99 protein-coding genes, 2 tRNA genes and 1 pseudogene (1 of these 102 running past the window's edge) are annotated in these 115,343 nt (G+C 66.0%); 63 read left to right on the top strand and 39 right to left on the bottom strand.

The features are described 5' to 3' along the window. The 3 genes in view from AC1DN0_RS14935 to AC1DN0_RS14925 are tightly spaced (at most 40 nt apart) and all read left to right on the top strand, a layout consistent with a single transcriptional unit that may run on beyond the window. On the top strand, positions 1–251 hold the final stretch of the coding sequence (locus AC1DN0_RS14935) for a DUF802 domain-containing protein (RefSeq protein ID WP_441633844.1). 2,740 nt of this gene lie to the left of the window's left edge; the window shows 251 of its 2,991 coding nt (coding positions 2,741–2,991); its start codon lies beyond the left edge, outside the window; it ends in the stop codon at positions 249–251. Next, a complete protein-coding gene (locus tag AC1DN0_RS14930) occupies positions 248–895 on the top strand; it encodes an OmpA family protein (protein WP_477145817.1) in 648 nt (215 codons plus the stop codon). Before AC1DN0_RS14935 ends, AC1DN0_RS14930 begins: the two co-directional genes overlap by 4 nt. Positions 896–935: 40 nt before the next feature. After that, a complete protein-coding gene (locus AC1DN0_RS14925) occupies positions 936–1,562 on the top strand; it encodes a DUF2894 domain-containing protein (RefSeq protein ID WP_441633841.1) in 627 nt (208 codons plus the stop codon). 175 nt (positions 1,563–1,737) lie between these two features. Here the strand turns inward: AC1DN0_RS14925 and AC1DN0_RS14920 are convergent, their stop codons facing one another. From AC1DN0_RS14920 to AC1DN0_RS14895, 6 genes are all read right to left on the bottom strand, one after another. Continuing rightward, positions 1,738–2,052 carry a PIN domain-containing protein gene (locus AC1DN0_RS14920; RefSeq protein WP_441633839.1) on the bottom strand — a complete coding sequence of 105 codons (315 nt, stop codon included), beginning with the start codon at positions 2,050–2,052 and terminating at the stop codon, positions 1,738–1,740. Positions 2,053–2,268: 216 nt separating this feature from the next. Beyond that, a complete protein-coding gene (locus AC1DN0_RS14915; protein ID WP_441633837.1) occupies positions 2,269–3,861 on the bottom strand; it encodes an AcrVA2 family anti-CRISPR protein in 1,593 nt (530 codons plus the stop codon). Positions 3,862–5,718: 1,857 nt separating this feature from the next. Then, positions 5,719–5,794, bottom strand: a tRNA-Gly gene (locus AC1DN0_RS14910). A gap of 4 nt (positions 5,795–5,798) precedes the next feature. Beyond that, positions 5,799–5,874: transfer RNA gene (locus AC1DN0_RS14905), tRNA-Asn, on the bottom strand. Positions 5,875–6,050: 176 nt separating this feature from the next. Beyond that, positions 6,051–7,499 (bottom strand): heavy metal sensor histidine kinase, encoded by a 1,449-nt coding sequence (locus AC1DN0_RS14900; RefSeq protein ID WP_441633835.1) that lies wholly within the window; start codon positions 7,497–7,499, stop codon positions 6,051–6,053. Then, positions 7,499–8,173: a heavy metal response regulator transcription factor gene (locus tag AC1DN0_RS14895; RefSeq protein WP_441633833.1), complete on the bottom strand. Its 675-nt coding sequence runs from the start codon at positions 8,171–8,173 to the stop codon at positions 7,499–7,501. Before AC1DN0_RS14895 ends, AC1DN0_RS14900 begins: the two co-directional genes overlap by 1 nt. Before the next feature lie 217 nt (positions 8,174–8,390). On the opposite strand from AC1DN0_RS14895, the gene AC1DN0_RS14890 reads away from it, so the two are divergent. From AC1DN0_RS14890 to AC1DN0_RS14875, 4 genes are all read left to right on the top strand, one after another. After that, positions 8,391–11,615, top strand: a complete 3,225-nt coding sequence (locus AC1DN0_RS14890; RefSeq protein WP_441633831.1) for an efflux RND transporter permease subunit — start codon at positions 8,391–8,393, stop codon at positions 11,613–11,615. Continuing rightward, positions 11,612–12,805, top strand: a complete 1,194-nt coding sequence (locus tag AC1DN0_RS14885) for an efflux RND transporter periplasmic adaptor subunit (protein WP_441633829.1) — start codon at positions 11,612–11,614, stop codon at positions 12,803–12,805. The genes AC1DN0_RS14890 and AC1DN0_RS14885 overlap by 4 nt, the downstream gene beginning before the upstream one ends. A gap of 7 nt (positions 12,806–12,812) precedes the next feature. After that, positions 12,813–14,285, top strand: coding sequence for an efflux transporter outer membrane subunit (locus AC1DN0_RS14880; RefSeq protein WP_441633827.1), 1,473 nt, complete (start codon positions 12,813–12,815; stop codon positions 14,283–14,285). Positions 14,286–14,407: 122 nt separating this feature from the next. Continuing rightward, positions 14,408–14,746 carry a DUF4148 domain-containing protein gene (locus AC1DN0_RS14875; RefSeq protein WP_441633825.1) on the top strand — a complete coding sequence of 113 codons (339 nt, stop codon included), beginning with the start codon at positions 14,408–14,410 and terminating at the stop codon, positions 14,744–14,746. Between the two features lie 105 nt (positions 14,747–14,851). Here AC1DN0_RS14875 and AC1DN0_RS14870 read toward each other — a convergent pair whose 3' ends face one another. The 5 genes from AC1DN0_RS14870 to badH all read right to left on the bottom strand — a co-directional run bounded on the left by AC1DN0_RS14870 (position 14,852) and on the right by badH (position 20,180). Then, complete coding sequence (locus tag AC1DN0_RS14870; RefSeq protein ID WP_441633870.1) at positions 14,852–15,628, bottom strand: enoyl-CoA hydratase; 777 nt, start codon at positions 15,626–15,628, stop codon at positions 14,852–14,854. Positions 15,629–15,641: 13 nt separating this feature from the next. After that, positions 15,642–17,303 carry a cyclohexanecarboxylate-CoA ligase gene (gene aliA / locus AC1DN0_RS14865; RefSeq protein WP_441633823.1) on the bottom strand — a complete coding sequence of 554 codons (1,662 nt, stop codon included), beginning with the start codon at positions 17,301–17,303 and terminating at the stop codon, positions 15,642–15,644. A gap of 49 nt (positions 17,304–17,352) precedes the next feature. Further along, the gene (gene aliB / locus AC1DN0_RS14860; protein ID WP_441633821.1) at positions 17,353–18,504 is read right to left on the bottom strand and encodes a cyclohexanecarboxyl-CoA dehydrogenase; all 1,152 of its coding nucleotides are present in this window, start codon (positions 18,502–18,504) and stop codon (positions 17,353–17,355) included. An 81-nt stretch (positions 18,505–18,585) separates the two neighbouring features. Beyond that, positions 18,586–19,368 (bottom strand): 2-ketocyclohexanecarboxyl-CoA hydrolase, encoded by a 783-nt coding sequence (badI, locus tag AC1DN0_RS14855; RefSeq protein WP_441633819.1) that lies wholly within the window; start codon positions 19,366–19,368, stop codon positions 18,586–18,588. Between the two features lie 44 nt (positions 19,369–19,412). Then, positions 19,413–20,180 (bottom strand): 2-hydroxycyclohexanecarboxyl-CoA dehydrogenase, encoded by a 768-nt coding sequence (gene badH, locus AC1DN0_RS14850; protein ID WP_441633817.1) that lies wholly within the window; start codon positions 20,178–20,180, stop codon positions 19,413–19,415. A gap of 135 nt (positions 20,181–20,315) precedes the next feature. Here badH and AC1DN0_RS14845 point away from each other — a divergent pair, with 135 nt between their 5' ends. Next, the gene (locus tag AC1DN0_RS14845) at positions 20,316–20,834 is read left to right on the top strand and encodes a MarR family winged helix-turn-helix transcriptional regulator (RefSeq protein ID WP_441633868.1); all 519 of its coding nucleotides are present in this window, start codon (positions 20,316–20,318) and stop codon (positions 20,832–20,834) included. A 70-nt stretch (positions 20,835–20,904) separates the two neighbouring features. On the opposite strand, the gene AC1DN0_RS14840 is transcribed toward AC1DN0_RS14845, so the two are convergent. After that, positions 20,905–21,891: a tripartite tricarboxylate transporter substrate binding protein gene (locus AC1DN0_RS14840; protein ID WP_441633866.1), complete on the bottom strand. Its 987-nt coding sequence runs from the start codon at positions 21,889–21,891 to the stop codon at positions 20,905–20,907. A 350-nt stretch (positions 21,892–22,241) separates the two neighbouring features. Between AC1DN0_RS14840 and AC1DN0_RS14835 the strand changes: the two genes are divergently transcribed. Continuing rightward, a complete protein-coding gene (locus tag AC1DN0_RS14835; protein ID WP_441633815.1) occupies positions 22,242–22,583 on the top strand; it encodes a DUF190 domain-containing protein in 342 nt (113 codons plus the stop codon). Positions 22,584–22,603: 20 nt separating this feature from the next. On the opposite strand, the gene AC1DN0_RS14830 is transcribed toward AC1DN0_RS14835, so the two are convergent. Together AC1DN0_RS14830 and AC1DN0_RS14825 are read right to left on the bottom strand one after the other, a co-directional pair. Further along, the gene (locus tag AC1DN0_RS14830; protein WP_441633864.1) at positions 22,604–24,088 is read right to left on the bottom strand and encodes an MDR family MFS transporter; all 1,485 of its coding nucleotides are present in this window, start codon (positions 24,086–24,088) and stop codon (positions 22,604–22,606) included. 305 nt (positions 24,089–24,393) lie between these two features. Continuing rightward, positions 24,394–26,454, bottom strand: a complete 2,061-nt coding sequence (locus AC1DN0_RS14825) for a methyl-accepting chemotaxis protein (protein ID WP_477111314.1) — start codon at positions 26,452–26,454, stop codon at positions 24,394–24,396. Between the two features lie 952 nt (positions 26,455–27,406). On the opposite strand from AC1DN0_RS14825, the gene AC1DN0_RS14820 reads away from it, so the two are divergent. From AC1DN0_RS14820 to AC1DN0_RS14785, 8 genes are all read left to right on the top strand, one after another. Continuing rightward, positions 27,407–27,730, top strand: a complete 324-nt coding sequence (locus tag AC1DN0_RS14820) for an RNA chaperone Hfq (RefSeq protein ID WP_441636470.1) — start codon at positions 27,407–27,409, stop codon at positions 27,728–27,730. 261 nt (positions 27,731–27,991) lie between these two features. Continuing rightward, on the top strand, positions 27,992–29,689 hold the full coding sequence (locus AC1DN0_RS14815) for a flagellin N-terminal helical domain-containing protein (RefSeq protein ID WP_477145816.1): 1,698 nt from the start codon (positions 27,992–27,994) through the stop codon (positions 29,687–29,689). Positions 29,690–29,805: 116 nt separating this feature from the next. Continuing rightward, entirely contained in the window at positions 29,806–30,171 is a 366-nt protein-coding gene (locus AC1DN0_RS14810; RefSeq protein ID WP_441636474.1) for a flagellar protein FlaG, read from the top strand. A gap of 51 nt (positions 30,172–30,222) precedes the next feature. Beyond that, entirely contained in the window at positions 30,223–31,719 is a 1,497-nt protein-coding gene (gene fliD, locus AC1DN0_RS14805) for a flagellar filament capping protein FliD (protein WP_441636476.1), read from the top strand. A gap of 33 nt (positions 31,720–31,752) precedes the next feature. Beyond that, positions 31,753–32,181, top strand: a complete 429-nt coding sequence (gene fliS, locus AC1DN0_RS14800) for a flagellar export chaperone FliS (protein ID WP_441636478.1) — start codon at positions 31,753–31,755, stop codon at positions 32,179–32,181. 1 nt (position 32,182) lies between these two features. Further along, on the top strand, positions 32,183–32,518 hold the full coding sequence (locus AC1DN0_RS14795) for a flagellar protein FliT (RefSeq protein ID WP_441636480.1): 336 nt from the start codon (positions 32,183–32,185) through the stop codon (positions 32,516–32,518). 57 nt (positions 32,519–32,575) lie between these two features. Beyond that, positions 32,576–33,910 carry a flagellar hook-length control protein FliK gene (gene fliK, locus AC1DN0_RS14790; RefSeq protein WP_477145815.1) on the top strand — a complete coding sequence of 445 codons (1,335 nt, stop codon included), beginning with the start codon at positions 32,576–32,578 and terminating at the stop codon, positions 33,908–33,910. A gap of 8 nt (positions 33,911–33,918) precedes the next feature. Continuing rightward, positions 33,919–34,233, top strand: a complete 315-nt coding sequence (locus AC1DN0_RS14785) for an EscU/YscU/HrcU family type III secretion system export apparatus switch protein (RefSeq protein ID WP_441636491.1) — start codon at positions 33,919–33,921, stop codon at positions 34,231–34,233. Between the two features lie 187 nt (positions 34,234–34,420). On the opposite strand, the gene fliE is transcribed toward AC1DN0_RS14785, so the two are convergent. After that, entirely contained in the window at positions 34,421–34,744 is a 324-nt protein-coding gene (fliE, locus tag AC1DN0_RS14780) for a flagellar hook-basal body complex protein FliE (RefSeq protein WP_441636484.1), read from the bottom strand. A 510-nt stretch (positions 34,745–35,254) separates the two neighbouring features. Here fliE and fliF point away from each other — a divergent pair. The 7 genes from fliF (at position 35,255) to alkB (ending at position 42,947) form a co-directional block, all read left to right on the top strand. Next, complete coding sequence (gene fliF, locus AC1DN0_RS14775; protein WP_477145814.1) at positions 35,255–36,970, top strand: flagellar basal-body MS-ring/collar protein FliF; 1,716 nt, start codon at positions 35,255–35,257, stop codon at positions 36,968–36,970. Further along, on the top strand, positions 36,960–37,952 hold the full coding sequence (gene fliG / locus AC1DN0_RS14770) for a flagellar motor switch protein FliG (RefSeq protein ID WP_441636487.1): 993 nt from the start codon (positions 36,960–36,962) through the stop codon (positions 37,950–37,952). Before fliF ends, fliG begins: the two co-directional genes overlap by 11 nt. Next, positions 37,939–38,784 carry a flagellar assembly protein FliH gene (fliH, locus tag AC1DN0_RS14765; protein ID WP_477145813.1) on the top strand — a complete coding sequence of 282 codons (846 nt, stop codon included), beginning with the start codon at positions 37,939–37,941 and terminating at the stop codon, positions 38,782–38,784. Before fliG ends, fliH begins: the two co-directional genes overlap by 14 nt. Continuing rightward, positions 38,777–40,276 (top strand): flagellar protein export ATPase FliI, encoded by a 1,500-nt coding sequence (gene fliI, locus AC1DN0_RS14760; protein WP_477145812.1) that lies wholly within the window; start codon positions 38,777–38,779, stop codon positions 40,274–40,276. Before fliH ends, fliI begins: the two co-directional genes overlap by 8 nt. Continuing rightward, on the top strand, positions 40,269–40,724 hold the full coding sequence (gene fliJ, locus AC1DN0_RS14755; protein WP_441637677.1) for a flagellar export protein FliJ: 456 nt from the start codon (positions 40,269–40,271) through the stop codon (positions 40,722–40,724). The genes fliI and fliJ overlap by 8 nt, the downstream gene beginning before the upstream one ends. 26 nt (positions 40,725–40,750) lie before the next feature. Then, on the top strand, positions 40,751–42,175 hold the full coding sequence (locus AC1DN0_RS14750; RefSeq protein ID WP_477145811.1) for a flagellar hook-length control protein FliK: 1,425 nt from the start codon (positions 40,751–40,753) through the stop codon (positions 42,173–42,175). 118 nt (positions 42,176–42,293) lie between these two features. Beyond that, on the top strand, positions 42,294–42,947 hold the full coding sequence (gene alkB, locus AC1DN0_RS14745) for a DNA oxidative demethylase AlkB (protein ID WP_441636212.1): 654 nt from the start codon (positions 42,294–42,296) through the stop codon (positions 42,945–42,947). A gap of 24 nt (positions 42,948–42,971) precedes the next feature. Here alkB and AC1DN0_RS14740 read toward each other — a convergent pair whose 3' ends face one another. The 4 genes from AC1DN0_RS14740 to AC1DN0_RS14725 form a co-directional block, all read right to left on the bottom strand. After that, the gene (locus AC1DN0_RS14740; RefSeq protein WP_441636214.1) at positions 42,972–44,261 is read right to left on the bottom strand and encodes a DUF1444 domain-containing protein; all 1,290 of its coding nucleotides are present in this window, start codon (positions 44,259–44,261) and stop codon (positions 42,972–42,974) included. Positions 44,262–44,336: 75 nt separating this feature from the next. Further along, positions 44,337–44,780, bottom strand: coding sequence for a thioesterase family protein (locus AC1DN0_RS14735; RefSeq protein ID WP_441636216.1), 444 nt, complete (start codon positions 44,778–44,780; stop codon positions 44,337–44,339). Between the two features lie 987 nt (positions 44,781–45,767). Further along, a complete protein-coding gene (acnB, locus tag AC1DN0_RS14730; protein WP_477145810.1) occupies positions 45,768–48,353 on the bottom strand; it encodes a bifunctional aconitate hydratase 2/2-methylisocitrate dehydratase in 2,586 nt (861 codons plus the stop codon). A 170-nt stretch (positions 48,354–48,523) separates the two neighbouring features. Next, the gene (locus AC1DN0_RS14725; RefSeq protein ID WP_441636220.1) at positions 48,524–49,435 is read right to left on the bottom strand and encodes a LysR family transcriptional regulator; all 912 of its coding nucleotides are present in this window, start codon (positions 49,433–49,435) and stop codon (positions 48,524–48,526) included. Positions 49,436–49,653: 218 nt separating this feature from the next. Here AC1DN0_RS14725 and catA point away from each other — a divergent pair, with 218 nt between their 5' ends. The 13 genes from catA (at position 49,654) to fliR (ending at position 59,996) form a co-directional block, all read left to right on the top strand. Next, on the top strand, positions 49,654–50,568 hold the full coding sequence (gene catA, locus AC1DN0_RS14720) for a catechol 1,2-dioxygenase (RefSeq protein ID WP_441636221.1): 915 nt from the start codon (positions 49,654–49,656) through the stop codon (positions 50,566–50,568). A 119-nt stretch (positions 50,569–50,687) separates the two neighbouring features. Continuing rightward, entirely contained in the window at positions 50,688–52,085 is a 1,398-nt protein-coding gene (gene benA, locus AC1DN0_RS14715) for a benzoate 1,2-dioxygenase large subunit (protein ID WP_441636223.1), read from the top strand. Further along, positions 52,082–52,582: a benzoate 1,2-dioxygenase small subunit gene (benB, locus tag AC1DN0_RS14710; RefSeq protein ID WP_441636225.1), complete on the top strand. Its 501-nt coding sequence runs from the start codon at positions 52,082–52,084 to the stop codon at positions 52,580–52,582. Before benA ends, benB begins: the two co-directional genes overlap by 4 nt. Before the next feature lie 25 nt (positions 52,583–52,607). Then, positions 52,608–53,627 carry a benzoate 1,2-dioxygenase electron transfer component BenC gene (benC, locus tag AC1DN0_RS14705; RefSeq protein WP_441636227.1) on the top strand — a complete coding sequence of 340 codons (1,020 nt, stop codon included), beginning with the start codon at positions 52,608–52,610 and terminating at the stop codon, positions 53,625–53,627. A 43-nt stretch (positions 53,628–53,670) separates the two neighbouring features. Further along, on the top strand, positions 53,671–54,456 hold the full coding sequence (locus AC1DN0_RS14700; RefSeq protein ID WP_441636229.1) for a 1,6-dihydroxycyclohexa-2,4-diene-1-carboxylate dehydrogenase: 786 nt from the start codon (positions 53,671–53,673) through the stop codon (positions 54,454–54,456). 242 nt (positions 54,457–54,698) lie between these two features. Next, positions 54,699–54,911 (top strand): hypothetical protein, encoded by a 213-nt coding sequence (locus AC1DN0_RS14695; protein WP_441636231.1) that lies wholly within the window; start codon positions 54,699–54,701, stop codon positions 54,909–54,911. Between the two features lie 507 nt (positions 54,912–55,418). Beyond that, positions 55,419–55,904, top strand: a complete 486-nt coding sequence (gene fliL, locus AC1DN0_RS14690; protein ID WP_441636233.1) for a flagellar basal body-associated protein FliL — start codon at positions 55,419–55,421, stop codon at positions 55,902–55,904. Between the two features lie 159 nt (positions 55,905–56,063). Continuing rightward, complete coding sequence (fliM, locus tag AC1DN0_RS14685) at positions 56,064–57,071, top strand: flagellar motor switch protein FliM (RefSeq protein ID WP_477145809.1); 1,008 nt, start codon at positions 56,064–56,066, stop codon at positions 57,069–57,071. Then, entirely contained in the window at positions 57,064–57,519 is a 456-nt protein-coding gene (gene fliN / locus AC1DN0_RS14680) for a flagellar motor switch protein FliN (RefSeq protein WP_477145808.1), read from the top strand. The genes fliM and fliN overlap by 8 nt, the downstream gene beginning before the upstream one ends. Beyond that, a complete protein-coding gene (gene fliO / locus AC1DN0_RS14675; RefSeq protein ID WP_477111309.1) occupies positions 57,516–58,034 on the top strand; it encodes a flagellar biosynthetic protein FliO in 519 nt (172 codons plus the stop codon). The genes fliN and fliO overlap by 4 nt, the downstream gene beginning before the upstream one ends. A gap of 137 nt (positions 58,035–58,171) precedes the next feature. Further along, complete coding sequence (fliP, locus tag AC1DN0_RS14670) at positions 58,172–58,861, top strand: flagellar type III secretion system pore protein FliP (protein ID WP_477145819.1); 690 nt, start codon at positions 58,172–58,174, stop codon at positions 58,859–58,861. A gap of 36 nt (positions 58,862–58,897) precedes the next feature. Then, a complete protein-coding gene (gene fliQ / locus AC1DN0_RS14665; protein WP_035870540.1) occupies positions 58,898–59,167 on the top strand; it encodes a flagellar biosynthesis protein FliQ in 270 nt (89 codons plus the stop codon). A 43-nt stretch (positions 59,168–59,210) separates the two neighbouring features. After that, positions 59,211–59,996 (top strand): flagellar biosynthetic protein FliR, encoded by a 786-nt coding sequence (gene fliR, locus AC1DN0_RS14660; RefSeq protein ID WP_441636688.1) that lies wholly within the window; start codon positions 59,211–59,213, stop codon positions 59,994–59,996. An 11-nt stretch (positions 59,997–60,007) separates the two neighbouring features. Here the strand turns inward: fliR and rtcA are convergent, their stop codons facing one another. Together rtcA and AC1DN0_RS14650 are read right to left on the bottom strand one after the other, a co-directional pair. Continuing rightward, the gene (gene rtcA / locus AC1DN0_RS14655) at positions 60,008–61,027 is read right to left on the bottom strand and encodes an RNA 3'-terminal phosphate cyclase (protein ID WP_441636686.1); all 1,020 of its coding nucleotides are present in this window, start codon (positions 61,025–61,027) and stop codon (positions 60,008–60,010) included. 86 nt (positions 61,028–61,113) lie between these two features. Beyond that, positions 61,114–62,343: an RtcB family protein gene (locus tag AC1DN0_RS14650; protein ID WP_441636684.1), complete on the bottom strand. Its 1,230-nt coding sequence runs from the start codon at positions 62,341–62,343 to the stop codon at positions 61,114–61,116. Between the two features lie 872 nt (positions 62,344–63,215). On the opposite strand from AC1DN0_RS14650, the gene rtcR reads away from it, so the two are divergent. Further along, the gene (gene rtcR, locus AC1DN0_RS14645; protein WP_441636682.1) at positions 63,216–64,826 is read left to right on the top strand and encodes an RNA repair transcriptional activator RtcR; all 1,611 of its coding nucleotides are present in this window, start codon (positions 63,216–63,218) and stop codon (positions 64,824–64,826) included. A 47-nt stretch (positions 64,827–64,873) separates the two neighbouring features. Here rtcR and bla read toward each other — a convergent pair whose 3' ends face one another. Both bla and blaOXA read right to left on the bottom strand, forming a co-directional pair. Next, positions 64,874–65,776 carry a class A beta-lactamase gene (gene bla, locus AC1DN0_RS14640; RefSeq protein ID WP_441636680.1) on the bottom strand — a complete coding sequence of 301 codons (903 nt, stop codon included), beginning with the start codon at positions 65,774–65,776 and terminating at the stop codon, positions 64,874–64,876. A 76-nt stretch (positions 65,777–65,852) separates the two neighbouring features. Continuing rightward, positions 65,853–66,665: a class D beta-lactamase gene (gene blaOXA / locus AC1DN0_RS14635; RefSeq protein ID WP_441636678.1), complete on the bottom strand. Its 813-nt coding sequence runs from the start codon at positions 66,663–66,665 to the stop codon at positions 65,853–65,855. Between the two features lie 259 nt (positions 66,666–66,924). On the opposite strand from blaOXA, the gene AC1DN0_RS14630 reads away from it, so the two are divergent. The 3 genes from AC1DN0_RS14630 (at position 66,925) to AC1DN0_RS14620 (ending at position 71,558) form a co-directional block, all read left to right on the top strand. Beyond that, positions 66,925–68,592, top strand: a complete 1,668-nt coding sequence (locus AC1DN0_RS14630; RefSeq protein ID WP_477145807.1) for a hypothetical protein — start codon at positions 66,925–66,927, stop codon at positions 68,590–68,592. Positions 68,593–68,670: 78 nt separating this feature from the next. Beyond that, the gene (locus tag AC1DN0_RS14625; protein ID WP_441636674.1) at positions 68,671–70,242 is read left to right on the top strand and encodes a metallophosphoesterase; all 1,572 of its coding nucleotides are present in this window, start codon (positions 68,671–68,673) and stop codon (positions 70,240–70,242) included. Continuing rightward, positions 70,239–71,558: a cytochrome-c peroxidase gene (locus AC1DN0_RS14620; RefSeq protein WP_477111307.1), complete on the top strand. Its 1,320-nt coding sequence runs from the start codon at positions 70,239–70,241 to the stop codon at positions 71,556–71,558. The genes AC1DN0_RS14625 and AC1DN0_RS14620 overlap by 4 nt, the downstream gene beginning before the upstream one ends. Before the next feature lie 42 nt (positions 71,559–71,600). Here the strand turns inward: AC1DN0_RS14620 and AC1DN0_RS14615 are convergent, their stop codons facing one another. Beyond that, positions 71,601–72,173: a hypothetical protein gene (locus AC1DN0_RS14615; protein ID WP_477102833.1), complete on the bottom strand. Its 573-nt coding sequence runs from the start codon at positions 72,171–72,173 to the stop codon at positions 71,601–71,603. Between the two features lie 336 nt (positions 72,174–72,509). Here AC1DN0_RS14615 and AC1DN0_RS14610 point away from each other — a divergent pair, with 336 nt between their 5' ends. From AC1DN0_RS14610 to AC1DN0_RS14595, 4 genes are all read left to right on the top strand, one after another. Then, positions 72,510–73,334, top strand: a complete 825-nt coding sequence (locus tag AC1DN0_RS14610; RefSeq protein ID WP_441633378.1) for a class I SAM-dependent methyltransferase — start codon at positions 72,510–72,512, stop codon at positions 73,332–73,334. 258 nt (positions 73,335–73,592) lie between these two features. After that, complete coding sequence (locus AC1DN0_RS14605) at positions 73,593–74,762, top strand: MFS transporter (RefSeq protein ID WP_045241227.1); 1,170 nt, start codon at positions 73,593–73,595, stop codon at positions 74,760–74,762. Between the two features lie 73 nt (positions 74,763–74,835). Then, a complete protein-coding gene (locus AC1DN0_RS14600; RefSeq protein WP_441633376.1) occupies positions 74,836–75,531 on the top strand; it encodes a glutathione S-transferase family protein in 696 nt (231 codons plus the stop codon). 476 nt (positions 75,532–76,007) lie between these two features. Beyond that, complete coding sequence (locus tag AC1DN0_RS14595) at positions 76,008–76,598, top strand: TetR/AcrR family transcriptional regulator (protein WP_477102834.1); 591 nt, start codon at positions 76,008–76,010, stop codon at positions 76,596–76,598. Positions 76,599–76,717: 119 nt separating this feature from the next. On the opposite strand, the gene AC1DN0_RS14590 is transcribed toward AC1DN0_RS14595, so the two are convergent. Continuing rightward, complete coding sequence (locus tag AC1DN0_RS14590; protein ID WP_441633372.1) at positions 76,718–77,599, bottom strand: LysR family transcriptional regulator; 882 nt, start codon at positions 77,597–77,599, stop codon at positions 76,718–76,720. A 146-nt stretch (positions 77,600–77,745) separates the two neighbouring features. Between AC1DN0_RS14590 and AC1DN0_RS14585 the strand changes: the two genes are divergently transcribed. The 5 genes from AC1DN0_RS14585 to AC1DN0_RS14565 all read left to right on the top strand — a co-directional run bounded on the left by AC1DN0_RS14585 (position 77,746) and on the right by AC1DN0_RS14565 (position 81,675). Continuing rightward, positions 77,746–78,168 carry a VOC family protein gene (locus AC1DN0_RS14585; RefSeq protein ID WP_441633370.1) on the top strand — a complete coding sequence of 141 codons (423 nt, stop codon included), beginning with the start codon at positions 77,746–77,748 and terminating at the stop codon, positions 78,166–78,168. Positions 78,169–78,202: 34 nt separating this feature from the next. Then, positions 78,203–78,898: a fumarylacetoacetate hydrolase family protein gene (locus AC1DN0_RS14580; RefSeq protein ID WP_441633368.1), complete on the top strand. Its 696-nt coding sequence runs from the start codon at positions 78,203–78,205 to the stop codon at positions 78,896–78,898. Positions 78,899–79,298: 400 nt separating this feature from the next. Continuing rightward, positions 79,299–80,090 (top strand): HpcH/HpaI aldolase family protein, encoded by a 792-nt coding sequence (locus AC1DN0_RS14575; protein WP_441633366.1) that lies wholly within the window; start codon positions 79,299–79,301, stop codon positions 80,088–80,090. Between the two features lie 84 nt (positions 80,091–80,174). After that, positions 80,175–81,065 (top strand): 2-hydroxy-3-oxopropionate reductase, encoded by an 891-nt coding sequence (gene glxR, locus AC1DN0_RS14570; protein ID WP_441633364.1) that lies wholly within the window; start codon positions 80,175–80,177, stop codon positions 81,063–81,065. 235 nt (positions 81,066–81,300) lie between these two features. Then, on the top strand, positions 81,301–81,675 hold the full coding sequence (locus AC1DN0_RS14565; protein ID WP_441633362.1) for a hypothetical protein: 375 nt from the start codon (positions 81,301–81,303) through the stop codon (positions 81,673–81,675). A gap of 26 nt (positions 81,676–81,701) precedes the next feature. On the opposite strand, the gene AC1DN0_RS14560 is transcribed toward AC1DN0_RS14565, so the two are convergent. Beyond that, the gene (locus AC1DN0_RS14560; protein ID WP_441633360.1) at positions 81,702–82,145 is read right to left on the bottom strand and encodes a MarR family winged helix-turn-helix transcriptional regulator; all 444 of its coding nucleotides are present in this window, start codon (positions 82,143–82,145) and stop codon (positions 81,702–81,704) included. 127 nt (positions 82,146–82,272) lie between these two features. On the opposite strand from AC1DN0_RS14560, the gene AC1DN0_RS14555 reads away from it, so the two are divergent. Continuing rightward, on the top strand, positions 82,273–83,811 hold the full coding sequence (locus tag AC1DN0_RS14555; protein WP_441633358.1) for a DHA2 family efflux MFS transporter permease subunit: 1,539 nt from the start codon (positions 82,273–82,275) through the stop codon (positions 83,809–83,811). Between the two features lie 7 nt (positions 83,812–83,818). On the opposite strand, the gene AC1DN0_RS14550 is transcribed toward AC1DN0_RS14555, so the two are convergent. Further along, a complete protein-coding gene (locus tag AC1DN0_RS14550; protein WP_441633356.1) occupies positions 83,819–84,496 on the bottom strand; it encodes an alpha/beta hydrolase in 678 nt (225 codons plus the stop codon). Between the two features lie 204 nt (positions 84,497–84,700). Here AC1DN0_RS14550 and AC1DN0_RS14545 point away from each other — a divergent pair, with 204 nt between their 5' ends. Both AC1DN0_RS14545 and AC1DN0_RS14540 read left to right on the top strand, forming a co-directional pair. Next, a complete protein-coding gene (locus AC1DN0_RS14545) occupies positions 84,701–85,066 on the top strand; it encodes a hypothetical protein (protein ID WP_441633354.1) in 366 nt (121 codons plus the stop codon). A 79-nt stretch (positions 85,067–85,145) separates the two neighbouring features. Beyond that, positions 85,146–85,586, top strand: coding sequence for a GFA family protein (locus tag AC1DN0_RS14540; RefSeq protein ID WP_441633352.1), 441 nt, complete (start codon positions 85,146–85,148; stop codon positions 85,584–85,586). Between the two features lie 51 nt (positions 85,587–85,637). Here the strand turns inward: AC1DN0_RS14540 and AC1DN0_RS14535 are convergent, their stop codons facing one another. After that, positions 85,638–86,597: a DMT family transporter gene (locus AC1DN0_RS14535; protein ID WP_441633350.1), complete on the bottom strand. Its 960-nt coding sequence runs from the start codon at positions 86,595–86,597 to the stop codon at positions 85,638–85,640. Between the two features lie 183 nt (positions 86,598–86,780). Here AC1DN0_RS14535 and AC1DN0_RS14530 point away from each other — a divergent pair. After that, a pseudogene (locus AC1DN0_RS14530) lies at positions 86,781–86,993 on the top strand (chromate resistance protein ChrB domain-containing protein); the annotation flags it as partial. Between the two features lie 56 nt (positions 86,994–87,049). After that, positions 87,050–88,108 carry a DMT family transporter gene (locus AC1DN0_RS14525; protein WP_441633348.1) on the top strand — a complete coding sequence of 353 codons (1,059 nt, stop codon included), beginning with the start codon at positions 87,050–87,052 and terminating at the stop codon, positions 88,106–88,108. A 102-nt stretch (positions 88,109–88,210) separates the two neighbouring features. Here AC1DN0_RS14525 and AC1DN0_RS14520 read toward each other — a convergent pair whose 3' ends face one another. Beyond that, positions 88,211–92,026 carry a hybrid sensor histidine kinase/response regulator gene (locus tag AC1DN0_RS14520; protein ID WP_477111306.1) on the bottom strand — a complete coding sequence of 1,272 codons (3,816 nt, stop codon included), beginning with the start codon at positions 92,024–92,026 and terminating at the stop codon, positions 88,211–88,213. Between the two features lie 5 nt (positions 92,027–92,031). Further along, positions 92,032–93,198 carry a response regulator gene (locus AC1DN0_RS14515; RefSeq protein WP_441633344.1) on the bottom strand — a complete coding sequence of 389 codons (1,167 nt, stop codon included), beginning with the start codon at positions 93,196–93,198 and terminating at the stop codon, positions 92,032–92,034. 612 nt (positions 93,199–93,810) lie between these two features. On the opposite strand from AC1DN0_RS14515, the gene AC1DN0_RS14510 reads away from it, so the two are divergent. Further along, on the top strand, positions 93,811–94,230 hold the full coding sequence (locus AC1DN0_RS14510) for a hypothetical protein (protein ID WP_441633342.1): 420 nt from the start codon (positions 93,811–93,813) through the stop codon (positions 94,228–94,230). 178 nt (positions 94,231–94,408) lie between these two features. On the opposite strand, the gene AC1DN0_RS14505 is transcribed toward AC1DN0_RS14510, so the two are convergent. From AC1DN0_RS14505 to AC1DN0_RS14485, 5 genes are all read right to left on the bottom strand, one after another. Beyond that, entirely contained in the window at positions 94,409–97,603 is a 3,195-nt protein-coding gene (locus AC1DN0_RS14505; RefSeq protein WP_441633341.1) for an ATP-binding protein, read from the bottom strand. 121 nt (positions 97,604–97,724) lie between these two features. Continuing rightward, on the bottom strand, positions 97,725–98,327 hold the full coding sequence (locus tag AC1DN0_RS14500; RefSeq protein WP_441633339.1) for a response regulator transcription factor: 603 nt from the start codon (positions 98,325–98,327) through the stop codon (positions 97,725–97,727). A gap of 555 nt (positions 98,328–98,882) precedes the next feature. After that, positions 98,883–100,484 carry a hypothetical protein gene (locus tag AC1DN0_RS14495; RefSeq protein WP_441633337.1) on the bottom strand — a complete coding sequence of 534 codons (1,602 nt, stop codon included), beginning with the start codon at positions 100,482–100,484 and terminating at the stop codon, positions 98,883–98,885. Then, a complete protein-coding gene (locus AC1DN0_RS14490; RefSeq protein WP_441633335.1) occupies positions 100,429–101,709 on the bottom strand; it encodes an ATP-grasp domain-containing protein in 1,281 nt (426 codons plus the stop codon). The genes AC1DN0_RS14495 and AC1DN0_RS14490 overlap by 56 nt, the downstream gene beginning before the upstream one ends. Then, a complete protein-coding gene (locus AC1DN0_RS14485) occupies positions 101,706–103,223 on the bottom strand; it encodes a pyridoxal phosphate-dependent decarboxylase family protein (RefSeq protein ID WP_441633333.1) in 1,518 nt (505 codons plus the stop codon). The genes AC1DN0_RS14490 and AC1DN0_RS14485 overlap by 4 nt, the downstream gene beginning before the upstream one ends. A 351-nt stretch (positions 103,224–103,574) precedes the next feature. Between AC1DN0_RS14485 and AC1DN0_RS14480 the strand changes: the two genes are divergently transcribed. Beyond that, entirely contained in the window at positions 103,575–104,969 is a 1,395-nt protein-coding gene (locus AC1DN0_RS14480) for an MFS transporter (RefSeq protein ID WP_441633331.1), read from the top strand. A gap of 1,299 nt (positions 104,970–106,268) precedes the next feature. Here the strand turns inward: AC1DN0_RS14480 and AC1DN0_RS14475 are convergent. The 3 genes from AC1DN0_RS14475 to AC1DN0_RS14465 form a co-directional block, all read right to left on the bottom strand. Beyond that, positions 106,269–107,243 carry a Bug family tripartite tricarboxylate transporter substrate binding protein gene (locus tag AC1DN0_RS14475; protein WP_441633382.1) on the bottom strand — a complete coding sequence of 325 codons (975 nt, stop codon included), beginning with the start codon at positions 107,241–107,243 and terminating at the stop codon, positions 106,269–106,271. 143 nt (positions 107,244–107,386) lie between these two features. Next, the gene (locus AC1DN0_RS14470; RefSeq protein ID WP_477145806.1) at positions 107,387–108,199 is read right to left on the bottom strand and encodes an SDR family oxidoreductase; all 813 of its coding nucleotides are present in this window, start codon (positions 108,197–108,199) and stop codon (positions 107,387–107,389) included. A 91-nt stretch (positions 108,200–108,290) separates the two neighbouring features. Beyond that, on the bottom strand, positions 108,291–109,163 hold the full coding sequence (locus AC1DN0_RS14465) for an IclR family transcriptional regulator (RefSeq protein ID WP_441633327.1): 873 nt from the start codon (positions 109,161–109,163) through the stop codon (positions 108,291–108,293). Positions 109,164–109,601: 438 nt separating this feature from the next. Here AC1DN0_RS14465 and AC1DN0_RS14460 point away from each other — a divergent pair, with 438 nt between their 5' ends. The 5 genes from AC1DN0_RS14460 to AC1DN0_RS14440 all read left to right on the top strand — a co-directional run bounded on the left by AC1DN0_RS14460 (position 109,602) and on the right by AC1DN0_RS14440 (position 114,397). Continuing rightward, a complete protein-coding gene (locus AC1DN0_RS14460; protein ID WP_035864592.1) occupies positions 109,602–110,465 on the top strand; it encodes a branched-chain amino acid ABC transporter permease in 864 nt (287 codons plus the stop codon). A gap of 10 nt (positions 110,466–110,475) precedes the next feature. Then, positions 110,476–111,531 (top strand): branched-chain amino acid ABC transporter permease, encoded by a 1,056-nt coding sequence (locus AC1DN0_RS14455; protein ID WP_477103352.1) that lies wholly within the window; start codon positions 110,476–110,478, stop codon positions 111,529–111,531. Next, positions 111,524–112,288 (top strand): ABC transporter ATP-binding protein, encoded by a 765-nt coding sequence (locus AC1DN0_RS14450; protein ID WP_441637552.1) that lies wholly within the window; start codon positions 111,524–111,526, stop codon positions 112,286–112,288. The genes AC1DN0_RS14455 and AC1DN0_RS14450 overlap by 8 nt, the downstream gene beginning before the upstream one ends. Next, positions 112,275–112,982, top strand: coding sequence for an ABC transporter ATP-binding protein (locus AC1DN0_RS14445; RefSeq protein ID WP_441637550.1), 708 nt, complete (start codon positions 112,275–112,277; stop codon positions 112,980–112,982). The genes AC1DN0_RS14450 and AC1DN0_RS14445 overlap by 14 nt, the downstream gene beginning before the upstream one ends. A 242-nt stretch (positions 112,983–113,224) precedes the next feature. Beyond that, positions 113,225–114,397 (top strand): ABC transporter substrate-binding protein, encoded by a 1,173-nt coding sequence (locus AC1DN0_RS14440; protein ID WP_441637548.1) that lies wholly within the window; start codon positions 113,225–113,227, stop codon positions 114,395–114,397. A gap of 106 nt (positions 114,398–114,503) precedes the next feature. Here the strand turns inward: AC1DN0_RS14440 and AC1DN0_RS14435 are convergent, their stop codons facing one another. Continuing rightward, on the bottom strand, positions 114,504–114,680 hold the full coding sequence (locus tag AC1DN0_RS14435; RefSeq protein ID WP_441637546.1) for a hypothetical protein: 177 nt from the start codon (positions 114,678–114,680) through the stop codon (positions 114,504–114,506). On the opposite strand from AC1DN0_RS14435, the gene AC1DN0_RS14430 reads away from it, so the two are divergent. Beyond that, the coding region (locus AC1DN0_RS14430; RefSeq protein WP_477145805.1) for a hypothetical protein at positions 114,657–115,343 on the top strand (687 nt) is incomplete at its 3' end. The two genes, AC1DN0_RS14435 and AC1DN0_RS14430, sit on opposite strands and share 24 nt — an antisense overlap.

Genomic DNA, 115,343 nt, shown 5'->3' with positions numbered 1-115,343 from the left:
CAAGTCTGGGCGAAGCATTCGGTATGGCCGTGCAGTTGTTCGGCGAGTCGAACGACAAGCTGGTGGCCCACCTGCAGCGCATCGAAGCCGCGCTGGACAAGTCCGTCGTGCGTAGTGACGAACAGCTTGCGTATTACGTGGCACAGGCCAGGGAAGTCATCGACCTGAGCATGATGTCGCAGAAGCAGATCGTCGAAAACCTGCAACAGCTCGCCGGCCAGGGGGCGCTCGCCGGCGCCGAAGCGGCATGAGCGAGGACCTCGACGCCGGCGTGGAGCCGACAGCGCCGATATGGGCCGTCTTCGGCGACCTGATGTCGGTGCTGCTGGGCGCCTTCGTCCTGATCCTGGTGGGCGTCATCGGTGTGCAGCTCGAACTCTCGACCAAGCTGGAAGAGGAGGTCAGGCAACGGCAGGAGGAGACGCATCGCCGCGAGGCCCTGGAGAAGGCGCTGGCGGTGCCGCTGGCGGCTGGCCGGGTGACGCTCGTCAACGKACGCATCGGCATCAGCGGCAGCGTATTGTTTGCCCTCAACTCCGATCAGTTGCAGCCTGAAGGCCGGGAAGTGCTGAAGAGCCTGGCCGCGCCCCTGTCTGCTTACCTGCAGGCCCGCGAGGAGATCCTGATGGTGAGCGGCTTTACCGACGACCAGCAGGTGCGGGAAGCCAACCGCCGCTTTGCCGACAACTGGGAGCTGTCAGCGCAGCGCGCATTGACGGTAACCCGTGCGTTGATCGATGCAGGCATCCCATCCTCCTCGGTATTCGCGGCCGCGTTCGGCTCCGAACAGCCCGTGACCTCGAATGCCGACGACCAGGGACGGGCCAAGAACCGGCGCGTGGAAATAGCGCCGATCGCCAGACCATCCACCGCAACGGTGAAGCGCCGTGGGTAGTGGCGGGACACACGACGGCGGGACGCGCGACGCCCAGGCAATGCTCGACGCATGGCGCGAGCGAGGCGCCGACCGCCTGGATCCTGTCCGCTTCCGTTTCATCGAGGCGCTGGCGCGGCGGTCGGCCGGCCATGGCGGCGATGCGCGACGCATCCTGGACGACAGGCTGTCCAAACTGCTCAAGGCCTATGCCGACGATCTTGAAAGCACCGCAAGCAAGGCCGGCGATGCGGGCAACGCGGCATCACCATGCGAGCCGGCTCGCGGGGCGCTTGCCGGACTGATCGAATACATCGCCAGCCATGCGCCGGCGGATCGCGGCATCCCCGCAGCAATTCACGCCACGCCCCGCAGCGTCTCCTATCCCGAACCGGCGGTGCTCGATTACTTCAGGGAGACCTGGTCCAGGGTCAGTACCGACCGGCAATTGCGGCAGTCGCTGGAGCAGGTGCCCGACAATGCCGGCCCGCTCAACTCGAACCGCCTGGTGCATCGATCCCTCTCACTGATGCACGAACTGTCGCCAGGCTATCTCCGCCAGTTTCTGTCGTATGTCGATGCCTTGTCGTGGATGGAGCAGATGAACGTCGGCGGTGCCTTGGCGGGAATTAAAGAGCCGCCTCGCGCCGGGAGTTCGAGGAAGAGCGCTCGCGGCAGGCCGCGCTAGTGCCGTGGGGCGGATCGATACCGCGTGGACAGCGTATGGGAAGCGTCTCGGACGAGACGCGTGAAGGAGCCGTGCACAGGGATGCGGTTGCCCCCGACAAAAGAACAGACGATCCTACCCTGATAGCTGAAGGCTCCCTTGGAGCCGACAGGCATTCGCACATGCCGCGCAACGCTCATGCGAACGGGTTTCTCAACGTCAGACTGTCCTCAAGGATCGAACCATGGTGCATATCCTCGGAATATAGCGTCTGGCACCCCTCGATCGAGGCAGCGGCCACGTTGCGGGCGTCGTAGAACGCCAGACCCTGACGCTCGGCCACGCGCAGCGCCAGCTCGTGCACCTCCACGGTCAGGGGCATCACGTGGCACAAGCTCTTCACCACATCCAGGAACTGCCCCACCTCATCCCAGTCCATGCCTAGCTTGCGTAGGCAGACATTCGTGACTTCATTCAGTACCTGCACGCTGATGACCGGCTTGCTACGCATCAGCGCTTCCGAACGACCCATTTGGCTACTTGCTTTGCCCCTCCTGGATATACATTTTTATTGTATATCTACAAAAATGAGCGCAACCCGGTTGAATCAAGGCCATGTTGGATCCCGGTCTGTTCGACGGTGATCGGAGCCTAGCCGCACTTTGGGCTATGTCAGCCCTAAGTGCGGCACGTCGATTTCTGCGTTGGTCGCTACGGGGCAGCACGCCTATCCGTCGTCGCTCGGCGACTCCGCGGCGGTGAGCCCCAGGCGATCAGCGCGCACGATGGTCGGCCCAATGAAGATCAGTTTGCGCTGAGTGCTATGGACCCCGTGGGGCTGCATCTTGAAGTGGGGCCGCCGCCAATGGGGCGAGATCTCTCTCGGCCCCGTGTCAGCGGGCGCCAATGCATCGGCCTCGATATCTAGCAGGGCCGGCCCTACCACGTACCTGTCGTAGAGCTCCTCGATCTCCTGAAGGCGTTGCGCCCGCTTGCGTTTCCCCAGGCCTGTGAAGTTTCTTGGCGCAAGGGTGTAGGCCTGATTGGGCACCACCTGGGCATCGCGGACCGTCAGATACAGCAACATCTTGATCGCGTAATCCAGCGTATGGCGCCAATGCTGGCGTCTTTCCTCCATCCCTCCGTCTGCGACGAGGAAAGCATCGGTCATCGCATGCCGGACAAATGCTTCGTCCAGCAGCTCGCTAATGGTCCGCTCCGGGCGGTCGAGCGGAAGCTCCAGCATTTCCAGTACGTCCGCACCGTCCGCACGCGACCACGTCAGACAACTCACGCTGCGCGGGTTCCGAAACAGGACAATGGCCTCGCTCTCGCCGATGCGCATCCAACGGCTCGACTCTGGGGTGATGCAAATGGTATCCGCCGGCATCGCCAAAGCGCCGATCGGCACATCGTCTGCCACAAAAGCAGAATCCAGCAGGCGGTGCAATGCCGCACTCGGCTCATAGAACACGCCGCCACGCACATCAAACGCTTGCCAAACCACGCTGGTCAATGCGGTCGAGACCGCCGCGTCGACAGGCCTTCCGCGGTTACCTTTCGGCAGTGTCGCCCGAACAAACTCAGCGACATTGGAACCTATCTGGGTGATGGAGCGCGTCTTCAGTAACTCCGTAAAGTTCATCCCGACCGCCAGCGCATCGACTTCATTGCGTACCGCCTGCCATGCGGCCAGGGCTCCCGTGACGCGATATCTCACGTACGCCGTTAGCCGCGCATAGTCCTTGTGGGTGGCCTGCCCCGTCTTTACCAATGCGTCGAGCAGGAGCTGCCGTATCAATAGCCGCTGGCGCAGCCATCGGCGCCGATGATTGGGCTGCTCGCGCAGAGGTTGCCGCCTGCGATGCCTGGCGTAGTGCTCTGCATCCGCTCCGTCATACTGCACGCGAATCGACATGGCGCCCGGCGGTAGCTGCGCGCGGTCGTCCCAGCCCAACTCAAGCTGGATGCCATAGTCCAGCGTAAACAACTGGCGGCCCCGCGGCGTCGGTGCAGACAGCCCTTTGACCAACTCGGGCTTCAACAGGCGCCACAGGTCTTCGAAGTACTGCAGCCTCTCGCCGTCGTCCCAGGGTTCCAGCGTTCCCGTAGACACCGACACCGTCGCACCCGGCACGATCGCTACGCATCGAACCGGCTTGCCGCCTAGCGCCAGTGAAGCATCCAACGCCAATTCCAGCGCATCCTGCGAGCTGTACTCCCGGCCGGTCACCTCGACATGGCCGCCCTTGTAGAACCGGATCGGGGCTCCGTGCGCATCGATCCAACGTGATGACTGAATAGCTAACAACCAATCCATGGCAACACTCTCCGCTCTAACGACGTTCCGTGCGAGCGCAAATCCTGGGCCACGCGCGCGTGAATCTTTCATGGTATCGGCGGGTTGCGCCCTGCGATATGAGACATGTCCGAATCAGCGTGCAAAAGTACTACTATGGACAGTGGCGGTCGTCATCACAGAGAAGTACGTGAATCATGTCCTCTACGACGGCAAGCCACGCGTCCCACCTTGCATGCGGCAATGCCTACCTTGTTCGTCAGTTCCGGCAGTCATACTGCGGGGCAAGCACCCTGCGTCCAGGGCAATAGAACGCCGAGTGCAATACAACAGCATTGAAAAAATCGTCGCGATCGATCTCAAGGAACACGGCGACCCCATCTACGCGGGAATGACCCAGGTCGAGCTCATGTCGTCGGCGCCCAAGCTTGCAGAGCAAATGCCTGCTGATTGTGCACCGCATCAACAGATGCTCACTGAGCCCCGAGAATCCCTATCCGTACTCTGCGGACGCAAGCTGGCTTTGGCGATGTTTGGCCATTCTCTGCATCACGCACGCGGTATACGCCATCCACCTCTTGATGAGGTGGCTGGCACGGCGAGTGTCTGCTCTGTTTTCGCTGAATGTGGCTGCTCTGCTTTTTTCTACAGACATGCTTGTGATGGTAACCGGCCTGGCGTTCTTGACGGCCGGCTTGATGGTCGAAAGGCATGCCTTGAATCTAGTCAATGCCTATGTCGGAACATCCGTAGAAGTCGACGCGGTGATGAAGGGTGCTGTGCAAGAGTGTGTTCGGCACCTCGCTAAGCGAGGTTAAACAGGTGAATCCCTCGCGCGGTCTCCGTACTCTGCACGGACGATTCAAGGGCGTGGCTGGCGTCTCCACGTCTTGTCGGGGTAGCCGTTCAACAATCTCAGTGACAGGCGGCCCGACCGGAGGGCAGCCAGTCTCCACCACGCCACACGCGCCTTCTGCTCACCATGCGTAGCTATTCCATCCAGCGACACGCGAAAGGTCACCTGGTTGCAGTCGGGGACGGCTGGAGCTGGCCGGCCYTCCTGTATGGCATCTTTTGGGCGCTGTACCAGAGGAACTGGGTTGTGGCTGGCTGTTGTATGGCGCCGCTTCTGGCGTGCGCAGTGCTGGAGCCGCTGAGTCCCTGGTTCGCCAGTTGGTTAAATTTCTGGTTCTCAAGCCTCGGATTCATGATCGCCGTCGCCTGGGGATAACGGGCAATGCACTGCGACGCAGACAACTTCAGCGCATGGGCTACAAGCGAATCCGCAACAACGTGGAAGCCGACACAGTGAAAAGTGCGCTGCATGCGTTCCAAATCGCGCAGGAAGCTCAAAGGGAGAACCGGCGCCGGGCCGCGAACGGCAGGAAGAACGGGGAAAACATAGGAAACGGCGCGGATTCGCCAAGCGCGGACTGAATGGGCACGGGCAACCTTTTAACTCCACAAGGTAGATCAGCATGAACATGCCAACCGGGGAAGTGAAATGGCGGCACTAGAGCGCGGCCTTCACGTAGTCCGGAAGATTGATGTTGGCCCGAGGACGGGATGCCGCGACCGATCCATGCCGATTGAGCACTGCATTGCCGCCAGGGATAGGCATGGAAACAAAGTATGCACTGACCACCGAGGAGGCAGACGCCTCTATACCTGGATTCAGGAACAGATGGCCCACATGTCACCCGCCGCCAGCCAGTAACAAGGCGCGCAAGTACCCGCACGTTTTGATGGATTCAACCCGGACTCAAAAGTACTGGCTGCTGCTGGATTGCAGTGGAACTGCACTGGAACGAAAAAAGGAGCTTTCGCTCCTTTTTTCGGTGACCCGCAGAATTCCGTGGAACCCTGCAGATCTGTATTTGGAGCGGGAGACGAGGCTCGAACTCGCGACCTCAACCTTGGCAAGGTTGCGCTCTACCAACTGAGCTACTCCCGCTTTTTGGCTCCCCGACCTGGGCTCGAACCAGGGACCTACGGATTAACAGTCCGGCGCTCTACCAACTGAGCTATCGGGGAACAAGCTCCGTTTCTTGCGACTTGCTACTACTCTGCGAAACGGAGGCCGCATTCTACAACAAGCTTTTTGATTTTTGAATAGTTTTTTTGCGGCGGGTGCGAATTTATTGGGGTGGCCATGTTTCACGCTTCGAGGCTGACGGGAAGCGGGCATACCAGGAGCACGGGCCGCAACATCACACGTATTGCCGAACCGGCGCGGAATCGGCAATGCCTGCAGGAAAAAACAGCCTGAACACCGTGGTGCCCCCGACCTCCGACTCCACCTCGACGCTGCCGTGGTGCAAGTCCATGATCGACTTCACAATGGCGAGACCAATGCCTGCCGACTCTCCTGAGTTGGCGCGAGCGGGATCGCCACGGAAGAAGCGGTCGAACAGTTTGGCCAGGTGTTCCGGCGCGATGCCGGCGCCAGGGTTGCGCACTTCGATACTGCTGCCTCCCAGGGAGGAACGCGCCGCCAGCACCACGGTCTGCCCGGCGGGTGTGTAGCGGATGGCGTTGGCCACCAGGTTGCTGACCGCGCGCCGCAGCAGCAGCGGATCGGCCTGCACGGCGCCGCCGCCGTCCACCGCGATCGCCACCCCGCGTGCCTCGGCCAGCCCCTCGAAGTAATCCGACAGCGCGCCCAGCTCGCGCGCCAGATCCAGCCGCGCCGGCTTGACGGCCACGCGGGCGTTCTCCGCCCGCGCGAGAAACAGCATGTTCTCGATCATGCGGGCGAGCCTCTCATATTCCTCGATATTGGAGGCCAACAGGGCCTGGTACTCGTCGGCGCTGCGTTCGCTCGCCAGCGCGACCTGGCTCTGTCCCAGCAGGTTGCTGATGGGCGTGCGGAAATCGTGCGCCAGGTCGGCCGAAAACTGCGAAAGCCGCTCGAAGCCGTCGCGCAGCCGGTCCATCATCTGCTGCAAGGCCGCGGCCAGCTCCTCCAGTTCGGGCGGCAATTGCTCCGGATCCACCGGCAGCGCCAGACGCCGCACGGTGACCGACGAGGCGCCGGCGGCGATGCGCCGCAGTGGCTCCATGCCGGCACGCACCACCAGGTAGCCGAGCGCGGCCACCGACACCGTGCCAAGCAGCCCGGCCAGCAACAGCTTGGCGCGGTAGGTGCGCAGCATGATGGTGCGGGAGATGGCGGTCTGGTAGAGGGTGAACGTCTGCGCCGGCGTGGCGGTGGAAGCGGCGGCGGAGGTGGAGGCGGCGCCCGCGCGCAGCAAGGCCTTGATGCCGTGCGCGGAGTAGCCCTGCTGCGTGGTCCAGGTGTGTATCGACGCGGTGTCGAGCGGCGCATCCGCGGCGAGAGGCGTTAAGGCGGGCGGCGCGTCCTTCCCGGTATTGGCGGATACCAGCACGGTACCGTCGGATGCGTGCACCACCAGCGCGAACTCGTCGTTGCCGGACACCACGCCGGCGGCTTCCCTCCACGCTCCGGCGGCGCCAGGGTCCAGTTCCGCCAGTTCATTGCGCACGCGTGCCGCCTTGCGCAGCAGTTCGGCATCGTCGCGCTCGATCACCTGCATGGCGAGCGCACGATAGAGGTAGGCGCCCGCGCCGCCGAACACGATCGCGGCGACCAGGCCAAAGGCGAGCGCCAGGCGGGTAGTGAGAGAGAGCCTGCGCATCAGGGCTGCCGGCGCTCCAGCACATAGCCCATGCCGCGTACGGTATGGATCAGCTTGGGCTGGAAGTCGTCGTCCATCTTGGCCCGCAGGCGGCGCACCGCAACGTCCACCACATTGGTGTCGCTATCGAAGTTCATATCCCACACATGCGAGGCGATCTGGGTACGGCTGAGCACCTCGCTGTGCCGCCGCGCGAGGAAATGCAGCAGCGCGAACTCGCGCGGCGTCAGATCGATGCGCTGTCCGGCACGTGTCACGCGGTGGCGGATCAGGTCGATCTCAAGGTCTTCGATTTCGATCCGGTCGGCTTCCCGCACCGGTCCGCGCCGCAGCAGCGTGCGTACCCGTGCCAGCAACTCGACGAAGGCGAACGGCTTGGCGAGATAGTCGTCGCCGCCCAGCTCCAGGCCACGCACGCGATCCTCCACTTCGTCGCGGGCGGTCAGGAACAGCACCGGCGTGTCCTTGTGCTCGCGCAGCCGCTTGAGCACTTCCCAGCCGTTCATCCCGGGCAGCATGACGTCCAGGATGACCAGGTCGTAGCTGCCTTCCAGCGCCTGGTGCAGGCCGTCGGTGCCGGTCACGGCCAGGTCGGCCACGAAGGAAGACTCCGTGAGTCCCTTGCGCAGGTATTCGCCGGTCTTGGGCTCGTCCTCCACCACCAGAATTCTCATGATCGTCCTCGTCTGACCAGTGCCGGCAAGGCATGCTGCGGCGCCTTGCATGCCGGATGATAGCGCTGGCCGCGCCGGACTTGAATGACAAATCCGTAATGGATTCGACAGCGTTCCCCTCCCCTGCCCTTTCTAGAATCCGCCCATCGAGTGTTTCCGCCGAACCGCCCAGTGGGCGCGCTGCGGCCCGTTCATCCATCACTCCGGAGATCCCACGATGTGGATCGTCAGGCTCGCGCTGAGCCGCCCCTACACCTTCGTGGTGCTGGCATTGTGCCTGCTGCTGGCCGGCCCGCTGGTGCTGCTGCGCACGCCCACCGATATCTTTCCGGCCATCGATATCCCGGTGGTCAGCGTCGTATGGACCTACAACGGCCTGTCCGCCGAGGACATGGCCCGGCGCATCGTCACCGGTTACGAGCGTTCGCTGACCAACAGCGTGGACGATATCGAACATATCGAGTCGCAATCGCTCAGCGGCGTGGCGGTGATCAAGATCTTCTTCCACCCGGGCGCGGACATCAACCGCGCCATTGCCGAGACCTCGTCCGGCGCCCAATCGATGCTGCGCAATATGCCGCCAGGCACCACGCCGCCGCTGATCCTGAGCTACAGCGCCTCCACGGTACCGATCCTGCGGCTGGCACTGGCCAGCGACCAGTTGCCCGAGCAGCAGCTCTACGACCTCGGCAACAACTTCATCCGCACCCAACTGGCCACCGTGCAGGGCGCCTCGGTGCCGCTGCCTTACGGCGGCAAGGTGCGCCAGGTGATGGTGGATCTCGATACGCGCGCGCTGCAGGCACGCGGCCTGGCGCCGCTCGATGTGGTCAACGCCATCAATGCGCAGAACCTGGTGCTGCCGGGCGGCACCGCAAAGATCGGCGCGCTGGAATATCGGGTGGACCTGAACGGCAGCACGCCCACGGTGGCCGGCCTCAACGATCTGCCGGTCAGGAGCGGCCCCGGCGGCACCGTCTATGTGCGCGACGTGGCCCACGTGCGCGACGGCTACGCGCCTCAGACCAACGTGGTACGCCGCGACGGCAAGCGCGCCGCGCTGCTGGAGATCGAGAAAAGCGGCAATACCTCCACGCTATCCATCATTGCGCAGGTCAAGGCGATGTTGCCCCGCGTCATGGCCGGCCTGCCGCCTTCGCTGCGGGTGCAGCCGGTGTCGGACCAGTCGGTCTTTGTCACCTCGGCGATCCATGGCGTGCTGCACGAGGCAATGATCGCCGCCTGCCTCACCGCGCTGATGATCCTGCTGTTCCTGGGCAGCTGGCGCGCCACGCTGATCATCGCGATCTCGATCCCGCTGTCGGTACTGGCCGCGCTGATGGCGCTCTCCGCGCTCGGCGAGACGCTGAATATCATGACGCTGGGCGGACTGGCGCTGGCGGTGGGCGTGCTGGTGGATGACGCCACCGTGGCGATCGAGAACATCACGCACCACCGCGAGATGGGCCAGGCGCTGGAGCAGGCCATTCTTGAGGGGTCGGCACAGATTGCCGTACCCACCCTGGTTTCCACCCTATCGATCTGCATCGTATTCCTGCCGATGTTCCTGCTCACCGGCGTGGCGCGCTATTTGTTCGTGCCGATGGCCGAGGCGGTAGTGTTTGCCATGGCGGCGTCCTACTTCTTCTCGCGCACGCTGATTCCCACGCTCGCGCATTACCTGATGCGCGGCGAGGCGGCGCAAACGCGCAAGCCGGGCCGCCTGCGCCGCGCCTGCGCGCGCTTGCAGTCACGCTTCGAGTGCGCTTTCGAAGCGGTGCGTGCGCGCTACGCTGCCTCGCTGGCGGCGGCGTTGCGGCATCCCCGGCGGCTCGCCGCTGCGTTCCTGGCCTGCTGCGCGGCGTCGATGGCGCTGGTGCCATTTCTCGGGCAGGATTTCTTCCCGAGCGTGGACAGCGGCGAGATCCGCCTGCACATGCGTGCCCGGACCGGTACCCGCATCGAGGAAACCGCGCGCATCGCCGACGAGGTGGAAAGGCGCATCCGCGCCGCCATCGGCCCGGACCACGTGGCCGGCATCATCGACAACATCGGCCTGCCTGTCAGCGGCATCAACCTCACCTACGACTCCGCGCTGCCGATCGGCACGGCCGATGCCGAGATACTGATCTCGCTGAAGCCAGGCCACGGCGCTACCGCGGACTATGTGGACCGGCTTGGCAGCCTGCTGCCCAAGGCGTTTCCCGGCGTGAGCTTCTCCTTCCTGCCGGCGGACATCGTCAGCCAGATCCTGAATTTCGGGTTGCCGGCGCCGATCGATATCCAGGTGGTGGGCAGCCAGCCGGCAGCCAATCGCGAGATGGCGCAGAAGCTGGCTGGCCAGTTGCGCGCGGTGCCTGGCCTGGCGGATGTGCATATCCAGCAACCCGACGACCAGCCCGCGCTGACGGTGCAGGTGGACCGCACCCGCGCGCTGCAGGCGGGGCTATCGCAGCGCGAGGTGGCGCAGAATCTGCTGATCTCGCTATCCGGCAGCAGCCAGACTTCGCCCAACTTCTGGCTGAACCCGCGCAACGGCGTAAGCTATCCGCTGATGGTGTCGGTGCCTCAGTACGCGATGGCTTCGCTGCAATCGCTATCGAACATTCCGCTTGGCCTTGGCGCTGCCCCGGGCACCACCGCCGACGGCGCCGGCGGCGACCTGCTCGGCTCGCTGGGCAGCGTGGCGCGCACGAACCAGCAGGGCGTGGTGTCGCACTACAACGTGCAGCCGGTGATCGACATCTTCGGCTCGGTGCGCGGGCGCGACCTTGGCGCGGTGGCCGGCGACATCGGCCGCCTCGTCGACGCCGCGCGCAAGACATTGCCGCCCGGGTCCGAGCTGGTCGTGCGCGGCCAGGTGCAGACCATGCACGCGTCCTTCGCCGGTCTGCTCGGCGGCCTGGCGATCGCGGTGGTGCTGGTGTACCTGCTGATGGTGGTGAACTTCCAGTCCTGGCTCGACCCGCTGGCCATCATCGGCGGACTGCCGGGCGCGCTGGCCGGCATGGCGTGGATGCTTTTCATCACCCGCACCACCGTCAGCGTGCCGGCGCTGACCGGCGCCATCATGTGCATCGGCATCGCCACCGCCAACAGCATCCTGGTGATCAGCCTGGCGCGCGAGCTGCGCGCGCGGGGCGCGTCGCCCTTCGACGCCGCGCTGCAAGCCGGCATCGGCCGCTTCCGCCCGGTGGTGATGACCGCGCTGGCGATGTTGATCGGCATGATCCCGATGGCGCTCGGCGCCGGCGACGCGGGCGCGCAGAACGCGCCGCTGGGCCGCGCCGTGATCGGCGGCCTGGCCTGCGGCACCGTCGCCACCCTGGTACTGGTGCCGACCCTGTTCGCGCTGCTGCACCGCTGGCTTGCCGCTCGCGCTCCTACCTCCGCCCTTGCACCGCGTCCCGCCCTCAGCTTCGAACAGAAAGGTCAGGCATGACTCTCCCCGCTTCCCAAGCTTCACCCACTGCCAACTTATCGTCCGCCACCGGCACCGCCAGGGTTCGCCGCATACGCGCCGGCCTGCTGGCGCTGGCTTTGCTCGGCGCGGCGCTGGCCGCCGGCGTCGTGCCCAGGCTGCACGCCAAGGCCGCACTGGCCGTTAACAGTGCCGAAGCGATGGCCATGGTCGTTTCCACGGTGAGGCCCGCCAGCGCACCAGCGGTTCAGGAATTGACCTTGCCAGGCGATGTGCGCGCCTTCCAGGACGCACCGGTCTATGCGCGCGTGAACGGCTACCTGCGCCGCTGGTACGCCGACATCGGCACGCCGGTCAGGCAAGGCCAGTTGCTGGCGGAGATCGATGCCCCTGAGGTGAGCGACCAGCTACGCCAGGCGCGCGCCGACGAAGCCATCGCCGCGGCCAACTATGCGCTGGCCAAGAGCACGGCAGAGCGCTGGCAGGACCTGCTCAAATCGCGCTCGGTGGCCCAGCAGGACACCGACCAGAAAGTGGCCGACATGCAAGCCAAGGCCGCCACGCTGGCCTCGGCGCGCTCCAACACGGCGCGCCTGGCGCAACTGGCCTCGTACACGCAGATCCGCGCGCCCTTCGACGGCGTGGTGACAGCGCGCAATGTGGACACCGGCGCGCTGATCGATGCCGGCAGCGCCGGCGGACCCGGCCGCGAACTCTTCCACCTTTCCGCTAGCGAGCGGCTGCGCGTGTACGTGCAGGTGCCACAGGACGCCAGCGGCATCGTCGGCCCGCAGATGCAGGCGTGGCTGACGTTGCCGCAGTTCCCCGGGCAGCGTTTTCCCGCCACCGTGGCGCGCAACGCCGGCGCCATCGATCACGTCACGCGCAGCCTGCGCGTGGAACTGGACGTGGACAACGCCGGCGGCCGGATCCTGCCCGGGGCCTATGCCGAGGCGCACCTGAGCGCGCCGCGGACACGGGCCGGCCTGGACCTGCCGGCCAATACGCTGATGTTCCGGGCGCAGGGCACCTGCGTGGCCGTGGTTGGCGCGGACGGCAAGCTGGCAATCCGGACCGTGACGATCGGGCGCGACTTCGGCTCCCATGTGGAAATCACCGAAGGCCTGCGGGGCGGAGAGCAAGTGGTGGTCAATCCCGGCGACGGCTTGCTGGCGGGCGATGTGGTCAGGCTGACCAGCAAAGCAAGGTAGGCCCGGCATGCATGCACGACACACTCCCGTCCGTTTCCCCAAGACCAGGCGCAACGCAACGAGCCTGGCCATCACCATTGCCATGGCCGCGCTGCTGGCCGGCTGCGCCACCGCCCCACCCTACCAGCCGCCCGCCGTGGACACGCCGGCTGCCTACAAGGAAGCCGGCGCCAGCGCCGCGCAGCCGGGCGGTCCGCCGGGCATCGCGCCGGACTGGTGGCGCGTATATGCCGATGCACGGCTCGACACGCTCGAAGCACACATCGATGTTTCCAGCCAGACGCTGCGCAAGGCGGTGGCCCTGCTGCAAGATGCACGCGCCCAGGCCAGGGCCGCGCATGCCGCGTACTTTCCCACCCTCAGCGCCGGGGCGAGTATCAGCAGCAGCCATACCTCGGCCAATGTGGTTGGCCGCTCGCTGGCCGGCAAGACCGAACCCAACCACCTGCTGGGCCTGACAGCCACCTGGGAGCCGGACCTGTGGGGCCGCATCGGCAATGGCGTGGACGCAGCCGAGGCGCGCGCCCAGGCCAGCGCCGACGACGTAGCGGCCGTGCGCCTGGGCCTGCAGGCCGAGCTGGCCGCCGACTACTTCGGCCTGCGCTCGACCGACCGGGAACTCGACCTGCTCCAGCGCACCCTTGACGCCTACGGTACGGTGCTGGAGCTGGCCGGCAACCGCTACCGTGGCGGCATCGCGACGGAAGGCGACGTGGCACAGGCCCGGGCCCAGCTCGAGAACGCCAGGGCGCAGCTGGCGGACCTGCGCCTGAATCGCGCGCAACTGGAGCATGCCATCGCCACGCTGCTGGGCGAACCCGTCGCGCGCTTCTCGCTGCCGCCGCTGGCCGACACCGCGGCGCTGCCCGCGCTGCCAGCCATCCCGGCCGCGCTGCCCTCGCAACTGCTGGAGCGCCGGCCCGACATTGCGGCCGCCGAACGCCGCGTGGCGGCCGCGAACGCCCAGATCGGCGTGGCCCGCGCCGCCTTTTTCCCGAGCCTGCTGCTTGCCGTGAGCGGAGGCCTGGAGAGCACCAGCCTGGCCGGCTGGCTGACCGCGCCAAGCCGCTTCTGGGCCATCGGCCCAGCGCTGGCCGCCACGCTGTTCGACGGCGGGCGCCGGCAGGCGGTGGCCGACAGCGCGCGCGCCCAGTTAGACGCCAGCGCCGCCGACTATCGCGGCACCGTGCTGCGCGGCTTCCAGGAGGTGGAGGACAACTTCGCCGCGTTGCGTGCGCTGCAGGAGGAAGCCACCAGCCAGCAGGCGGCGGCCGAAGCGTCCGAGCGTGCGCTGGCGCTGGGGCTGGACCGCTACCGCAAGGGCGCCGTGGCCTATCTGGATGTCAGCGTGCTGGAGAGCACCGCGCTTGCCAGCGAGCGGGCCGCCGAGGCGGTGCGCCGGCGGCAACTGATAGCGAGCGTCATGCTGGTCAAGGCACTGGGTGGTGGCTGGCAAAGCGCACCGATGACGAAACTGTAATGAGATGGTCAGGCTCGGGTCAGTGGCCAAAGCCAATACTGGGTACAGCCTGTTCATCCTGTCGATGAAGGCGCCACGGCCCCGGCGGCAGCGGGCCATCCGACCGAAAGAGGTAACGCATCATGAAAGCACTCATCCGCACCGTACTGATTTCCTGCGCCCTGGCCGCGCCAGCCCTGTCCTTCGCGCAAAGCGCGCAGGCGCCTCTCAGCCGCGCCGACGTCCGTGCCGACCTGATCCGGCTGGAACAGGCGGGCTACCAGCCGGGACGCGGCGACAACGCGAACTATCCGCGAGACATCCAGGCAGCCGAAGCCAAGGTGCAAGCGGAGGACGCCGCATCAGCCAACGGAGCCACGGCAAACGCGCAAGCGCAACTGCAGGCGACCGCCAACATGTCAATCGAGCGCGGCCAACCCCGCATCGATGCCGCGCGCACCCCCTTCTACTACGGCGCATGACGCCTCGGCACCGCCACACGCTACGCGTTCCGCGCTGCAATTCGCGCACCCGGAACGCGGCGCTGGCAATGCGAACCACGAGCGGCGGCGGCGCGCTTGCCGCGCCTACCGATGCCGGAACACCGCCTCCCGCCGCTCCAGGAACGCATTCATCCCCTCTTTCAGATCCTGCGTGGCGAACAGCGCATGCAACTGCCTGCGCTCGAACAGCATCCCCTCCGACAGCGATGACTCATAGGCACGGTTGACCGCCTCCTTCACCGCCATCATCGACGGCAGCGAAAAACCCGCAACGGTGTGTGCCACCGCCATCGCCTCATCCATCAGCCGGCCCGCTGCCACCACCCGCGACACCAGCCCGCTGCGCTCAGCCTCCGCCGCATCCATATTGCGCGCCGTCATGCACATGTCCATGGCCTTCGCCTTGGAGATTGCACGCGGCAGGCGTTGGGTGCCGCCGGCACCGGGAATGACCGCGAGTTTCAGCTCCGGCAGGCCGAACACGGCGTTGTCCGCCGCGATGAGGATGTCGCAGGCCATGGCCAGTTCGCAGCCGCCGCCCAAAGCATAGCCGGCCACCGCGGCGATCACCGGCTTGCGCACGCCGCGCAGCGTCTCCCAGTTGCGTGTGATGTAGTTGGACTTGAACACGTCCATATAGTCCCAGCCGCGCATCGCCGCGATGTCGGCGCCGGCGGCGAACGCCTTGTCATTGCCGGTGATCACGATCGCGCCGATGCCGTCGTTCTCATCCAATGCCAGCAGCGCCAGGCCAAGCGCATCCATCAGCGCATCGTTGAGGGCATTCATCTGCCCGGGGCGATTGAGCCGCAGCACGCCGACGCGGCCGGTGATCTCGGCGAGAATCAGGTTCTCTTCCATCTTGCCGTGGCCTTTATCCGCGCGCATTGGACTCGCCCTCCGGGTTCCCCGCCTGGCGGAGTTGCTCCCGCAGCCTGAACTTCTGGATCTTGCCCGCCGGCGTGGCGGGCAGCGCCGGCTGCACCACCAGCCGCTCGGGGATATATTGCGCGGCCATCTTCTGCGCCTTCAGGAAGTCCACCATTGCCGCCATGCCGAACTCCTGGCCGGGCCTGGGTACGACGAAGGCACAGGCGCGCTCGCCGAGCCGCTCATCGGGATAGGACACGATGGCCACTTGCGCAACGGCCGGGTGGCGATACAGCAGGGTCTCGATCTCCACCACGGGAATGTTCTCCCCCCCACGGATGATGACGTCCTTGCTGCGCCCGTCGATACGGATATAACCGCGGGCATCGATGCGTGCAAGGTCGCCGGTGTCGAACCAGCCCTCGGCGTCGGTGTCGTTCAGGTGCGGCCGCCGCAGGTAGCCGCCGAAGTTTGAACAGGACCGCACCAGCAACCTGCCGGTGGCGCCGGGCGGCAACGCCGCGCCTGCCGCGTCGGCCACCCGGACTTCGACGCCCGGCAACGGACAGCCGTCGGTGTGGATGGCCCGCTCATCGTCGTCTTCCAGCCGGGTCGTGGTCACGGCGCCCATTTCCGTCATGCCCCATGCCGAGACCACCTTGGCGCCCAGCGCGGCGCGCGCGTGCTCCACCAGCGCGCCGGGGATGGGCGCGCCGGCGCACAGGAATGCGCGCAGGGTGGGCACCGCATCGCCCGTCTCCGTCACCATCCTGGCCAGGTCGGTGAGAAACGGCGTCGAGGCCATGGTGAAGCTGACGCCCTCCTGCCGGATCAGGTCCAGCGCCTTGCGCGGCTCCCAGATGTCCTGAAGCACCACGCTCGCCCCCAGCATGACGGGCATCATCAGGCCGTACATAAAGCCGGTCTGGTGCGCCATCGGCGACGCCATCAGGATCACGTCATCCGCGCCCAGGTGCAGGCGCCCGGCGTAGGCGACGATATTGGACATCAGGGTATTGGCCGAATGCAGCACGCCCTTGGGCTCGCCGGTGGTACCGGAGGTGTAGATCAGCTGGGTGATGTCATCCGGGCCGGGACAATGGCGTGCCGGCATCTCGCCGGCATCGTCCCCGGCAGGCCCGCTCGACAGCGCCTCGAAGGCATTGGGCCCGCTGCCGCTGATCACCACCACGTGCCGCAGGTCCGGCAGCGCCTGGCGCAGGCCATCGAACATCGCTTCGTAGTCAAACCCGCGGAACCGCTTTGGCACCACCACCACCTTGCTGCACGCGTGCCTGAGCATGAACGACAGTTCGCGCTCGCGCAGGATCGGCATCAGCGGATTGAGCACGGCGCCTAGGCGCGAGCAGGCCAGGTAGAGCGCTGTGAATTCCCACCAGTTCGGCAACTGGCAGGACACCACGTCGTCGCGGCCAACGCCCAGCCTGGCCAGGCCGAGGGCAATGCGTTCGGCGCGGGTGGCCAGCTCCCGATACGTCAGGCGGGTGACCGCGCCGCTCTCCACCTGCACGGCGGTCAGYGCGATCTTGTCCGGGCAGCGGGCCACGCAATCGTCCAGCGCATCGTTGATGGTGCGCTCGGGCCACAGGCCCTGCGCGATGCTGGCGGCGCGGCGCGGTGGCAGCAGTACGGCGTCGAATTCCATGGCGTGTCTCCTCGTTGTTGTCGTGGTCAGGTCGCGGCGGGGGCGGTCGTCAGGCGGGCACCGCATCCCGGCCCGCGTGCGTGCGGGCGATGATGGTCTTCATGATCTGGGCCGTGCCGTCACCGATCTGGAAGCCCAGCACGTCGCGCAGGCGCTGCTCCATCGGGCCGCGGTCATAGCCGCCGTGGCCGAACGAGAGCAGGCACTGGTGCACCACGTCGTAGGCCAGCTTGGGCGCCCACCACTTGCACATCGCGGCTTCAGCGGTGTGCGGCAGGTTGTGGTCTTTCATCCAGAGTGTCTGCAGGCACAGCAGGCGCGCTGCCGTGACCTGTGTCTCGTAGTCCGCCAGCGGATGCGAGACGCCCTGGAAGGCCGACAGCGGCTTGCCGAAGGCCTGGCGCTCCGCCACGTATTCCCAGGTTTCCTCCAGGCTCGCCTTCGCCACCGCCAGCACCTGCAAGCCGATCAGCGCGCGGGAAAAATCGAAACCCTGCATCACCTGCACAAAGCCCTCGCCTTCCTTGCCAAGCAGGTGGCTCACCGGCACGCGCACATTCTCGAAGAAGATCGAGCCGCGCCCGATGGCGCGCTGGCCATGGCAGTCGAAGCGGTTGGTGGTGATGCCCGGCAGGTCCATCGGCACCAGCAGCGCCGAAACGCCGCGCGCGCCGGCTTCGATGGAGCCGCTGCGCGCGAACACCACCGCCGCGTCCGCCTGGTCGGCGGCGGAGATGGAGGTCTTCTCGCCGTTGAGCACGTAATGGTCGCCATCGCGCTCCATGCGCAGGCGCAGGCCGGCCGCATCGGAGCCGCCGCGCGGCTCGGTCAGCGCGATCGCGAACAGGGCTTCGCCTTGCGTCAGGCGCCGCAGCCACGGACGGGCGATTTCCGGCGCGGCGTGATGGGCCAGGATCTGACCGTTCAGCGAGGCCAGCAGGTTGATATAGGAAAGGCTCAGGTCGGCGCGCGCCACCTCTTCGTGGATCACGCCGGCGGCCAGGCAGCCCAAACCCTGGCCGCCGTATTGCTCGGGCAGTTCGGGCGCGATAAAGCCCATCTGGCCCATCTCGCGCATCAGCCCGCGGTCCAGCTCGCGGGTGCGGTCGCGCGCGAGGAAGCCGGGCGCGATGCGTTCGGTGGCGAAGCGGCGGGCATGGTCGCCCAGTGCGACCAGGTCTTCATCGAGATAGGGGTTCATGGCGTCTCCAGGATGTCTTGCCGCGCGGCGCGCCGGTGCGATGCGCCGTGCGGCCGCGTTGCTTGTGCCAGCAACGGCGGATTACTTCGCGTACTTGCGGAAATCGGGCTTGCGCTTTTCCTGGAAGGCGGTCACGCCCTCGCGCGATTCCTCGGTGTCGTAGTAGAGCTTCAGCGCGTACATGCCCATGCCGGCAATGCCGCTCTGGTGGGCGGTGTCCATATTGAAGGAACGCTTGGCGATGGCCAGCGCGGTCGGGCTCTTGTCCATGATCTCGTCGCACCATTTCTGCACTTCGGCATCGAGTTGCTCATGCGGGACGACTGCGTTGACCAGCCCCATGGCAAGGGCTTCGGCGGCCGGATAGCGCCGGCACAGGTACCAGATCTCGCGCGCTTTTTTCTCGCCCACCACACGCGCCAGGAACGCCGTGCCGTAGCCGGGATCGACCGAGCCGACCTTGGGACCGACCTGCCCGAACACGGCCTTGTCGGACGCGATGGTGAAGTCGCAGATCGTGCACAGCACGTTGCCCCCGCCGATGGCGTAGCCCTGCACGCGCGCGATCACGGGCTTGGGCACGTCGCGGATGGCGTTGTGCAGTTCTTCCATCGGCAGGCCGATGGTGCCGCGTCCGTCGTACTGGCCTTCATGGGCGGACTGGTCGCCGCCGGTGCAGAAGGCCTTCTCGCCGGCGCCGGCCAGCACGATGGCGCCGATGGCGCGGTCATAGCCGGCGCGATTGATCGCGTGGATCAGTTCGTCACAGGTGCGCCCGCGGAATGCGTTCATCTTCTCCGGGCGGTTGATGGTGATCCAGGCTGCGCCGTTGCGCACTTCATAGAGGATGTCTTCGTATGGCATGGTGTGTCTCCGTTGTCGTGGTGGGTGCCGGATGCTGGCTGCGCTCATCCGTTCATGGTCAGGCCGCCAGACACGCTCAGTACCTGGCCGGTAATGAAGGCCGCGTCATCGCTGGCAAAGAACACGATCGCGCCGGGCAGGTCGTCCGGCTGGCCGATGCGGCCCAGCGGGATGGAGCGGGTGAAGGCTTCCATCAGCTTTTCCGGGTTGCCAGCGCCTTGCTTGTAGTCGGCGAACAGCGCGGTGTCGGTCGGGCCGGGACACACCACGTTGACGGTGATGCCGTGGCGCGCGTGCTCGCGCGCGATGGTCTTGGAGAACGACACCAGCCCGCCCTTGCAGGCGGCGTACACGGCTTCGCCGGAGGAGCCCACCCGCGCCGCGTCGGAAGCAATGTTGACGATGCGCCCGCACTTGCGCTCCACCATGCCGGGCAGCACGGCGTGATGCATATGCAGCGCGCCGGTCAGGTTGATGGCGATCAGGCGTTCCCATTGCGCCGGTTCCGTCTTGGTGAACGGCTTGAATACGTCCCAGCCGGCGTTATTGACCAGGACATCGACGGGGCCGAGCTGGCTCACGGTGGCGGCAACCGCGGCATCCACGCTGGTGCGGTCCGTAATGTCACACTGGAACGCCTCGGCCCGGCCGCCTTCTTCGCGGATCCGGGCGGCGACCTGCCCTGCGGCGTCGAGGTTCAGGTCCAGCACGGCCACGGCAGCGCCTTCGCGCGCAAAGCGACGGCAGGTCGCCCCACCGATGCCGCCACCACCACCGGTCACGATGACCGTCTTGCCTTCGAGTCTTTGCACAGTGTTCTCCTTCCAGGTCCAGGGTGCTATCGTGCGGCTTAAACGTCGCGCGTCAGCGGTTAAATACGTCAATATATTGACGTATACTAGGCTGGCAACTGGACCAATGCAAGTACGACTACCCAGGAAGTTATGATGGTTAACCCCGATTTTGATGATGATCTTGCTCCGGCGGCGCGCATGGAGATGGCAAACAGGCTGTTCTTCCGCCTGTATCAATGCGCAAATATGTTGCATAAAACGGGATCAAGAGCCGTCGAGGCCGAAGGCCTGACCACGCAGCAGTGGGCGGTACTGGGCGCCCTATCGCGGCCGCAGGCGGCCGAGGGCATGAGCGTGGGGGACCTGGCGCGCTACCTGATGGTTAGCCGGCAGAACCTGTCCGGCCTGGTGGGCCGCATGGAGCGCGACGGCCACCTGAGCCTGGCGCCGGACGGGCGCGACCGGCGTTCGCGGCTGGTCACGATGACGGAGACCGGGCGCCATGTCTGGCTGAAGCTGGCGCAACCCAAGATCCGCGACTACTACGAGCGGGCGCTGACCGATTTTTCAACGGGCGACATCACGCACACGCTGCATTACCTGCTCAAGCTGCTGGAGAACATGAAAGCACTGGATGCCGAAGGGCCTGTGGCGGACGAAGCGCCGGAGTAATGGCGGAGGGCGTGGAGGACTACATGAAAGACATGCCGGCGCGGACGATGCGCGTGCGCGCCGGCATGCGTTATTCGGCCTTGATGCCGTGGGCGCGGATCAGTTCGGCCCAGCCCGCGCTTTCCTGGCGAATGCGCGTGGCGAGCGCGTCGGGCGTGCCGGCGACCGGCTCCATGCCTTGCCGCGCGAGTTCTTCGCGGGCCGCCTTGCCGCCGAAGACCGCGCGCACGTCGGCATAGAGCGCATCGGCCACCGGCGCCGGGGTGGCGCGCGGCAGCAGCAGCGCATACCAGGAGCTGACCTCGATGCCACGCACGCCCTGCTCCGCCAGGGACGGGATGGCAGGCGCCGCGGGAGAGCGCGCGGCCTGGGTGACGGCCAGTGCACGCAACGCGCCGGAGCGGATAAACGGCGCCAGCGTGGGCAGCGTGCCGAACAGGATCGGCACGTGCCCGCCCACCACATCGTTAAGCGCCTGCGTGGTGCCCTTATAAGGGACATGCAGCAATGCGATGCCCGTCTGCTGGCGGAACAGCTCGCCCGCCAGGTGCAGGCCACTGCCCACGCCGGGACTGGCATAGCCTAGCGGCGGATTGGCGCGCTGCGCCAGCGCCACCAGCTCCTGCACCGAACCGGCCCGCACCGAGGGATGCACCGCCAGCACATTGGGCGAACTCGCCAGCAGCGAGACCGGGCGGAAGTCCCGCTCCACGTTGTAGGCAAGCGCGGGGAACAGCGTGGGATTGATGGTCAGGTTGCCGGCAGGCGCGACCAGCAGCGTGCAGCCGTCGCCCGCGGCGCGGCGCACGGCGTCGATGCCGATATTGCCGTTGGCGCCAGGCTTGTTGTCGACCACCACGGTGACGCCGCGCCGCTGGTGGAGGCCTTGCGCGAGCGTGCGCGCCAACAGGTCCGCCGGGCCGGCTGCGGGGAACGGCACGACTATGCGCAGTGCGCTGCAACTGCTGGCCGCATCCGTCCCGGCGGCACGCGCGGCCGGAACAACGCCTTGCCACAGGCCGGCAATCGCCAGGCACGCGAGCGCCGTCCCGCGCATCGCGCGCGCGATCTTTTCTTCACTCTTCGGATATTGCACTTCGGAAGGCCTGCTCAAGAGTCTGGGGTATTGGTGATGCCGCAACGAAGATATTTTGTTTCACTAAAGAAACATGGTTCTTCTATTGAAACAAAAGAAAATATAGCCCGTCCCTGCAGAGGAAGGGACTAGGGTTATCCCCAGGTTCACGTGGTGCATCAGGGAACCGGCCGCATTGGTGAAGTCCGGTGCGCCCGCAATGGTGCGCGCGGCGGCTGGCCTAAACTGGAAACAGCACCCTGACACGACAACCGTCCATGCCACGGTCGCGGCACGCGGACGCCGTTGCGGGGCGCGCACGGGAGGTTATCGTGCAAGGCTTCCAGCTCACGCTGTTCACCATCGAGAACCGGCGTCACCACGGCAAGCAGTTGTCGCACTGGTTGCTGCAGGTTCTGAGGGACCTGCATATCCGCGGCGCCACGCACACGGTGGCGGCCGAGGGCATCGGCCATGACCGCCGCTTTCACACCTGGCATTTCCTGGAACTGGCCGACCGGCCGGAAGAAATCACCGTAATTGCCACGGAAGAGGAGGTGCAGCGTTTGTTCGACCGGCTGGCCGAGGAAGACGTCCAGGTGTTCTACGCGAAGACGCCGGTGGAGTTCGGCTTCCTGGGGAAAGGCGCGCCAGGCGCGCAGGCCCGCCCCTGAACTCGCCGGCGGCGCCCGCCTTAATCGATGCTCGCCGCCACGCTGGTGCTCGTGCTGCCGCGCAAGGCGGCTTCCGGCAGGCGCGCCACCAGGAATGGCGCCACCAGCGACACGGCGGCGCTCAGCAGGAACAGGGTGCGGAACGCCGCTTCGGCGGCGGCGCGCACCGCGCCCGCATCGGCCGTATCGCCGCCTGTCATGGCACGGTGGAACATGCTCATGAGGATGTCTTCGCCGCCGCCCAGGTCCGATACGCCCATGCCGCCACGGCGCAACAGCGCGATCAGCACCGTGGTCAGCACCGCCACGCCGACCGCGCCGCCCAGCATGCGCGAGAAGGCGGTCAGCGCCGTGGCCACGCCCACCTGGTGCGCGGGCACGGCGTTCTGGGTGGCCACCAGCCCGCTGGGCAATTGCAGCCCGATGGCCAGCCCGAGCGTCACCATCACCAGCCCGGTCAGCACGACCGCATGCGGATCGACGAACGCCAGCGACACGATCGCCAGCGGCGCGACCAGCGAGCCCACCAGTTGCAGCGGCTTGTAGCGGCCACTCCATGACATCAGCCGGCCCGAGAAAAACGCCCCGAACGGGATGGCCAGCGTCAACGGCACCAGCCGCAGCGCGGCCGTGTCAGCCTGCACGCCGCCCACCACCTGGAAGCGCAGCGGCAGCAGCACGGACATGGCGATCAACTGGAAAAAGCACAGGAACAGCGTGATGCAGCAGATCGCGACCGTCGGCACGCGCAGCATGGCCAGCGGGATCATCGGGTCGCTGACCCGCCGCTCCTGCCACACGAACAGCACCATGGCGACCAGGCCTGCCGCCAGCAGGCCAACGGTCTGCGGCGTCGCGGCCGAATGGCCCTGCCCGAGCCGGGTCAGGAACACCAGCACGCCGGTCAGGCCACCCCCGAACAGCAGCGCGCCAAGGTAATCGATGCGATGGCGGCGCCCGCCCGCCGGCAGGTGCTTGAGCGCGCGGCGGACCACCACCAGCGCGACCAGCGCCAGCGGCAGGTTGATCCAGAAAATCCAGCGCCACGACAGGTAGTGCGCCAGGTAGCCGCCGATCACCGGGCCGGCCATGCTGGCCACGGCCCACACGCCGCTCACGTAACCCTGGTAGCGGCCACGGTCGCGCAGCGGTACCACATCTGCGATGGTGGCTTGCGACACCGAGATCAGGCCGCCGCCGCCCAGCCCTTGCAGGATGCGCGCGACGATCAGCTGCGGCATGGTCTGCGCCAGCGCGCAGAACACCGAGGCCAGCAGGAACAGCACGATGGCAAACGACAGCACCGAGCGCCGCCCCAGCACGTCCGACAGCTTGCCGTAGATCGGCGTCACCACCGTCGAAGCCACCAGGTAGGCCGAAACCACCCACGCCATCTCCTCGAAGCCGTTGAGCTGCAACGCGATCTCAGGCAGCACCACGGCGACGATCGATTGCTCGAGCGCCCCCAGCAGGATGGCCAGCATCAGGCCGAAGATGACCTGCATCACCGGCACCGGCGGCACGGCAGGGAGCCCGGACGCTGCATGGCCGTGGCTGCCAGCCTCCCCCGTGCCGGGGGCCGGGGATGCTGCGGACAGAGAGGGGAAGGATGGCGGGGAGACGGCGGGCATGGGCTGGCGGGAGAGAGAACGCACGGCGAGGGACACGGAGTGCGATGCCGCCGCGAACGGGCGGCATCGCTCCTTTCTGTTTTTTGTATACAAGGGCGATATTGTAGGCCTAAGCCTTTCGCCTTGCAGCCGCCGCCGGCAGGCTTGCCGGGCTCCGCGCCAGGACGGCGCGGCAGAACTCAGAAGGATTCCCAGTCGCCATTGGCCACGGCGAAGCCGCCAGCGGCCGGCGTGCGCGCGGCGCGGCGCGGCGCGGGTGCCGCTGCTACGGCGGGCCGGGCCGCGCGCGCGGCCGGCAGCGGCTTGGACACCAGCACGGGTTCGCGCTTCTGGTGCACCACCGGAGCACGGGCCTTGCTGGGCAGCGCAGGGGCGCGGGTAGTGCCGGCCGCGCCGGTGCGCGGTGCCGCCACCGCGGGCCGGGTGGCTGCCTTGGCGCCAGCGGCCGGGGCCGCGGGTGCTGAAGGTGCTGCCTGCACGGCTGGCTTCACCGGTGCGGCGCTGCCGGTCCGGACCGGGCGCGCCGTGCCCTGGCGTGCCGCCGGATGGCTCCTGGCGCCAGCGGAAGGATGGGGCGCCGGACGCGGGGCGGCCGGCGCCACGCGTGCTACCGGTACCGCTTGCGGCACCGGCATGCGCGCCAGTTCCCGTACCGCCTGGCGCGGCTGCGCATGCGCTTCTTCCGGAGCCACCTGGAAGCGGGACACTTCATCCACCAGCCCGGCGGCCTGCTGCTGCAGGCTCTCGGCGGCGGCGGCGGCCTGCTCCACCAGCGCGGCATTCTGCTGCGTCACGCTTTCCATCTGGCTGATGGCGAGGTTGACCTGCTCGATGCCGGACGACTGCTCTTCGCTTGCGGCGGCGATCTCGCCCATGATGTCGGTCACGCGCTTCACCGCCCCGACGATATCGTCCATGGTGCGGCCCGCGTCCTCTACCTGCTTGGCGCCATGGGCCACCTGACCCACCGAGCCACTGATCAGTTGCCCGATTTCCTTGGCTGCCGACGAAGAGCGCTGGGCCAGGCTGCGCACCTCGGCCGCCACCACGCTGAAGCCTCGTCCCTGCTCGCCGGCACGGGCAGCTTCCACCGCTGCGTTCAGTGCCAGGATATTGGTCTGGAAGGCAATCCCCTCGATCACGCCCACGATCTCGGCCACCTTGGCCGACGATTGCGAAATATGCTGCATGGTCTCGACCACGCCACGCACGGCGCGCCCGCCCTCGATCGCCACGCCCGAGGCACTCACCGCCAGTTCGTTGGCATGGCGCGCGTTCGCGGCATTCTGCTTGACCGTGGAGGTCAGCTGCTCCATCGAGGCCGCAGTCTGCTCAAGCGAGGCAGCCTGTTCTTCGGTGCGCTGGGAAAGATCGGTATTGCCGCTGGCGATTTCCCGGGTAGCGCCACCGATGGAGCGGGTCGCGCCCTGGATGCCGTGCACCAGTGCCGCCAACTGGCCAAAAGCGCGCTCCAGCGCGCCCAGCATGCGGCCCATTTCGTCATCGTTCTGCACCTGGATCGCGTACGTCAGGTTGCCGTGCGCCAGCGCCTGTGCCGCTTCCAGCGCATGGCGAGCCGGTCGCGTGATCGAGCGCGTGATGCCGATGCCCAGGGCCGCCGCCAGGGCCACCGCGACGGCGGCCAGGCCCAGCAGCAGGTTGCGGGCCGTCTCATAACTGGCGTTCGCCTCCTGCACGGCAGCCAGCGCAACCTTGCGGCCGGTCTCGGTCAGTTCGCTCAACTTGTCGAAATAAGGCGCCTGCGCCGCCGGCAGCGTCGCCACCAGCGCGCTGCGGGCACCATCGAACTCGCCGCCCTGCAACTGGCGCAGCACCATGTCGAGCTGGCCGTTATAGGCAGTGCGTGCCTCGGTCAGCCCCCGATACAACTCCCGGGTCTCCGGTCTGCCGGACGTGGACAGCCACTTCCCAAGTTCATCCAGCGTGACGCCCATTTTCTCGCGCAGCCCCGCGATCTCCCCGGCATTGCGCTTTACCGCAACCGGGTCCTCGTTCATGGTGGCATCGCGCACCAGAATCCCGATCCGCAACGCATCCTGCTTGACGCGCTCGATATCCAGCACCTTGAACAAGCGTCCCTCCACGGTGATGCGCATCGATTCGTTCATGGTGCGCAGAGACGTCATGCCCAGCACCGCCACGGCAACCAGCAGCAACGCCACCAGCGAAAACGCCACCGTCAGGCGCGCCCCAATGCCAAAGTTTCGCAACCAACGCATCTTCCCGGCTCCTTTTACTCTCATCGCGCGCGCTTTTCCGCGCCCCGGACAGATTTCCGGGACGACACCGCACCGCGGACTTAACGGCAGAGAGCGGGCCAAGCTTGAGGGCAACATCAAGACATTTCCGAAGAAAACGGAAAATACGGGAACAAAAGCAAATATGAGGGGGAAAAGCCCGGCAATTCGAACGATTGGCGGGATGCGACCTGTCGTCTAATGTTAACCAGGCGCTCCGAAGTGCTGCCAGCGGCGCATGCAGCCAAAGGCGCGCAACAAAACAAGTGGGCACGCAAAAAAAGAAGCCCACGCGCGGGGTGCTCGTAGGCTTTCCAGGACTGCTATGAGCCGAAAGGCTCGTTAGCGAATATAAACCTGCTTACATGAGGTGTAAATCCAATTTCTATCAGGGATAACTCTGATAGAAAAAGTGCTGGCGACGCCATTCAAGTGACGAATGGGCGGCATGGAAAACATCGCAACTGCAGGCCAGGGTCACCTTGCCGCCCGCAAACCTATGCTGAACGGGGGTTGCGGGCGCTGGTGACGTTGGGACTTGCCGCACATGTGCAAACAAGGCAAACCGCAGCATTGTGACGCAAGAGTATTATTAGAGGAAACTCTCGATCTCAGGTGCGCCCCCCCCCAACCGTTCCGATTTGTAAAATTTTGTTACCCTCGCGCCTGAAGTACCCCCCGTCTTTTCCGGCTGCCCCTGCCGCCAGCGTTTGCGGGGCAGCATCGGAGCCGCCGCCCGGACACACGTCGGGGCCGGACGTGATCCATGCAGCCAGATCCAGCGCCAGCACAGAGAGCGGATATTTCATCCCCCGCCGCACCCAGGCCACGCCGCAGCCCACCCCAGGCCGTGCTGTAACCCCCCTATTGCCCGGGCCCATATATTGGACCCTTGCCAGCCGCCAGAACCCGTGCGGGCTCTTCCGGAGACGTTGTGAACAAGAAGGAAACCAGGATCACCCGTCCGAGCAGGCAACTGCAGCAGCTGCAGTTCTCCACGCTCAGCGCCAGCCACAGCCCTGTCGTCGTACACCTGTCGAGCGGCATTCGCCTGCACGGCGTGATCGTGGCCTCGGACAACTATATGGTGCTGCTGGCGGAATCGCCGCGAGACCCGCAGCCGCAAGTCGTCTACAAGCACGCCATTGCCGTGATCACGCCCGCCCATGCGCCGGAGGCCATGGCGGCGGTGCCCGGGGCGGAGACTTCGCCGGAGTTTGTGAGTTTGTATACGCCACGGACCCGCAAGCGGAGATAACCAGGGAGGGCGCGCCAGCCGGTTGTGCGCACAAGCGGCGCAGCTTTCGTGCGATGGCCCCGCCCGCATCAGCCACCCCCAGAGCCGCTCGGAAGCTATCCGCGAAAAAACTTCTGCACATTGCCCCAAAGATCACACTAAATCTTTTCCCGCCCCGGTCGATAACCCTAACAACGGAGGCACTACACGCACTGCAACGCAGTCAGCCAACGTTACGGCACCCGCCGGACTGCATAAATCACTGCATATAGGAGTCGTACCATGGCGTCAGTCATTAATACCAATTCGTTGTCTCTGATGACTCAGAACAACCTGAATGCATCGCAATCGCAGCTGAACACGGCGATTCAACGCCTGTCGTCGGGCCTGCGCATCAACAGCGCCAAGGACGACGCAGCCGGCCTGGCCATTGCCAACCGCTTCACCGCCAACATCAACGGCCTGACCCAAGCCAAGCAAAATGCTAACGACGGCATCTCGCTGGCGCAAACGACTGAAGGCGCGCTGACCGAAGTCACGAACAACCTGCAACGTATCCGTACCCTGTCGGTGCAAGCAGCGACTGGTTCGAATTCGGCAGACGACCTGAAGTCGATCCAGGATGAAATCGGCCAGCGCATGGACGAAATCAACCGCATCTCCACGCAGACCGACTTCAACGGCGTCAAGGTACTGTCTGGCTCGGCAAAGCCCCTGAACATTCAAGTTGGCGCCAGCGACGGCCAGACCATCTCGGTGAATCTGCAGGAAATCAGCACGAAGACGCTGAACATGACCGGCTTCAACGTGTCTGGCACCGGCACGCCGAATACGGCCGCTACCAGCCAGGACCTGCTGGCAGCCGRCTTTACCGCAGGCGCAACGACCAACGGCACCACCGCCTACTCCAAGAATTACACTGGCGCTGACAGCGCCACGCTGGCCAATGTGCTCGGCAAGGTTGCTACTGGTGATACGGTCAACGACGCCGGCATTGCCACCATCGCAAACTACACCTATAACGGCACGGACTTCTCCTTTGCCGACACGGCACGTACTGCCGCGCGCATCTCGAGCGACCTGAAGCCGGCTGCTGGGAACGTTACCAATGTGTCGATCAAAATCGGCAACAATCAAGCGGTTTCCGCCAACATTGACAGCAATGGCATGCTGACCTCGGCCACCAGCGGTAACAAGCTGTTTGTGGACGCTGCAGGCAACCTGACCGAGAACGATCTGGCCGGCACCCTCACGCAGGCGGATATCAACAACGGCGGCGGCGCTGGCGACCTGATCAAGGCAATCGGCACATCGGGTGCAGCCGGTAAGTTGAGCTCAATCACCGTGGGCAACGCGGCCAACGCTCCCAGCTACGCGTTCACTGGCGGCGTTGCGACGGCAAATGCGACTAATCTGCATATCTCGGCCGCAGCCCTGACAACTCAGGTTCAAGCAAGCAACGGCGCCAATGCAATCACTACGGTGCTCGGTGGGGCTACCTACAYCACCGCAGCTGGCGGTGCGGTTACGACGGGTGGTAACCCGGTCAATGTTGATATGAACGGCGCGCTTACCACCAACACGGCCGAGAAGCTGTTCGTTCACAGCAACGGCCAGGTGACCGATGGCTCGGCGAACGCGGTATATGAAGACTCGGCGAACGCTGGGAAGTTCACCCTCAACGCTACGAGCGGTAAGACCTCCACCGCCAATCCGCTGGACGTCCTCGACAAGGCCCTGTCGATGGTTGACAAGCTGCGCAGCTCGCTGGGTGCGATCCAGAACCGTCTGGATTCCACCATCGCCAACCTTGGCACGACCATCACCAACCTGTCGTCGTCGCGTTCGCGTATTCAAGACGCTGACTACGCCACGGAAGTGTCGAACATGACCCGCGGCAACATCCTGCAGCAAGCCGGCACTTCGGTGCTGGCTCAAGCGAACCAGACCACGCAAGGCGTGCTGTCGCTGCTGCGTTAATGCAGTAATACGAAGCACCAGGGCCGGGCCACCACAAGCCCGGCCTTGTGCCGGAGGGTTTTCGCAGGGCCCCTTTGCCCTGCGAAAGCGTTTCGAACCCACCCCCGACAACGGTCATGGCAAATCCGACAAGCTTGATCCCGCCGCTGCCGCTCTCTCCGTCCCTGCCTCCCGCAGGCCGCGAGGGCACGCCCTCTGCCTTACCCGCGAGCGACAACAGCGCTGGCACGCAGGCTGGCGCAAACAAACAAGCAGCTCCTGTCATGACCGAAGACACTGCCATCCAGCACCTGAAGGATTTGTTGCGCACCACCGCATTCAATGTGGAGTTCGAAATTGACCAGGATACCCACCGCGTGATCACCAAGGTAGTGGACAAGGACACCGGCGACGTCATCAGGCAACTGCCCTCTGAAGAGGTCATGCGCATCGCCCACGCCCTGCAAAAGGCGCAAGGCTTGTTCGTACATCAAGAAGCCTGAGACCGGTAGCCGGCTCAGCCCCGTTTAAGCAATTTCCCGGATAAGAACGATATGGCAACCATCTCGAACCTTGGCGTGGGCTCCGGCCTGGACCTGAACACCCTGCTGGACCAGCTCACCACGGCGGAACAGGCACCGCTCACGGCCATCCAGAACCGGGCCACCAGCTATCAGGCGAAGCTGTCGGCCTACGGTCAGGTGCAGAGCATGCTGTCGGCATTCCAGGGGGCGGCTAAGCAACTATCCGATCCGAACTTCTTCAACTCGACGACCGCTACATCGTCCGCCGCCAATGTGCTTGGCGCGGTCGGAAGCACCTCCGCGGTATCGGGCACCTATGCTGTCAACGTGTCGTCCCTGGCACAGTCACAATCACTGGTGTCCGCCGGGCAGGCCAAGCTGACCGATGCGATCGGCACCGGTACCATTCATATCGACTTCGGGACGATCACCGGCGGTACGCTGGACCCGGTGACCGGCAAGTACACCGGTGCAACGTTCGCGGCGAATCCGCCGCCGGCATCCGGCACCAGCGGCTTCGACATCAAGATCGATAGCACCAACAACTCGCTGCAGGGCATCCGCGACGCCATCAACAAGGCCAATGGGGGGGTCACCGCCAGCATCGTCAACGACGGCAGCGGCACGCCATACCGTCTGGTGCTGACGTCCAACGCCACCGGCGCCAATAGCAGCATGCGGATCTCCGTAGCGGAGACTGACGGCGGCACAAAACTGTCTGACCTGGTGAGCTATAGTCCCGGCAAAAACCAGGATCTGACCGGCAATGAAGTGCAGAGCATGCAGCAAACGATCGTTGCCCAGAATGCACAGTTGACCGTCAACAATATTGCAGTCCAGAGCACCAGCAACACCGTGACCGACGCCATCCAGGGTGTCACGCTGTCGCTAACGCAAGGGGGAACCACCACGGTCACGGTGCAACGCGACGTCAAGACTATCCAGACGGCTGTGCAGAGCTTCGTCACCGCCTACAACAATCTGCAAAAGACCGCCGCGAGTCTGTCGAATTACGATCCCACCAGCCAAAGCGCTTCCCCGTTGACCGGCGATGCGACGCTGCGGCTGATTCAGGGCCAGATGCGCGGCATCCTGAACACGCCACAGATGGGTGGCTCCGGCGCGGTCACAGGACTGGCAAACATCGGCGTGACGTTTCAGGTCGATGGCACGATGGCCTTCGATGCCACCAAGCTGACCAGCGCATTGACCACGGATCCGAATGGTGTAGCCGGCCTTTTCTCCAACGCTAACGGCAAGGACGGCTATGGCAACCAGATCAATAGCCTGGTGACCTCGCTGACCGGCACCAAGGGCACCCTGACGAACGCGACGGATGGGATCACGCAAACGTTGAAGTCGCTTAGCGATCAATACAGCGAAACGCAGACCCGCATCAACGCCACCGTCGCGCAATACAAGGCGCAGTTCACGAATCTGGACTTGATCATGTCCCAGATGAACAACACCAGCAAATACCTGACCCAACAGTTCAATGCGCTGAACAACTCCAACAGCAGCAAGTAATACAACCCTTACCGAACGTGGGAATCGATCGCCATGTATGCTCGTCACGCCATTAATGCCTATGCCCAAGTCGGTGTCCAGACTGGCGTCATGGACGCCAGCCCCCAGAAGCTGATCGCGATGCTCTACGATGGCGCCCGCACCGCCATTGCCCAGGCGAAGTTCCATATGGCTGCCAGCGATGTGTCGGCCAAGGGCAACGCCATCACCAGGGCCATCAACATCATTGACAACGGCCTGAACGCCGCGCTCGATCACGAGCAAGGCGGTGAGATTTCGGCAGGCCTTGAACAGCTCTATGACTACATGACGCGGCGCCTGTTGCTGGCCAACCTGCGCAACGATCCCGCCCTGCTGACTGAAGTGGACGGCTTGCTCGGGAACCTGGCTTCCGCCTGGTCCGAGATGAGCAACGCCCCCGATGGCGCTACCCCACACCTGTCGCTTGTTACGGAGCGCTGAGATGACCGCATTGAGCCCGATCCTGCATTGCTACCGGGAACTGGAATTGCTTGCCGAGCAGATGCTTGAGCTGGCACGTGCCGGGAACTGGACTGCAATGGCCGAACTGCAGCAGGTCTACACCGTCCAGGTGGATCAACTCCGCCGCATGGACCACAGCGTGCCCATTTCGGATCGCGAACGGATGGACCGGTATCAGCGGCTGGAGCGCATCCTTGGCTACGACGCTGCCATCCGCAACCTGTTGACGCCGGAGATGAACAGGCTGGGCGCGCTGCTGGGCAATGCGCGCCGCCAGCAGGATCTGCATCACGCCTACGGCAGCGTTGCCGCCTGAGGCAACGCTGCGCGACCCGCACGCCAGAAACGCTCAGAACGCTAAAGGCTGATTGCCATGACCGGCATCCCCATCTCGCCGGACCCGGCAGCCCTCCTGCGCGGCGCAGACCCGCAAGGGCTGCGCAATGCGCTCTCGGTCTCCAAGCTGGAGGCCCTGCTGCCCACCGGCAAGATTGCCCCTGGCGAAAGCCAGACCGCCGGCGGCGGCACGATTCAAGGCCGCGGCGTCGATGCGCTGCAGTCGGATACGGCCGCAGCCGGGCGAAGCGCTCAGACCGGCTCGACGCGCGAAACGCTCAGTTTTGCCGCACGCACCATTCTCGACCTGCTTGACCGTACCGACGCGCAGCCCGCACGGGCCGCGGCCCMAATGCTGCCGTCGCCCGCCGGCGCACCGAATCCGGCCACAGTGCGCGCCGCCCTGGCCGGACTGGTCCAGCACAGCGGCCTCTTCTACGAAAGCCACCTGGCCGAGTGGGTCAGCGGAAACCGTCCTCTGGCCGACGTGCTGAAGGCACCCCAGGCTGCTTTCAATCAACCGAGGCCGGGCGAGCCGCCCCTGGCCGGCAATCCCGCCCCGCAGCAGCCCGTCCAGGCACAGCCGGTGTTGCTGCTGCCGGCGCCGGCGGCTTACACCGCGAGCACGGCGCAACTGGCCGGGGCCACGTTGCCCAACCCTGCGGGAGCAGTTCCAGCAGAGGCCGCGGTTACGGAAGACACCGGGGGCAACCCGGTTCCAGTCAGGCATGGCGCGGCGCACAGCAACGGCACACCGGACAACTCGCCGCCAGCCAGCCTTGCCATTCCGCCGCACGCGCGCGAAGCTGCCCGGATTGCCACGCTGGCAAACCACGCCGCCCAGGCCTACCAGGCGGCGGCCCAGGATGCGAGTGACAGCGGCCGCAGCCATCGTGCCGAGACGCATAGTGTTATGCGCGCCTTCGATAGCAGCGAGGCCGCCAACCACGCGAGCAACAACCCGCAGTCCAGTCCCGTGGTGCACCCCGGCACCGAGGGCACCGTACGCCAGCAGCTGGAGCTGCTGGCCAGCCAGCAGTTCCGCTGGGTTGGCGAAGCCTGGCCGGGCACGCCCATGGACTGGGAAATCCGCCGTGGCGATAAAGACGAAAGCAGTGGCGCGCAGGCTGGCCAGGCCGCCTGGTCGACATGCCTGCTGCTCACCCTGCCATCCCTGGGCACGGTGGAAGCGCGCCTGTGGCTAAACGGCACCGGCCTGGAAGCGCGCGTGGTCACACCGGACTCCGGCGTCGCCAGCCGCCTTAACGACGCGCGCAGCGAACTATCCAGCAATATGTCGGCCAATGGACTCGTATTGATGCGGCTGAACGTGGAGACCGGCGTGCCGGCGAAGCCGGGAAGCGGAGCATGAGCAACGATATGCCGGCCGAACCGGGAAGCACCAACACCTACAGCAGCAATAGCGATGGCAACCCGCAACGCGGCGCCGCGATTGCCCTATCCTACGCGGCCGACGATTCGGCGCCGCGCGTGGTGGCCAAGGGCTACGGCGTGGTGGCGGAGTCCATCATTGCGCGCGCACGCGAATCTGGCGTCTACGTGCACGACTCGCCGGCACTCGTCAGCTTGCTGATGCAAGTCGATCTCGATTCCCATATTCCGCCACAGCTTTATGTCGCCGTAGCGGAACTGCTGGCCTGGCTGTACAGGCTGGAACGAGGAGAGGCCGCCTGAGCGGTGGCCGTTGGCAAGCTCTGGTGCTCCTCCTTAGCATCGCCATTTGCTTCTCATCACCAAAGCAAAAAGGCGGACCGCGCCGGATCTGTATCCGGCTGGTCCGCCTTTCAATTTGCCTGGCGCCGCCACGCCGCCCGTGGGCAGCATGGCAACAGGCGCGCAATAGCGCGCGCCCGAYGCTTGCTCAGACAGTCATATTCATCATTTCCTGATAAGCCGCCGTCAACCGGTTCCTTACCTGCACCCCAGTCTGGAACGACACATTGGCCTTCTGCATATCGATCATCACGTCGTTGAGCGAAACGCCGGGCTTGCCCAGTTCAAACGCCTCGGCCTGGCCGTAGGCATGCTCCTGCACGCTGCTGATGCGTGCCAGCGAGCGCTGCAGTTCACCGGCGAAGCTGCCCGGCGAGGCGGCGAACGCAGCGTGGCTTTCCTGCCCGGTGGCGCTCTGGGCCAGCCCGCGCAATTGCTGCAACATGCCGTCGATAGAAGAGATGGTAGTCATGGCGATCCGCTTGGAACCCGCCCCGCCCTGGCCAGCCGAAGCCCGCCCCGGGGGAAACCGGTTCGAAAATGAGTCATTAAGGGTTGCGCCGGGCACCCGCCCGGGCCGCTGCCGGCAAACCTGGCGCCATGCGCCGCCTATGCCACAAATACCGCATCCGCACGCGCCGCCTGTGCCAGCCCCCGAAGCGTACTCGCGGCGCCGTCTGGGCCATTGCGGGAATTCGGGTGGAAAACGAGGCCTATTCGCCGGATTGTCGGCAGCCGCCTTGGATGATGATCGATACCGTGCCGAATCTGGGATGCCGCTGTCTTTACGCGCCCTGTCCGGACCCGAATCTCATCAACTATCGCGGGGAGTACGCGTGTTTTGTCAGCAGCGTGATCTTAGCCATGCCGAAGCCAGGGTTAGCCAGGCATGCCGGGGTGGACAGGGCAGCCAGAGCGGCGCCCGCCATCCGGCCCAGCCGGTCCTGGCCCATGCCGGCCCGGCCATGACGGGGACGCGCGCATGAACGCCGTGACAGCCCTGTCGAACAAATCCGAGCTGTTCGCGCGTCTAAAGACCAATCCGCGCCTGCCCCTGATGCTGGGTGGCGCGGCTCTTGCCGCGGCCATCGCGGTCGGGGTGCTGTGGTCGCGTGCGCCGGACTACAAGGTGCTCTACAGCAACCTGTCCGAGCGGGACGGCGGTGCCGTCATCGCCTCCCTGCAGCAAATGAACGTGCCGTACAAGTTCGCCGAAGGCGGCGGTGCGGTGATGGTGCCCTCCGAGAAAGTCCACGAGACCCGGCTGCGCCTGGCTTCGCAAGGCCTGCCCAAGAGCGGCACCACCGGCATGGAGCTGATGGATACGCAGAAGTTCGGCATCAGCCAGTTTGCCGAGCAAGTCAACTATCAGCGCGGCCTGGAGGGCGAGCTGGCCCGCTCGATCGAGTCGATCGCCGCGGTGCAGTCGGCGCGCGTGCACCTGGCCATTCCCAAGCCCACGCTGTTCGTGCGCGATCGCCAGAAGCCGACCGCTTCGGTGGTGCTGCAGCTCTATCCGGGCCGYGCCRTCGACGACGGCCAGGTGGCCGCGATCGGCCACCTGGTCTCGTCCAGCGTGCCGGAACTCACGCCGAAGTCGATCTCCATCGTCGACCAGCACGGCAACCTGCTGTCGGGCAGCGGCACCAACGAGCGCATGCTCGATGCCGGCCAGATCAAGTACGTGCAGGCGCTGGAGCGCAACTACGCGCAGCGTGTGGAAGCCATCCTGGCGCCGATCCTCGGCCAGGACAATGTGAAGGCGCAAGTCACCGCCGACGTGGATTTCTCCATCGTCGAGCACACCGACGAGTCCTTCAAGCCTAACCAGGACCCCACCCGCGCCGCCATCCGCAGCCAGCAGTCCAGCGAATCGAGCCAGCAAGGCGCGGCGCCGGTCGGCGGCGTGCCGGGCGCGCTGTCCAACCAGCCGCCCGCGCCGGCCACGGCACCGATCGCCACGGCCCAGCCGCCGCGGCCGGGGCAGCCGAACCAGCCAGGACAGCAGCCGGGACAGCAAGGCCAGCAGGCTCAGCCCGGCCAGGCCCAGGCCGGCGCCACCGCCACGGCCCAGACCGGCCCAAGCAGCAGCCGCCACGACGCCACCACCAACTACGAACTCGACCGCACCGTGCGCCATGTGCAGCAAGCACCGGGCGGCGTGAAGCGCCTGTCGGTGGCGGTGGTGGTGAACTACCGCCAGAAGGCCGGCGCCAACGGCAAGATCGTGTCCGAAGCCCTGCCCGCCGCGCAGCTTGCCCAGATCGAGAACCTGACCAAGGAAGCGATGGGCTTCTCGGCCGACCGGGGCGACTCGCTCAACGTGGTCRACAGCCCGTTCACCGCGGATACCGACATCAAGCCGGAACTGCCGCTGTGGAAGCAGCCCGAGATGATCGCGCTGGCCAAGACCGGTGCGGGTTACCTGCTGCTGGCCCTGCTGGCGCTGTTCGTGTGGTTCAAGGTGGCACGCCCGGTGCTGCGCAAGTACACCGCGCCGCCGCTGCCGCCGCCACAGGAAAAAACCGACAGCAACGAAGCCATCTTGCTGCCGCCTGAAGAGCCGGCCAATCCGGAAGTCCTGCGGCTCGCCGCTAAATATGAAAGCGATCTCGCCCTGGTGCGTGACGCCGCGCAACGCGACCCGCGCCTGGTTGCCAGTGTGATCAAGAACTGGATGTCAAGCGATGACCGATGAAGGATTGCAGAAGAGCGCCATCCTGATGATGTCGCTCGGTGAAGATGCCGCAGCGGAAGTATTCAAGCACCTCGGCCCGCGCGAGGTGCAGAGCCTGGGCGCGGCGATGGCCACGCTCAACTCGGTGACGCGCGAGCAGATGTCCTCGGTGCTGGCCGAGTTCCGCGCGGAAACCGAACAGTACCTCGCGCTCAACGTCGATTCGAGCGCCTTTATCCGCAGCGTGCTGAACAAGGCGCTGGGCGAGGAACGCGCGCTGTCGGTGATCGAGGACATCCTCGAATCGCGCGACCCGGGCGCCGGCATCGATTCGCTGAACTGGATGGATTCCACCTCGGTGGCCGAACTGATCCGCGACGAACACCCGCAGATCATCGCCACCATCCTGATCCACCTGGACCGGCAGAAGTCGTCCGAGATCGTCGGCATGTTCACCGAGCGCCTGCGCCAGGACGTGATCCTGCGGATCGCCACCTTCGGCGGTGTGCAGCCGGGGGCGCTGCAGGAGCTGACCGACGTGCTGACCAAGCTGCTGGCGGGCCAGAGCCTCAAGCGCAGCCGCATGGGCGGCGTACGCACGGCAGCCGAGATCATCAACCTGATGAGCACGGCCCACGAAGAAGCGGTGATGGAAGGCGTGCGCCTGCACGACGCCGACCTCGCGCAGAAGATCATCGACGAAATGTTCCTGTTCGAGAACCTGCTCGAAGTGGACGACCGCGGCATCCAGCGGGTGCTCAAGGAAGTGGCCACGGAATCGCTCATCGTCGCGCTCAAGGGCGCGCCGGTGGAACTGCGCGACAAGTTCATCCGCAATATGTCGACCCGCGCCGGCGAAATGCTGCGCGAAGACCTCGAAGCGCTGGGCCCGGTACGGGTCTCGCAGGTCGAGGCCGAACAGAAGAACATCCTCCAGGTGGTAAGACGCCTGGCCGAAGCCGGCGAAGTTGTAATCGGTGGTGGCGACGATGCCTACGTCTGAACGTGCCCTGCGCCAGTTCCGCGACCTTGCCGCGGACAGCGACTACGTCGAAACACGCGGCGACCAGCGCGGCAACGCCGGCGGGCGCCGCGGCGCGGGCAACCGCGCCACGCCACGGGAGACCGGCTTCGAGTGCTTTGCCGCGCCGGCGGACCGCAGCGAGCAAAAGAACGGCTGGCAGCGCTGGCAGATGGTGTCGCTGGATCCACGCAAGGCCGAGCCGGAGCCGACCGAGTTCCTGCCCTTCGAGCCGGCGCCGCCGCCGATCGACTTTGCCGCGCTCGACGCCATGCGCGAAGGCGCGCGCAAGGAAGGCTACGCCCAGGGCTATACCCAGGGCCAGACCCAGGGCTACGGCGACGGCCACCRCGAAGGTTATGCGCGCGGCCTCGAAGGCGCCCGCAGCGAAGCCTCCCACCTGCAACAACTCGCCGCGACCTTCAGCCACGCGCTTGGACGCGTGGACGAAGAAGTGGCCCAGACCCTGATCGCCCTGGCGCTGGATGTGGCGCGCCATCTCGTGCAGCAGGCCGTGCTGGCGGATCCCGCCATCTTGTTGCCCGCGGTGCGCGAACTGCTGGCGGCCGAGCCGGCGCTGTCGGGCTCGCCCTGCCTGCTGCTCAATCCGGACGACGTCGCGCTGGTGGAAACCCACCTGGCCGGCGAGCTGCAAGCCGCCGGCTGGAGCGTGCGCGCCGACCCGGCGGTGGCGCGCGGCGGCTGCGTGGCGAGCGCCGCCAGCGGCGAGCTCGATGCCACGCTGTCCACGCGCTGGAGCCGCGTGGTCAAGGCGCTTGGGCGCGACGACCCGTGGGAGCCGCCCCATGCCTGATAGCGCGGCCCGTAAGGACTTCACTACGGACTTCACTGCGGACTTCACCGCGGACTTCACCGCTGCCGGCGTGCCGGGCCTGCATGGCCAGCGCTGGCGCGACGCGCTCACCGCGGCCTCGGCCGGCATTGCCGAGATCGACAGCAAGCGCAGTTGCGGCCGCCTCACCCGCGCCGCCGGCCTGGTGCTGGAAGCCGTGGGCCTGCGCCTGCCGGTGGGCAGCGACTGCCTGATCGAACTGCCCGGCGGCCAGATGTCCGGCAAGCCCTCCGGCCCGCGCCTGGCCGAGGCGGAAGTGGTCGGCTTCGGCGCCGACCGGCTTTACCTGATGCCGCAGTCCGACGTGGTGGGCCTGGTGCCCGGCGCGCGCGTCTATCCGCTCGAACCCACGCCATTGCCCAGCGGCGACACCACCCCGCGCGAACCGGGCTCGAAACGCCTGCCCGTGGGTGAAGGCCTGCTCGGGCGCGTGCTCGATGCGGCCGGGCGTCCGCTGGACGGGCTAGGCCCCATCACCGCGGCCACCGAGGTCACGCTTGGCGGCACGCAGATCAACCCGCTGTCGCGCGCGCCCATCGAAACCGTGCTGGACGTGGGCGTACGCGCCATCAACGGCATGCTTACCGTGGGCCGCGGGCAGCGCATGGGCTTGTTCGCCGGCTCCGGTGTGGGCAAGAGCGTGTTGCTGGGCATGATGGCGCGCTACACCAGCGCCGAAGTGATCGTGGTCGGCCTGATCGGCGAGCGCGGCCGCGAAGTGAAAGACTTCATCGAGAACATCCTGGGACCGGAGGGGCGCGCGCGCTCCGTGGTGGTGGCCGCGCCGGCCGACACCTCGCCGCTGCTGCGCATGCAGGGCGCCTCCTATGCCACGCGCCTGGCCGAGTATTTCCGCGACCAGGGCCGCCATGTGCTGCTGATCATGGACTCGCTCACGCGCTATGCCATGGCCCAGCGCGAGATCGCGCTGGCCATCGGAGAGCCGCCCGCCACCAAGGGCTATCCGCCCTCGGTGTTCGCCAAGCTGCCSRCCCTGGTSGAGCGCRCCGGCAACGGCCCCGAAGGCGGCGGCTCGATCACCGCCTTCTACACGGTGCTGACCGAGGGCGATGACCAGCAGGACCCGATCGCGGATTCCGCGCGCGCCATTCTCGACGGCCATATCGTGCTGTCGCGCAGCCTGGCGGAATCCGGCCACTACCCTGCCATCGACGTGGAGGCCTCGATCAGCCGTGCCATGACGGCGCTGATCGAGCCGCCGCAGTTTGCCTCGGTGCGGCGCTTCAAGCAACTGATGTCGCGCTACCAGCGCAACCGCGACCTGATCAGCGTGGGCGCCTATGTGCCGGGCAACGATCCGGAACTGGATCTCGCCATCCACCTGCATCCGCAGATGGAAGCATTCCTTCAGCAGGACATCCACGAGCGCGCCGGCTACGGCGACTCGATCGGCCAGTTGCATAGTCTCTTCCAACGGAGTGAACATGGCTAAGCCATCTGCATTGAATACCTTGGCCGACCTGGCCCAGAACGATACGGATGCCGCCGCGCGCGAGCTGGGCCGGCTGCAAGGCCTGCGCAACCAGGCGGAGCAGCAACTGGCCGCGCTCACCCAGTACCGGCAGGAATACCGCGAGCGCATGCAGGCCATCGCGCAAGACGGCATGACCTCCACGCGCTGGCAGGACTTTGCGCAGTTCCTGGCCTCGCTCGATACCGCCATTCGCCAGCAGACGGAATCGCTGGCCAGGGCCGAGGCGCAGTTGCTCGCCGGGCGCGCCAACTGGCAGCAGCACAAACGCCGCCAGAACTCATTCGACACCCTGATTACCCGCGCGGAGACGCGCGAACACCTAGCCGGCACGCGTCGCGAACAACGCGACACCGACGAATACGCCGCCCGCGCGGCCCGCCTGCAAGTCGCGGGCCGCCACCGCTAAGCCGCCCAGCAAGACCGAATCCCAACATGATCGATATCAGCCAGATTGTCAGCAATGCCGCCAGCACGGCGGCCTCCTCGCGCAACGCCAACAACGCCGGCGGCGCCGATGCGAAGCCGCAGGGGTTCGGCGATGCGCTGGCGCGCGCCCGCAGCGAGGACCGCACCAGCAGCAACCAGAGCGCCGGCAGCAATCAATGCGCCGACAGTGCCCCTGCCCGCGCCGACGCAAACGGCAAGGATGGCGCCGCCGCCGACAACGGTCCTGCCCAAGCCACGCAAGCCACGCAAGGCAATGCGGTAGCTGCCAAGCCGGACCCCCCCGCCACTTCCGCCGCCGCTGCGCTTGCCGCCCTGCTGGCGCCACAAGCGGCCCAGCCTGCCACGCCGGCAGCCAACGGCGCGCAAACTGCCGCGGCCGGACTGCCTGGCACGGCTGCCCTGGCCACCCAGGCCGGCCTGAAGGACCTGAAGGCCCCCGCCCTGGCCACTACCGCAACCACCACGCCCGACGCCGCCGCACCGGCAAGCTCGGCGGCAGCCGATACGCTGGCCACCATCGCCTCCCAGCGCGCCGCGCTGCAGCCCGCGCCGCAAACCCCGGCCAGCACCCAGGCCGCGGCCACGGACAAGCCGGCTGCCACGCCGGCCGGCGACGCTGCCAAGGCCAGCCCGGACCTGGCCGCCAGCCTCGCGGCTGCAATGGCGGGCCAGCAAGCCGGCAAGGGACAGTCCGGCGCCGGGCAGCAGGACACCGCCGGCCAGCCGTACAAGGCCCAGCTCCAGCTTGGTGAAGCCAGCAAGGACAGCAAGCCTCAGGTTGCCGCCACCGCCGCGCCAGCCAACCCGATGCAACTGGCCGCAGCCACGCGCGCCGCCGAGCCGGCCAGCACGGAAGCCGCGCCCGCCGGCGTGACCGCCACGCCGATGATGGCCGCCAGCACCATGGCCGCGAGCCAGGCGCCCACCACCGGCGGCCTGCCGCCAGCCACCTCGCTGCCGATCGCCCCGCCGGTAGGCGACGGCCAGTGGCCGCAAGCGCTCGGCCAGCAGATGGTGCGCCTGTCGACCCAGGGCAACCACACCGCCGAGTTGCAGCTCAACCCGCCCGATCTCGGCCCGCTCAAGGTCGTGCTCAACGTCGTCAACGACCAGGCCCAGGCCCAGTTCGTCTCGCCCCACGCGGCCGTGCGTGCCGCCGTCGAAGCAGCGCTGCCGCAGTTGCGCACCGCGCTGGCGGACAACGGCATCCAGCTTGGCCAGACCTCGGTCGGCGCCGACAGCTTTGCCGGCCAGGCCGGCAACGGTCAGCAGCAACAGCAACGCCAGCCCGGCAGCCCGCAAAGCGGCTTCGGCACGCTGGCAGGCGCCACCACGGCGCCTGTCAATGCCGGCCCCGCCGCGCCGGTGGCACGCACCCTCGCGCGCGGCGAGGTCGACACCTTCGCCTGACCGGACGCGAGCGACGGGGGCTGCGGCGCCTATGCCGCAACCCCCGCAGCAGCCACGCGCGTTCGCGCTTACCATGTCGTTTTAGCGCAGGGCTGCAGCGCCCGCCCGCCAGAACGCCATGACCTTTGACCTGTTCGATTCCCTGCCGCAAGACGCACCCCATGCCGAGCCGATCGTGCCCGGCGCGGTGGTATTGCGCGGCTTCGCGCGCGAGCATGACCAGAACCTGCTGGACGCCGTGCGCGGCATTGCCGCGCAAGCGCCATGGCGCCACCTCATCACGCCGGGCGGCCTGCGCATGTCGGTGGCCATGACCAACTGCGGCCCGTTTGGCTGGGTCTCGGATCTCACAGGCTACCGCTACGAAGCGGCCGATCCACTTAGCGGCCAGCCATGGCCGGCCATGCCGGCGGCGTTCCTGTCCCTGGCGCGCGAAGCCGCCGCCACTGCCGGCTTTGCGGATTTCGTGCCGGACGCCTGCCTGCTCAACCGTTACGCGCCCGGCACCCGCCTCTCCCTGCACCAGGACCGCGACGAGCTCGACCTGCGCGCGCCGATCGTCTCGGTTTCGCTCGGCCTGCCCGCCATATTCCTGTTCGGCGGCCTGCGGCGCGCCGAGCGCCCGCTACGCGTGCGGCTGGCGCATGGCGACGTGGTGGTTTGGGGCGGCCCAGCGCGCCTGGCGTTCCATGGCATCGCGCCGCTGGCGGACGGCGACCACGCGCTGCTGGGGCGCGAGCGGATCAACCTGACCTTCCGCAAGACACGCTAGCGGGCGACGCGGCGCCAGTCCCCGTCAGCCCACTTCATCGAGCAGCGCCAGGCGGCTTTCGTCGGGGAAGGCCCGTACGCGGTACCTGACGGGATAAAGCGCTTCTTCCTCGACCAGATCGCCAAGCAGCGCCAGCGCCTGCTGCCATGCCACCACCCGCGTCTTCCCCGGGGCATCGTCGGCATCGGGCCACACCAGGGCGATGCGGTCCGTGCGCGGCAGCGAGGTGTCCACGCCGCAGGTCCAGGTGGCGACCGAAAACGAGGCCACGGGATCGTCCTGCTGGCCGTAGAGCAGGTAACTCGCCAGGAACACACCGGCGCCGGCGTGCTCGTTCAGGCGATCGATGGCAGCCTTCTGCGTGTCGTATTCTTCCTTTTGGTACAGCCGCTTGAGGTGGGCAAGATGCCGTGCCGCCTGCGCGCCGGCCGGCACGAAATGCGACACGTCCGGGCCAGACGGCACGGCGTGCGCCGCGTGCCAGGCGTCTCCGGGCCCGTAGCGGAACATGGCAGGCGAGATCGTGCGGCCCTGCCGCGAAGCCTGCAGGCTCAGCTCCACCATGTGCAACTGCCCCGCTTCGTCCTGGTCGCCGGTCACCAGCAGTACCTCGCGGGTGGGCAACATGAACACCGGGCGGCCGCGCACCGGCACCCGCTGCAGCACATCCGGCAGCAGCGCGCGGCTGGCCTCGTAGCCATCGCTCCAGGCGCCCTGGTACACGCCCTGGGCCACCTGCACGAAGGCCTCGGCGGTGTGGTCGCGCAGGTTGTCGGCCGCGATCCGCAGCGCCTGGTCCAGGCTCAGTTGCCAGGAGGCGGAGGGGCCGTTCAACAGGGTCGAGGTGGTTTCCGGGTAGTCCACCGCCAAGAGGATCACGCAATCGTCGCCGAAGGGCAGGCAGGCGGACTGGAAGCTCGAGGCATCGCCCTCGGTGCGCATGTGATGCAGCCGGATTTCATCGATCAGCGAGCGGCTGCGGATCAGCGGGCGGAGCATGGGGCCGGCCTCCGACAGCAAGGCTGGCGTAGCCTGGCCGCTGGAGCACAAGGTCGCCACGAAGCTGTGCAGCGCCTTGTCGCGCTGTGCGCCGCGCGTCTCGCAATACGCCCGGTAGGCATTGTGGAGGTTGAAAAAGGCATTGCGCCCGTGCTCCAGCCGGAACTCGTCCGCGTTGAATTCCAGGCGGCCCTCGAAACCCTGGCGCCTGGCCGCGGCAATGAAATACGCCGCGAAACGGTCCGGCGGCGGCTTGCGCAGGAAGAGCGAATCGAAGAAACCCATGACGATGGCGTGGCGCGGATAGCATTGCACACACCTTACCCCATGTCGCGCGTGTGCCGCGCGGCCGGCACGCCCGGCTATGCGGCCTGCCGCGCTAACCCGGCCTCAGTCGACCCAGTTGACCTTGGCAAATTTCCGCGAGAACGCTTCCGGCATCGGCACCACCTTCTTGATCTGGTAGTTGAAAAAGACAAAACCGGACTTGGCCATCGCCACCAGCGCCTGGTCATGCGGGCGCGTGATGCGGAAAGCGATGTCGCCACCGTATCGATTGAAATCCATCACCCCGACTTCGAACAGCAACTGGTCGCGGGCGTGCGCCTCGTTGCGGTAGGTAGTGGCGAGGTCGCTGACGATGATGCCGACGCCGTCGCCCTGGGTTTCCTGGATGCCGAACTCGAAGAGGAAACGGGCGCGTGCCTCGGAGATCATCGAGATCATCGAGTCGTTGCCGAGGTGGTTGGCTGAGTTTATATCGGTGACGCGCACCGTGAGGTGGGTGGAGTAGCAGTATTGGTCTTCGGGGAATTCGAGTTTTAGGCGGGCCATGATGCTAAGGGGGGATTTAGGTGAGGTTTTATCCGCATTATGTGCGATTGTTCAGGTTGGTGCAGTGTTAATGGTTTGGCGCTGGCTGTTGGGAATTATGTGTTTTGGATTCTTGGAATAGGTGGTGAATCGGTGGAGTTTTAATGTTATTTGGTTTTTTTGGGGCGGTGTTGGTCGTTGAACCCAAAGGAATACGACATCCCCCTGCGGGGGACGCCGGTCACTCTTCTTTGCTTCGGCAAAGAAGACTAACGAGAAGAAAGCCGACCCTGCCGGGGGCAGAGCAATCAGGCTATTTCGCGTTGTTGGTTTCGTCGTGCGGCCAGCAGTTCTGCTAGCTTCTGCCGCTACCAGCTTGCAGGGTCACGAATCTGCCAATTTCCGGGATTCGTGGTGCGGCCCCCGGTAGCGGAATCCTTGCCCATTCGGCCATCTGCCGTTACCAGCGCGAAGCACCACGACACATCGCCTGCCAATGGTTTCGTGGTGGGGCGGGCGCGGTGGTGAAGACCTCGGGCATATCACCCGGTGCCACCGCGCCCACGACGGAACCGGTGCGCCTGCAACTTCGTGGGCGGCCACTACGCGAGCGACAGACGGCTTGAAGCAAGTGATGTCTGCTACCGGGGGTCGCACCACGAATCCCGGAAGCTGGCAGATTCGTGGTCAGTCAAGCCGGTACCGGCAGAAGCCCGCCGGCACTCCGGGCCGCACGACGAAACCATCGATATCCGAAAGCCTTATTGCTCTGCCCCCGGCAGGGTCGGCTTTCTTCTCGTTAGTCTTCTTTGCCGAAGCAAAGAAGAGTGACCGGCGTCCCCCGCAGGGGGATGTCGTATTCCTTTGGGTGCAACGGCCAACACCGCCCCCAAAAAAACCAAATGCCCTCAAAAAAGGAGCACCCCGCCATGAACACCGCCAATAAACCATAAAAGAAAGGCCCCGCAAGGGGCCTTCCAAAACGTACCTATCGAAAACCAGTACCGCTTACAGCGTCACCGTATCCGCCACATCCTTAAAGTCTTCGATCTGATCGAAGTTCATGTACTTGTAGATCTTGTCGCCATTGGCATTCAGCACACCCATATCCGACATGTACTCTTCCTTCGTCGGAATACGCCCCAGACGCGAGCAGATCGCCGCCAGCTCAGCCGAACCCAGATACACATTGGTATTCTTGCCAAGACGATTCGGGAAGTTACGCGTGCTGGTCGACATCACCGTAGCGCCTTCGCGCACCTGTGCCTGGTTACCCATGCACAGCGAGCAACCCGGCATTTCCGTACGGGCGCCTGCCGTACCGAACACGCCGTAGTGGCCTTCTTCGGTCAGTTGCTTGGCATCCATCTTGGTCGGCGGTGCAACCCACAGCTTGACCGGGATATCGCGCTTGCCTTCGAGCAGCTTGGAAGCCGCCCGGAAGTGGCCGATGTTGGTCATGCACGAACCGATGAAGACTTCGTCGATCTTGGCGCCTGCCACTTCCGACAGGGTCTTGACATCATCCGGGTCGTTCGGGCAAGCCAAGATGGGCTCATGCACGTCGGCCAGGTCGATCTCGATCACCGCSGCGTATTCGGCRTCGGCATCCGGCTCCAGCAGYTYCGGRTYGGCCAGCCAGGCTTCCATGGCCTGGATACGGCGCGACAGGCTGCGCGGGTCCTGGTAGCCCTCGGCGATCATCCACTTCAGCAGCGTGATGTTGCTGTTGATGTATTCGATGATCGGTTCCTTGTTCAGGCGCACCGAGCAACCGGCAGCCGAACGTTCGGCGGACGCGTCGGAGAGTTCGAATGCTTGCTCGACCTTCAGGTCGGGCAGGCCTTCGATTTCCAGGACACGGCCCGAGAAGATGTTCTTCTTGCCTTGCTTGGCCACGGTCAGCAGGCCCGACTTGATCGCGTACAGCGGAATCGCGTTGACCAGGTCGCGCAGCGTGACGCCCGGCTGCATCTTGCCCTTGAAGCGCACCAGCACGGATTCCGGCATGTCCAGCGGCATCACGCCAGTGGCAGCCGCGAAAGCCACCAGGCCCGAACCTGCGGGGAAGCTGATGCCGATCGGGAAACGGGTGTGCGAGTCGCCGCCGGTGCCGACGGTGTCCGGCAGCAGCATGCGGTTCAGCCACGAGTGGATCACGCCGTCGCCCGGGCGCAGCGAAATGCCGCCACGGGTGCTGATGAACTGCGGCAGCGTGTGGTGGGTCTTGACGTCGACCGGCTTCGGATAGGCGGCGGTGTGGCAGAACGACTGCATCACCAGGTCGGCCGAGAAGCCCAGGCAAGCCAGGTCCTTCAGCTCGTCGCGCGTCATCGGGCCGGTGGTGTCCTGCGAGCCCACCGAAGTCATCTTCGGTTCGCAGTACGTGCCCGGGCGGATACCCTTGCCTTCTTCCAGGCCGCAGGCGCGGCCAACCATCTTCTGGGCCAGGGTGAATCCCTTGCCGGTGTCGGCCGGGTTGTGCGGCAGGYGGAACAGCGTGGACGGAGCCAGGCCGAGCGCTTCGCGGGCCTTGGCGGTCAGGCCACGGCCGACGATCAGGGGAATACGGCCGCCGGCGCGCACTTCGTCGAACAGCACGTCGGATTTCACGGTGAATTCAGCGACGACCGCGCCGTTCTTCAGGGCCTTGCCGTCATAGGGACGCAGCTCGATCACGTCGCCCATTTCCATGCTGGACACGTCCAGCTCGATCGGCAGCGCGCCGGCGTCTTCCATGGTGTTGTAGAAGATCGGGGCAATCTTGCTGCCCAGGCACACGCCGCCGAAGCGCTTGTTCGGCACGAAGGGGATGTCTTCGCCGGTGAACCACAGCACCGAGTTGGTGGCGGACTTGCGCGAGGAGCCGGTACCGACCACGTCACCCACGTAGGCGACCAGATTGCCCTTTTCCTTCAGCGATTCGATGAACTTGACCGGGCCGCGCTTGCCGTCTTCTTCCGGGGTGATGCCGGGGCGCGCGTTCTTCAGCATGGCCAGCGCGTGCAGCGGGATGTCCGGGCGGGTGGTGGCGTCCGGGGCCGGCGACAGATCGTCGGTGTTGGTTTCGCCGGTGACCTTGAACACGGTCACGGTCAGGCTTTGCGGCACTTCCGGACGGCTGGTGAACCACTCGGCGTCGGCCCAGCTTTGCAGCACGGCCTTGGCGTTGGCGTTGCCCTTGTCGGCCTTTTCCTTGACGTCATGGAAGGCGTCGAACATCAGCAGCGTCTTCTTGAGCGCTTCGGCGGCAACGGTGCCGATCTCGGCATCGTCCAGCAGTTCGATCAGCGGGGAGATGTTGTAGCCGCCCAGCATGGTGCCCAGCAGCTCGGCTGCCTTGGCACGCGAAATCAGCGGGCAGGCTTCCTTGCCCAGTGCGACGGCGGCCAGGTACGAGGCCTTGACCTTGGCGGCGTCGTCCACGCCGGCCGGCACGCGGTGCGTGATCAGGTCGACCAGGACCTGCTCTTCACCCGCAGGGGGCGCTTTCAGCAATTCGATCAGTTCCGCAGTCTGCTTGGCGGTCAGCGGCAGAGGGGGAATGCCGAGCGCGGCGCGTTCGGCAACATGGGCGCGATAGTTTTCAAGCATGGGAACCTGCGGAGTAATAGGGTTGCAAAAACCGGTTGTGCCGCGATTTTAAATGGAAGTGCGTTTTAGGTCAAACGTCTTATATCTTATATAAGAGTTGACAAGGTAAAACCCAATAAAATCAAGCCCCTCCCCATCCAGGCAGCAACCTCTGCGCATTGGATCTGTTCCTAGCCCGGCGGCAGGAAATCCAGCCTCTCCTCTTCGTACAGCCGGTAGATCATGTCGAGCATGGCGCTGATCTCCTCGGTCTCATCGAGGCTGCGCGTGCTCATGATGATAGGCGACACCAGGTTGGGATCGTCCAGCTCCTTGTAGCTGATGTCGTCCCGCTTGAGGCCGTGCACGCTGCTCGGGACGATCGAAATACCCTCCCCCGCCGCCACCAGCCCCAATGCGATCTGCAGTTCGCGCGCCTCATGGATGCGCCCCGGCTGCAGGGCGCGGTCATGGAATGCCGCCAGCACCTGGTCGGCATAGCTGGGACGGGGCGCCTTGGGAAAGATGATCAGGGTCTCGCCCAGCAGGTCGTGCAGCGAGAGTACCGGCCTGACCAGCGAGAGCGGATGCCCGACCGGCAGCGCCACGATCATGCGCTCCTCGCGCAGCACAACCCGGCGCACATTCGGGTCCTCGTGCCGTATGCGGCCAAACCCCACGTCGATGGTGCCCTGCTTGAGCGCCGCGATCTGGTCCATGGTGGTCATCTCATGCAGGCTGAGTTCAATCTCCGGGTGCTCAGTCCTGAAGCGCCGGATGATCTTGGGCAGCATGCCGTACAGCGTCGAGCCGACAAAGCCGACCGACATCTTCCGCTCGATCTGCCCCACCCGCCGGGTCATCGACTCCAGTTCCGCGGCCTGCGCCAGCAACTGCAGGGCATGCGCGTAGAAAAAGCGCCCGGCCTCGGTCAGCCTGAGCGGCCGCGCGTTGCGCTCGAACAGTTGCACCCCCAACCCCTCTTCCAGCTGCTGGATCTGCCGGCTCAGCGGCGGCTGCGCGATATGCAGCCGCTCGGCAGCGCGAGTGAAGTTGAGTTCCTCCGCGACGGCGACAAAGTAACGTAAGTGACGCAAGTCCAAAGCCATACCTTTTAAGTATTCAGCCAATACTAAAACAGTGTTGGACCACCAAATTCAGCGCTCCTATTCTTCGCACCAGGCCGTGACAATGATTTTTTATACCTTTTTGGCATTTTAGTTCGAATCACGCCGCCATGCCGGAAGCCAATGCAAGGCCACATGAATGGCGCCTTGCAAGACGGGCCCCACCCAGAAAACCAGAGACAAGGAGCAGACAAATGACTCACCCGGAAATCGAAGCGCTGGTGAAAGCGTTCATCGTCGACACCGCCAAGGGCAATGTCGACGCCCGCGTGCAAAGCGTGGTGGCCCGCCTGACCGCCGACCTGTTCAAGGCCATCGAGGACCTTGACCTGAGCGCCAGCGAAGTCTGGAAGGGCATCGAATATTTCGCCGAAGCCGGCCCGGAGCTTGGCCTGCTGGCCGCCGGCCTTGGCCTGGAGCGTTTCCTGGACATCCGCGCCGACGAAGCCGAGGCGAAGGCCGGCCTGAGCGGCGGCACACCGCGCACCATCGAGGGTCCCCTGTACGTGGCGGGCGCACCGGCCAGCGAAGGCTTCGCCCGGCTGGACGACGGCAGCGAGGACGGCAAGGGCGAGGTCCTGTTCATGCAGGGCACGGTGCATGACGCCAACGGCAAGCCGCTGCCCGGCGCCTCGGTGGAGGTCTGGCATGCCAACCTGCTTGGCAATTACTCGTTCTTCGACAAGACCCAGTCGGACTTCAACCTGCGCCGCACCATCGTGACCGACGGCGAGGGCCGCTACCAGTTCCGCAGCAACGTGCCGATGGGCTACGGCTGCCCGCCGCAAGGCACCACCCAGCGGCTGCTGGACCTGCTGGGCCGTCACGGACGCCGGCCTGCCCACATCCACTTCTTTGTCTCGGCCCCCGGCCATCGCAAGCTGACCACCCAGATCAATATCGACGGCGACGAATACCTGTGGGACGACTTCGCCTTCGCCAGCCGCGAGGGGCTGGTGCCGGCCGTCAGGCATATCGACGCCCCGGAGGAACTTGCCAAACGCGGCCTGGGCAAGCCGTTTGCCTCCATCGATTTCGACTTCCGCCTGTACGGCGAATGCGCCGCGGCGCCGGCGCCGGAAGTGGAGCGCAAGCGCGCCGCCGCGTAAGCCCCCCCCAAGACAGGAAAGACGTAGCCGGCGCACCTGCCGGCCGCCGCAGCCACATCAGGGCCGCCCTGAGGACACCTCACGGCCCGGCGCATCCGCACGGATGCAGGAGACAACTCATGATCCCCATTTACCCGGACAACAGCCCGACCCTGAAGCGGCTGGACGACTACCTGGTGGAAAACCGCGAAACCGGCGACTACCGCCTGCATCGCAGCGCCTTTACCGATGAAGCGCTGTTCGAACTCGAGATGAAGCACATCTTCGAGGGCAACTGGATCTACCTGGCGCACGAAAGCCAGATCCCCAACAACAACGACTACTACACGACCTACATCGGCCGCCAGCCGGTCGTGATCGCGCGCAACCGCCAGGGCGAACTCAACGCGCTGATCAACGCCTGCACCCATCGCGGCGCCATGCTGTGCCGCCACAAGCGCGGCAACAAGGCGACCTACACCTGCCCCTTCCACGGCTGGACCTTCAACAACAGCGGCAAGCTGCTCAAGGTCAAGGATCCGGAGGGCGCCGGCTACCCCGACTGCTTCAACAAGGAAGCCTCGCACGACCTGAAAAAGGTGGCCCGCTTTGAAAACTACCGTGGTTTCCTGTTCGGCAGCCTGAACCCGGATGTGGCGCCGCTCAAGGATTTCCTGGGCGAAGCCGCCAAGATCATCGACATGATCGTGGACCAGTCCGCCGACGGGCTSGAAGTGCTGCGCGGCGCCTCCACCTATACCTTCGAAGGCAACTGGAAGCTGCAGACCGAGAACGGCGCCGACGGCTACCACGTCTCCGCGGTGCACTGGAACTACGCCGCCACCACCAACCACCGCAAGCAGGAGAACGCCCGCGAGGACAAGATCCGCGCGATGGACGCAGGCAACTGGGGCCGGCAAGGCGGCGGCTTCTACGCCTTCGATCACGGCCATATGCTGCTGTGGTCGCGCTGGGCCAATCCCGAAGACCGGCCGAATTTCAGCCGGCGCGAGGAATTCGCCGAGCGCTGCGGCGCCGAGACGGCGGACTGGATGATCCAGAACTCGCGCAACCTGTGCCTGTACCCCAACGTCTACCTGATGGACCAGTTCGGCTCGCAGATCCGCGTGCTGCGTCCGCTTTCCGTCAACAAGACCGAAGTCACCATCTACTGCATCGCGCCCAAGGGCGAGGCCGACGAGGCGCGCGCGCGCCGCATCCGCCAGTACGAGGATTTCTTCAACGTCAGCGGCATGGCCACGCCCGACGACCTGGAAGAATTCCGCGCCTGCCAGCAAGGCTATGCCGGCAGCGCGCTGGAATGGAACGACATGTGCCGCGGCGCCACGCACTGGGTGGAAGGCGCCGATGAGGCCGCGCAGAAGATTGGCCTCAAGCCGTTGATGAGCGGCGTCAAGACCGAGGACGAAGGCCTGTACACGGTGCAGCACCGCTACTGGCTGGACGTCATGAAGAAGGCCACCGGGGCCGAAGCAAGCAAAAGCGGCAATGCCGGCAACGCAGGGAGCGAAGCATGACCACGACCGCCACGATCAGCCTCGCGGATATCCAGGCCTTCCTCTATCGGGAAAGCCGCTTGCTGGACGACGAACAATGGGATGAATGGCTGGCCTGCTATCACCCGGATGCTGCGTTCTGGATGCCATCCTGGGACGACGACGACACGCTGGTGACCGACCCCCAGCGCGAGATCTCGCTGATCTACTATCCGAACCGCCAGGGCCTGGAAGACCGCGTGTTCCGCATCAAGACCGAGCGCTCCAGCGCCACCATGCCGGACACGCGCACTAGCCACAACCTCAGCAACGTCGAGCTGGAGCGCCAGGAAGGCAGCGTCTGCACGGTGCGTTTCAACTGGCACACGCTGAGCCACCGCTACAAGACCAACTACAGCTACTTCGGCATGTCGCGCTACGTCATCGACTTTGCCGGCGAGCGGCCGCAGATCCTGGACAAGTACGTCGTGCTGAAAAACGACTACATCAACCAGGTCATCGACATCTATCACATCTGAGCGGACGCGCCGGAGGAATCACGCCATGGAATACAACATCGCTTTGCAGTTCGAAGACGGCGTCACCCGCTTCATCACCTGCGCCGCCAATGAAACCCTGTCCGACGCCGCCTACCGCCAGCAGATCAATATCCCGCTGGACTGTCGCGACGGCGCCTGCGGCACCTGCCGCGGCTTGTGCGAATCCGGCGAGTACGACCTGCCGGAGTCGAGCTATATCGAAGACGCGCTGACGCCCGAAGAAGCGGCCAAGGGCTACGTGCTGGCGTGCCAGACGCGCCCGCGCTCGGATTGCGTGATCAAGGTGCCGGCATCGTCGGCCGCCTGCAAGACGGGCGTAACCAGCTACCAGGGCAAGCTGGCGGCAGTGGACAAGTTGTCCGATTCCACCATCGGGTTCTCGATCGACCTCGGCGAGACCGCCGTGCCGGCCTTCCTGGCAGGGCAGTATGTGAACGTGGAAATCCCGGGCACCGGCCTGACCCGTTCGTACTCGTTCAGCTCCGCCCCCGGCGCCAGGCACGCTTCATTCGTGGTGCGCAACGTGCCCAACGGCCGCATGAGCGAGTTCCTGAGCAAGCAGGCGCAGCCCGGCCAGCCCATTTCCTTCGCCGGCCCCTATGGCAGCTTCTACCTGCGCGAAGTGACCCGCCCTGTGCTGTTCCTGGCAGGCGGCACCGGCATCGCGCCCTTCCTGTCCATGCTGGACGTGCTGGCCGAGAACGGCAGCCCGCATCCGGTCCGCCTGGTGTACGGCGTGACGCATGAGATCGACCTCGTGGCGCTGGAACAACTCGACGACGCAAAGCGCAGGCTCCCCGGCTTCGAGTACCGCACCTGCGTGCTCGACCCGGTCAGCAGCGATACCCGCCAGGGCTATGTGACGCAGCACGTGGAGCCGGACTGGCTCAACGGCGGGCGTGTCGACATCTATCTGTGCGGCCCGGTCGCCATGGTGGACGCGGTGCGCGGCTGGCTGCAGAACGGCGGCGTGACGCCGGCCAGCTTCCACTACGAGAAATTCTCGGCCAGCAACGCTGCCTGACCCACCTTCTCACGGAATACAAAATACGGATCACGGATACGCCATGAACACAAACGCGCGCTTCAGCGGAAAAACCGCCATCGTCACCGGTGCGGCACAAGGGATCGGACGCGGCGTGGCGCTCGCCGCGGCGGCCGAGGGCGGCAGCCTGGTACTGGTCGACCGCTCGCCACTGGTGCATGAGGTCGCCGCGGAAATCGCCGCGAATGGCGGCCGGGCGCTGGCGGTGGAGGCCGACCTGGAAACCTACGCCGGCGCCTGCCAGATGGCCAGCGCCGCGCTGCAGGCCTACGGCCGCATCGATATCCTCGTCAACAACGTGGGCGGCACCATCTGGGCCAGGCCCTTCCAGGAATATGAGGAAGGGCAGATCGAAGCCGAGATCCGCCGCTCGCTGTTCCCCACCCTTTGGTGCTGCCGCGCCGTGCTGCCCGCCATGATCGGGCGCCGGCAGGGGACGATCGTCAATATCTCGTCCATCGCCACGCGCAGCATCCACCGCGTGCCTTATGCGGCCGCGAAGGGGGGCGTCAACTCCCTGACCGCCAGCCTGGCCTTCGAGCATGCGCAGGACGGCATCCGCGTCAACGCGGTCGCCACCGGCGGCACCGAGGCGCCGCCGCGCAAAGTGCCGCGCAACACGGCGGAGCAGACCCCGCAGGAAGCCATCTGGTATCAGGGGATCGTTGACCAGACCATCGGCTCCAGCCTGATGCGCCGCTACGGCACCATCGACGAACAAGTACGCGCCATCCTGTTCCTTGCGTCCGACGAGGCCTCCTACATCACGGGCACGGTCCTGCCGGTAGGCGGCGGCGACCTGGGCTGAACGCGGCCAATATTGCACAGGAAACGGGCCCGGCACGGCGGATCGGCTACCGCCTGTGTCAGCATCCGCTGACACAGGCCAGCCCGCCACGGACACGGTTGTTGCCCTCCGTCGGACATCGTTTTCAGTCTTGGCCGATTTCGCCGCCAGGGCGCAAGAACCATACTGCAGGTATGAAAAACGTACCGGCCAGCCCCGGCCAAAAGGTCGCAGGTGGGTCGCAAGAACCGAAGGAGTGTGAAATGCAATCGGCCGCCACGTCGCTACGCGCCTTGGTCCACAAGTGGCTGGGGTCCACGGGCGACGCCATGATCACCCGCGTGCACCCGCCCGGCATATCGGGCGGGTGTGTGCGCGCGCAAGTCAACCGCCCCGCCGGCTCGCTCGCCATCTTCTTCTTCCGGCACCGGGACGGCGGCTGGTGCGTATTCCCGCCAGCCTGCCGAGGCTCCTGAGCGCCCCTCAGTCACACACACCGCTGCGGATCGGGGCGCCATGGGCTGCCCCGGCACGGTCAGCCACCCGCTGCGGCCGCTCAGCGCCGCAGCCGGCGCCCTGATTGCCATCGCGGCCGAGGAAATCCACCGGGCGCCTGGTCCCACCGATACCTGGCCACAGGAAAATCCCTTTCCAATCAATAGCCTGGCAGCATCCCCCACCCCGACGCACGGCGGAGCGGGCGGCGGATGACCGGCCGCGCCGGCTCGCCCAAGCGGCGGCGAACCGGCCGCCCGACCCCGGCGCCACCCGCTGTCCGGCCCCCAGTACGGGTTTTCCTTGAACATCCCGCTCAAGTTCCGTGTCCGCCATTCGTTAACCCCTGTAAGACCATCCGCATCGCTCGGATGACAAGACCTGCTCGGCTCAAAGGGCCAAGCTGAGCGGGTTTCACCCTTTTTTTCGGCCCTTTGCTTGCCCCTGATTCCCTCAAGAATGGCAGGGCATTCCGATACAGGCATCTCATGGCGAATACGCTCACTTCTTCCCAGGCTGACGGCAACACGAGCAAGCGCGGGCGACTGCTGCTGCTTCTCGGCGTCGTGCTCGTCGCTGCGCTGGGTGCCGGGGGCTTTTTTCTGGGCAACATCCTGAGCAACCGCCAACCGGCCGTGCCCGCCGCACCGGTTGTACCGCCGCCAATTTTTGTGCCGTTGGAAGCATTTACCGTCAATCTGAAGAGCGATGACGGCGACCGCTTCCTGCATACCGGTTTGTCGCTCAAGGTGGCGGACGCGCAGAACCAGGCGCGCATCACCGAATACCTGCCGGAAGTCCGCAGCCGCATCTTGCTGCTGCTGTCGGCCAAGCAGCCGCCAGACCTGGCGACGGTGGAAGGCAAGCGCAAGCTGGCCCAGGAAATCCAGAATGCCATCAGCCAGCCGTTCGCGCCCAACCTGCCCAAACAGCAGATCCTGGACGTCCTATTCACTTCCTTCGTGGTGCAGTAAGCGCTTTGCCCTGCCCCACCAGCAAATCCGATATGAATCCGTCCTTGTCCGCCTTGCACGTTTCACAGCGTGCGCGCCAACGCCAGCGCGCGGGCTCATAGGCAATCCGGGCAAATGGTCGCTTTCATTCATCACGGCACTCACGGGGCAGGACACTAGATGGCCTACGACAAGTTCCTCTCGCAGGACGAGGTAGACGAATTACTGAAAGGCGTGTCGGGCGAGACCGACACGCCCGAGGTCGCCGCGCCGGTCTCCGAGGATGGCGTGCGCCCGTACAACCTGGCCACGCAAGAACGTATCGTGCGCGGCCGGCTGCACACGCTCGAGATCATCAACGAGCGCTTTGCCCGCCAGCTTCGCACCCAGCTGTTCAACTTCATCCGCCGCGGCGCCGACATCTCCGTAGGCTCGATCCGCATCGAGAAGTACGGCGACTTTGTGCGCAACCTGCCGGTACCGACGAACCTGAACCTGGTGCACATGAAGCCGTTCCGCGGCACGTCGCTGTTCGTGTTCGACCCCAACCTGGTGTTCCTGGTGGTCGACAACCTGTTCGGCGGCGACGGGCGCTTCCACACCCGCGTGGAAGGGCGCGACTTTACCCAGACCGAGCAGCGCATCATCCGGCGCCTGCTGGACCTGGCGCTCTCCAGCTATGGCAGCGCCTGGCAGGCGGTGCACCCGATCGAGCTGGAATACATCCGCTCGGAAATGCACACCAAGTTTGCCAACATCGCCATGCTCAGCGAGGTGGTGGTAACAACGGCCTTCCATATCGAACTCGGCGCCGTCGGCGGCCAGCTTCACGTCTGCTTCCCGTACTCGATGATCGAGYCGGTGCGCGACCTGCTGATGAACCCGCTGCAGGACGAGGTCGAAGTCGACAAGCGCTGGATCTCTCAGCTGTCGCAGCAGATCCGCGCGGCCGAGGTAGACCTGGTAGCCGAATTTGCCCACGTGGAAAGCACCGTAGCCGATGTGCTGGCGCTGCGCGTCGGCGATGTACTCCCCATCGAGTTGCCCGAGCAGATCTTCGGCAAGGTCGATGGCGTGCCCGTGATGCAGGCTGGCTTTGGCACCATGAACGGCCAGTATGCGTTGCGGGTAGAACGGATGATCAATCACCAAGAAATCGATTCCAACAAGGAAACCGACCATGACTGACGGCAAAGAGGACAWCCCGGYCGAYCCGATGGACGACTGGGCCAGYGCCCTGGCGGAGCAGACCAGCGCCGAGGATCTCGCCGCTGCCGCCGCGCCTGCCCAGGCCGTCGCCACGCCAGCCACAGCAACGCCGGCCGCCTCCAAGGTCTTCCAGCCGCTGGAGAAGGACACGCCCAGCGCCTTCCACAACGATATCGAGATGATTCTCGATATCCCGGTCCAGCTCACGGTAGAGCTCGGTCGCACCAAGGTGCCGATCAAGACCCTGCTGCAGCTGGCCCAGGGCTCGGTGGTGGAACTCGACGGCCTGGCCGGCGAGCCGATGGACGTGCTGGTCAACGGCTACCTGATCGCCCAGGGCGAAGTGGTGGTGGTGAACGACAAGTTCGGCATCCGCCTGACAGACATCATCACGCCGTCCGAACGCATCCGGAAGCTCAACCGATGAACGCCAGCCCGCGCCGGACCGCCACCGCCGCGCTAGCCGCCGGCGTGGCCCTGGCGCATGCCGCGCCCGCGGCCGCGCAGGCCAGCGCGGTTGCCGCCAGCCCTGCCGGTACCGGCACGGTCGGCAGCGGCGTCGGCGCCGGCAGCCATGTCGGCGTTGGCGCCGCGTCGGGACTGGCGCAGGCCGGCCTCGGCCTGTTCGCCGTCATCGCGCTGATCCTGCTGCTGGCCTGGCTGGCGCGCCGCGCTGGCCTGGTGCGCCATGGCCAGGGCGGCCAGATGAAAGTGATAGGCAGCACCATGCTCGGGGCGCGCCAGCGCCTGGTCATGGTGGAAGTCGGCGACACCTGCCTGGTGCTGGGTGTCAGCGCCGGCGAGATTCGCACGCTCCACACTTTGCCCGCGCAAGCCGCGCACAAGCCGGACCAGAATCCCGGCGGCGCGGCAAGCCAGGTTCCGGCCGGCAGCTTTGGACAAAAGCTGCTGCGCGCCATGCAAGACAACCTGAAGTCATGAATTTCCTGCCTGACGCCCCCCGGCGCTCCCTGCAACACCACCTCCAGTCCTTCCGCGAATACCTCAGCCAGCCCGCCCGGCTTGCGCTCGCGGCCCTGCTGGCCTGCGCGTGCCTCGCGCTGGTGCTGTTGCCGGCCATGGCGCATGCGCAAGCGCTGCCGGGGCTGACCAGCAAGGCGGGTCCGGGCGGCAGCCAGACCTGGTCGCTGTCGGTGCAGACGCTGGTACTGCTGACCTCGCTGTCCTTCCTGCCGGCGGCCATGCTGATGATGACGGGCTTCACGCGCATCATCATCGTGCTGGGGCTGCTGCGCAATGCGCTGGGCACGGCCAGCTCGCCGCCCAACCAGGTGCTGGTGGGACTGTCGCTGTTCCTGACCTTCTTCGTCATGTCGCCGGTGTTCGACCGCATCTACACCGACGCCTACAAGCCGCTGTCCGAAAACAAGCTCAGCCTGGAAGACGCCGCCGCCAAGGCCGCCGCGCCGCTCAAGGCGTTCATGCTCAAGCAGACCCGCGAGAAGGACCTGGCGCTGTTCGCCCAGATGGCCAAGGCGCCCGAGATGCAAGGCCCGGAAGACGTGCAGATGCGTATCCTGGTGCCCGCCTTTGTCACCAGCGAACTCAAGACCGCGTTCCAGATCGGCTTTACYGTSTTTATCCCSTTYCTGATYATCGACCTKGTSGTCGCCAGCGTGCTGATGGCGMTGGGSATGATGATGGTGCCGCCSGCSACCATCGCGCTGCCMTTYAAGCTGATGCTGTTCGTGCTGGTRGACGGSTGGCAACTGCTGCTTGGCTCGCTGGCGCAGAGCTTCCTGAACTGATCACGGGGCGCCTGCCCCACCCTAGGCCTATTCGCCATGACTCCGGAAACCGTAATGACCATCGCCACCCAGGCGATGAAGATGACCCTGATGCTGTCGGCGCCGCTGCTGCTGGTGGCGCTCGTGGCCGGCCTGGTGGTGAGCCTGTTCCAGGCCGCCACGCAGATCAATGAAATGACGCTGTCCTTTATCCCGAAGCTGCTGGCGCTGTTCGCCACCATGGTGCTGGCCGGCCCGTGGATGATCAACACCTTCGTCGACTACATGCGCGAAGTGTTCCAGGGCATTCCCGCCCTGGTGCACTAAGCCCGGCGCCGCGACTGACCGCGCTTTAGCCAGGCCCGCCGCCGTGCTCTCCGTCACCTCCGCCCAGCTCTACGCCTGGATCGCCGCCTTCCTCTGGCCCATGTTCCGGATGCTGGCGCTGATCGGCACCGCGCCGCTGTTCGGGGAATCGACCATCCCGAGGCGGGCCAAGGTCGCGCTGGCGGCGCTGATGGCGGTGATCATCTCGCCCACCATCGACAAGCTGCCGCTGGTGCCGGTGTACTCGCTCGAGGGCCTGCTGATCATTCTCAACGAGGTCGGCATCGGGCTGGCGGTGGGATTCAGCATGCGGCTGGTGTTCGCCGCCGTGCAGTTCGCCGGCGAAACCATCGGCCTGCAGATGGGCCTGTCGTTCGCCTCCTTCTACGACCGCTCCTCCGGCGGCCAGACCATGGTGCTGTCGCGCTTTCTCAACGTGGTGGCCATGCTGATGTTCCTGGCGATGGACGGCCACCTGATGCTGCTGGCCACCGTCGCCGACAGCTTCGCCGCGCTGCCGATCGCCGCCCAGCCGCTCACCGGCGCGGGCTGGGCCGCGGTGGCGGGCGCCGGCGCCACGGTGTTCTCGTCCGGGCTGCTGCTGGCGCTGCCGCTGATCGCCGCGCTGCTCACCCTCAATCTCGCCATGGGCATCCTGAACCGCGCCTCGCCGCAACTGTCGATCTTCGCGGTCGGGTTCCCGGTCACGCTGGGCGGCGGCATCTTGATGATGATGCTGATCATGCCGCAGATAAGCACCTACATGGGGCGGCTGATCGAGGGCGGATTGAGTACGGTGGGGATGGTGCTGGGGCAGTTTGGACGCTGAGGGCCGGGGCCTCAGGACACCACCACGCGCGTACACCCGGCCAGGGTTTCAAACCCGATCTCCACCGGCAGGAACTTGCCAATCACTTCTGCATTGCTGCGCAGGTGATCGGTTACTTCGTCCACCGTAAAGCTCCCGCCACCCGCCAGCGCCATCGGCAACAGCAGTTGATCGGCCAGGTGCGGGCCCACCGCGCCCTTGCCGGCCAGGTAGGCGCGTGCCTGGCGGCAGGCGGCGCCCGCCACGCTCTCCGCCGTACGGCCCTTTTTGCCGGACTCGCAGAACACCTCGGTAACGTGCTGGTGCGGCAGCGTCAGCAGCACCGCATTGCCCGGCCCTTCCTCGTGCCGCAGGCCGCCCACGTGCAACTGGCTCGCCTCCCATCCCATCAACTCGCCCACCAGGTCAAGCTCGCGCCGCGCCACGTGAAGCGGCACGCCGGCGATCAGCGCACGCGCGTCGGCCACGCCGGGCGTGCCGCGCTCTTCCAGCGCAAGCGCGCACCATGCCGCGCCGGAGCATCCGCTCACTGTCAGTTGGCCCCCGCCCGCGGGATAAAAGCCGTGGCGGCGCAGCGTCAGGTCAGCCGCCGCGCCCATGCGCGCCATCAGCGGCAGCCACGCATCGCGCAGGAAGGTCGCCGAGGGTGCCATGGGGTTGTGGGTGCCGCCCGACAGGGTCAGGGTGAAGCTCTCATCGCCGGGCGCGCTCCACAGCGCGGGCAGCAGCGTCTGCAGCACCAGCGTGCAACTGCCGGCGGAGCCGATGGCGAAGTCGTAGTTGCCGGCGCGCACCGGCCCCGGCGCGAAAGTCAGCGCGGTCGAGCCGATCGCCGCGCCTTCGGTGCGCGCACCGCTGATCGCCTGCGCCGCGACCACGGCGGTCAGGTGCTGGCGCATCAGCCCCGGCTTGCTGCGCCGGGCGCGCACATTGGCGATATGCACCGGCGTGCCGGTCACCATGGCCAGCGACAGCGCGGTGCGCAGGATCTGCCCGCCGCCCTCGCCGTAGGAGCCGTCGATTTCCATCATTGCGTTTACTCGTCTGTTCTTGTTGTTATGCCGGCGCGGCCGGGGACGTTTCCCGTCCCGGTCCGCGCCGGTGGCTTCGGCATCGCTCAGCCCTTCACGCACACCACCTGCTTGAGCGTGTGGACGATTTCGACCAGATCTGACTGCGCCGCCATCACGGCGTCGATATCCTTGTACGCCATCGGGATCTCGTCGATCACCTCGGCGTCCTTGCGGCACTCCACGCCTTCCGTGGCGCGCCGCTGGTCGTCCACCGTAAAGTGGCGCTTGGCTTCGGTCCGGCTCATGGTGCGGCCCGCGCCGTGGCTGCAGGAGCAGAACGACTCTTCATTGCCCTTGCCGCGCACGATGTAGGAGCGCGCGCCCATCGAGCCCGGGATGATGCCGAGTTCGCCGGCCTTGGCGCTCACCGCGCCCTTGCGTGTCACCAGCACGTCTTCGCCGAAGTGGCGCTCCTTCTGCACGTAGTTGTGGTGACAGTTCACTGCTTCCATCTCCGCCGCGAAGGGCTTGCCGATCACGGCGCGGGCGGCGTCCAGCACATTGGCCATCATCAGTTCGCGGTTGCGCCGCGCATACTGCTGCGCCCACTCCACCGCGAACACGTAGTCCTCATAGTGCTGGCTACCTTCCACCAGATAGGCCAGGTCGCGGTCCGGCAGGTTGATGAAGTGGCGGCGCATATCCGCCTGTGCCAGCTCGATGAAGGTATTGCCGATGGCATTACCCACCCCGCGCGACCCCGAGTGCAGCATGAACCAGACCGACTGGCTCTCGTCCAGGCAGACTTCGATAAAGTGGTTGCCGGTACCCAGCGTACCCAGGTGGTTGCGGTTGTTGGTGCGCGTCAGCTTGGGGTACTTCTGCGTGATCCGTTCGAAGCCGCCGGCCAGGGCGGCCCAGCTGGCATCCACCGTATCCGGTACTTCGCCCCAGGCGCCCTTGTCGCGTCCGCCGCGGTTGTTCGAGCGCCCGTGCGGCACGGCTTTCTCGATGGCGCTGCGCAGCGGGCCCAGGTTATCGGGCAGGTCGCCGGCGCACAGCGTGGTCTTGACCGCAATCATGCCGCAACCGATATCCACGCCCACCGCCGCCGGGATGATGGCGCCCTGCGTCGGGATCACCGAACCGATGGTCGAGCCCTTGCCCAGGTGCACGTCCGGCATCACGGCCAGGTGCTTGAAGATGAACGGCATCTGGGCGGTGTTGGCGAGTTGCGCGCGGGCGCCCTCGTCGACCGGCACGCCGTGGGTCCACATCTTGACCGGACGGCCCTTGCCGGTCCGGAATACGTCGTAATTCTCCTTGGAGGTCATCTCTGCTTCTCTCTTTGCCTTGCGGCGGGACTACGCTGGCAGTGGCCAGCAAGATACCAAAATAAGTGGGCGACTAGTGGTTGTGGAACCGGCGCTCTATCGTTGAGCTACGCTGCCCCGGCCAATCCGGTTTAGCGGCGGGACTCGCACCCGCAACCTCCTCATTACCAGTGATGTAGTTCCACAGGCATTCGCCCGTCAACCTGAAAGAATGCGGCTCCGCCACGACGAGGATCGGCCGGATTGACGCTGCCGTCCTGCGCAGCAGCCGGAATCGAACCGGCAATCACCAGATGTAATCCTGGCCAGCATTCGTGGCAAGTCCGCATACCGCAGGCGCCGCGCGGGGCGCTTGGGGTATGCAGGCTCGGGGGCGGCAACCGGCGACAAGGGTCAGGACAGACAAGCCTTGGATGTAGTCTGCCCGGCATTCGCCGGCCACCGCCGAACTTCACAACCTCACAATTTCACAAGCTTTCGACTTCACAGGTTGAGCGCCGAGATCTCGCCCACCCAGTGCCCGGCATGCAACTGCCCGGCGGCGAAGGCGGCAACGATCGGGCGGCCACGCTGGCCCTGGAACAGATTGGTATTTGCCATTCGCATTCTCCCTGGAGACTAGTGTGTTGCCGGTGCGGGCGGTGGCGTCTTGCGCCTGGTTTGGCTGCCGTTGGCTTTCGGCCCGCACCGTATTCGATGGTCTCTATTCAGCAATCGGTGTGCCAGGGCACGGCCGGCTTGGGCACAAAGCCGGCAAGCCATTGATATAAATAGATTTTTCTTCGACAGATGGAAAATGAATGCCGGATTTTGGCTTGTTGAAGTGCCTCTATTTATATATATTTATCTAGCTATATATAAATTAAGAGAACATGAAAAAAGTCGTCATCGGCTTCATTGGCACGCAACTCGACCGCGGCAAGGGCTCCGCGCGCTGGGAGAAATGGCGGCCCACGGTCGCACTGTGCCAGCACGAAGACCTGCTGGTAGACCGCTTCGAGCTTCTCCATACGGCCCGCCACCGGACGCTGGCCGAACAGGTCGCGGCCGATATCGCCAAGGTTTCGCCGGAGACCGAGGTCAGGCTGAACCTGCTGGCGCTGGAGGATCCCTGGGATTTCAGCGAGGTCTATGCCTCGCTGCATGAGTTCGCGCGCGGCTACCGCTTCGATACGGAGCGCGAGGATTACTGGGTGCATATCACCACCGGCACGCACGTGGCGCAGATCTGCCTGTTCCTGCTGACCGAGGCGCGCTACCTGCCGGCCTGCCTGCTGCAAACCTCGCCACCCTTGCGGCAGGCCAGTGGCCAGCCGGGCAGCTATGCCGCCATCGACCTCGACCTGTCCCGCTACGACCAGCTCGCCGCGCGCTTCTCGCGCGAGCAGCAGGACGCGGTATCGCTGCTCAAGTCCGGCATCGCCACCCGTAATCCCGCCTTCAACCGCATGATCGACGAGATCGAGCGCGTGGTGCTGCGCTCGCGCGCGCCGGTGCTGCTGACCGGCCCCACCGGCGCCGGCAAGTCCTTCCTGGCGCGGCGGGTGTTTGAACTGAAGAAGGGCCGGCATCAACTGAGCGGCGGCTTCGTGGAGGTGAACTGCGCCACCATCCGCGGCGACGGCGCCATGTCCGCCTTGTTCGGCCACGTCAAGGGCGCCTTTACCGGCGCGCAGGGCGAGCGCACGGGCTGGCTGCGATCGGCCCACCAGGGCCTGCTTTTCCTGGACGAGATCGGCGAGCTGGGGCTGGATGAGCAGGCCATGCTGCTCAAGGCAATCGAGGAGAAACGGTTCTTTCCCGTGGGCGGCGACAAGGAGGTGCAGAGCGATTTCCAGCTGATCGCCGGCACCAACCGGGACTTGCGCGTGGAAGTGCGCGCGGGGCGTTTCCGCGAGGACTTGTTCGCCCGCATCAACTTGTGGACTTATCGCTTGCCGGGGCTGGCCGAGCGCCCCGAAGACGTGGAGCCCAACCTGGATTACGAGCTCGCGCGCCAGGCACGCGAGCTCGGCAGCCAGGTGCGCTTCAACAAGGAGGCGCGCCTGGCGTGGCTGGATTTCGCGGTGTCCCCGCAGGCCTGCTGGCGCGGCAACTTCCGCGACCTCGCGGCTTCAGTGACGCGCATGATGACGCTGGCCGACAGCGGCCGCATCAATGCGGCCGCCGTGGACGCGGAGATAACGCGCCTGAGCGAATCCTGGCAGGACGGCGGCGACGAACAAGAGAACGGCAAGGTGCCCGGCCAGCCCCTGGCACAAGCGCTGCTGGACCCCGCCGTGCTGGCCGCCACGGACCCTTTCGACCTGGTCCAGCTCGACTACGTGCTGGGTGTGTGCCAGCGCAGCCGTAGCCAGGCCGAGGCCGGGCGCCAACTGTTCGCGGTTTCGCGGCTGGGCAAGAGCAGCAGCAACGACAGCGACCGGCTGGCCAAGTACCTCGGCAAGTTCGGCCTGACGTTCGCCGCCGCCAGCCGGGCCTGAGGGGCGGCCCCCGTCCTCTGCGTGAGGAAACGAAGCACGAAGCCCGCTCAGGCCATGCCGGCCTGGCCAATCGCATCGGCCACGATCCGCGCGGCCGTTGCCAGCACGTCGTTCCGATATGCCGCGTCCTTGTCGCCTTGCGTGAAATAGATCGCCATCACGACAGGCGGCTTTCCGGGGGGCCACGCCACGGCAATATCATTGGCCGCGCCGTAGTCGCCGGAACCGGTCTTGTCCGCCACCTGCCAATCCGCCGGCACGCCGGCGCGGATGCGCGTCGCGCCGGTCGTGTTGCCGCGCATCCATGCCACCAGCCTGCCGCGTTCCGCCGCGCCCAGCGCATCGCCCAGCGCGAGCCGTTGCAGGCTCCGCGACATCGCCGCGGGTGTCGACGTGTCGCGCGGATCGCCCGGTATCGCCGTGTTGAGTTCGGTCTCCCAGCGGTCGAGCCGGAACGCGTCGTCGCCGATCGAGCGGGCAAACGCCGTCACGGCGGCGGGACCGCCAAGTATCTTCATCAGCAGGTTGGCAGCCGTGTTGTCGCTGTACTGGAGAGCGGCCGCGCAGAGCTCCGAAACCGTCATGCCTTCGCCTGCGTGCTTTCCGGTGACCGGTGAATACGCAACGAGTTCGTCTTTCGTGTAGGCGATGCGTCGTTGCAGCAGTCCGCTTTCCGCCGCGCTGCGCTGCAGGATGGCGGATGCCGCGAGCACCTTGAATGTGCTGCAGAGCGGAAAGCGTTCGCTGGCGCGGTGGCTGATCCGCGCGCCGTTGGCCGTATTCAGCGCCGCGACCCCAAGCCGCCCGCCCGCTGCGGACTCGAGAGCGGCAAGGCGGTCTTGCGCCGCGGCGCTCCCCCCGGCTCTGCCTGCCAACGAGGTACAGGCGCTGGTAAAAGGAACCGAAGCAGCGGCAAGCAGCAGCGTGCGGCGAACGGGTGAGTGTCTCATCTGTCTTTTCCTGTGATGTTGGAACGGATGCCATTTGCCATTCCGGCTGACATGGCATCCGTCGGATGCGGCGGCCTTAGCGGGAGGCCAATAGTCCCGGCAGCTCCTGCATGAACGCTTCCCGCGTGCGCAAGCCGGCGCCGACCGACTCCTTCTTTTCATCCTGGGTCAGGCGGGCAAACACCACGCTGCGGCCCGCCTTCGTCGCCCAGCCGACAAACCATCCATAGCCGTGGTTCCAGTCCTCGGACCCATTGGCCAGGATCGGAGCGCCGGTGCCCGTCTTGCCGTGCACGGCCCATCCGTCCGGCAGCACGCCGATCGCCATGATCCGGCTCGTCATGTCGTAAGCATGCGCGGAGACGGGCAATTTGCGATTGACCACCTTCGCCAGGAAGGCGACCTGCTCCAGCGGCGAGATCCTCAGCGACGAGCTGAGCCATGAGTGCGTCAGCCCATTGTGCTTCCCGGGGTCCCCCGACACATCGCCGTTTCCATATTGAAACTCGCCCACATAGCGCCGGAAGCGCGCTTCGCCAAGCTGTTGCGTCAACTGCTGCGAGTACCACACGACCGAAGTCTTCATCCAGCGTTCGGGATCCGTTGTGACGCGCTTGGCGGGATTGCTCTCGCGATACTCCGCACGAAACGGCATGGCCGGCGCATGCTCGTCCACCAGCAGCCCCGAGTCGAAGCCCATCAGGCTCAGGGGCACCTTGAACGTCGATGCGGCGGTCACGCGCTGGCCGCAGGTGCCCTCCTGTTTCAGGATCTTGCCGCTGGCGGCGTCCGCCATTACCGTGCAGAGCACTTCCGCACGGGCCGTTGAGACCGAGAGCGCCGCGCATAGCGCGGCCAGGATTGCGGTTTGCTTCAAGATTCTCTCCATTGTTCTTAGTAGTGATCGGAGCCACCCCGCGCCGCCGTCGCTGCGAAGAAGTGGCGGTCCCTGCAGCCGTGCCGGTGACGTGCCGGGGTACGAACATCGGCAAGGGAGCACGGGATTGCTGGCCAGGCCTGGCGAACGAAGCGGAGCATAGGAGTCCGGCGGCACGCCGCCAAGAGCATTTGCTGTAACCTGTGTAACCTGCGCGTTCCGGCGGTGCTCGCCGAAGGCGCCCACGGCCCTCCAATCGATCCGCGAACGCATGCCCCAGCCCTCCCTCACCATCGAGTTGTCCGCGCCCTTTCGCGTCAATGGCGAGCCCGCGCGCTACCAGAGCCTGTGGCTGCTCGCCGCGGTCTGCCTGGCCGCGCGCAAGGGCGCCACCGGCGTGCCAGCGGTTCTGTTGCGAACGCGCTTTCCCGACGCCGCCAATATCCGCATGCTGGTCTCCCGCGCCTTTGCCGATTTCGCGCGCTGGGACATCCCGGTGGGCTGGGGGCCGGATCGCAGCCAGTGCGCCGCCGGGCTCAACCCGGCGCACCGCAGCCGCGGGCCGTTCTGGATCACGCCGGCGGCCTGCAAGCGCCTGCGTTTCACCGTGGACGGCCGCCGGGCCGGCGATGCGGCGCTGGCGCGCTTCGTGGGACCGGCCACGGGCGCCGCGCAGCGCGCCGGCAAGGGGGGCGATGGAAATCCCGGCAGCCCCGGTAATCCTGCCGTCGACTACGTGATGCGCGACATCAGCTACTGGAGCCACCTCACGCAAGCCATGCGCGGCATGCAGGACGGCGTGGGCGTTGCGGGGGGTAGCGCCAGCAACGGCGTGGCCAACGCCCTGCGCGCGGCACAGCGCTGCGCCACCGACGATTTCCAGCACGCCTTCGCCCTGCTCAAGGAGAGCCYGGCGTGGCGGCGTGGCGACGACCTCGCGCGCAGCCGTGCGGCGCTGCAGCGCTTTGACCGCATCGTCGGCACCGGCACCGTGGATACCGCCCTGCCGACCTTCGCCGCCATGGCGCGCGTGGTGCGCGCCTGGGAGCGCTATGCCGGCAACCAGATGGAAGCGGCGCAGGCCGAGCTGGAGAGCCTTGCCGCCGACCCCGCGCTGCAGCCGGTGGTGCGCTACAACCCGCGCGTGCGCTTTGAAACCCTGAACCTGGGCGCGCTGATCCACAAGACCGTGGCGATCCGCGACATGGCCACGCAGCCGGAGGCAGCCCGGCAGGCCGCCGAAGCCGCCGTGGCAGGCTTCTCCGGCGCGCTGCAGGCCGCGTACGAAGCGGACTCGGTAGATGCCGCGCAGCACGTGGCCGCCAATCTCGGCCTGTGCCTGTGGCTGTTCTGGAACCATGCCCTGATCGACCCGGCGCGCCAGTGGCCCGCCGGCCAGGTGCAGCGCCAGTCGGTGCGCTGGCTGGGCTTGTCGGAGTGGATCTGCGACCGCTTCGGCGCAGGCGGCGGCTCGGCGTGGAACATCATCTTCCTGCTGCGTATCGCGCGCGGCAACTGCGCGCAGGACGGCGGCGGCACGCTCAAGGCGTTCCGCGCGCAGCGGCCGCTGCTGCTCGACGAAGCCGTGGACGCGCTGCGCCCCTTCCATGCGCCGTTTGCCCGCGCCAAGGGCTTTATCAGCTGGTCTTCGCTGGCCGGCTTCGCGCTGAACGAGCACGATGCCGGGCACGTGCATTACGGCGCCCTGCAACTCGCCAACCTGCTGCTTGAAGCCAGCTGGTTCCACACCTTCGAGCACGGCGACACCCCCGCCGCGTTTGCCACCGTGGAGCGCCTGGCCGGCCTGCTCGGCAAGCTGCGCCCGGCGGAGCGCCGCTTCTTCCATGCCGCCATCACCGCGCTGCCGCGCGAACTGCAGCTGGCCGCGGCTGAAGCCACGCGCGCCGCCCGCCGCGGGGGGCCAGGGCCGCGGCGCTGACACATAACGTTCATCGCGCCGAAACATCCCTTCCGTATATTTCCGCCTCGCTAACAAAGCGGACAGGGAGATATAACAATGGGCAACCCCAAAGCGAACCGGCGCGCCGGAGCCGCCACACGTGTCGGCATCGGCGCGATCCTGGCGGTGCTGGCCACGGCAGCGGTACTGCACGGCTGCGGCAGCGACAGCACCGACGCGGCAGCCGCGCCGGTGGCTCCGGCCGCCCCCGCCGCTCCCGCCGCGCCGGTCGTGCCGGCCGGCGATGCAGCCAGCACCAGCGCCAACATCCAGGCCGCGTGGGTAGAGATCGGCGACAGCAACCAGGCCATCGCCCGCGTCATCACCAGCTATGTCGCGCCGGCCGCCGCCGCGGGCAGCGCACTGCCGTCGAATGCGCTGTGCCCCTTGCTGACGGTAGATGGCGTGCAGCAGCGCATGGCGCTGCGCGTGGTCGCCGGCACCATGCCGCTGCGCACCACCGCCAGCGCCGCTGCCGACTCCAAGCCATCGGACTTCCCGGTCTCGGTGTGCGAAGCGACCCTGCCGGCCAATGCGGCCGCCGCCAGCGTGGCGGGCCAGACACTGCCGCTACCCAAGGCCCAGCCGCAGCGCGTGCTGGTGCTGGCCGACACCGGCTGCCGCCTGAAGAAGGCGGATAACGCCTACCAGCCTTGCAGCGACGGCACCGCGTGGCCGTTTGCCGCGCTCGCCGCCACCGCCGCCGGCATGAACCCCGACCTGGTCCTGCATATCGGCGACTACCACTATCGCGAAAACCTCTGCCCGCCCGATATCGCCGGCTGCCAGGGCACGCCGTGGGGCTATGGCTGGGATACCTGGCAGGCCGACCTCTTCAAGCCCGCCGCCGCGCTGATGGCCAAGGCACCGTGGGTGGTGGTGCGCGGCAACCATGAGGAATGCGCGCGCGCCGGCCAGGGCTGGTTCCGCTTCCTCGATCCACGCCCGTACTCGGACGCGCGCTCCTGCAACGACCCGGCCAACGACGGCAACGCCAACTACTCCGAGCCCTACGCCGTTGCGCTCGGCACCGGTTCGCAAGTCATCGTCTTTGACTCGGCCAAGGCCGGCAAGACCGCGCTGCCCACCAACGACCCGCAGTTCATCGCTTACCAGAAGCAGTTCCAGACGGTGGGCTGGCTCGCCGCCAGGCCGGGCATGAGCACCACCCTGTTCACCAACCACCATCCCATCCTGGCCTTTGCGCCGGTGGCGGGCAACAACCCCGCGCCGGGCAACCTGGCGCTGCAGTCGGTGATGAGCAACGCCAACGCCCAGGCTTATTACCCGGTCGGCGTGCACGTGGCGCTGCACGGCCACGTGCATGACTTCCAGGCCATCAATTTCGCCTCCGGCCACCCGGCCACCATCGTGTCCGGCAACGGCGGCGACAACCTGGACGTAGCGCTGCCCGATCCGCTGCCGCCCGGCACGATTCCCGCGCCCGGCACCGTCATCGACAAGATCACCCATCACAGCAGCTTCGGCTTCGTGATGATGGAGCGCAACGCATCGCCCGCCACCGGCTGGACCTTCAAGGCCTATAGCGTGGCCGGCAAGCTGATGGCTACCTGCGTGCAAACCTCCAATACGCTGGCTTGCGACAAGACCGGCTTCCTGGCGCCGTGAGCGCAGCCACGCGCGCCGCCATCGCCCTTCTGGCCTGCGTTGGCGGTGCCTGCCTGGCGGCGCCGCCGCCCGGCGTGGCGCTGACGCCGGGCGCCCCGCCCGCGGGCGTGGTGGCGACCATCGGCAACGGCACGCCAAAGGTCACCGCCAAGGTGGACCCCACCGCCGCCGTCTTCCGCCCCGATCCTGGCCTGGCCGCGCTGGGCAAGCGCATCTTCTTCGACGCCCGCCTGTCGGAGCCGCGCGGCACATCCTGCGCCGCCTGCCACGACCCGGCGCGCGCCTTCGCGCCAACACTGTCGCCCGCCGCTCTGGCCGGGCCGCACGTGCCCCAGGGCAGCCGGCCCGGCCGCTTCAGCCTGCGCAACGCGCCGTCGCTGCTTTACGTGCGCTACATTCCACGCCGGCACTTCTACCAGGACAACGACGCGCCCTACGCGTCGCCCTTCGGCGGCCTGTTCGCCGACGGCCGCGCCGACACACTCGCCGAGCAGGCGCGCGGCCCCTTGCTCGATCCCAACGAGATGAACAACGGCACCCCCGCCAGCCTGCTGCGCAAGGTCAAGGGGACCGGGCTGGCACCCGCGCTGGCCCGGCACTTCGGCGCCGCGGTACAGACCGATCCCGAGCAAATGGTGAGGGCGCTGGGCAAGGCGCTGGAGGCCTACCTGCAGAGCGATGAGATGGCGCCCTTCAGTTCCCGCTTCGATGACTACCTGCGCCACCGCACGCCGCTGGCACCGCAGGAAGCGCGCGGCCTGGCCTTGTTCAAGAACCCGGACAAGGGCAATTGCATGAGCTGCCACACGCTGGCGGACACCGCCAGCCGTCCCGAGCGCTCGCTGTTTACGGATTTCGGCTACGACGCCATTGCCGTTCCGCGCAACCGCGCGCTGGCCGCCAACCGCGACCCCGGCCATTTCGACAACGGCTTGTGCGACAGCGCCCGCCGCCTGCGCTGGCCCGAGCCGGAGCAATGGTGCGGCTATATCCGCACGCCCGGCCTGCGCAATGTGGCGGTGCGCCAGAGCTTCATGCACAACGGTGTGTTCACCACGCTGCGCGATGCGGTGGCGTTCTACAACACGCGCTCGACCGATCCGGGCAAGTGGTATCGCGGCGCCAGGACCTTCGACGACGTGCCGGCGGCCTACCGGGGAAACATCAACATCAACTCCACGCCGATGAACCGGCGCGCGGGAACAGCCCCGGCCATGACCGAAGCGGAGATCGACGATCTCGTGGCATTCCTGCGAACGCTGACCGATGCGCCTTATGCCGGCCTCATGCCGGGCGCGGCGGCGGCACAGCGCTGACCGGCCCGGCTACACGCTGCGCCGCGGCAGCGCCAGGCTGCCTCACGGCGCCGCGCAGACCGCGTCCGCTTCAAAGCCGCGAAAGACCTGTTGCGTAGGATCGGGCGTTGTTGCGATGGCGCCGCCCTCTGCCCGGACCAGCCGCAGCACCTGTCCGCCGCAACTCTTCGCGGCGGCATTGCGCTGAAAGCGGAACTCATACTCCCAACCTGGCAGCGGCACAAAGGAAATGCCCACCGCGCAGCGGTAAGGCTGGTCGTCGGCGGCCGATGCCGCCATCGCGGTCAGGTAGATCCGATGGCCTGCCAGCAACCACCGTTCGCGCGTGCGGCCGGGGGGCTCCGGCGAGATCCCCACCATCGCCAGGCCGGGTTCCCTCCCCATCGCCGTGATCTGGTTTCCCGTCGCGGCCAGCAAGAGCGGCTTGGGCGGCTTGGGACATTTACCCGCATCCACCACGCTGAAGGTCGTGTTGTCTTCCGTGTTGGTCAGCAACCGCACACGGGCGGCGGGTGCGCCGGTCTCGACCCGGTAGTGGGACACGCAGCCGGTCAGCGCGAGCGCCAGGAGCGATGCCGGGCCCAGAGGGATAACGGCTTTGCAGACTTTCGACATGGGAATGCGGGAAAGTTGGCTGTTGGCAGAGCATACGCGCATTGATTCGCCATGCGCGTCCACCGGATGCCCGATGGCGCCAGCCGCGATCCGCCAGGTACAGGCATGTTTGACTTAGCGCTTCCGCAGCGCGACGGCGTCCCGACGATCACGAACTGCGCGTCGCCGGGGATGCGGTCAATGGCGCCGCGATTGTCCGGTCCGGGGGCCCGGCCGCCATTCCGGGAGGACTTGCCGCAAGTAAAGACCTGGCGCAAAGTGAGCGACACGCACGGATGCCCGCGCCGCAAGCGCAGCATCGGTCACCGTGCGCAGCTCTCGCCAACGGAGGTTCCCATGGCCGGTTCAGCGCAATCCTTCCAGGAATTCGAACGGGCTGGCTGGGAGGACCCCGCCACCGTCTCCGGATACGACGAAAACCTTTCGGGCGTCACCATCCAATCCATCGGCGCACTGCTGGATGCGGCGGCCGTTGGCGACGGAACACAAGTGCTGGATGTCGCGACCGGCGCGGGCTATGTGGCCGACGCGGCGGCGCGGCGCGGCGCGCATCCGGTGGGCATCGACTTCGCGGCCGCGCAGGTCGGGATGGCACGCCAGCGCTATCCCGCGCTGCGCTTCGAACAGGCCGATGCACAGGCGCTTCCGTTCGAACCGGGCACCTTCGATGCGGTCGTCAACGCCTTCGGCATGTGCCACCTGCCCGATCCCGACCTGGCGCTGCGCGAGGCCTTGCGCGTGCTCAAGCCCGGCGGGCGCGTGGCATTCACCGTGTGGGACGTGCCGGAGCGCGCCGTGGGATTCGGGGCGCTCTATGCCGCCGTGCGCGCCCACGGCACATTGGATGTCGGCCTGCCGGCGGGACCGAACTTCTTCCTGTTCAGCGATCCGGATGCGTGCGCAAAGGCGCTGCTCGGCGCGGGCTTTGTCTCCCCCTCCTGCCGCCAGGTGCCGCAGAGCTGGCGCATGGCGACGCCCGACCAGCTCTTCCAGATGGTCGCGGCGGGAACGGTGCGCGCATCTGCCACCCTGCGTGCGCAAAGCCCGCAAGCCAGGGAAGCCATCCGCGCAGCGCTCCGGGACACCGTTGCCGCCTATGTCAGCGGCGACGCCTTCGACGTGCCGATGCCGGCCCTGCTGGCAACCGCAGTCAGGCCATAGCGCGAACGCCGGCGCCGCGCAAAGGGTCGCTTAAGCAGATCCAAATTGACTTCGATTTCGTTCGGAACTACCCTCGGTTGAGCCATTGACCCAGCCCTGAGCGGCTGTTCACGTGTGTTCGCATCTGTTCGCGGCTGCCCAGGGCGAGCCGGCATAAGAGAACAACAAGACAAAGACAACAATAGAGACAGCCCCACCGTGCCTCCCCGCCTGACCGACCTCCGCCCCGTCCTGCCGATCCTGCTCGGCGCCTCCGTGATGCTCAGCCTGGCCATGGGCCTGCGACAGAGCCTGGGCATCTTCATGCCGCCCCTGACCAGGGACATCGGCATCTCGGTGTCGGACTTCACGATTGCGATTGCGGTGCAGAACCTGGCCTGGGGCCTGCTCCAGCCGCTGGCCGGCGCGTGGGCCACGCGGGTAGGATTCCGGCCCCTGATGATGAGCGGCTCGCTGCTCTATGTGCTGGGCCTGGTGCTGCTGGCCACCGCCCACGGCATCGTGGGCGTGACGCTCGGCGCCGGCGTGGCGATCGGGGCGTCGATGGCCTGCACCGGCAGCGCCATTTCCATGGCGGTCGCGGCACGCCCGGTGCCGGCCGCCTTGCGCAGCACGGTGCTGGGCATCGTGTCGGGCGCCGGCTCGCTCGGGGCCCTGGTAGCCGCGCCGATCGGGCAAATGGTGGCGCAATCCTACGGCTGGCGCGTGGGCCTGGCGGCCTTTGTCGTGCTGGCGCTGGTGATGCTGCCGGCCGCCTGGTTTGCCGGCAAGGTGGATCGCCTGCCGCTGCCCACGCCGCCGGGCGGCGTGCAGCAAAACGCGCGCGAGGCGCTTGGCACGGCCTTGCGGCACAAGGCCTTCCTGGTCATGGGCGCCGCTTATTTCGTCTGCGGCATGCAGCTGGTTTTCCTCACCACGCACCTGCCCTCGTATCTCGACGTCTGCGGCATGGACCCCATGCTCAGCGCCAAGGCCCTGGGCGTGATCGGCGGCTTCAACGTGCTGGGCAGCCTGTTCTTCGGCTGGGCCGGCGGCCGGGTCAACAAGCTCATGCTGCTCGGCACCATCTACACCGTGCGCTCGCTTGCGCTGACCTGGTATTTCTCGTCCGCGCCCACGCCCGGCAGCACGCTGGTGTTCGCCGCGGTGATGGGTTTCCTGTGGCTGGGCGTGGCACCGCTGGTGGCAGGCTGGATCGCCGAAACCTTCGGCCTGCGCTGGCAGGCGATGCTTGGCGGCGTGGCATTCTTCAGCCACCAGATCGGCAGCTTCGTCGGCGCATTTGGCGGCGGGCTGGTCTACGATGCGCTGGGCTCTTATACTCTGGCGTGGCAAATCGGCGTGGCGCTGGGACTGTCCGCGGGACTGACGCAGATCGCCTTCGCGTTTGCCACCCGGCCGCGCCCGCCGCAGGTGGTCGCCACGTAAGCGGCCCCGCCCGGCAGCCCGCCACGGGCGCCGGCATCCCGGCTGCGGCCGGAACGACAAGGAGGCAACCATCATGGCCCTGACGCTCCATGCTCATCCGCTGTCCTCTTTTTGCCACAAGGTGCTGATCGCGCTTTACGAGAACGGCACGCCGTTTTCCACCCATCTGGTCAACCTTGGCGAGCCGGACTCCCGCGCCGCCTTCCTGGCGCTCTGGCCCATCGGCAAGATGCCGGTCCTGCGCGACGACAGCCGCGGCCTGACAATCCCGGAAAGCACGATCATCATCGAGTATCTCGACCGGCATTACCCCGGCGCGCGCCCGTTGCTGCCCGCCACGGACGACGAGCGCCGCGAGGTTCGGCTATGGGACCGCACCTTCGACCACTACGTGCACATCCCGGTGCAGAAGATCGTGGGCGACCGGCTGCGGGCCGATGGCGAGCGCGATCCGCGCGGCGTCGCGGACGCGCAGGCCACGCTGCGCACTGCCTATGACATGATCGAGCAGCACATGGCGGACAGGACCTGGGTGGCGGGCGAGCATTTCACCCTGGCGGACTGCTCGGCGGAGCCGGCGCTGTTCTATGCGGGCATGGTGATGCCGTTCGCGCAAACGCATCCGCGCCTGGCCGCCTATGCGGAGCGCCTGTGGGGCCGCCCGTCCGTGCAACGTGTCATCGCCGAAGCCCGCCCCTACTTCCACCTGTTCCCGGTCAAGGGCGCCATCCCGGCGCGCTTTCTCCGGGACGAGCCGCCGGTTGCCTGATCTTCCCTGGGGACGCCATTCGATGTCGGCTGCCGCAATAAGACGCGAGTCCGGGAGCCGCGGGCCGGGCAATGCGTCGGCGCGGCCGGCCGGCCGGAGCCGCCTCCCGAGACCGCAAGTGACGTGTGCGACAGGCAGGCCTGCCCAGCGCTAGGCCATGAGCACCGCCCTGGTGCCTAAAGCCGGGATAGGGCCGCAATGGCCCTGCTACTCCGGGCTTTGATCCGCTGCTGTGCTCCTTAATATGCGGGCACGTGTTCTGCGGCGCGTGATCCGTCCCGCTTGCTGACTCTCCGATTTTTCGATTTGCTGGGTGGCGGCGCCTCGTGGGTACCGCCAATTCGTCCTCATCGCCCCGAGTGCGCTCCCGCCGCCCGGGGCGTTTTTTTTTTCGGCGCGGCCTGGTCGGCGCGGCGAGCCGGTATTACGGACCAGGTGGTCTACAATCATGGTTTCCACTCCTGCCGCACGATTCCATGGCACGACCGCGCGAATTCGACGAAGACGAGGTTCTTGACCTGGCGCTCCGGGCATTCTGGGAAAACGGCTACGAGGGGACTTCGCTGGCCGACCTGCTCGAAGCCACCGGCCTGACAAAGTCGAGCCTTTATGGCGCGTTCGTCAACAAGGAGACGCTCTTCAGGAAAGTTCTCGAGCGCTACCATCAGCGCTATCTGGCCTTCCGGCAGGCTGCGCTGGCCGAGCCAACGCCGCGCCGGATCGCCGAGCGATTGCTGCATGGCATGGTCGAACTGCACACTGGCGCGGGCACGCCGCACGGCTGCCTCGAGACCAATGCCGCCCTGGCTTGCTCGCCCGGCAACGAAGCCATACGGGAGGCGCTTGCGTCGAACCGCAACGCCATTTGCGACCTGCTGCGCGATCGGTTCGAAGACGTCCTGGCCAGCGGGAATGGCCAGTTGCCGAAGGGGATGACGGCCGGCGGCGCCGCGCACTACATTGCCACCATCATCCAGGGCATGGCGGTGCGGGCCAAGAGCGGCGCGACGCGAGAGGACCTGCAGGCCGTCGTAGAGGCCACATTGCTGTCCTGGCCCAAGCGCTGAACGCACGCCAGCCTTGCCTGCCGTGGGCCGCGGCAGGCTTCTCGCTGGCCGCGCTTGCGATTGCCTGGATGGCGATGCAGCGCGGCCCGGCATGCATGCTTGCCGAGGAGACCGCCTGATTACACCGGGTCCCGCCAGTGAGCGGTCTCGGCAACGAGCGCATCGATCAGTGCCGCCATGGATGGCCGCTTGAGCGCCGACTGCCGGACCAGCACGCCGATCTCGCGAAAGACCGGTTCGCCCGGCAGCGGTATTTCCACGACGTTGCGCGCTGACTTGAGCGGGACCAGTTCCGCCGGAATGATCGCGCAGCCCAGCCCCTCGCCCACCATCTGCAGGATCACCGCTGGCTCGTCCAGCTCCATGCTCTCGTCCACCCACAGCCGGTGGCGCCGGAGATAGCGGTCCACCAGCTGGCCGCCCATGGAATGCCGGTTGTAGCGGATGAATGGCAACGCCGCCAGCGCCGCCTTCAGCTCGCGCGGCGAGCCGGAGGGCGCGATGCCGACAAAGCGCTCCCGCATCAGCGGCACCCATTTGAGTTCCTGGGGAATGCCAAGCCTGGGCCTGATCAGGACGGCTACGTCAAGCTCGCGGGCATCCACCTGGGTAAGCAACTGGGTGGACATGCCGGGAACGATATTGACGTGCGCCTTGGGAAAGCCGGCGCGCAGGCGCTTCATGGCCTTGGGCAGCAGCGTGGCCTGCACGGTCGAGACGGCGCCAAGATCCAGCGGCGTGGTATCCGGGGCCGAATGCACGCGGCCCTTCATCGACTCATAGAGCTCGACAAAGCGCATGGCCTCCGGAAGCAGCTTGCGGCCCTCCTCGCTCAGTGCGACCGACTTGCCGGCCCGGTCGAACAGGGCGCATCCCAGGTCTTCCTCCAGCCGGCGGATCTGCGTGCTCACAGCGGACTGCGTGAGGGCCAGGCGCGCGCCAGTGGCGGAAAAGGACGAGGTTTCGGCGGCGACCAGGAAGGTACGGAAATAGCGGATCATCCGGTGCGGCTCATGGTCCGATCATGGTTTTATATCGAAAATTTCTATGCTGAGCACAGAAATCATTCGTTTCATATTACGACTTCTGCTGATTACAATCAATGCGGACGCACTGCCGATACCCCCAACCCACAAGAGCCCCTCCCATGAGCGCAACGCCGTTGTTCCACCTGGCTTTTCCCGTCAACGACCTGGCGGAAGCCCGCCGCTTCTACGGCGGACTCCTCGGCTGCCCGGAAGGCCGCAGTTCCGATGCCTGGATCGATTTCAATTTCTACGGCCACCAGGTCGTCGCGCACCTCGCGCCGGAAGAATGCGGCCATCGCGCAACCAGTGCCGTCGATGGCGACGAGGTGCCGGTGCGGCACTTCGGCGCGATCCTGTCCATGGAAGCGTGGGAAGCACTGGCTGACAAGCTGCGCGCCGCTGACACCCGGTTCGTGATCGAGCCGCATGTACGCTTCAAGGGACAGGTTGGCGAGCAGGCCACGATGTTCTTCCTCGATCCGTCGGGCAATGCCCTTGAGTTCAAGGCCTTCGGCGACATCAGCCAGGTCTTTGCAAAGTAACCGCCTCCTCACATACGCCCCCAGGAACCCAGACATGACTGAATTCGTCATCCAGCCCGCCGGGCAGGCGAGCGTCGCCGTGGCCGGCAGCAGCGCCCGCTTCCCCATCCGCCGCGTGTTCTGCGTTGGCCGCAACTATGCGGCGCATGCGCGCGAGATGGGCAATGACCCGGACCGCGAACCGCCGTTCTTCTTCACCAAGCCGGCCGATGCGGTGGTAGCCGCGGAAGGAACCGTGCCCTATCCGCCGCTGACGGACAACCTCCATCATGAAATCGAACTGGTGGTGGCCATCGGCAAGGGTGGCGCCAACATCAAGCCGGAGCAGGCGCTCGAACTGGTGTGGGGCTACGGCGTTGGCGTGGACCTGACGCGCCGCGACCTGCAGGACACCGCCAAGAAGATGAGCCGCCCGTGGGACTGGTCGAAGGGCTTCGACGCCTCCGCCCCGTGCGGTCCGCTACAGCCCGCTGCCAGCATCGGGCACCCCGCCCACGGCCGCGTATGGCTCAAGGTCAATGGCGAGCCCCGCCAGGAAGGCAACCTGAACGAGCAGATCTGGCCCGTGGCGGACGTCATTGCCTACGTATCGCAAAGTGTGACCCTGGCGCCGGGTGACCTGATCTTCACTGGCACGCCGGCTGGCGTCGGCGCGCTGCAGCCGGGCGATGCGGTGACCGCGGGCATCGAAGGCGTCGGCGAGATCGCTTTCCGGATCGGCAAGCGCTGAGGCGAACGCCGCAAGGCCACTCATCGTATTTCCAGGTGCATCCGGGCCCGGTTTCCTGTTCGCGCCCGGCGGATTCCCCGCCGGGCCGTTTCAGCAGCAACAAAACGCTGCGACGGATCGCGGGGATATCCATCCAGGTGCGTCAATGTCGATTTCTTTTAGTAGGACATCCTACGACGAAAACGTCTAAAGCGGCAGGCGGGCGCTATCCGCCCCCAAGCCGGAGCGCCAGCCCCGAGCCGCCGCTAAATTGATAGAAGCAGACGATCATCGCCGACACTTCCCGCCGTCTCTTGACGAAGCGCGTGTAAAGCTTATACTTCCCTCCAAGTTGTACGATAACTTATAAGTTGGCGGCACAGGGCAACCAGCGCCGGACAAACCCATGCGAGGAGAGACAATGCGCGAGAACCGGATTCGGAAAATGTGGGCGGGGGGGCACGCTGTCATCAACGGCTGGCTGTCCATCCCCAGCGGCTTCGCCGCGGAGACCATGGCCCACCAGGGCTGGGATTCACTGACGGTGGACCTGCAGCATGGCGCCGTCGACTACCGCGACGCCATCACCCTGTTCACCGCGATCTCCACCACGGACACCGTGCCCGTGGTACGGGTGCCGTGGAACGAGCCGGGCATCCTGATGAAGGTGCTCGACGCCGGCGCGTACGGTGTCATCTGTCCGATGATCAATACCCGCGAAGACGCGGAACGGTTCGTCGCCGCCACCCACTACCCGCCGCTGGGCACGCGCAGCTTCGGACCGATCCGCGGCTTGCTTTATGGCGGCGCCGACTATCCGGAACACGCCAACGAGACCATCGTCACCTTCGCGATGATCGAGACCATGCAAGGGCTCAACAACCTGGACGACATCCTCTCGGTCCAGGGGCTCGATGCCGTCTATATCGGCCCGTCCGATTTGTCGCTGGCGCTCGGTTGCAGGCCCACCTTCGACGATGTCGACCCGCCCGTTGCGGACGCCATTGCGCATGTGCTTTCGCGCGCCAAGGCCCACGGCGTAGTCGCCGGCATCCACAACGGCGCGCCGGAGGCGGCATTGCGCCGGATCGAACAGGGCTTCCAGTTTGTCACGGTGGGCTCCGATGCGCGGCTGATGGCGGCCGGCGCCAGGCAGGTGGTCACGCAGATGCGTGCCGGGCAAGCCGCCCCGGGGCAGGCATCGGGCTATTGATATCTTTGATTTGCGGTTTGCGATTTGAAACACCGGCATCGCGGCGTACGCGATGCCAGTGCCATGCACTAACGGAGAACAAAAGTGAAGCTTGGATTTATCGGCCTTGGCATCATGGGCACCCCGATGGCGGCGAACCTCATCGCCGGCGGCCACGAAGTCAGCTTGTCCAGCCGCAGCGGCGTGCCGCAAAGCTTGCTGGACAGCGGCGGCGTGGCCTGCGGCAGCGGCAAGGAAGTGGCCGAACGGGCCGACGTGATCTTCCTGATGGTGCCGGACACGCCCCACGTGGAAGCGGCGCTGTTCAACGAGGGCGGCATTGCCGACGGACTGAGCGCCGGCAAGATCGTGGTCGACATGAGTTCGATCTCGCCTATCGCCACCAAGGCATTTGCCAAGCGTATCGACGCGCGCGGCTGCCAGTACCTGGATGCGCCGGTATCGGGCGGCGAGGTCGGCGCGCGCAATGCCACGCTGTCCATCATGGTGGGCGGGCCGGAGGCTACCTTCGAAACGGTACGGCCGCTGTTCGAACTGATGGGCAAGAACATCACGCTGGTGGGCGACAACGGCGCGGGGCAAACCGCCAAGGTCGCCAACCAGATCATCGTGGCGCTGAACATCGAGGCGGTCGCCGAAGCGCTGCTGTTCGCGTCCAAGGCGGGCGCGGACCCGGCGCGCGTGCGCCAGGCGCTGATGGGCGGCTTTGCCTCCTCCAAGGTGCTGGAAGTGCATGGCGAACGCATGATCAAGCGCACGTTCGAACCGGGTTTCCGCATCGGGCTGCACCAGAAGGACCTGAACCTTGCGCTGTCGAACGCCCGGGAGATGGGGCTGTCGCTGCCGAATACCGCCACCTGCCAGGAATTGTTCAATGCGTGCACAAGCCATGGTGGCGCGGGCTGGGATCATTCGGGGCTGGTCAGGGCGCTTGAGCTGATGGCCAACCATGAAGTCGCCCCCAAGCAAGGCTGAAGCCCCCGCAGCAACCATGCGATCCGGACCGGATTCCACGCCGACCGGATCGCAGGCATCGCGTTGCGGCAGGCGCAGGCAGCATCGGTGGTGAACGGTTGGTGCAAGGCAAAATGCGGTGCCGTGCAAATACGGAAATTTCCGAAGGGCGAGCGACCGCATACGCAGTATGCTTTTGCGAGCCCGCCACTCTCGCGTTGGAGCAGGCGGACCTCCACACTATGAGGAGCTTGCATTGCGTCCCACCGACCGAGCCGGTCCCAAGCCGATCGCCAGCGCCGGCAGTCCGACTGATCCGCCCTTCGTCTTCAGCACGCTAAGCGATCTCATCGCCGAAGTGCTCAGCCTGAGCCGTCCCGCCGAACCCGGGGATCCGCCCCGCGTAGCCGAACTGACCGCCCAGATCGATGCGCTGAACCGCAGCCTCGGCGAGCGCATGGCGAACGGCTGCGCCGAATTGCAGAGTGTCAGCGCCGGCCTGGACAGCGTGCTGCAGCTAGCGGAGTTGCAGAGCGAGAAAGCCGAAGAAGCCTATGGCTTGTACTGCCTGCTGAAGCTGCTGAAGCTGCAGCTGGATGACGCGGTGGAAGACATGCACCGGCTGCTTTGAGCGATGCATCGTACGCGCCCTTCCCGTCAGCGATCGACAATCGTGCCGAGATTGACCCGCACGCGCTGGAGCAAGCGGATCAACTGCTCCCGCTCCTGCGCGCTGAGCCCTGCCAGCGCTTCCTCGGCAACCTCATCCCCGACCCGGCGCGCCTTGTCCAGTGCCTTCTCCGCCTTGGGCGTCATGCGCACCACCCGTTCCCTGCGGTCCGCGGGGTTCGGCAGCCGTTCGATCCAGCCGCCCTCTTCCATCCGGTCCAGCAGGCGGCCAGCCGAGATCGGCGCGACTTCAAGCAAGTCGGCCAGCCGCACCTGGTTGACTTCACCGTAGTGCGACAGGTAGGCGAGCGCGCGGCATTGCGCCCTGGTGAGATCAAGGGACGACTTCGCCAGGTCGTCGAAGCGCTTGCCGCTGAGCCGGCCGACGTCCGAGACCAGGAAGCCAAAGCGTTTTTCCAGTTTCGTTTCCATGGCGCGATTGTACAAACATCTACCTCCGTGGACGCGGTACCGCCAGCGAAAACCGCCTTGCCATGCCTTGTGGCGTCCGTATAATAAGCATGCTTATCATATCCCCGTCCACCAGCCTGCCTTATCCATGTCATCCGAAGCGGTAGCAGGGCGCGTAGCGATGCCGCTCAACCGGCCCATGATCACCATCTCGATCATGGCCGCCACCCTGATCCAGACACTAGACAGCACCATCGCCAATGTGGCGCTGCCGCATATGCAAGGCAGCCTGTCGGCATCGCAGGATGAAATCACATGGGTGCTGACCTCGTACATCGTCGCTGCCGCGATCGCCACGCCGCTGACCGGCTGGCTGTCCGACCGGCTCAGTGTGAAGCGCCTGCTGGCCGTCTCGATCACGGGCTTCACCATCGCTTCCGCGTTCTGCGGGCTCTCGGACACACTCGCGCAGATCGTGGCCTCCCGGCTGCTGCAAGGCATCTTCGGGGCGTCGCTGGTACCGCTGTCGCAATCGATCCTGCTGGACATCAATCCCCGCGAAAAGCAGGGACAGGCGATGGCGGTCTGGGGAATGGGGGTGATGGTGGGCCCGATCCTCGGCCCGACGCTGGGTGGCTGGCTCACCGACAGCTATAACTGGCGATGGGTGTTCTTCATCAACGTGCCGATTGGCGCCTTCGCGCTGTTTGGCGTGCTGTCGTTCCTGCCCGCCAGGGCGGCGGAGCGGGCGGTGAAGTTCGATGCCTTCGGCTTTATCACGCTTGGCCTGGCGATCGGCGCGCTGCAGGCCATGCTGGACCGCGGCGAGCAGCTGGACTGGTTTGGCTCGCTGGAGATCCGGATCGAAGCCATCCTGGCCGGAGTGAGTTTCCTCTACTTCCTCGCGCACACCGCCACCGCCGGGCCAAAGTCGTTTTTCCGCTACCAGTTGCTGAAGGACCGCAACTTCGCCACCGGCGCCTGCTTTATCTTCGTGATCGGCGCGGTCATGTACGCCACCCGTGCGCTGCTGCCGCCGATGTTGCAGAACCTGATGGGCTATCCCGTCGCCACCACCGGACTGGTCACCGCGCCAAGCGGCGCGGGCACCATGCTTTCAATGCTGCTGGCCGGACGCCTGCTCAAGCGCATCGACGCGCGCGTGCTGCTGCTGTCGGGCTTCCTGATCTCCGCCTTCGCGCTGTGGCAGATGATGCAATATACCGTCGTGCTGTCGGTCTCCGACATCGTCTGGCCCGGCATCATCCAGGGCTTCGGGCTGGGGCTGGTGTTCGTGCCGCTCAGCGCGCTGACATTCTCCACGCTCGCCCCGGAGCTGCGCGCGGACGGCACCGCCACCTACAGCCTGATGCGCAATATCGGCAGCAGTATCGGCATCTCCGTCATCCAGACCTTGATGACGCGCAACACACAGGTTGCCCACGCCGACCTGGCTGCCAATGTGAGCGTGTACAACCCGGCCATGCAGGCGCTGCTGGCAAGCGGCTCGCGCTACGACCTGGCCATGCTCAACCAGTCGATCAACCAGCAGGCTTCGATGATCGCCTACCTCAACGATTTCAAGGTCATGTTCCTCGCGACCCTGCTGGTGGTGCCGCTGATCCTGCTGATCAGGCCCACGCACCATGCCGGCGGCGACGCGGTCGCGCATGCGGCCATGGACTGACGCACGGCTAGCCGGCCGCCCTGCCCAGCCTCTGCCGGTGGTCCAGGTACTCCGCCACGGCGCGCTGGAACACGGGCAGCTTGCCGGTGAAGAAGTGGTTGGCGCCGGGCACCACCACAACGGGCAACTCCTGCGGGCGCGCCCAGTCGAACACGGCTTGCAGCGGTACGTTGGTGTCCAGTTCGCCGTGGATGACGAAGGTATCGGCAGGCACCGCGGGGGTGTCGTAATTGCGGCCGCCGGCGGCCGGGCCTGCCGGCATGCCGGCCAGGATCAGGTGTGCGATCTGTTCGCCGTCCTCCAGCAACTGCTTTGCCACGCGCGTCTGCACATAGGCGCCGAATGAGAAGCCGGCCAGCGCCAGCGGCAGGTCCGGGTGCGCCTGCCTGAGATGCCGGACGGCCAGAAGCATGTCATCCGTCTCGCCCTGCCCTGCGTCGTGACTGCCCTGCGTACCGCCCACGCCCCGGAAGTTGGGCCGCACGGCCAGATAGCCGCGCGCCTGGAAGATCCTGGCCAGCGCCACCGGAATCTTGTGCTCGGCGCTGCCGCCAAGCAGAGGATGCGGGTGCGCGATCACCGCGATGCCGGCAGGAGGCCCTTGCGGCGAATCCGCCAGGGCCTCGATGCGGCCGGCGGCGCCATCGAACCAGATGCGATTGTCTGAGGGAGAAAGCGAAGACATAGGGTATGGGAGGTAAGGCACAGGCAGTGGCAAGGCGAGCCGGTCAGCGCTGACGCCAGGGCTGCGGCCGCGAAGCCGCATTGTAATGCCGGGGGAGCGCGCGTGACAGACGGCGGCATGGAGGAGGATTCACCCACGGCCGCCGGTGCCTATACTCGTTGCACCACATCTGCGGCCGTCCGGCACCGCTCAGGAGGACATCTCATGGCTGCCCCTGCCCCCGATCCCGCGCCAGCCGCAAAGGCGGCAAGCGTGGCGCCCCAGGTCGTGCCGGCGGGCTACCGGCAAGGCATCATCACCGCCATCACGGTATTGCTTGGCTTCTCGCTGGCGTTCTGGCGCTTCTGGGGCTTCGAGAGCCCCGGCCGCTGGAGCACCCAGGCACTGCTCGCCGCCGCCTCGCTGCTGGCCGCCGTGTGCCTGCAGATCGTTGCCCTGTTCCGCTCGCTGCGGGTGGAGGATGACCAGGTGCCGGAATACCGCAAGACGGTGCGCTGGTTCATCGCCTCGGCGGTCGTGCTGCTGATCGGATTGTTCGGCGCCATGCTTGACGCGGCCATCACGGGATGACCGCGCGCCGGCGCCAGGCAGCCCGGCCCGGCGCCAAGTAGAATGCTCCTCGTCATTCAAAAGACAGGAGACAATGCCCATGACAATCCCCGCTACGTTGGAGTGCCTTTGCGGCCAGGTCCAGCTTCGTATTAGCGGAGCGCCGGTGGCCAGGGCCAATTGCCATTGCCAGGCTTGCCGGGATTTCTATGCGACGCCGGTATTTGCCGCCACGGCCTGGGAGCCGGCGCAAGTACTGGTGGAACGCGGCGCCGAGCACCTGGCCACGTACCACCACAGAACGCGGCAACTCGAGCGCCAGTTCTGCCGGCAGTGCGGCGAGACGCTGGTCGGCACCAACCGGCTTGGCATGTCGGTCATTCCCAACAGCCTCTTCGCGCGGGCAAGTGGCGGCGCGCTGCCGGAGGCCCTGCAACCGGCCATGCACCTGTTCTACCGGCATCGCGTGGTGGACGTGGAGGATCAGTTGCCGAAGTTCCTGGACGGATGGGATGGCCCGCTGCACAAGGCAGGGTTCTGAGCCGCCCGGCAAGCTCGCTCTCACTGAGGCTGCAGATGTACGACGGGTTGGTCACGCGCGGCCCGTCGGCGTTGCAGGCTTTGCGCCGGCGGGGCGCTCCCGCGCGGGCATCGTCATGGCAGCGACGCCGGCAACCACGCACGCCAGGCCGGCCCATGCCCCGGCCGTAAGCGACTCGCCGAGAAACACGATGCCGATGGCGACGCCGATCGGCACGCGCAGATAGGCTTGCGCCGTGGTTCCCACAGGACCCAGTGTGCGCACCAGGCGAAAGTAGATGACAAAAGCCAGCGCGGTGGAAAAAACCGATAGCGCCAGCAAGGCGGCCAGCGACGACATTGACGGATGCAGCGTCCAGGGCCGGTCCATGACCAGGCTTGCCGGCACCAGCAATGCCGCCCCCACGATCATCGAACCGGCCGCGGGCGCCGCCGGCGCCAGGTCCCTGAACGAGCGGCCGTAGATGGCCGCGCCGGCATAGCAGGCGGTGGCGGCAACAATGGCGAGTTGCGGCAACAACTGTTGCCCGAGGCCGCCCAGCACGCTGGTGCCGACGATCATGCAAATGCCCGCGAGCCCGGCGATCACGCCGAACAGCTTGCGCGCCGCGATGCGTTCGTGGCGGGTGACCAGCCAGGTTCCCAGCACGGCCATCACCGGCGAGGCGGCGTTCAGGATCGTCGCCAGGCCGGCCGGAACCGACTGCTCGGCCCAGGCGATGAGCGTAAAGGGCACCACGCTGTTCAGCATGGCCTGCACGGCAAAGCGGCGCCAGGTTCCAGCATCACGCGGCATCGGCATGCCCCTGGCGGCCATCCAGGCCACCAGCAGCGCGCCGGCGATCAGTGTTCTTGCCGCGATCAGCGTCACCGGGGGAATCGTGGCAACGCCGAGCCGGATAAAGGTGTAGGACGCGCCCCATAGCGTGGACAAGGCCAGCAGCAGCGCCAGGTCCGGCGCGGGCCCGCTGGCGTGGGCCGCGCGCGCATCCGCGGTGGGGTTGGCTGGCATGCGGTTCTCCCGGGGAAGGCATCGCAACCATTGTGGGCATGCGACGCGGGCGAACGTTTCAGCGTGTGCTGAACAATGGATTGCAAGCCATGCACCGGCGCGGTCATCGGGCAGCCCTTGGCGAAGTTACGCTATCACCACAAATCCATCCAGAGCCAGTATCAGCGAGCGCGCGGATCGCATATGCGCGGGGCGGATATCTCGCGGCTGGACCTCACTGCGCAATCGGCGGGGCTATATGCCATCTCGCGGGGCCTGTCGCACGTGTTCGCCGACGATCACGAGATGCTCGCGCACGGCATGGTGATGTATGACGCCCTTTTCGCCTGGTGCCTGCACTGCCAGGCGGAAGAACATCGCTGGTCGCCGGTCATGCCTGCCCAGGACACGCCCTGACGCGGCCTGGCCGGGCGACAATACGTTAACAACCAACCAGCCAGTGCCATACGCCCATGTCCCTGCGCACCGCCGCCCCCGCCCTGGCCTCCGCGCTGCTGTTCGGGGCAAGCACGCCACTTGCCAAAGCCCTGGCCGGATCCGTCCCGCCCTTGCTGTTGGCGGGCTTGCTTTACCTGGGCAGCGGCCTGGGTCTTGGCCTGCTGCTGGTGCTGCGGCGCATCGGGATGGGCTCCGGCAATGCCGGTACCCAGATGCCTGGCATTCCGCGCCGGGAAATGCCGTGGCTGCTGGGCGCCATCCTCGCCGGCGGCATGGCCGGGCCGGCCTTGCTGATGAGCGGCCTGGCCGGAACTAGCGCGGCGTCGGCTTCCCTGCTGCTGAACGTGGAAGGCGTGTTCACCGCGCTGATCGCCTGGGTGGTCTTCAGGGAGAATGCCAGCCGCCCGATCGTGATCGGCATGGCCGCCATCGTTGCCGGCGGCTTGCTGCTGTCCTGGCAGCCGGGCCGCCTGCCATTGTCAGCCGGCGCCTTGCTCATCATCGGTGCGTGTCTGTGCTGGGCCATCGACAATAACCTCACGCGCAAGGTGTCGAGCAACGACGCCGTGTTGATCGCCTGCATCAAGGGCTTGGCGGCCGGTCTCTGCAACACGGGGCTGGCCCTTGCCACCGGCGCCCGGTTGCCGGCGCTGCCCGCGCTGGGCGCGGCCATGGCCATCGGGTTCCTCGGGTACGGCGTCAGCCTGGCGCTCTTTGTCATCGCGTTGCGGCTGCTGGGTACCGCCCGCACAGGTGCCTATTTTTCCGTGGCGCCGCTGTTCGGCGTGGCGATTTCACTGGCCATGTGGCCCGAGCCGCCACATGTGGTGTTCTACGCGGCGGCCTTGCTGATGGCGCTGGGTGTCTGGCTGCACCTGCGCGAGCATCACGAGCACGAGCACACCCACGAGCCGCTCGAACACAGCCACACGCATCGCCACGATGCGCATCACCAGCATGAACACGACTTCCCCTGGGACGGGCGGGAGCCGCACCGGCACCTGCACCGGCATGCCCCCCTGGTCCACAGGCATCCGCACTATCCGGATATCCATCACAGGCATTCGCACTGACGCCGCCTGCGCGAACGCGCGGCACCGCGAGATCTGGCTGCGCGCCGCCGATGGCTATGTCGTGGCGATCGCGAGCCAGTATGGCAATCCCGGCCCGGCGGCCTAGCCGCCAAGGGTTTCCAGTGCCCCCTGATAGTCGTAGCAATCCAGTTGCGCCTGCAGGCGCTTGCACGCGTCGGCAGACAGGCCGCGGGCAATGACGTCGCGGTAGCGGGCGAACGTGTTGTTGGCCTCGCTATCGGCCCCCTCCAGTTGTCCGCGTAGTGCTTCCAGGACGGCAGCCAGCGCGGCATCCTGGCGATCGGGGCCGGCCGCCGGCACGGCGCCGGGCTGGGGTGAAGCGTCCTGAGCCGGCAAGTGCGCGCGCAGGACATCGAGCAACGGCAGCAAGGCCGCGCGCAGGACAGCCAGCAGTTTGACGGAATCCGGGCGCCCGGGCGCGGTCGGCAGCAACAAGCTCGCCTCCAGCGTAGCCGCGGCGGAGGAAAGCGCCATGGCGCCAAGATTGGCGGCCAGTCCCTTGAGCGAATGGGCCAGCGACAAGGCGCCGTCACGGTCGCCCCGGGCCATGCGCTCGCCGATGCGGTCCGGCATGTCGGCATAGCCCGCGGCGAAGCGTTCGAGCAACTGGCCATAGACCTCCACGCGGCCACTCACACGCCCCAGGCCGCCGTTCACGTCCAGGTGCGGGGAGGCCGCCAGCGCGTCGACCCAGGCCGGCCGGGCAACGGCTTGCGGCGCCGGATCTCCGCCACCGGGAACCGACAGCCATTGGCGCAGGGTGGCATAGAAGGCCGCCGGAATGATCGGCTTGGCGATATGGTCGTTCATGCCCGCCGCCAGGCAACGCGCCCGGTCTTCCGGCAGCGCATTGGCCGTCATGGCGATCACCGGCAAGCTCGCGAAACCCGGCAGCCCCCGGATGCGCCTGGTGGCTTCGAACCCGTCCATCACGGGCATCTGCACATCCATCAGGACAAGATCGTAGGCACCGGCCTGGACCTGGTTCAGCGCAATGGCACCGTTCTCCGCCACGTCCGGGTAGATCCCCGCGGCCTGCAGCAAGTGAACCGCAACCTCCCGGTTGATGTCGTTGTCCTCCACCAGCAACACCCGTGCGCTGGGCAAGGAGAGCATCGCGTCCGGCGCGCTCTCCCGCGCCTCGGCGGCGTCCTCCGGGGCATCCTCGTCGGCGGCCAGCGTGCGCACGGTCGCCTCCAGCAAGATCGAGGCGCTCACCGGCTTGATCAGGGTCGCATCGAAGCCGGAGCGCTCGCCTTCGCGCAAGACTTCCTCGCGGCCGTGCGCGGTGATCATGACCCGGCGGGGACGCGGGTGGCGCAGGCGCATGGCATCGATATGGCGGGCGGTCTCGATGCCGTCGAGACCAGGCATCTTCCAGTCGATGAACACGGCCTGGTACGGGTCGGCGGCCTCGTCAGCCAACGCGATTTTCGCCAGCGCGGCCCGGCCGGAGGCGGCCTCGTCCACGCGGAAGCCAAAGTTGCGCAGCATGGAGATGACGACCTGGCGCGCGTAGTCGTGATCGTCCGCCACCAGCAGACGGCAGCCGGCAAGCTGCGGTGCGACCATGGCACGGGCAGGCCGCTTCTTTCCTGCCTGCAGGTCGAGTTCGAACCAGAAGGTGCTGCCCTGGCCAGGGGTGCTGTCCACCCCCAGCGTGCCGCCCATCAGTTCCACCAGGCGGCGGCAGATGGCCAGGCCGAGGCCGCTGCCGCCGTAGCGGCGCGTGGTCGAGGCATCGGCCTGCTCGAAGCTCTGGAACAGGCGGGAGTGCGTGGCCGCATCGATGCCGATGCCGGTGTCGCGCACTTCGAAGCGCAGGCGGATGCGGGGCTGGGATTCGCCGGCGCCGCGGCGTTCGACGCGGATGACAATTTCGCCCTGATGGGTGAACTTGACCGCGTTGTTGGCGAAATTGATCAGGATCTGCCTGAGCCGAAGCGGATCGCCGCGCAACGAGTCCGGCACGTCCGGGGCGACTTCGACGATCAGTTCGAGATGCTTGGCGACGGCGCGCTCGGCCACCAGGTCGCTCACCGTGCGCAACATCCGTTCCAGCGAAAAATCGATCCGCTCGATTTCCAGCTTGCCGGCTTCGATCTTCGACAGGTCGAGAATGTCATCGATGATCTCCAGCAGATGCTGCCCGGAATGCTGGATCTTTTCCAGGTAGCCGCGTTGCTTCTCATCGAGCCGCGTGCGCAGCGCCAGGTGCGCCATGCCGATCACCGCGTTCATCGGGGTACGGATTTCATGGCTCATATTGGCCAGGAAGCTGGCCTTGGCATGGGCGGCGCTCTCGGCGGCCTGCTTGGCGACGACCAGCTCGGCATTGGCCTGGGCCAGTTCCCAGGTCCGCTCTTCGACCCGGCCTTCCAGCGTCTGGGACAGCGATTTCAGGCGGTGATTGGCCTCCACCTGCTCCGTGATATCGATGCCCACGGCACCGACCCCCACCACTTCGCCGGTGTGCGGGTCACGCACGGGAAAGCGCATCATCTGCAGCTGGCGCTCGCCAAGCGGTGTCTGCATGGCGTAGATGTGCTCCTCTGCCTTGCCCGAGGACATCACGCGCTCTTCCATCTCCCAGCGCGCCCGGGCTTCGTCCGCTGCCGTGTTGAACTCCCAGGTAGCCTTGCCCAGCACGTCGGCCTCGCTCGCTCCCAACAGGGCTTGCGTGGTCGGATTGGCGGCAAGCATGACGTGCTGGCGGTCCTTGAGCGACATGATCGCGGGCGAATGCTCGAGCATGGCGCGCATCCTCTCCTCGCTTTGGGCCAGGAGCCGGCCCTCCCGCCGCAGGATCCAGGTGGCGATGGCGATCAGCAGCAGGATGATGGCGGTCAGCGCCACCACGACATTTCGCGTGAACAGATAGGAGGAGAACGCCTCGCCCATCTCCTGCTCCACGATCAGCCCCACCTCCAGGCCGGGGATCCACCTGGCCGCGCCCGCGACCCGTTCGCCGCGGAAGTCCGGATAGTCGAAGGCAAGCACCGGCGCGCGGTCGCGCAGCACGCTCCCGGCGACCAGGGTCAGCGGGCCGTCCTGCTGGCCGCTCCCCCCGGCCTTGCCTGGCTGCAGAGGCACCCGGGCAGCGATATTGAGCATGGACGACGTATTCCGTGCCAGCCTGCCCGTTGCCGCCAGCTCGCGCGTGAAGCGGCTGGGAGAGGCCAGCCTGGCCTGGCTGTCGATGGCGTACAACTCGCCGGTACGGGCAAAGCGACCCGCTTCGATGATCGGCAGCATCACAGCGCGGGGATCCACCCGCAGGCACAACACGCCGATGTTGTGTCCCGCGTCGGACAGGCGGGCGCACACCACCTGGAACGGCAAGTCGGCCAGCGCGCCCGATGCGTCACGGGTTGGCTCCGGGGCCGGATAAGGGGGCGAGACCGCGCTGCCCTCCTCCAGCGCCCGCCTGGCGGTCCTGGCGGATTCCGGCAACAACGGGAGGCCGATGCGGCTGGGCAGTTCCGATGCGACGATCTGGAGTGCCGGCGTGGCCAGGGCAAAGCCCAGGTAGCCATTGCTCTGGTAGAGCGGCGTCGCCCATCGCTCAAACCTGGCCGCCGCCTCGCGGTCCGGCGACGGCTGGCCTTGCGCGGATAGCAACGGCCGCGCGAGCCTGAGCCCCTCCGCCATGCGCGCTATCGTTCCCGCCCGCCGCTGCTGTTCTCCGCTCCACAGCCCCAGCAGGCGCGCGTTGGCCGCCAGGGTCGACTCCATGCGCGCGCCCAGGATGGCGCGGTTATTCTCGTACACCAGGTGGATGGCGCCGCCGGAAAGCAGGCAGACCGCCAGCATGAGGAGCACGGGGCACACATAGCGCCAGGCACCGGGACGCATCCCCCGCTTGCGCCAGCCAGGCAGGGAATCAGAGACAGCCATGGCGATCATTCTCCAGGGGTCGCGGCTGAATAACCGTTGGCGGCCAGCAGCTCCGCCTCGCGCGCATGGTCCGCGTCGGTATCGGCGTAGCGTTGCGAAATGGCGTGGAACTCATGGGCGATCGCCAGGAACGCATCGACCATGTCCGGATCGAAATGACGGCCGCGGCCTTCGCCGATCATGCGCACCGCCTGCTCGTGCGGGAACGCCGGCTTGTAGACCCTCCGGCTGATCAGCGCATCGTATACGTCGGCAACCGCCATGAGGCGCGCGGACACCGGAATCGCATCTCCCGACAACCCTTCCGGGTAGCCGCTGCCATCCCACTTCTCCTGGTGATAGTGCGCAATCTCCCGCGCGTAGCGCAGGAAGGAGTTGGGAGCGCCGCACTGGGCCTCGGCTTGCGCGATGGCATCCCGCCCGAGGATGGTGTGGGTCTTCATGATCTCGAACTCTTCGGCGGTCAGCTTGCCTGGCTTGAGCAGGATGCGGTCCGGGATGCCCACCTTGCCGATGTCGTGGAGCGGTGCCGACTTGAACAGCAACGCGATGGTCTCGTCGTTGAGTTCCTCGCTGAAACGCGGGTGGTGCTGCAACGCCTGCGCCAGCCGCCGCACATAGTGCTGGGTACGCCGCAGATGGTTGCCGGTTTCGTTGTCGCGCGTCTCCGCCAGCGATGCCATGGCCATGATGGTGACATCCTGGATCATGGATATCTCCCGCATCCGCCGCTGTACCTCCTGCTCCAGGTAGGCCGACTTGTCCCGCAGGAAATCCCTGGCGTTCTTGAGCGTGAGATGGGTGGCGATCCTGGCGTGCATCACCAGCGGGCTGAGCGGCTTCATGATGTAGTCCACGGCGCCAACCTGGAACCCGCGCGTCTCGTCGTGCTCGCCGGTGCGGGAAGTGAGGAAGATCACCGGCACGTCCATGGTGGCCGGATTCGCCTTGAGCTGCCGGCACACCTCGTAGCCGTCCATGTCGGGCATCATCACATCGAGCAGGATCAGGCTTGGCGGCGCTGCCGACGCGATGCGCACCGCCACGCCGCCGGAAGTCGCCACCTTCACCCGATAGCGATCCTGCAGCAACGCGGCCATCATCGCGATGTTCTCCGGAACATCGTCCACCACCAGAATCGTGGGCTGTGCGTCGGGATTGTCTGGGCGCATGGGAGAGTCAGATAGGGATATTTGCCGGGCAGGCGATGTCCGCGCGCGCCCGGCCCGGGACGCAACAAAGCAAGGGGCATCCCAGCCCCTGCTTGCCATAACGGTTGTATTGCGCCGCAATTCAGCCCCACTTGCGGAGGGCTCAAGTATTGGCCCTGCCGGCCGTTAACCCGAGCCCGCACCGAGCCCGCGCCGAGCCCGCGCGCACGGCGACCTGCCGGCGCCGCGCGCCAGCGACAAGAAAAAAAGCCCACCGAAGTGGGCTTTCCAAGAGGGACGGACAACGGTCGCATGGCATTGACGCTGACACCCCGCAATCATTTCAATGCTCGCCGGCTACGTCGGAAGACGTGTCCGCATTGCCGGCGCCGCCAGACGGCGCGCCGGCATGGTGCCCGACCAACAGCGAATTCCCGCAGACATCAAGGTCCGTCTTTCGCTGGATCGAAGCACCGGCGGCATTGTCATCGGGTCTCGCAGAATCGAAAAGAGTAAAAATACTCCCCCTCTCCGCTACTCCCCCGACGCCCCCGGCAACGGATGCGAATACAGGCTCGGCGATCTGAGTACTTCTACTCTTTCGCGGCAGCCGTCGCCGAGCCATCATGAGGCATGGAATCTCATCAGCAATCTGCTCGCCATACCTTGCGCATCGACCAGTGGACGATGGCGGTGGGCAGCGGGGAAACCGCGCTGGAATACGACGACTGGTTAAGCCGCATTCTCAACAGTCTGGCGCCCGACGTGCCGGGGCATGCCATATCGAGAGTGATCCGCGAAGGCCGGAGCGAGTTCCGGCTTGAACATCGCGCGCGCTATGAGGTCCGGCATCCCGACATCGGCGTCCGGCGCTTCGTGTGCGCAATCGACAGCGATGCGACGTTGATCGCTTTCGAGCATACGGTGTCTGGTGTCCGCTACCCATGGGTGACGATCAACGGCGTATTCACCCAGATTGAACTGCGCACGCTCAGGTTCCTGTCCGCCGGACTCGACCTGTGTGCTGCCCCGGTCGGCGCGGAACGCCGCTGAATCGTTGGCAGTTCCAGCGACTGATGTGATGGCCGGCACCACGCTTTCCGGTCCAGAGCCCGCCTTGCGCGTGAGGATTAGCAGCATGGCCGATTCTTGCAGGGAAACAGCACTCCCCGTGTCCCCCCCCTTGCAGATGAAGTGCCAGATTCATGCACCGGGCTGGCTCTGGATTTTTTTATACCGCGCCCACGGCACACGCCGAGCGCATGTTGGCGATCAGCGCCGGGAAGTCCAGGCCCAGCGTGGAGAGCGCCACGGCATCCGCCTTGCCATCCCGCAAGGCACGGTCCAGCTCCATGCATGCCCGCGCGAGCTCCGCCGCCCCAAGCATGCCGAGGATGGCCTGCATGCCATGGGCATGCAGGCATGCCCGGCCAAAATCGCCGCCCCCGATGGCCTCATGGATCCGCGTTACCACGTCCGAGCGTTCGGCGCATACGCGCCTGGCCAGATTGACATAGAGATCCTCGCGACCGAACAAGAGCTTGATCCCCGCAGCGGCGTCCAGGCCCGGTACGCCCTTCAGGGCTTTCACCACCGCTGACGCAGGGGGACTCGTCTGCGCCGCCACATCCATCCTTGTCCCCGCGCCTGCCTGACCGCGATCCGCGCCCCCTGGTTTAGCCACGGGCGGTAGCCATGCCGCAATGGTGCGGAACATCGCCTCTGCGTCGATCGGCTTTGAAATATGATCGTTCATCCCGCCCTCGATGCAGCGGATGCGGTCAGCCGACATCGCGTCGGCCGTCAGCGCCAGCACCGGCAGGGCCTGCAGCCCCAGGCCGTGGCGAATCGCGCCGGTGGTCTCTATGCCGTCCATGCCCGGCATATGGATGTCCATCAGCACGATATCGAATGCGTGCTCCTTGAGCGTCGCCAGCGCCCGCGGACCGTCGCAGGCAACATGCACGTCCATGCCCACCAGTTCGAGAAGACCGCGCGCAACCTCCTGATTGATCGGGTTGTCCTCGACCAGCAAGACCGTGCGCCCGTGCAATGCCTGCCACGCCGGCCCGGCGAGCGAGCGGCCATCCGATGGCGCCGTATCCGTATGCGAACGCCCGGAGCCCGCACCGGCCGCCCGGTCCGCTCCCGCAATCTCCAGCGATACCTCGAACGAGAAGGTACTTCCCACGCCGGCCTGGCTCCGCGCAAGGACACGCCCGCCCATGAGTTCCGCCAGCTTCTTGCAGATCGCAAGCCCTAGCCCCGTGCCTTCAAAGCGGCGGTTCATCGCGCTATCCAGTTGCTGGAACGGCGTGAACAGCTGCGGCAACTGTTCCGGCGCGATGCCTACGCCCGTGTCCTCGACCTCGAAACACAAGCCGATATGGCTGTCGCGGACGAGCGTCTCCCTGACTCGCAGGGAGACCTCGCCGCGATCCGTGAACTTCAACGCATTGCTCAGGAAATTGATCAGGATCTGCCCGACCCGCAATGGATCGCCGACAAGCCGAAGCGGAATCGCGGGGGACGTGGAAATGGACATCATGACGCCTTTCGCTTCCGCCGTTTCCCAGAACAGGCCAGTGACACGGTCCAGCAGTTCGGACAGGTAGAACTCGCGCGCGTCGACGGTGAGCATTTCCGCCTCGATCTTCGAGAAATCCAGGATATCGTTGACGATCCCCAGCAAGTGCCCGGCGGATGCGCTGATGCGCGCCAGATAGCGATCCAGCTTGTCGTCGCACTCCCTGTTCAGCGCCAGATGCGACATACCGATGATGGCATTCAGCGGCGTCCTGATCTCGTGGCTCATATTGGCCAGGAACTTCGCCTTGACCCGCGCAGCCGATTCAGCCGCCTCGCGGGCTACCGTCAGCTGCAGAGTTCGCTCCTCGACGCGAGCTTCCAGCGTGTTGGTAAGCAGTTCCAGGGCCTGCCGGGTGCGCTCCTGCTCGGTGATATCCGCGACCACGGTACCGACGCCGATGATGCCCGCATCGTCCGGCGCGCGCACCGGGAACTTGACCACGCGGAAGATACGTTCATACCCGTAACGAGGACTGGTCGTATGCACCTGGCTTTGGGAGGTTCCGCTGGCCAGTACCAGTTCGTGCATATCGCGGCTGATCTCCGCGATACGGCGATTCGGGATGATGTCCCAGTCGCAGCATCCCACGGCAGCGCCGTGCGGCACCCCGATGGCTTGCTCGTAAGCGCGATTGGCCATGATGCCCACGCCCTTGAGGTTCTTGTAGGCCAGCCCGGTCGGCACGTTCTCGCGGAATGCGCGCATGCGCTCCTCGTTCTCGCACACACTGCGGCGCGCGCGCCACTGGAACGCCGCCAGCGCGAGGATCAGCCCGATCGCAATCGCGGTAAGGCTCACGATCGCCGTCCGGACCAGGAAGTACGATTGATAGGCTTCGTCAACGTGTAGCTCGACGACCAGCCCCATGTCCTGGCTATCCAGCCATCGACCAGCCCCGATGACCTTGTGCCCGTCATAGCCGTCATAGCCATCGGCGGCCACCGCTTCCTCGCCTCTATTCGCCAGCAGCTGCGACGCAAGTTTGGTCGGAGCGTCGCCAGCGCCGCCCCGCGCCAGCGCATCGCCGGCAGGCTGCTTGCCGGGCACTCTCGCCCACAGCGGCCCGGCGACATCTTGCCGCGGACGATCCGGCGCCGCCTGGCGCTCCGAGGCGCGGGTCGGGGAGAGAATGCGCGCGGAGGAATCGATCGCGTAAGCCTCGCCCGTTTCGCCTATCCGGCCCGCCTTGAGAATCTTGAATAGTCCCACGTAGGGATCGACGCGCAGGCACAGGTAGCCGACGATCCGTCCATCCGCATTGATGCGTGCGCACGCAAGCTGATAGAACATCCCGGCCGGCTTCTCGACGCCCTGGACCATGAGCGGCAGCGTCGAGACAGTGGGCCGCGAGATGGCAAATCCAAGTTCCTGCGCCCCCCGCAACGTGCGTTTTGTCTGCTCGGTCAGATTCGAGAAGTTGACATAGTACGGGCTGCTCGCCGCGACAATGGTTTGGTCCGGCCTGATCAGGGCATAGCCGTCGAAGCCCCGGCTCCTGTAGATCGGCAGAATCCACTGATCGAATTCAGTCAGCAAATCCGCGCTGCCGGGATTGGCCAGGATACGTTTCACCAGTTTTATCAGGGCAGGGTTCTCGGCAATGGTCCCGACCCGCCCCGCCGAATCCTCTCCCATGGTCCGGTTCAGGTCCGATATCGCCTGAAGCACGCCTTTCAGGCGGCTTTCGGCGCTCCGATGAAATTGCTTTTCAAGGCCCCCGAGCACCTCGTGGCTCAAGACCAGCAGCAATACGACGGCGACCGCCGTCATGATGAAATTCAGGCGGGTTTCCCTACCGCCCGTCCCTCGCAGACTCCTGAAGTAGCGCTTCATCATGATTTCCTGCGACGGTTCGCGGCTTGTAAAACGACGGCGGCGTTCCGGCCCGGTGGCGGCAGATAACGCGACCTTGATTTCTGGTCTTCGTCACTTTTTATTGGCGTCCCGGCAGGATGGATCAATCAAGAAACAGCGTTGTCAATTCAATTGCGGATTTGACTTGCAGTTTCTCCATCAGGCGCGCCCGGTGATTTTCCACGGTACGGGCGCTGATCCCCAGTTCCGTGGCAATCGCTTTGCTGGTCTTGCCGGTCGTGACGTGCCAGGCAACGACTCGCTCCTTCGGGGTCAGGAGTGCAAGCCGCGTGCGTTTGTCGGCCGAAGCCAGCCTCTGTTCGTACATCTGGCGGCTGCGCTCCAGCGCGCCGCGCACTTTTTGTACCAGCATTGCGCCATCGACCGGCTTCTCCAGGAAATCGAGCGCGCCCGCCTTGATCGCCTTGACCACCGAAGCGACCTCGGAGTAAGCGGAGACAAAGATGGTTGGCGGAAAAACGCCCATGCCTGCCAGCGCGCCCTGCACCTGCAGGCCGCACATCCCCGGCATGCGCAGATCGCAAACCAGGCATTCAACCGGAGCCGGTCGGTACGATTCGACAAACTCGCGAGAGGAAACAAACTGCCTTATGTCTGCGCCAAGACCACGGAGCAACTCATGGTATGTCCAGAGCACAATTTCATCGTCGTCGACTAGATAGATTACGGATCGCTCAGCTGACACAGCCTACGCCTCCATTTCCTGGTGCCTGGCTACCGGATGCCGGCCGGTCCGCAAGTTCACCGCGCTGCGACCGATAGGCCGCGTGACACGCACTCCCCGTCGGCACAGTAGGCCAGCATTATTCTGAAGTGGAAATTGGGTAATCCCCGAGTCGCGGGCAAGCCGCGAAACCGAAAATTGGCTCAACCGAGTGATCATCTCGGTACGAATTCCTATTAAAAAACTCAGTCGTCTCATCCACCATGCATACCGGGAAGAAAGGTGTGCTTTTTTCGTCTCCCGGCATATTAATTACTTTAAACCTTATTAAAAAATATTATAAGAACCAACGATTAAAGCCATATACCTTTTAAGTCGCAATCGATGCCATGATGATGACGGAGGCGACGACCCACGACCTGGGCTGGCATCCTCCGCGGGCACGAGCCTGGGATCATGCCGCGGCGATGGAACCCGATGGAACCATGACCATGCCTGCCGCGCACCAGTGCATGAAGCAGCCCGGCGCTGCCGGCGCCAGCCAGGCGGAAAAACCGACAGGCTACCGCCCGGGGCTTATGAAAATGCCGCATCCAGCACTGTGGTGCCACTGAGCGAGGATGGTGGGGTGCGAACCAATGCTGCGACCGTATCCAGACAGGACATGGCCTGTCTGATAACGCCCATTTCCTGACCGGGGTCGCGCGCGGCCTGAACCACCAGCCTGGCACTCATGCACAGTCGCAAGGCGCTGACAGGGATACCCGCCCTGTGACCACAGTCGACCGGCTGACCGATGTGATAGGCCAGAGCGTCGGCGCCGCGCCCCGGCCCTTGCAGCCGATGATAGATTCCAGCCGTTTCGTCGCGGCTGAGCGCAGTCTTGCCGCCATGCGAAGCCGACCGATACAGCAGGAAGGGGTAAATGGTCTGAATATCGTCCCAGTTCGACAGGATGTTCAGCGCCGTGCGGTCCAGCGCCGGTACATCCAGGATGGAAAAAGCCGGATCGCGGCTCAGCCTTTGCCGGATGGCATTGGCGAAGCGCCGCAGAATGCCCTCGACTTGCGGGGCTGGCACCGCGCGGAACTCGCGCAACTCATGGACCGCGGCCTGCCAGCGCAGCAGCAAGCCAAAATTCGCATGCGATCCAAGGGATTGCGCGCATGGCCAGTCGCGGGGCCACTCCTCGCGAGCAGAGTAGAGGCGGAGTTCCGCAGGGATGCCCCGCTGGCGCAGCGTCTCGCCGGCCACTGCCGGCAGCAGCAGGGCGCCGGAAAACGATGGCCCTGCCACGAACTTGGAACCGGTCAGCGCAATCATGAAGCCGTTGCGCAGATACGCCTGGATGGTGCCCGGCTCGATGCGGAACTGGCAGGCGTCGACGAGAACCTGCACCGCCGATGGCCAGCGGCGGTGCAGGCGCATCACGCACGAGATGCTTGGCGCAATGCATCCGGTCTTGGAGACATCGATCAGCACCAACAGCACATGACGTCCGTCATGCACGGCCTGGCTGACGAGCGCTTCGATTTCCACGTCGACCACGTCGGCATCCCGGAGACTGCCATCGGCGTGACGAATCGGCACATTGAGGATGTCGCTGGCGCAGGCCCGGCCAAGGGATTCGCCCGGGATGGTGATACGGCCCAGCGCGTTATACGTGCTGAAGTGCCGCCCGGTCAGCGCCGCGGGCACGCCGCTGCCGCTCTCGGCCTCGCCGGCCAGGATCACCAGGGGCCGGACCGGGACGCCACTGGCGCCGCCATCCCCCGACAATCTCGCCGCCACCTGCGCCGCAAGCAAATGCACATCGGTGCCCGACGCCGAGAAGACGAGCCCGGGGTCAAGGGCATGATCGATGCCGCACAATGCCAGCAACTCGCCGCGCAACCGCTCCAACTCGCGGCGATACAACTCGGCTGCGGGCTGGTGCGCCAGCCCGCCGGCCAGCCGGCCGCGAAGTCCGTCCGCCACGGCGAACGCCGCCGGCGAGATCCCCGAGGAAGTGGACGAGCCAAAGGCAACCAGCCCCGGTGAAGCGCATGGCTGGCAACCATACTTGTTCCGGCCAGTGACGGGGTCCAGCGCGATGCGATGATCCCCGCCGCTCACCAGCAGGTCAGCCGTCGATGGCAGCGGCATCGGGAGCGTGCGGTCGGTCGGCATGGTCGGCATGGCTGGCGTTGATCAGCATGGTCCTGAACGCAGCGAAGATCTTGTGCATCTGCGGCTGCTTGTAGGGAAAAAGATCGACCGGATCGATATCGTGCACGACCATGGCCGTGTCCGCCTCGAACACCAGCAACTCGCCATCCGGCGTCTCGGCGCAATCCAGGCCGACATAGTCAAGGCCCAGCCGCTCCTGAATCAGCGCGAGTGCATCCTTGTGACGCAGCGCGAAGGTGTGGTCGAAGTCGCGCATGATCGCCGCTTCTTCATCCCGCTTGGCCGCGCTCTCCGCCATGCCGGCATTGAGATAGTGAATCATCCAGTGCTCGGAGATGCCGACGTGGCAGACGTACGGGCGCCCTTCGATCAGTACAAGCCGGTATTTCCGGTACTGGCCGTCCGCGTTCCGGTAGTCGATGAAGTAAGAGACGTAGAACGCAGGCTCCTGGCTGTGCGCCAGGTAGCCGGCGAGTTCGGCCGCGTCGGCTATTTTCTCCAGTCCCTTGCCGGCATGCGAACCAAGGGGCCTGACGATGATCGGGAAACTGCCCTCGCCCAGCACCGACGAGATCGCTGCCTGCCCACTGGCGACACTCGCCAGTACCTGGCGATCCACGCGCCGGGTCGGCGGCATGCAGATGCCCGGAGCCGACGCCAGTATCGACGCAGCCGTGTCCCGCGACAGCAGTTGCAGGCGATCCGGCATGTTCAGCACTGGGCGCGGCCAGATGGCCGCGAGTGCGCGCAACTGCTCCAGCACGGGCTGGGTACGGTCGGATTCGCCAACTCCGATAAAGAGCACATCGTGCTCCGGCACGGCCTGCGGCAGCGGGTTTTCCGGTGTGACATACAGTGCGTCGACCGCCACGTCGGAGTTGCCCAGCAGGCATTCGATCGGGGTGTTGGCCATCAGATCGCCCGACACCATGACGGCCAGCACGCGCAGGCCAACGCCATCACCGCGCAAGGTCGGCAGATGATAAAGCTGCCGCGTCTGCAGCGCCTCGGCCTGGACAGTCATGGCGAGCGCATGATCGCCAATCAGTTGCAGGACCAGCGAGAGATCCATCAGTGCGTTCGCGTCGTCCGGATGCGACTCCAGATGCTTGATCAGTTCCGCGCCAAGCGGGCGCAGATCCTCATTCTGGTGGGCCGCCCGCAGCAGGTAGCGCAGACCGATCAGGGTATCCGGGCCCGGCGCCTGGGTCACGCGGTCATGGATTGCATTCATTGTGGCAAGTCGCTGGCTTCGGGAATGGATAACGGTGCACTCAGCGACCGGCCGAGCGCAAGGGTGGCACCGAGCAGGACATCAATGTCCTGCTCGGTGCTGCGATGATTGAAAAGGGCAACCCGGATCGCGAAGCGGCCATCGAGCACGGTCGATGACGGCGCGGCCACGCCGGATTCCTGCAGGGCGACGACGAGATCGCGGTTGACCTGTTCGATGGCGCCGTGCGCAAGCCCGGTGCCGATGAAGCGGAAGCAAACGATATTGAGGGATAGCGGCGCCAGCATTTCCAGTTCCGGCTCGGCATCGATGCGCCGCGCGAGTTCTTGCGCGAGCGCGCAGGTATGGGCGATCATGCCGCCCAGGCGCTCGGTACCGTAGACCTTGATCGTGAACCAGGTCTTCAACGCGCGAAAGCCGCGCGAGAGGTCCGGCCCGAAATCGCAAGGCCAGGGCGAACCGGCCGCCATGCCGCGCTCGCCGCGGCTGAGATAGGTGCCTTCGTGCGTCGCAAAGGTGCGCAAGTGCAATTGCCGGTCCCGGACCACAAGGAAGCCGGCGTCATAGGGGACTTGCAGCCATTTGTGGAAATCAAAGGCGATCGAGTCTGCCTGCTCGATTCCGCGCAGGCGCGGGGCCAATTGCGGGCACAGCATGGCCAGGGCGCCGAAGGCACCGTCGACATGAAAATGCAGTTGCTCCCGGCGGGCAATGCGCGCGATCGCTGCCAGGTCGTCGATGGCACCCGTATCCACGGTGCCGGCAGTGCCGACGACGAGAAATGGCGTAAAGCCGGCAGCGCGATCGACGGCAATGGCCGCCTCGAGACATGCCATATCCATGCGCCCCAGATCGTCAACGGGAATCGATCGCAGGTTGTCTTTTCCCAGGCCGGCGAGGTCCATGCCCTGCGCGATGCAGCCATGCGCCCTGGCCGAGGTATAAGCACTCAGGCGGCGCGAAGCTTGCGCCACGCCGCCCGACCGGACGCCACTGCCGAGCGCCCGGGTCCTGGCGACCAGCACGCCGGACAGATTGGCCATGGAGGAGCCGGTCAGGAACAGGCCGCTCGCATCCTGCGGGAAGCCGAACAGCTCGATCACCCAGCGCAGCACCTGCCACTCGACCTCGACCGGGATATGGTCGCGGCCACCCAGGTTGGCATTGAGCCCCGCCGCGAGCATTTCCGCCAGCATCCCGACGGGCGTTCCCCCGCCATGCACCCAGCCCATGAAGCCGGGATGCGCATTGCCGACGGCAAACGGCAGGATACTGTCCATGAAGGTCCGGTGAACCTGGTCCAGCCCGCTTCCTTGCCGGGGCAAGGGCTCGCGAAAGCGCCCGCGCACCGCGTCGGGAATCGGCTGCCAGACCGGCCGCTCGCGAATGCCCTGGAGATAATCCAGCATATCGTCGAGCATGCTGTGACCCTGCGCCCTGAGCCCGCTCCAGTCGACGGGGTCGAGACTGGCGGGGACTGGCTGCCGGCGGCCCTCGTTGGTTGGTGTTGACATGGCTATTGGCTGTCCGGAAAACGCATGCATCCCCTGCCGAGGGGCATCTCGCGACCTCGGTTCCGGGACATCGTGCAGGGGATCATAGCGTCGGGCCGCTGGCGCGTTTTGAAGAGGATGGCGGGTTTTTTGCCTTATTTCTCAGGGAAACGCTGAACATCGCCCACGCCCCGCTTCCACGCAAAGCGGCGGGCCAGGCCCTCGACCGCCGCGGGCACCAAAAAAACAACACCACCGCGCCCGCCTTAACACAATCCGATAGTTTGCGAGCGCCGCCGCACGCGACGATAATTGTGTCGTCAAGCATCTTAAGCAACGCTCCCGCCTCTCCTCACCCCCCGCCCTCCTCCCATGCAGCCACACCAAGGCCTACCCCATCCCCAACGAAACTGGGCCATCCTCACCGTGTTCTGCGGCCTCATCATGGCTGTGCTCGACGGCTCGATCGCCAATATCGCGTTGCCGTCGATCTCGCGCGAGCTAGCGTCGGACCCATCCAGCACCATCTGGGTGGTCAACGCCTACCAGCTCACCGTCACGGTGTGCCTGCTGCCGCTGTCCTCGCTGGGCGACATCCTTGGCTACAAGCGCGTGTACCGCATCGGCCTGGCGGTCTTCCTGGTGGGTTCGCTGTTGTGTGCGCTCTCGCCAAGCCTGCCGGTGCTGGTGGCTGCGCGGGTGGTGCAGGGCATCGGCGGGGCCGGCATCATGAGCGTAAATACGGCGCTGGTGCGCTTTATCTACCCGCCCACCAAACTCGGCCGTGGCATTGGCCTGAATGCGCTCGTGGTGGGTATCACCATCGCCGTGGGCCCTTCGGTGGGCGCGCTGATCCTGTCCTTCGCCAGCTGGCCGTGGCTGTTCGCCGTCAATGTGCCGGTGGCGATCTTCGCGCTGGCGCTGGCGCGCACGGCGCTGCCCGCAACGCCGCCCCAGCCGCATGGCTTCGACTATCGCAGCGCGCTGCTATCGGCCGTGGTGTTCGCCTTGTTCATCCTGGGTGTGGACGGCGCAGGCCATGCCGCCTGGCGGCCTGCCGCGGCGGCCGCGCTGGTGGTGGCTGCCACGCTGGGTTGGTGGCTGGTGCGCATGCAACGCGGCAAGCCGGCGCCGCTGGTGCCGGTGGACCTGTTCGCCAGCCGCTCATTCACGCTGGCGGTGGGTACGTCCTTCTGCTCCTTCATGGCGCAGATGCTGTCCTTTGTCGCACTGCCCTTCTACCTGGAATACCAGCTTGGCCGCTCGCTGCATGAAACCGGGCTGCTGATCACGCCGTGGCCGTTGATGGTGGCCATCATGGCGCCGCTGTCGGGGCGCTTGTCCGACCGGTATCCCGCCAGCGTTCTGGCTGGCATCGGGCTGACGTTGCTGGGCTCGGGGCTGGTGGGGCTGGCGCTGCTCGGGCCGGATGCTTCAAGCTTTGCCGTGTGCTGGCGCATGGCGATGTGCGGGCTGGGGTTCGGTTTGTTCCAGTCGCCTAACAACCGGGCCATGATCGGGGCGACGCCGCCCGCACGCAGCGGTGGCGCCAGCGGTGCGCAGGCGACTACTCGGTTGCTTGGGCAGACTACGGGGACTGCCGTGCTGGCGTTGTTGTTCAGCATCGATCAGGGTGGCGCTGCGCGGGTGGCGCTTTGTGTGGCGGCGGTTGTTGCGGGGATTGGGGCGGGGGTTAGTTTTAGTCGGTTGCGGGGGGGTACGGGGACTGCGGCGCCGGTGCGGGGGGCGGTTGATGCGGATCTTTGAGTTTTGAATTGGGACATTGCTTGAGGGGTCTTGTTTTCGGCGTTGGTTTTTGGACCCAACAGCGTTCGGGAAGAATGCCGACCCTGCCGGGGGCAGAGCCATCAGGCTCTTCAACGGCGTTGATTGCGTCGTGCGGCCCAGGTGTCGGCTGGCGTGCCTTACCGGCTCAAAGGGTAGCGTAATGCCATTGCCCGGTGGTTTCGTGGTTTTGGCTCTGGCGGCACGCGCGGTGATTGTTCGGTCCCTGCCGTTCGCAGGGAGCGGCGCCGCGTAACTTCGCAATGATGGGTTTCGTGGTGGGCACGGTGGCCCGCGCTCAATCGCCCGTGGCCTCGTTTTTCGGCGTTGGTTTTTGGACCCAACAGCGTACGACATCCCCCTGCGGGGGACGCCGGTCACTCTTCTTTGCTTCGGCAAAGAAGACTAACGAGAAGAAAGCCGACCCTGCCGGGGGCAGAGCAATCAGGCTATTGCGCGTTGGTGGTTTCGTCGTCAGGCACAAGGTCTTGGCTGGCCTGCCTTACCGACTCGAAGGGCAGCGCAATAGCATTACCCAGTGCTTTCGTGGTGCGGCCCCTGATAGTGAGCGCCCTGCCCATTCGGCCATCTGCCGTTCGCGGGGCAACGGGCCACGGCATTTCGTACCTTGCTGGTTTCGTGGTTTTGTCTCTGACGGCAAATACCCTGCCAATTGACACCCTGCCGTACCGGCGCTAGCCGTGACTGCATACGGCCGTCTTCGTTTCGTGGTGGCGCCGTGGCCCGGTCAGCGAACACGGAAGGATCTGGCGACGGTGTTGTGCGGTTCTCGACCAATCCATGAACGAGGCCGCAGGGGACTGAGCGTGGGCCACCGCGCCCACCACGAAACGCATCATTGCGAAGTTGCGCGGCGCCGCCCCCTGCGAACGGCAGGGATCGAACAATCACCGCGCGTTCCGCCAGAGACAAAACCACGAAACCAGTTGGGCTCGAAGAATCGTGGCCCGTTGCATCGCGAACGGCAGATGGCCGAATGGGCGCGGCRCCCGCCACTAGGGGCCGCACCACGAAACCCGTGTGGTACGCAGGGGAGCAGCCGTTGAAGCCGGTAGGACATGCCAGCCGAAGCCACCACCCGCACGACGCAATCAACGCAGTTGAAGAGTCTGATGGCTCTGCTCCCGGCAGGGTCGGCTTTCTTCTCGTTAGTCTTCTTTGCCGAAGCAAAGAAGAGTGACCGGCGTCCCCCCGCAGGGGGAATGTCGTACGCTGTTGGGTCCAAAAACCAACGCCGAAAACACTCCCCCCAAGAAGAACTCAATCCGCCTTAGCCCCCGAATCCCTCACCACCTTCGCCCACTTAGCAATCTCCGCCCGCTGAAAACCAGCCAATTTCTCCGGAGTCCCAAGAATAGGATCCAACCCAAGCGTCTTCAACTTGGCCTGCACATCCGGCAACTGATAAATCCGATTCAACTCGGCATTCAGCTTGGCAACCACATCCTTAGGCGTATTCGCCGGCGCGAAAATCGCAAACCACGAATCCGCGTCAAACCCCTGCAACCCCTGCTCCGCCAGCGTAGGAATATCCGGTGCCGACGGCGAGCGCTTGGCACTGGTCACCCCTAACGCCCGCACCTTGCCTTCCTTGATCACCGGCAGCGCCGAAGGCAGGTTGTCGAACATCATGGAGATATGGCCGCCGAGCAGATCAGGAATCGCCATGGCACGGCCTTTATAGGGAACATGGGTGAGCTTCACCCCGGCCAGCGAGTTGAACATTTCGCCCGCCACGTGCGGCGAGGTGCCGACACCCGGCGTGCCGAAGGTGAGGCTGCCCGGCTTGGCCTTCGCCAGCGCGATCAGCTCGGCCACGTTCTTGGCCGGCACGGAGGGGTTGACCACCAGCACGTTCGGCGTCGACGCGACCAGGATCACCGGCGCGAAATCCTTGACCATGTCATATGGCATCTTGCTGTAGAGCGCACCGTTGATGGAGTGCGTGCCCACGGTGCCGAGCGCCAGCGTGTAGCCATCGGGCGCGGCATGCGCCACGGCTTCGGCGCCGATGTTGCCGCCGGCGCCGGGCTTGTTGTCCACCACCACCGGTTGCCCCCAGGATGGGGAAATCTTCTCCGAGAAGATGCGCGCCAGGATGTCGGGCGCGCCGCCGCTAGGGAAACCCACCACCATCCGGATCGGCTTGGAGGGATAGGTGTCGGCCTGGGCCGATGGCACGGCGAATGCGGCGCAGGTGGCCAGCACGGCCGCTGCGAAAGAGGTGATGCGCATGGTATGTCTCCCGATGACTTGATTTGTTTTTTTGGTACCAGAGATTGTCCCGCAAGCCGCCGCCGGACGGGCGCGACAACTCGTGCCTGTCCGGCGGCGGCGTTGGCTCAGCATGATGCTATGGCGCGGATTTCACGCCACACTCACACCACCGTGCCACCGAACTCCGCCATCACTTTATCGTGCAGGCGGCGCATTCCCTTTAGCCACCGATCGTAATCCTGTCCCTTGCGCTGGTAGTACTCGAGCACTTCCGGATGCGGCAAGATGAGGAAGCGTTCGTCCTTCACCCCTTCCAGCGTGACCTGCGCCACATGCTCGGGCGTGACCGAGCCCGCCTGCAGGAAGCCCTTGCGATCGCCGTCCTCGCCGAACAGCATGCGCGTCTGCACGCCCTGCGGGCAGATGCAGCTGACCTTGATGCCGCGATCGCCATAAGTGATCGACAGCCATTCGGCAAAGCCGATGGCAGCGTGCTTGGTCACGGCATACGGCGCCGAGCCGATCTGCGACAGCAGCCCGGCGGCCGATAYGGTGTTGACGAAATAGCCATCGCCACGCGCCAGCATCTGCGGCAGCACCGCGCGCGCGGCGTGGATGTGGGCCATCACGTTGATCTCCCAGATGCGCTGCCACTCCTCGGCGCTGGCCTCGAGACCCTTGCGCAGGATGATGCCGGCGTTGGAGCAGAACACGTCGATCTGGCCGAAGCGCTGCGTGGCTTCGTCGGCCAGCGCCTGCACCGCGGCAGCATCGGCCACGTCGACCTGTTGCGCGAACACCTGGCAATCAGGGCTGGCCTTGGCCAGCTCGGCGGCCACCTCTTGCGCGCCCTTCGCATCCAGGTCGGCCACGGCCACGCCACGCGCGCCGCCGGCGGCAAAGGCCAGTGCCAGCGCGCGTCCGATACCGGTCGCCGCGCCGGTCACCACCACGGTCTTGTTGCGAATCTCCATCTTTGTCTCCTTTGTTTGCTATGTCTGCATTGCCAGCTAGATGTGCGGCCCTTGGGCCGCGAGAATGCGATACGCGACGGTGGTGGCGATGCTATCCGCGCCCCTGCCACAAGCGAGCCTGCAGCGCATCCGCCAGTTCGCGGATGCGCGGGCCCAGGTTGCCGTCGAGGATTTCCGGCGTGAGCCGGGTAGCCGCGCCGCCGATATTGATGGCCAGCACTTCCGCGCCGTCTTCGAGCACCACCGGCGCCGCCGCGCCGCTCACGGTGCGGTCCCACTCGGCATGCGCCAGACAGAAACCACGCCTGGCGTAATCTCGCAGCGCGCGCTCAAGCTTGATGCGGATGGCTGGCCAGCGCGCTCCATAGTGGCGCTCCAGGTCAGCCATCACGGCGGCGCGCCGCGCCGGCTCAAGCCCGGCGAGCCAGGCCCGCCCGATGGCGGAAGTGGCGGTGGGCAAGCGCGAGCCCGGCGCCAGCCGCATGACCAGCGCGCCGCGCGGCTGGCATACCTCGAGGTAGACCATCTCGTGGCGGTCCGATGTCGCCAGCGCGACCGTGCAATCGGTGGCAAACGCAAGCGACTGCATCAGCGGCTGCGCGATCTCGCGGATGCCCGAGCCGGCCAGGTAGCGCTGCCCGAGCACCATCGCGCCCTGGCCGAGCCGGTACTTCTCCAGCGAGGCGGAATAGATCAGGTAGCCCAGGCTGGTGAGCGTGTAGGTCAGGCGCGAAACGGTGGGACGTGGAATGCCGGCGCGGCGTGCCAGTTCGGCATTGCCCAGGTAATCGTCGTGCGGGCCGAAGGCGCGCAGCAGGTCAAGCCCGCGCGCCAGCGCGGTGACGAAATTGCGGTCGTCTCGGTCGGTGTCCTGCGCCGCCGCACGGGGCGGCGCATCGACGGCGGCGACGGCAGCAAGCGGCGCGTCGGCGGGCAAATGCGGAATCGACGAGGTGCGTTTCATACGTGGCGAGGACGCTGGGCAACGGCTGGTGAAGAACGTGCCTGTGGCCGCCATGAAAGGCTGTGGACAGAGGCGCGCCGGCTATTTCGCTGTGCGGAAGACAATTCCGTATTTCTTGACTGTGCCTCAGGCCGTATGCAACAGTCAATGAAAACGAACGATCGTGCTGGAACGTGACTACAGCGACATGCGTGGCACGCTTCACGGTACACGACGACACCGGCACCCGGGGCCTGCCTGAGCAGGCCATTCCGCATCGCACAGGAGACAACGCATGCAGCACGCCTTTCAACAAGCCGCACCGCCTCGCGGCTGATTCCCGCCCCAGCTTGATCAAGCGGCCCCGGCTTTAGCGCGCGGCGCCGCCACTTCCACGCAGCCCGCGCCGCGGCTTGCGTGCCTTCGTTCGTGTTTGCAAAAGTCGCATGAGGTAAGCCCGTGACATTGTTTCTTCAACAAGTCCTGAACGGCCTGACGCTGGGCGGCGTGTACAGCCTGGTGGCGCTGGGCCTGACGCTGGTCTACGGCATCCTGCACGTGCCCAATTTCGCGCATGGCGCCTTCTACATGGCAGGCGCCTACGTCTCGTACTACATGATGACGTCGCTTGGCGTGAACTACTGGCTGGCGATGGGCGCTGCCGCCATCGCGGTGGCGGCGCTGTCGATGCTGGCCGACCGGCTGGTGTTCCATCCGCTGCGCAACGCGCCCGAGCTGCACGACATGATCGCCGCCATCGGCATCATGCTGTTCCTGGAGGCCGGCGCGCAGGCACTGTGGGGCGCGGACTTCCATCGCATGCCCACGCCCTACGGCCAGATGGTGGAGGTGCTGGGCCTGACCGCGCCGGCGCAACGGCTGCTGATCATCGCCGCGGCATTCGGGCTGATGGTGCTGCTGCACCTGTTCCTGACGCGTACCGTGACCGGCTCCACCATCGTGGCGATGGCGCAGAACCGCGAAGGCGCGGCGCTGGTCGGCATCGACGCCACCCGCGTCACGCTGCTGGTGTTCGCCATCTCCGGCGCGCTCGCCGCGATTGCCGCCACGCTGTACGCGCCAATCAACCTGGTCTATCCGAGCATGGGCAACCTGGTCATCACCAAGGCCTTCGTCATCATCATCCTCGGCGGCATGGGCAGCATTCCCGGCGCCATCGTCGGCGGGCTGATCATCGGCATGGCCGAGAGCTTCGGCGGCTTCTATGTCTCGACCGACTACAAGGACATCATCGCCTTCGTGCTGCTGGTGGCCATCCTGTCGATCCGGCCCCAAGGCCTGTTTGCAAGCAAGGCCGCATAAGGAGCGCACCATGAGCAAAGCATTGCAAGGCAAGACCGGCTGGGCGCTATTGCTGGCGCTGGCCATCGTGTTCCCGCTGGTTACGCCCAACAGTTACTACCTGACGGTGATGACGCTGGCCTTCATCTACGCCATCGCCACGCTGGGGCTGAACCTGATCACGGGCTATACCGGCCAGCTCAACCTGGCGCACGGCGGCTTCATGGCGATCGGCGCCTATACGCTGGGCATTCTCACCGTGGACCACCAGGTGCCGTTCTGGGGCGCGTTCGTGCTGTCCGGCGTGGTGTGCATGGCGGTGGGCTACCTGGTCGGCGTGGTGTCGCTGCGCCTGAAGGGGCATTACTTCTCGATCTTCACGCTGTGCATCGGCTACATCATCTACCTGCTGATCGAAAAATGGGAAAGCCTCACGCATGGCACCGTTGGCCTGATCGGCATCCCGGTGCCGGCGTCGGTGGGGCCGCTGGTATTCGACAACGTGCAGGCGCAGTACTACCTGGTGCTGTTCTTCCTGGTGGCGGGCACTTTCCTGATGCACCGCATCGTGACCTCGCTGCTGGGCCGCAGCTTCATGGCGGTGCGCAACAGCGACGCGCTGGCCGAGGCGCTCGGCATCAACCTGATGCGCACCAAGGTGCTTTCCTTCGTGCTGTCGGTGGGCTATGCCGGCTTTGCCGGCGCGCTGTACGCGGGCCAGGTGCGCTTTCTCGGACCCGATATCGCGCGCACCGACCTCACCTTCGACATGGTAATGGCGATGCTGGTGGGCGGCACCGGCACGCTGCTGGGGCCGCTGCTGGGCGCGGTGCTGGTACCGTGGGTCACGCAGACGCTGCAGTTCCTGCAGGACTACCGCATGCTGGTGTTCGGGCCGGTGCTGATCCTGCTGATCATCTTCGTGCCGGACGGCATCGTGGGCTCGTGGGCGAAACGCCAGGCGCGCCGCGCCGCCGCCGCGCGGCGCGGCGGCAAGAGCCGCGCGCAACCAGCCGGCGCGCCCGTCGTCGCCAACCCGAATGCCAACGCCGCAAATGCCGCCAACGCAGGGGCCGACCATGCTTGAGATTCGCAACCTGACCAGGAAATTCGGCGGACTGACCGCCGTGCACGATGTTTCGATCACCTTCGAGACCGGCCATATCAACGCCATCATCGGCCCCAACGGCGCCGGCAAGACCACCTTCTTCAACCTGATCGCCGGCACCCACGCGCCCAGCTCCGGGCAAATCCTGCTCAAGGGGCAGGACGTGGCGGGCCTGCGCGCCGACCAGATCGCCCGGCTCGGCGTGGCGCGCACCTTCCAGGCCACGCACCTGTTCGACCGCGCCACCGTGCTGGACAACCTGATCGTGGGCCACCGGCTGCGCACGCACTCGGGCCTTGCCGACGTGATCTTCAACACGCGCCGGCTGCGCGAGGAAGAACGCCTGTGCCGCGCCAAGGCCGAGGAGGCACTGGACTTCGTCGGCCTCACGCACCTCGCGCATGAAGTGGCCGCGGACATCACGCAGGAGGAACGCAAGCGCGTGGCCTTTGCGCTGGCGCTGGCCACCGATGCCGAACTGCTGCTGCTCGACGAGCCCGCCGGCGGCGTCAATCCGGAGGAGACCGTAGGCCTGGCCGAGCTGATCCGAAAGATGGTCCGCCACGGCAAGACGGTCTGCCTGATCGAACACAAGATGGACATGATCATGCGGCTGGCCGACAAGATCATGGTGCTCAATTACGGCGAGAAAGTCGCCGAAGGCACGCCGGCGCAGATCCAGCGCGATCCGCAGGTCATCGAAGCCTACCTGGGAGCCGACCATGTTGCAGCTTGAACGCGTTTCGCTTTCCTACGGCAGTTTCCGCGCCCTGGACAACATCACGCTGAACGCCAGTGCCGGCGAGCTGGTGGTGCTGCTGGGCGCCAACGGCGCCGGCAAAAGCTCGATCTTCCTGGCGCTCAGCGGCATTCAGCGCACCCATGGCGGCAGCATGCGCTTCGACGGCCGCGAACTTGCCGGCATGAAGCCCTCGCAGATCGTGCAGGCCGGGCTGGTGCATTGCCCGGAAGGCCGCAAGCTGTTTCCCGCCATGAGCGTGCAGAAGAACCTGACACTGGGCGCCTACGTGCACCGGCGCGACCCGGCAGGCATCAAACGCTCGCTGGAAGAAGTGTTCGAGATGTTCCCCATCCTGCGGCAGAAAAAGGACGACCCGGCCGGCTCCCTCTCAGGCGGCCAGCAGCAGATGGTGGCGCTCGGCCGCGCGCTGATGGGCCGGCCGCGCACGCTGCTGCTCGATGAGCCCTCGCTCGGCCTTGCGCCGCTGGTGGTCAAGCAGATGTTCGAGGTGATCCAGCGCATCAACCGCGCCGGCACCACGGTGCTGCTGGCCGAACAGAACGCCTACGCCGCGCTGGGCATCGCCCACCGCGCCTACGTGATCGAAAGCGGCCGCATTGTGATGGAAGGCGACCGCGACACGCTGCTAAAGGATGAAGGAATCCGGAAGGCGTACATCGGCGGATAGCGCCTGCCGGCTTTCGTGGCCCAACCGGGCCACCCCCCAAGCGATGCGAAGCGAGCCGTCAAGGTGTACCAGGCCGTATGGGGCGCCTTCTTTGCCTACTTTCTTGGCAAGACAAGAAAGTAGGTCGCCCCCCCGCAGGGGGGTGAAACCGCCTTTGACTTTAAGCCTTTGAAGTTGAATTTGAAGTCAAGCCGTTCCACGTTCCAGTCAGACCCAATACAAACACATCAGGAGACAGCCAAATGCAGACCAAAATGATCCGCCGCTTCTTCCCCCTCGCCGCCACCGCCGTGGCCACCCTGATGGCATCCGGCACCACCTTCGCCCAGGAAGTCGTCAAACTCGGCTACACCGGCCCACTGTCCGGCGGCGCCGCCCTGTACGGCAAGAACGTCCTGTCCGGCATCCAGATGGCAGTAGACGAAATCAACGCCTCGGGCCTGGAAGTCAAGGGCAAGAAGGTCAAGCTGGAAGTCGTCTCGCTGGACGACAAATACGCCCCCGCCGAAGCCGCCATCAACGCGCGCCGCCTGGTGCAGCAATACAAGACGCCCGCCGTGTTCGTGCCGCACTCCGGCGGCATCTTCGCCCTGCAAGCCTTCAACGAGCAGGAGAAATTCCTGGTGATGGCCTACTCCAGCGTGCCGCGCATCACCGACGCCGGCAACAAGCTGACCATCCGCATCCCGCCGGCATACACCGGCTATATCGACCCCTTCATCAAGGCGCAGATGAAGCGCTACGGCAAGAACGTGGCGCTGGCGCCGGCCGACCACGACTACGCCAAGGCCTGGGTGCAAGCCTTCGTGCCGGCATGGGAAGGCGCCGGCGGCAAGGTGGTGGCCAACAACCCGATGTCCTATACCAAGGCCACCGACTTCTACAGCGGCGTGTCGCGCGTGCTGGCCGACAAACCCGATGTGATGTTTGTCGGCGGCCCGTCCGAGCCGACCGCGCTGGTGGTCAAGCAGGCGCGCGAACTGGGCTTCAAGGGTGGCTTTATCGTGATGGACCAGGCCAAGCTCGACGAGATGGCCAAAGTCACCAACGGCCTGGCCATGCTGGAAGGATCGATCGGCGTGATGCCGCTGGCCAACGACGCCCGCCCGGCGGCGCAGACCTACAACAGCAAATACAAGAAACTGCACGACGGCCGCGACGCCACTACCGAGATGTCGCTCAACTACACCATGGTGTACGCGCTGGCGGGCGCCATGAAGCTGGCGGGCACCACCTCCGACGCAGCCGCGATCCGGGCCAGGATGCCGGAGGCGGTGAAGACGCTGGCCAAGGATGCCAACCCCAACGAGATCGAAAGCCTCGACGCCAAGGGCGGCACCGTCGCCGACACCGTGGTGGGCTGGGTGCAGGGCGGCAAGATTGCCCCGGTGCGCCTGTCGGAACTGGCGAAGTAAGCGCGCGAAGCAAAGGAGAGAACCGGCGCTCGGGCCAGGCGCCGGCAGCGAGCCCGCCGCGGCGTACCGTGGCGGGCTTGTCTTTTTGCGCTACCGGATGCGGGCCTCAGGCCCGGTACTGCGGCAGGTTGCCGGCTCCCCCTTGTGCATCAGGCTGCTGCATCGCCACTTGCCGCACTGGCTGCGGCTGCGCCGCCGCATGCTGCTGCTGACGCTGTAGCTCCTGCTGCCGCCGCTGCTGTTCCTGCTGCTGGCGCTGATGCTCCTGCTGCTGGCGCTGCATCTCCTGCTGCTGGCGCTGCTGGTCTTGCTGCTGCCGCTGCATGACTTGCTGTTGTTGCTGCTGTTGTTGCTGTTGTATTGCCTGCTGCTGGCGTTGTTGTTCCTGTTGCTGCCGCTGCTGCTCCTGCATCTGCCGCTCCTGCTGCTGGCGCTGCATGGCCTGCTGCTGCATTGCCTGCTGCTGGCGCTGCTGTTCCTGCACCTGCCGTTGCTGCTGCTGTTGCATCGCCTGCTGGGCACGCTGCTGGTCGGCCAATTGCCGTTCCTGCTGCTGGCGCTGCATTTCCTGCTGCTGCATCGCTTGCTGGGCGCGCTGCTGCTCGCCGACCTGCCGTTGCTGCTGCTGGCGCTGCATCTCCTGCTGCTGTTGCATTGCCTGCTGGGCGCGCTGCTGCTCACCGATCTGCCGTTGCTGCTGCTGGCGCTGCATCTCCTGCTGCTGTTGCATCGCCTGCTGGGCACGCTGCTGCTCACCCATCTGCCGCTCTTGCTGCTGGCGCTGCATCTCCTGCTGCTGTTGCATCGCCTGCTGCGCCCGCTGCTGGTCTCCCATCTGCCGTTCCTGCTGCTGGCGCTGCCTCTCCTGTTGCTGTTGCACCGCTTGCTGCCCTCGCTGCTGGTCCCCTATCTGCCGTTGCTGCTGCTGGCGCTGCATCTCCTGCTG

The sequence above is a fragment of the Cupriavidus sp. 05N39 genome, from assembly GCF_056397325.1.
The sequence above is the reverse complement of the archived record's forward strand: the minus strand, read 5'-3'. Positions and strand labels throughout refer to the sequence as shown.

What these genes read in the sequence shown, in the direction of transcription:
- AC1DN0_RS14885 (WP_441633829.1), top strand. Translation starts at nt 11,612, where the DNA reads ATGACTCTCCCCGCTTCCCAAGCTTCACCCACTGCCAACTTATCGTCC.
- fliG (WP_441636487.1), top strand. Translation starts at nt 36,960, where the DNA reads ATGACCGATGAAGGATTGCAGAAGAGCGCCATCCTGATGATGTCGCTC.
- bla (WP_441636680.1), bottom strand. Translation starts at nt 65,776, where the DNA reads ATGAGACACTCACCCGTTCGCCGCACGCTGCTGCTTGCCGCTGCTTCG.
- AC1DN0_RS14810 (WP_441636474.1), top strand. Translation starts at nt 29,806, where the DNA reads ATGGCAAATCCGACAAGCTTGATCCCGCCGCTGCCGCTCTCTCCGTCC.
- AC1DN0_RS14495 (WP_441633337.1), bottom strand. Translation starts at nt 100,484, where the DNA reads ATGCCGACCATGCCGACCGACCGCACGCTCCCGATGCCGCTGCCATCG.
- AC1DN0_RS14875 (WP_441633825.1), top strand. Translation starts at nt 14,408, where the DNA reads ATGAAAGCACTCATCCGCACCGTACTGATTTCCTGCGCCCTGGCCGCG.
- fliO (WP_477111309.1), top strand. Translation starts at nt 57,516, where the DNA reads ATGAACGCCAGCCCGCGCCGGACCGCCACCGCCGCGCTAGCCGCCGGC.
- AC1DN0_RS14580 (WP_441633368.1), top strand. Translation starts at nt 78,203, where the DNA reads ATGACTGAATTCGTCATCCAGCCCGCCGGGCAGGCGAGCGTCGCCGTG.
- AC1DN0_RS14450 (WP_441637552.1), top strand. Translation starts at nt 111,524, where the DNA reads ATGCTTGAGATTCGCAACCTGACCAGGAAATTCGGCGGACTGACCGCC.
- AC1DN0_RS14625 (WP_441636674.1), top strand. Translation starts at nt 68,671, where the DNA reads ATGGGCAACCCCAAAGCGAACCGGCGCGCCGGAGCCGCCACACGTGTC.
- AC1DN0_RS14600 (WP_441633376.1), top strand. Translation starts at nt 74,836, where the DNA reads ATGGCCCTGACGCTCCATGCTCATCCGCTGTCCTCTTTTTGCCACAAG.
- AC1DN0_RS14870 (WP_441633870.1), bottom strand. Translation starts at nt 15,628, where the DNA reads ATGGAAGAGAACCTGATTCTCGCCGAGATCACCGGCCGCGTCGGCGTG.
- AC1DN0_RS14435 (WP_441637546.1), bottom strand. Translation starts at nt 114,680, where the DNA reads ATGCAGCGCCAGCAGCAGGAGCATCAGCGCCAGCAGCAGGAACAGCAG.
- AC1DN0_RS14650 (WP_441636684.1), bottom strand. Translation starts at nt 62,343, where the DNA reads ATGACCTCCAAGGAGAATTACGACGTATTCCGGACCGGCAAGGGCCGT.
- AC1DN0_RS14825 (WP_477111314.1), bottom strand. Translation starts at nt 26,454, where the DNA reads ATGCGTTGGTTGCGAAACTTTGGCATTGGGGCGCGCCTGACGGTGGCG.
- blaOXA (WP_441636678.1), bottom strand. Translation starts at nt 66,665, where the DNA reads ATGGAGAGAATCTTGAAGCAAACCGCAATCCTGGCCGCGCTATGCGCG.
- fliE (WP_441636484.1), bottom strand. Translation starts at nt 34,744, where the DNA reads ATGACTACCATCTCTTCTATCGACGGCATGTTGCAGCAATTGCGCGGG.
- AC1DN0_RS14840 (WP_441633866.1), bottom strand. Translation starts at nt 21,891, where the DNA reads ATGCGCGGGACGGCGCTCGCGTGCCTGGCGATTGCCGGCCTGTGGCAA.
- AC1DN0_RS14735 (WP_441636216.1), bottom strand. Translation starts at nt 44,780, where the DNA reads ATGGCCCGCCTAAAACTCGAATTCCCCGAAGACCAATACTGCTACTCC.
- AC1DN0_RS14785 (WP_441636491.1), top strand. Translation starts at nt 33,919, where the DNA reads ATGCCGGCCGAACCGGGAAGCACCAACACCTACAGCAGCAATAGCGAT.
- AC1DN0_RS14845 (WP_441633868.1), top strand. Translation starts at nt 20,316, where the DNA reads ATGGTTAACCCCGATTTTGATGATGATCTTGCTCCGGCGGCGCGCATG.
- AC1DN0_RS14695 (WP_441636231.1), top strand. Translation starts at nt 54,699, where the DNA reads ATGCAATCGGCCGCCACGTCGCTACGCGCCTTGGTCCACAAGTGGCTG.
- fliD (WP_441636476.1), top strand. Translation starts at nt 30,223, where the DNA reads ATGGCAACCATCTCGAACCTTGGCGTGGGCTCCGGCCTGGACCTGAAC.
- AC1DN0_RS14490 (WP_441633335.1), bottom strand. Translation starts at nt 101,709, where the DNA reads ATGAATGCAATCCATGACCGCGTGACCCAGGCGCCGGGCCCGGATACC.
- benC (WP_441636227.1), top strand. Translation starts at nt 52,608, where the DNA reads ATGGAATACAACATCGCTTTGCAGTTCGAAGACGGCGTCACCCGCTTC.
- alkB (WP_441636212.1), top strand. Translation starts at nt 42,294, where the DNA reads ATGACCTTTGACCTGTTCGATTCCCTGCCGCAAGACGCACCCCATGCC.
- AC1DN0_RS14485 (WP_441633333.1), bottom strand. Translation starts at nt 103,223, where the DNA reads ATGTCAACACCAACCAACGAGGGCCGCCGGCAGCCAGTCCCCGCCAGT.
- badI (WP_441633819.1), bottom strand. Translation starts at nt 19,368, where the DNA reads ATGCCATACGAAGACATCCTCTATGAAGTGCGCAACGGCGCAGCCTGG.
- AC1DN0_RS14555 (WP_441633358.1), top strand. Translation starts at nt 82,273, where the DNA reads ATGTCATCCGAAGCGGTAGCAGGGCGCGTAGCGATGCCGCTCAACCGG.
- AC1DN0_RS14520 (WP_477111306.1), bottom strand. Translation starts at nt 92,026, where the DNA reads ATGGCTGTCTCTGATTCCCTGCCTGGCTGGCGCAAGCGGGGGATGCGT.
- AC1DN0_RS14880 (WP_441633827.1), top strand. Translation starts at nt 12,813, where the DNA reads ATGCATGCACGACACACTCCCGTCCGTTTCCCCAAGACCAGGCGCAAC.
- AC1DN0_RS14920 (WP_441633839.1), bottom strand. Translation starts at nt 2,052, where the DNA reads ATGCGTAGCAAGCCGGTCATCAGCGTGCAGGTACTGAATGAAGTCACG.
- AC1DN0_RS14585 (WP_441633370.1), top strand. Translation starts at nt 77,746, where the DNA reads ATGAGCGCAACGCCGTTGTTCCACCTGGCTTTTCCCGTCAACGACCTG.
- AC1DN0_RS14445 (WP_441637550.1), top strand. Translation starts at nt 112,275, where the DNA reads ATGTTGCAGCTTGAACGCGTTTCGCTTTCCTACGGCAGTTTCCGCGCC.
- fliS (WP_441636478.1), top strand. Translation starts at nt 31,753, where the DNA reads ATGTATGCTCGTCACGCCATTAATGCCTATGCCCAAGTCGGTGTCCAG.
- AC1DN0_RS14590 (WP_441633372.1), bottom strand. Translation starts at nt 77,599, where the DNA reads ATGATCCGCTATTTCCGTACCTTCCTGGTCGCCGCCGAAACCTCGTCC.
- AC1DN0_RS14895 (WP_441633833.1), bottom strand. Translation starts at nt 8,173, where the DNA reads ATGAGAATTCTGGTGGTGGAGGACGAGCCCAAGACCGGCGAATACCTG.
- AC1DN0_RS14610 (WP_441633378.1), top strand. Translation starts at nt 72,510, where the DNA reads ATGGCCGGTTCAGCGCAATCCTTCCAGGAATTCGAACGGGCTGGCTGG.
- AC1DN0_RS14480 (WP_441633331.1), top strand. Translation starts at nt 103,575, where the DNA reads ATGCAGCCACACCAAGGCCTACCCCATCCCCAACGAAACTGGGCCATC.
- AC1DN0_RS14525 (WP_441633348.1), top strand. Translation starts at nt 87,050, where the DNA reads ATGTCCCTGCGCACCGCCGCCCCCGCCCTGGCCTCCGCGCTGCTGTTC.
- AC1DN0_RS14795 (WP_441636480.1), top strand. Translation starts at nt 32,183, where the DNA reads ATGACCGCATTGAGCCCGATCCTGCATTGCTACCGGGAACTGGAATTG.
- catA (WP_441636221.1), top strand. Translation starts at nt 49,654, where the DNA reads ATGACTCACCCGGAAATCGAAGCGCTGGTGAAAGCGTTCATCGTCGAC.
- rtcA (WP_441636686.1), bottom strand. Translation starts at nt 61,027, where the DNA reads ATGATGGAAATCGACGGCTCCTACGGCGAGGGCGGCGGGCAGATCCTG.
- fliJ (WP_441637677.1), top strand. Translation starts at nt 40,269, where the DNA reads ATGGCTAAGCCATCTGCATTGAATACCTTGGCCGACCTGGCCCAGAAC.
- AC1DN0_RS14475 (WP_441633382.1), bottom strand. Translation starts at nt 107,243, where the DNA reads ATGCGCATCACCTCTTTCGCAGCGGCCGTGCTGGCCACCTGCGCCGCA.
- AC1DN0_RS14925 (WP_441633841.1), top strand. Translation starts at nt 936, where the DNA reads ATGCTCGACGCATGGCGCGAGCGAGGCGCCGACCGCCTGGATCCTGTC.
- AC1DN0_RS14550 (WP_441633356.1), bottom strand. Translation starts at nt 84,496, where the DNA reads ATGTCTTCGCTTTCTCCCTCAGACAATCGCATCTGGTTCGATGGCGCC.
- AC1DN0_RS14455 (WP_477103352.1), top strand. Translation starts at nt 110,476, where the DNA reads ATGAGCAAAGCATTGCAAGGCAAGACCGGCTGGGCGCTATTGCTGGCG.
- AC1DN0_RS14535 (WP_441633350.1), bottom strand. Translation starts at nt 86,597, where the DNA reads ATGCCAGCCAACCCCACCGCGGATGCGCGCGCGGCCCACGCCAGCGGG.
- AC1DN0_RS14900 (WP_441633835.1), bottom strand. Translation starts at nt 7,499, where the DNA reads ATGCGCAGGCTCTCTCTCACTACCCGCCTGGCGCTCGCCTTTGGCCTG.
- rtcR (WP_441636682.1), top strand. Translation starts at nt 63,216, where the DNA reads ATGAAAAAAGTCGTCATCGGCTTCATTGGCACGCAACTCGACCGCGGC.
- AC1DN0_RS14575 (WP_441633366.1), top strand. Translation starts at nt 79,299, where the DNA reads ATGCGCGAGAACCGGATTCGGAAAATGTGGGCGGGGGGGCACGCTGTC.
- AC1DN0_RS14515 (WP_441633344.1), bottom strand. Translation starts at nt 93,198, where the DNA reads ATGCGCCCAGACAATCCCGACGCACAGCCCACGATTCTGGTGGTGGAC.
- benB (WP_441636225.1), top strand. Translation starts at nt 52,082, where the DNA reads ATGACCACGACCGCCACGATCAGCCTCGCGGATATCCAGGCCTTCCTC.
- AC1DN0_RS14890 (WP_441633831.1), top strand. Translation starts at nt 8,391, where the DNA reads ATGTGGATCGTCAGGCTCGCGCTGAGCCGCCCCTACACCTTCGTGGTG.
- AC1DN0_RS14510 (WP_441633342.1), top strand. Translation starts at nt 93,811, where the DNA reads ATGGAATCTCATCAGCAATCTGCTCGCCATACCTTGCGCATCGACCAG.
- AC1DN0_RS14750 (WP_477145811.1), top strand. Translation starts at nt 40,751, where the DNA reads ATGATCGATATCAGCCAGATTGTCAGCAATGCCGCCAGCACGGCGGCC.
- AC1DN0_RS14465 (WP_441633327.1), bottom strand. Translation starts at nt 109,163, where the DNA reads ATGAAACGCACCTCGTCGATTCCGCATTTGCCCGCCGACGCGCCGCTT.
- AC1DN0_RS14615 (WP_477102833.1), bottom strand. Translation starts at nt 72,173, where the DNA reads ATGTCGAAAGTCTGCAAAGCCGTTATCCCTCTGGGCCCGGCATCGCTC.
- AC1DN0_RS14545 (WP_441633354.1), top strand. Translation starts at nt 84,701, where the DNA reads ATGGCTGCCCCTGCCCCCGATCCCGCGCCAGCCGCAAAGGCGGCAAGC.
- AC1DN0_RS14605 (WP_045241227.1), top strand. Translation starts at nt 73,593, where the DNA reads ATGCTCAGCCTGGCCATGGGCCTGCGACAGAGCCTGGGCATCTTCATG.
- AC1DN0_RS14915 (WP_441633837.1), bottom strand. Translation starts at nt 3,861, where the DNA reads ATGGATTGGTTGTTAGCTATTCAGTCATCACGTTGGATCGATGCGCAC.
- AC1DN0_RS14595 (WP_477102834.1), top strand. Translation starts at nt 76,008, where the DNA reads ATGGCACGACCGCGCGAATTCGACGAAGACGAGGTTCTTGACCTGGCG.
- aliB (WP_441633821.1), bottom strand. Translation starts at nt 18,504, where the DNA reads ATGAACCCCTATCTCGATGAAGACCTGGTCGCACTGGGCGACCATGCC.
- AC1DN0_RS14700 (WP_441636229.1), top strand. Translation starts at nt 53,671, where the DNA reads ATGAACACAAACGCGCGCTTCAGCGGAAAAACCGCCATCGTCACCGGT.
- AC1DN0_RS14540 (WP_441633352.1), top strand. Translation starts at nt 85,146, where the DNA reads ATGACAATCCCCGCTACGTTGGAGTGCCTTTGCGGCCAGGTCCAGCTT.
- fliL (WP_441636233.1), top strand. Translation starts at nt 55,419, where the DNA reads ATGGCGAATACGCTCACTTCTTCCCAGGCTGACGGCAACACGAGCAAG.
- AC1DN0_RS14440 (WP_441637548.1), top strand. Translation starts at nt 113,225, where the DNA reads ATGCAGACCAAAATGATCCGCCGCTTCTTCCCCCTCGCCGCCACCGCC.
- AC1DN0_RS14560 (WP_441633360.1), bottom strand. Translation starts at nt 82,145, where the DNA reads ATGGAAACGAAACTGGAAAAACGCTTTGGCTTCCTGGTCTCGGACGTC.
- AC1DN0_RS14505 (WP_441633341.1), bottom strand. Translation starts at nt 97,603, where the DNA reads ATGATGAAGCGCTACTTCAGGAGTCTGCGAGGGACGGGCGGTAGGGAA.
- fliQ (WP_035870540.1), top strand. Translation starts at nt 58,898, where the DNA reads ATGACTCCGGAAACCGTAATGACCATCGCCACCCAGGCGATGAAGATG.
- AC1DN0_RS14830 (WP_441633864.1), bottom strand. Translation starts at nt 24,088, where the DNA reads ATGCAGGTCATCTTCGGCCTGATGCTGGCCATCCTGCTGGGGGCGCTC.